Annotated in this window: 96 protein-coding genes, 1 pseudogene and 2 riboswitches; of the genes and pseudogenes, 20 read left to right on the top strand and 77 right to left on the bottom strand. The window is 38.6% G+C overall.

Translation table 11 applies throughout. The features are described from left to right. Positions 1–138: 138 nt before the first annotated feature. From ACI6MV_RS07810 to ACI6MV_RS07800, 3 genes are all read left to right on the top strand, one after another. The gene (locus ACI6MV_RS07810) at positions 139–378 is read left to right on the top strand and encodes a helix-turn-helix domain-containing protein (protein ID WP_407269721.1); all 240 of its coding nucleotides are present in this window, start codon (positions 139–141) and stop codon (positions 376–378) included. 150 nt (positions 379–528) lie between these two features. After that, complete coding sequence (locus tag ACI6MV_RS07805; RefSeq protein WP_407269720.1) at positions 529–1,005, top strand: competence protein ComK; 477 nt, start codon at positions 529–531, stop codon at positions 1,003–1,005. 53 nt (positions 1,006–1,058) lie between these two features. Next, positions 1,059–1,895, top strand: a complete 837-nt coding sequence (locus ACI6MV_RS07800; protein ID WP_407269719.1) for a DnaD domain-containing protein — start codon at positions 1,059–1,061, stop codon at positions 1,893–1,895. 350 nt (positions 1,896–2,245) lie between these two features. Here ACI6MV_RS07800 and ltrA read toward each other — a convergent pair whose 3' ends face one another. The 21 genes and pseudogenes from ltrA to ACI6MV_RS07695 all read right to left on the bottom strand — a co-directional run bounded on the left by ltrA (position 2,246) and on the right by ACI6MV_RS07695 (position 25,168). Further along, positions 2,246–3,574, bottom strand: a complete 1,329-nt coding sequence (ltrA, locus tag ACI6MV_RS07795; protein WP_407269718.1) for a group II intron reverse transcriptase/maturase — start codon at positions 3,572–3,574, stop codon at positions 2,246–2,248. Positions 3,575–4,506: 932 nt separating this feature from the next. Then, positions 4,507–4,662, bottom strand: a pseudogene (locus ACI6MV_RS07790) (DapH/DapD/GlmU-related protein); the annotation flags it as partial. Between the two features lie 546 nt (positions 4,663–5,208). After that, entirely contained in the window at positions 5,209–6,450 is a 1,242-nt protein-coding gene (locus ACI6MV_RS07785; protein WP_407269717.1) for an oligosaccharide flippase family protein, read from the bottom strand. 183 nt (positions 6,451–6,633) lie between these two features. Then, positions 6,634–7,881: an O-antigen ligase family protein gene (locus tag ACI6MV_RS07780; RefSeq protein ID WP_407269716.1), complete on the bottom strand. Its 1,248-nt coding sequence runs from the start codon at positions 7,879–7,881 to the stop codon at positions 6,634–6,636. Positions 7,882–7,912: 31 nt separating this feature from the next. Beyond that, entirely contained in the window at positions 7,913–9,076 is a 1,164-nt protein-coding gene (locus tag ACI6MV_RS07775) for a glycosyltransferase family 4 protein (protein WP_407269715.1), read from the bottom strand. Between the two features lie 61 nt (positions 9,077–9,137). Continuing rightward, positions 9,138–10,457 carry a nucleotide sugar dehydrogenase gene (locus ACI6MV_RS07770; protein ID WP_407269714.1) on the bottom strand — a complete coding sequence of 440 codons (1,320 nt, stop codon included), beginning with the start codon at positions 10,455–10,457 and terminating at the stop codon, positions 9,138–9,140. Between the two features lie 17 nt (positions 10,458–10,474). Then, positions 10,475–11,626, bottom strand: a complete 1,152-nt coding sequence (locus tag ACI6MV_RS07765; protein WP_407269713.1) for a glycosyltransferase — start codon at positions 11,624–11,626, stop codon at positions 10,475–10,477. Positions 11,627–11,650: 24 nt separating this feature from the next. Further along, positions 11,651–12,856: a glycosyltransferase gene (locus ACI6MV_RS07760; RefSeq protein ID WP_407269712.1), complete on the bottom strand. Its 1,206-nt coding sequence runs from the start codon at positions 12,854–12,856 to the stop codon at positions 11,651–11,653. 52 nt (positions 12,857–12,908) lie between these two features. Further along, a complete protein-coding gene (locus ACI6MV_RS07755; RefSeq protein ID WP_407269711.1) occupies positions 12,909–14,297 on the bottom strand; it encodes a sugar phosphate nucleotidyltransferase in 1,389 nt (462 codons plus the stop codon). Positions 14,298–14,329: 32 nt separating this feature from the next. After that, positions 14,330–15,382 carry a GDP-mannose 4,6-dehydratase gene (gene gmd, locus ACI6MV_RS07750; protein WP_407269710.1) on the bottom strand — a complete coding sequence of 351 codons (1,053 nt, stop codon included), beginning with the start codon at positions 15,380–15,382 and terminating at the stop codon, positions 14,330–14,332. Between the two features lie 28 nt (positions 15,383–15,410). Next, a complete protein-coding gene (gene fcl / locus ACI6MV_RS07745; protein WP_407269709.1) occupies positions 15,411–16,352 on the bottom strand; it encodes a GDP-L-fucose synthase in 942 nt (313 codons plus the stop codon). A gap of 64 nt (positions 16,353–16,416) precedes the next feature. Then, positions 16,417–17,181 carry a glycosyltransferase family 2 protein gene (locus ACI6MV_RS07740; RefSeq protein ID WP_407269708.1) on the bottom strand — a complete coding sequence of 255 codons (765 nt, stop codon included), beginning with the start codon at positions 17,179–17,181 and terminating at the stop codon, positions 16,417–16,419. 36 nt (positions 17,182–17,217) lie between these two features. After that, positions 17,218–18,075, bottom strand: coding sequence for an NAD-dependent epimerase/dehydratase family protein (locus ACI6MV_RS07735; RefSeq protein ID WP_407269707.1), 858 nt, complete (start codon positions 18,073–18,075; stop codon positions 17,218–17,220). Next, a complete protein-coding gene (locus tag ACI6MV_RS07730; RefSeq protein ID WP_407269706.1) occupies positions 18,072–18,701 on the bottom strand; it encodes a sugar transferase in 630 nt (209 codons plus the stop codon). The genes ACI6MV_RS07735 and ACI6MV_RS07730 overlap by 4 nt, the downstream gene beginning before the upstream one ends. Before the next feature lie 379 nt (positions 18,702–19,080). After that, entirely contained in the window at positions 19,081–19,245 is a 165-nt protein-coding gene (locus ACI6MV_RS07725) for a hypothetical protein (RefSeq protein ID WP_407269705.1), read from the bottom strand. Continuing rightward, positions 19,226–19,438 carry a hypothetical protein gene (locus ACI6MV_RS07720; RefSeq protein ID WP_407269704.1) on the bottom strand — a complete coding sequence of 71 codons (213 nt, stop codon included), beginning with the start codon at positions 19,436–19,438 and terminating at the stop codon, positions 19,226–19,228. The genes ACI6MV_RS07725 and ACI6MV_RS07720 overlap by 20 nt, the downstream gene beginning before the upstream one ends. Before the next feature lie 426 nt (positions 19,439–19,864). Then, the gene (locus tag ACI6MV_RS07715; protein ID WP_407269703.1) at positions 19,865–21,691 is read right to left on the bottom strand and encodes a polysaccharide biosynthesis protein; all 1,827 of its coding nucleotides are present in this window, start codon (positions 21,689–21,691) and stop codon (positions 19,865–19,867) included. Between the two features lie 65 nt (positions 21,692–21,756). Continuing rightward, positions 21,757–22,638, bottom strand: coding sequence for a UTP--glucose-1-phosphate uridylyltransferase GalU (galU, locus tag ACI6MV_RS07710; RefSeq protein ID WP_407269702.1), 882 nt, complete (start codon positions 22,636–22,638; stop codon positions 21,757–21,759). Positions 22,639–22,681: 43 nt separating this feature from the next. After that, positions 22,682–23,449: a tyrosine-protein phosphatase gene (locus ACI6MV_RS07705; protein WP_407269701.1), complete on the bottom strand. Its 768-nt coding sequence runs from the start codon at positions 23,447–23,449 to the stop codon at positions 22,682–22,684. A gap of 293 nt (positions 23,450–23,742) precedes the next feature. Then, positions 23,743–24,438 carry a CpsD/CapB family tyrosine-protein kinase gene (locus ACI6MV_RS07700; RefSeq protein WP_407269700.1) on the bottom strand — a complete coding sequence of 232 codons (696 nt, stop codon included), beginning with the start codon at positions 24,436–24,438 and terminating at the stop codon, positions 23,743–23,745. After that, a complete protein-coding gene (locus ACI6MV_RS07695; RefSeq protein WP_407269699.1) occupies positions 24,413–25,168 on the bottom strand; it encodes a YveK family protein in 756 nt (251 codons plus the stop codon). Before ACI6MV_RS07695 ends, ACI6MV_RS07700 begins: the two co-directional genes overlap by 26 nt. Positions 25,169–25,727: 559 nt before the next feature. Between ACI6MV_RS07695 and ACI6MV_RS07690 the strand changes: the two genes are divergently transcribed. Further along, the gene (locus ACI6MV_RS07690; RefSeq protein WP_407269698.1) at positions 25,728–26,069 is read left to right on the top strand and encodes a hypothetical protein; all 342 of its coding nucleotides are present in this window, start codon (positions 25,728–25,730) and stop codon (positions 26,067–26,069) included. A 92-nt stretch (positions 26,070–26,161) separates the two neighbouring features. On the opposite strand, the gene ACI6MV_RS07685 is transcribed toward ACI6MV_RS07690, so the two are convergent. Beyond that, a complete protein-coding gene (locus tag ACI6MV_RS07685) occupies positions 26,162–27,016 on the bottom strand; it encodes a hypothetical protein (RefSeq protein WP_407269697.1) in 855 nt (284 codons plus the stop codon). 356 nt (positions 27,017–27,372) lie between these two features. Here ACI6MV_RS07685 and ACI6MV_RS07680 point away from each other — a divergent pair, with 356 nt between their 5' ends. Both ACI6MV_RS07680 and ACI6MV_RS07675 read left to right on the top strand, forming a co-directional pair. Continuing rightward, entirely contained in the window at positions 27,373–27,519 is a 147-nt protein-coding gene (locus ACI6MV_RS07680) for a hypothetical protein (protein ID WP_407269696.1), read from the top strand. 195 nt (positions 27,520–27,714) lie between these two features. Continuing rightward, positions 27,715–28,005 carry a hypothetical protein gene (locus ACI6MV_RS07675; RefSeq protein WP_407269694.1) on the top strand — a complete coding sequence of 97 codons (291 nt, stop codon included), beginning with the start codon at positions 27,715–27,717 and terminating at the stop codon, positions 28,003–28,005. Between the two features lie 214 nt (positions 28,006–28,219). Here ACI6MV_RS07675 and ACI6MV_RS07670 read toward each other — a convergent pair whose 3' ends face one another. The 5 genes from ACI6MV_RS07670 to ACI6MV_RS07650 form a co-directional block, all read right to left on the bottom strand. After that, a complete protein-coding gene (locus tag ACI6MV_RS07670; protein ID WP_407269692.1) occupies positions 28,220–29,659 on the bottom strand; it encodes a glycoside hydrolase family 1 protein in 1,440 nt (479 codons plus the stop codon). 336 nt (positions 29,660–29,995) lie between these two features. Further along, complete coding sequence (locus tag ACI6MV_RS07665; protein WP_407269690.1) at positions 29,996–31,906, bottom strand: beta-glucoside-specific PTS transporter subunit IIABC; 1,911 nt, start codon at positions 31,904–31,906, stop codon at positions 29,996–29,998. 130 nt (positions 31,907–32,036) lie between these two features. After that, on the bottom strand, positions 32,037–33,458 hold the full coding sequence (locus tag ACI6MV_RS07660) for a 6-phospho-beta-glucosidase (RefSeq protein ID WP_407269689.1): 1,422 nt from the start codon (positions 33,456–33,458) through the stop codon (positions 32,037–32,039). A 33-nt stretch (positions 33,459–33,491) separates the two neighbouring features. Further along, positions 33,492–35,270: a sulfatase gene (locus ACI6MV_RS07655; RefSeq protein ID WP_407269687.1), complete on the bottom strand. Its 1,779-nt coding sequence runs from the start codon at positions 35,268–35,270 to the stop codon at positions 33,492–33,494. Positions 35,271–36,213: 943 nt separating this feature from the next. Then, entirely contained in the window at positions 36,214–36,993 is a 780-nt protein-coding gene (locus tag ACI6MV_RS07650) for a MurR/RpiR family transcriptional regulator (protein ID WP_407269685.1), read from the bottom strand. A gap of 365 nt (positions 36,994–37,358) precedes the next feature. On the opposite strand from ACI6MV_RS07650, the gene ACI6MV_RS07645 reads away from it, so the two are divergent. Next, a complete protein-coding gene (locus tag ACI6MV_RS07645) occupies positions 37,359–38,243 on the top strand; it encodes a LysR family transcriptional regulator (protein ID WP_407269684.1) in 885 nt (294 codons plus the stop codon). 68 nt (positions 38,244–38,311) lie between these two features. Here ACI6MV_RS07645 and ACI6MV_RS07640 read toward each other — a convergent pair whose 3' ends face one another. Next, a complete protein-coding gene (locus tag ACI6MV_RS07640) occupies positions 38,312–39,271 on the bottom strand; it encodes a formylglycine-generating enzyme family protein (protein WP_407269683.1) in 960 nt (319 codons plus the stop codon). 177 nt (positions 39,272–39,448) lie between these two features. On the opposite strand from ACI6MV_RS07640, the gene ACI6MV_RS07635 reads away from it, so the two are divergent. The 3 genes from ACI6MV_RS07635 (at position 39,449) to ACI6MV_RS07625 (ending at position 41,627) form a co-directional block, all read left to right on the top strand. Further along, entirely contained in the window at positions 39,449–40,267 is an 819-nt protein-coding gene (locus ACI6MV_RS07635) for a sulfite exporter TauE/SafE family protein (protein WP_407269681.1), read from the top strand. A gap of 408 nt (positions 40,268–40,675) precedes the next feature. Beyond that, positions 40,676–41,302, top strand: coding sequence for a hypothetical protein (locus tag ACI6MV_RS07630; RefSeq protein ID WP_407269680.1), 627 nt, complete (start codon positions 40,676–40,678; stop codon positions 41,300–41,302). A 106-nt stretch (positions 41,303–41,408) separates the two neighbouring features. Continuing rightward, complete coding sequence (locus ACI6MV_RS07625) at positions 41,409–41,627, top strand: hypothetical protein (RefSeq protein WP_407269679.1); 219 nt, start codon at positions 41,409–41,411, stop codon at positions 41,625–41,627. Positions 41,628–42,316: 689 nt separating this feature from the next. On the opposite strand, the gene ACI6MV_RS07620 is transcribed toward ACI6MV_RS07625, so the two are convergent. Then, positions 42,317–42,742: a PH domain-containing protein gene (locus ACI6MV_RS07620; protein WP_407269678.1), complete on the bottom strand. Its 426-nt coding sequence runs from the start codon at positions 42,740–42,742 to the stop codon at positions 42,317–42,319. Positions 42,743–42,962: 220 nt separating this feature from the next. On the opposite strand from ACI6MV_RS07620, the gene ACI6MV_RS07615 reads away from it, so the two are divergent. After that, positions 42,963–43,319, top strand: a complete 357-nt coding sequence (locus tag ACI6MV_RS07615; protein ID WP_407269676.1) for a VOC family protein — start codon at positions 42,963–42,965, stop codon at positions 43,317–43,319. Between the two features lie 474 nt (positions 43,320–43,793). On the opposite strand, the gene ACI6MV_RS07610 is transcribed toward ACI6MV_RS07615, so the two are convergent. The 10 genes from ACI6MV_RS07610 to ACI6MV_RS07565 all read right to left on the bottom strand — a co-directional run bounded on the left by ACI6MV_RS07610 (position 43,794) and on the right by ACI6MV_RS07565 (position 57,302). Further along, positions 43,794–44,306, bottom strand: coding sequence for a DUF3231 family protein (locus ACI6MV_RS07610; RefSeq protein WP_407269675.1), 513 nt, complete (start codon positions 44,304–44,306; stop codon positions 43,794–43,796). A gap of 355 nt (positions 44,307–44,661) precedes the next feature. Then, complete coding sequence (locus ACI6MV_RS07605; protein WP_407269673.1) at positions 44,662–45,795, bottom strand: glycosyl hydrolase family 18 protein; 1,134 nt, start codon at positions 45,793–45,795, stop codon at positions 44,662–44,664. Between the two features lie 22 nt (positions 45,796–45,817). After that, positions 45,818–47,515: a polysaccharide deacetylase family protein gene (locus ACI6MV_RS07600; protein WP_407269671.1), complete on the bottom strand. Its 1,698-nt coding sequence runs from the start codon at positions 47,513–47,515 to the stop codon at positions 45,818–45,820. Positions 47,516–47,800: 285 nt separating this feature from the next. Next, on the bottom strand, positions 47,801–49,669 hold the full coding sequence (locus ACI6MV_RS07595) for a glycosyltransferase (protein WP_407269670.1): 1,869 nt from the start codon (positions 49,667–49,669) through the stop codon (positions 47,801–47,803). A 231-nt stretch (positions 49,670–49,900) separates the two neighbouring features. Continuing rightward, positions 49,901–51,214, bottom strand: a complete 1,314-nt coding sequence (locus tag ACI6MV_RS07590) for a nucleotide sugar dehydrogenase (protein WP_407269668.1) — start codon at positions 51,212–51,214, stop codon at positions 49,901–49,903. A gap of 24 nt (positions 51,215–51,238) precedes the next feature. Beyond that, positions 51,239–52,684, bottom strand: coding sequence for a polysaccharide deacetylase family protein (locus ACI6MV_RS07585; protein WP_407269666.1), 1,446 nt, complete (start codon positions 52,682–52,684; stop codon positions 51,239–51,241). A 362-nt stretch (positions 52,685–53,046) separates the two neighbouring features. Then, complete coding sequence (locus ACI6MV_RS07580; protein WP_407269665.1) at positions 53,047–54,510, bottom strand: polysaccharide deacetylase family protein; 1,464 nt, start codon at positions 54,508–54,510, stop codon at positions 53,047–53,049. A gap of 339 nt (positions 54,511–54,849) precedes the next feature. Beyond that, positions 54,850–55,332 carry a hypothetical protein gene (locus ACI6MV_RS07575; protein ID WP_407269664.1) on the bottom strand — a complete coding sequence of 161 codons (483 nt, stop codon included), beginning with the start codon at positions 55,330–55,332 and terminating at the stop codon, positions 54,850–54,852. A gap of 115 nt (positions 55,333–55,447) precedes the next feature. Further along, positions 55,448–56,272, bottom strand: coding sequence for a transposase (locus ACI6MV_RS07570; RefSeq protein WP_407269663.1), 825 nt, complete (start codon positions 56,270–56,272; stop codon positions 55,448–55,450). A 265-nt stretch (positions 56,273–56,537) separates the two neighbouring features. Then, on the bottom strand, positions 56,538–57,302 hold the full coding sequence (locus tag ACI6MV_RS07565) for a DUF2087 domain-containing protein (protein WP_407269662.1): 765 nt from the start codon (positions 57,300–57,302) through the stop codon (positions 56,538–56,540). Positions 57,303–57,809: 507 nt separating this feature from the next. Between ACI6MV_RS07565 and ACI6MV_RS07560 the strand changes: the two genes are divergently transcribed. Further along, positions 57,810–58,592 (top strand): ion channel, encoded by a 783-nt coding sequence (locus ACI6MV_RS07560; RefSeq protein ID WP_407269661.1) that lies wholly within the window; start codon positions 57,810–57,812, stop codon positions 58,590–58,592. A gap of 265 nt (positions 58,593–58,857) precedes the next feature. Here ACI6MV_RS07560 and ACI6MV_RS07555 read toward each other — a convergent pair whose 3' ends face one another. The 13 genes from ACI6MV_RS07555 to ACI6MV_RS07495 form a co-directional block, all read right to left on the bottom strand. After that, a complete protein-coding gene (locus ACI6MV_RS07555) occupies positions 58,858–59,151 on the bottom strand; it encodes a hypothetical protein (RefSeq protein WP_407269660.1) in 294 nt (97 codons plus the stop codon). Between the two features lie 22 nt (positions 59,152–59,173). Continuing rightward, positions 59,174–59,803 carry a DUF3990 domain-containing protein gene (locus ACI6MV_RS07550; protein WP_407269659.1) on the bottom strand — a complete coding sequence of 210 codons (630 nt, stop codon included), beginning with the start codon at positions 59,801–59,803 and terminating at the stop codon, positions 59,174–59,176. A 178-nt stretch (positions 59,804–59,981) separates the two neighbouring features. Further along, positions 59,982–60,332 carry a hypothetical protein gene (locus ACI6MV_RS07545; protein ID WP_407269658.1) on the bottom strand — a complete coding sequence of 117 codons (351 nt, stop codon included), beginning with the start codon at positions 60,330–60,332 and terminating at the stop codon, positions 59,982–59,984. 219 nt (positions 60,333–60,551) lie between these two features. Further along, positions 60,552–61,397, bottom strand: a complete 846-nt coding sequence (locus ACI6MV_RS07540) for a DUF6398 domain-containing protein (protein WP_407269657.1) — start codon at positions 61,395–61,397, stop codon at positions 60,552–60,554. 46 nt (positions 61,398–61,443) lie between these two features. After that, positions 61,444–62,082, bottom strand: a complete 639-nt coding sequence (locus ACI6MV_RS07535; RefSeq protein ID WP_407269656.1) for a DUF7986 domain-containing protein — start codon at positions 62,080–62,082, stop codon at positions 61,444–61,446. Positions 62,083–62,279: 197 nt separating this feature from the next. Beyond that, complete coding sequence (locus tag ACI6MV_RS07530) at positions 62,280–63,254, bottom strand: aldo/keto reductase (RefSeq protein WP_407269655.1); 975 nt, start codon at positions 63,252–63,254, stop codon at positions 62,280–62,282. Positions 63,255–63,374: 120 nt separating this feature from the next. Beyond that, positions 63,375–64,772 carry an LLM class flavin-dependent oxidoreductase gene (locus ACI6MV_RS07525; protein WP_407269654.1) on the bottom strand — a complete coding sequence of 466 codons (1,398 nt, stop codon included), beginning with the start codon at positions 64,770–64,772 and terminating at the stop codon, positions 63,375–63,377. A 12-nt stretch (positions 64,773–64,784) separates the two neighbouring features. After that, positions 64,785–65,663, bottom strand: a complete 879-nt coding sequence (locus ACI6MV_RS07520) for a MetQ/NlpA family ABC transporter substrate-binding protein (RefSeq protein WP_407269653.1) — start codon at positions 65,661–65,663, stop codon at positions 64,785–64,787. A 333-nt stretch (positions 65,664–65,996) separates the two neighbouring features. Then, positions 65,997–66,659, bottom strand: a complete 663-nt coding sequence (locus ACI6MV_RS07515) for a methionine ABC transporter permease (RefSeq protein WP_407269652.1) — start codon at positions 66,657–66,659, stop codon at positions 65,997–65,999. Beyond that, positions 66,649–67,674 (bottom strand): methionine ABC transporter ATP-binding protein, encoded by a 1,026-nt coding sequence (locus ACI6MV_RS07510; RefSeq protein WP_407269651.1) that lies wholly within the window; start codon positions 67,672–67,674, stop codon positions 66,649–66,651. Before ACI6MV_RS07510 ends, ACI6MV_RS07515 begins: the two co-directional genes overlap by 11 nt. A gap of 190 nt (positions 67,675–67,864) precedes the next feature. Continuing rightward, positions 67,865–69,289 (bottom strand): LLM class flavin-dependent oxidoreductase, encoded by a 1,425-nt coding sequence (locus tag ACI6MV_RS07505; RefSeq protein ID WP_407269650.1) that lies wholly within the window; start codon positions 69,287–69,289, stop codon positions 67,865–67,867. A 30-nt stretch (positions 69,290–69,319) separates the two neighbouring features. Next, positions 69,320–69,865, bottom strand: a complete 546-nt coding sequence (gene ssuE / locus ACI6MV_RS07500) for an NADPH-dependent FMN reductase (protein ID WP_407269649.1) — start codon at positions 69,863–69,865, stop codon at positions 69,320–69,322. Between the two features lie 131 nt (positions 69,866–69,996). Further along, a complete protein-coding gene (locus ACI6MV_RS07495; RefSeq protein ID WP_407269648.1) occupies positions 69,997–70,173 on the bottom strand; it encodes a YezD family protein in 177 nt (58 codons plus the stop codon). 135 nt (positions 70,174–70,308) lie between these two features. Continuing rightward, a riboswitch (SAM riboswitch) is annotated at positions 70,309–70,412 on the bottom strand. A gap of 896 nt (positions 70,413–71,308) precedes the next feature. On the opposite strand from ACI6MV_RS07495, the gene ACI6MV_RS07490 reads away from it, so the two are divergent. Beyond that, on the top strand, positions 71,309–72,139 hold the full coding sequence (locus ACI6MV_RS07490) for an STAS domain-containing protein (protein ID WP_407269647.1): 831 nt from the start codon (positions 71,309–71,311) through the stop codon (positions 72,137–72,139). Between the two features lie 330 nt (positions 72,140–72,469). On the opposite strand, the gene ACI6MV_RS07485 is transcribed toward ACI6MV_RS07490, so the two are convergent. The 9 genes from ACI6MV_RS07485 to wecB form a co-directional block, all read right to left on the bottom strand. Then, positions 72,470–72,895, bottom strand: coding sequence for a hypothetical protein (locus ACI6MV_RS07485; protein WP_407269646.1), 426 nt, complete (start codon positions 72,893–72,895; stop codon positions 72,470–72,472). A gap of 292 nt (positions 72,896–73,187) precedes the next feature. Then, complete coding sequence (locus tag ACI6MV_RS07480; protein WP_407269645.1) at positions 73,188–75,344, bottom strand: EAL domain-containing protein; 2,157 nt, start codon at positions 75,342–75,344, stop codon at positions 73,188–73,190. Positions 75,345–75,591: 247 nt separating this feature from the next. Then, positions 75,592–75,675: riboswitch (cyclic di-GMP riboswitch) on the bottom strand. Between the two features lie 104 nt (positions 75,676–75,779). Continuing rightward, complete coding sequence (locus tag ACI6MV_RS07475; RefSeq protein WP_407269644.1) at positions 75,780–75,965, bottom strand: hypothetical protein; 186 nt, start codon at positions 75,963–75,965, stop codon at positions 75,780–75,782. Between the two features lie 618 nt (positions 75,966–76,583). After that, positions 76,584–79,178, bottom strand: coding sequence for a cellulose biosynthesis cyclic di-GMP-binding regulatory protein BcsB (locus tag ACI6MV_RS07470; RefSeq protein WP_407269643.1), 2,595 nt, complete (start codon positions 79,176–79,178; stop codon positions 76,584–76,586). 22 nt (positions 79,179–79,200) lie between these two features. Continuing rightward, positions 79,201–80,475, bottom strand: coding sequence for a glycosyltransferase family 2 protein (locus ACI6MV_RS07465; RefSeq protein WP_407269642.1), 1,275 nt, complete (start codon positions 80,473–80,475; stop codon positions 79,201–79,203). Next, a complete protein-coding gene (locus ACI6MV_RS07460; protein ID WP_407269641.1) occupies positions 80,468–82,048 on the bottom strand; it encodes a DUF2334 domain-containing protein in 1,581 nt (526 codons plus the stop codon). The genes ACI6MV_RS07465 and ACI6MV_RS07460 overlap by 8 nt, the downstream gene beginning before the upstream one ends. Then, the gene (locus tag ACI6MV_RS07455; RefSeq protein ID WP_407269640.1) at positions 82,014–82,868 is read right to left on the bottom strand and encodes a GGDEF domain-containing protein; all 855 of its coding nucleotides are present in this window, start codon (positions 82,866–82,868) and stop codon (positions 82,014–82,016) included. Before ACI6MV_RS07455 ends, ACI6MV_RS07460 begins: the two co-directional genes overlap by 35 nt. Next, positions 82,846–83,946, bottom strand: a complete 1,101-nt coding sequence (locus tag ACI6MV_RS07450) for a glycosyl hydrolase family 8 (protein ID WP_407269639.1) — start codon at positions 83,944–83,946, stop codon at positions 82,846–82,848. Before ACI6MV_RS07450 ends, ACI6MV_RS07455 begins: the two co-directional genes overlap by 23 nt. Then, positions 83,933–85,090, bottom strand: a complete 1,158-nt coding sequence (gene wecB, locus ACI6MV_RS07445; RefSeq protein ID WP_407269638.1) for a non-hydrolyzing UDP-N-acetylglucosamine 2-epimerase — start codon at positions 85,088–85,090, stop codon at positions 83,933–83,935. Before wecB ends, ACI6MV_RS07450 begins: the two co-directional genes overlap by 14 nt. A gap of 644 nt (positions 85,091–85,734) precedes the next feature. Between wecB and ACI6MV_RS07440 the strand changes: the two genes are divergently transcribed. After that, positions 85,735–86,091, top strand: a complete 357-nt coding sequence (locus tag ACI6MV_RS07440) for a PilZ domain-containing protein (RefSeq protein WP_407269637.1) — start codon at positions 85,735–85,737, stop codon at positions 86,089–86,091. 379 nt (positions 86,092–86,470) lie between these two features. On the opposite strand, the gene ACI6MV_RS07435 is transcribed toward ACI6MV_RS07440, so the two are convergent. From ACI6MV_RS07435 to ACI6MV_RS07415, 5 genes are all read right to left on the bottom strand, one after another. Beyond that, entirely contained in the window at positions 86,471–87,082 is a 612-nt protein-coding gene (locus ACI6MV_RS07435; RefSeq protein ID WP_407269636.1) for a nitroreductase family protein, read from the bottom strand. Between the two features lie 243 nt (positions 87,083–87,325). Continuing rightward, positions 87,326–90,187, bottom strand: coding sequence for an immunoglobulin-like domain-containing protein (locus ACI6MV_RS07430; RefSeq protein ID WP_407269635.1), 2,862 nt, complete (start codon positions 90,185–90,187; stop codon positions 87,326–87,328). A gap of 849 nt (positions 90,188–91,036) precedes the next feature. Then, positions 91,037–91,561: a hypothetical protein gene (locus ACI6MV_RS07425; protein WP_407269634.1), complete on the bottom strand. Its 525-nt coding sequence runs from the start codon at positions 91,559–91,561 to the stop codon at positions 91,037–91,039. Positions 91,562–92,030: 469 nt separating this feature from the next. After that, positions 92,031–96,608, bottom strand: coding sequence for an AAA family ATPase (locus ACI6MV_RS07420; RefSeq protein WP_407269633.1), 4,578 nt, complete (start codon positions 96,606–96,608; stop codon positions 92,031–92,033). Between the two features lie 193 nt (positions 96,609–96,801). Then, complete coding sequence (locus tag ACI6MV_RS07415) at positions 96,802–97,314, bottom strand: hypothetical protein (protein ID WP_407269632.1); 513 nt, start codon at positions 97,312–97,314, stop codon at positions 96,802–96,804. Between the two features lie 285 nt (positions 97,315–97,599). On the opposite strand from ACI6MV_RS07415, the gene ACI6MV_RS07410 reads away from it, so the two are divergent. From ACI6MV_RS07410 to ACI6MV_RS07385, 6 genes are all read left to right on the top strand, one after another. After that, entirely contained in the window at positions 97,600–97,848 is a 249-nt protein-coding gene (locus tag ACI6MV_RS07410) for a hypothetical protein (RefSeq protein ID WP_407269631.1), read from the top strand. A gap of 220 nt (positions 97,849–98,068) precedes the next feature. Then, complete coding sequence (locus ACI6MV_RS07405; protein ID WP_407269630.1) at positions 98,069–98,329, top strand: hypothetical protein; 261 nt, start codon at positions 98,069–98,071, stop codon at positions 98,327–98,329. A 232-nt stretch (positions 98,330–98,561) separates the two neighbouring features. Further along, positions 98,562–98,849, top strand: coding sequence for a hypothetical protein (locus tag ACI6MV_RS07400; protein ID WP_407269629.1), 288 nt, complete (start codon positions 98,562–98,564; stop codon positions 98,847–98,849). 370 nt (positions 98,850–99,219) lie between these two features. Then, positions 99,220–99,375, top strand: a complete 156-nt coding sequence (locus ACI6MV_RS07395; RefSeq protein ID WP_407269628.1) for a DUF1540 domain-containing protein — start codon at positions 99,220–99,222, stop codon at positions 99,373–99,375. Positions 99,376–99,555: 180 nt separating this feature from the next. Next, positions 99,556–99,873: a hypothetical protein gene (locus ACI6MV_RS07390; protein WP_407269627.1), complete on the top strand. Its 318-nt coding sequence runs from the start codon at positions 99,556–99,558 to the stop codon at positions 99,871–99,873. 358 nt (positions 99,874–100,231) lie between these two features. Next, a complete protein-coding gene (locus tag ACI6MV_RS07385; RefSeq protein WP_407269626.1) occupies positions 100,232–101,152 on the top strand; it encodes a C40 family peptidase in 921 nt (306 codons plus the stop codon). An 874-nt stretch (positions 101,153–102,026) separates the two neighbouring features. Here the strand turns inward: ACI6MV_RS07385 and ACI6MV_RS07380 are convergent. From ACI6MV_RS07380 to ACI6MV_RS07330, 11 genes are all read right to left on the bottom strand, one after another. Then, positions 102,027–102,857, bottom strand: coding sequence for a glycosyltransferase family 2 protein (locus tag ACI6MV_RS07380; RefSeq protein ID WP_407269625.1), 831 nt, complete (start codon positions 102,855–102,857; stop codon positions 102,027–102,029). A gap of 49 nt (positions 102,858–102,906) precedes the next feature. Further along, positions 102,907–104,289 carry a sugar phosphate nucleotidyltransferase gene (locus ACI6MV_RS07375; RefSeq protein WP_407269624.1) on the bottom strand — a complete coding sequence of 461 codons (1,383 nt, stop codon included), beginning with the start codon at positions 104,287–104,289 and terminating at the stop codon, positions 102,907–102,909. Between the two features lie 43 nt (positions 104,290–104,332). Next, on the bottom strand, positions 104,333–105,418 hold the full coding sequence (locus ACI6MV_RS07370) for a glycosyltransferase family 4 protein (RefSeq protein WP_407269623.1): 1,086 nt from the start codon (positions 105,416–105,418) through the stop codon (positions 104,333–104,335). After that, complete coding sequence (locus ACI6MV_RS07365) at positions 105,415–106,293, bottom strand: O-antigen ligase family protein (RefSeq protein WP_407269622.1); 879 nt, start codon at positions 106,291–106,293, stop codon at positions 105,415–105,417. The genes ACI6MV_RS07370 and ACI6MV_RS07365 overlap by 4 nt, the downstream gene beginning before the upstream one ends. A 631-nt stretch (positions 106,294–106,924) precedes the next feature. Further along, the gene (locus ACI6MV_RS07360; protein ID WP_407269621.1) at positions 106,925–108,187 is read right to left on the bottom strand and encodes a glycosyltransferase family 4 protein; all 1,263 of its coding nucleotides are present in this window, start codon (positions 108,185–108,187) and stop codon (positions 106,925–106,927) included. 49 nt (positions 108,188–108,236) lie between these two features. Further along, a complete protein-coding gene (locus tag ACI6MV_RS07355; RefSeq protein ID WP_407269620.1) occupies positions 108,237–109,187 on the bottom strand; it encodes a polysaccharide pyruvyl transferase family protein in 951 nt (316 codons plus the stop codon). Positions 109,188–109,211: 24 nt separating this feature from the next. Next, the gene (locus ACI6MV_RS07350; RefSeq protein ID WP_407269619.1) at positions 109,212–109,949 is read right to left on the bottom strand and encodes a glycosyltransferase family 2 protein; all 738 of its coding nucleotides are present in this window, start codon (positions 109,947–109,949) and stop codon (positions 109,212–109,214) included. Then, positions 109,946–111,415, bottom strand: coding sequence for an oligosaccharide flippase family protein (locus ACI6MV_RS07345; RefSeq protein ID WP_407269618.1), 1,470 nt, complete (start codon positions 111,413–111,415; stop codon positions 109,946–109,948). The genes ACI6MV_RS07350 and ACI6MV_RS07345 overlap by 4 nt, the downstream gene beginning before the upstream one ends. A 35-nt stretch (positions 111,416–111,450) precedes the next feature. Beyond that, positions 111,451–112,518, bottom strand: coding sequence for a GDP-mannose 4,6-dehydratase (gene gmd / locus ACI6MV_RS07340; RefSeq protein WP_407269617.1), 1,068 nt, complete (start codon positions 112,516–112,518; stop codon positions 111,451–111,453). A gap of 38 nt (positions 112,519–112,556) precedes the next feature. Then, positions 112,557–113,483, bottom strand: a complete 927-nt coding sequence (fcl, locus tag ACI6MV_RS07335) for a GDP-L-fucose synthase (RefSeq protein WP_407269616.1) — start codon at positions 113,481–113,483, stop codon at positions 112,557–112,559. A 503-nt stretch (positions 113,484–113,986) separates the two neighbouring features. Next, a complete protein-coding gene (locus ACI6MV_RS07330) occupies positions 113,987–115,117 on the bottom strand; it encodes a M20 family metallopeptidase (RefSeq protein ID WP_407269615.1) in 1,131 nt (376 codons plus the stop codon). Positions 115,118–115,343: the final 226 nt, after the last annotated feature.

Below are 115,343 nucleotides of genomic sequence, written 5' to 3'. Positions count from 1 at the left end.
CCTGTGGCAAAAACCAACCCTACCACCCATACTTTTAATAGAAATTACCTAAATGTGTCAGATGTGACATGGTGCATCTATCTCGCTAGTTAGATAATTGTTGGTGAGAGGGAGATTGCTTTGGATAATCACGTGTTTGTGCGTAGAGTTGGTAAATACATCCGGAAAGCTCGGAAGCAGTGTGGCATGACGATGGAAGAAGCTGCATTCCAAGCTGGTATTAGTTATGAAACCCTTTCTAGAATTGAGCGTTCTGAAACGGATACGTATCATGCTACTATTAATAGATTGATCTTGGCATTAAAAATTGACGTACAAGATTTCCATGCATCGATCAATGATGGGCACAATAATTTCGATGAGCAACTAGATAGATAAGAAAACGCCAGACAAATCTGCATAGATCTCCATAACACACCTGCCTGCTCCCCCTTGTCATTTGCCCCACGAGATTCTCATACCTATTCTCTATTAACCACACCGAATACTTCTCACCACCATCCCCAAACAAAGGAGTTGTCCCACCACATGCCCGAAATTCGCCCCAACTACATGATCAATCCATCCACCATGGCCATACTGCCAGCCCGTGACATCAACTATGACACGATCATTTACGAAAGAGAAAGAACCCTGTACATCAGAAAAACACCTCTGCAGCTGATCAAACAAGCGTGCTTACAGTATGGTGCTAGCTATGATGGACGGCGAGCTGCGGTTATGCATTTGCTTGGTTCGAAAAAGAAAGTTCCGATTCCGATTAGTGTTTCTTCTGGCATTTATGCGTTTCCGACACAGTCGCCAAATCAGTTTGACTGCACTTGGATCTTCTACTCCCACGTTAGCCGCATCCGCGTGATTCGCCCGCTGTCCAACTCCAACTATCAAGCTTCGATTGTTTTCCAATCTGATCAATTTCTTGATATGAAAGAATCCTATTATCTACTGGAAAAACAAATGCACCGCACTGCGACGTGTATTTATCATTTCTCTTCAGCTGTTTAGAACGGTTAGTGATCCTACGAAAAAATCCCCGATATTAGAAAGGAAGTTCCCAAATGAACTATATTAAAGAAATCAACGCATTTTACCACCAAATTGAAATCAATCCACTTTCGCTACCTGCTAGCAATTTATGGCACTCGCTCATGCATATGAACAATAAAACGTGCTGGCAAGAAACATTCACCGTCGCGCAATCCGTGCTTTGCTATAAAGCGAATCTGACAGAAAGCACATTCAAGCGTGCACGAACGGAGCTAGTAGAAAAAGGATACATCACTTTTGAATCTCAACGAGGCAGACAAGCACCAATTTATCAGATGATCAGCCTGTATGCGATGATGGACCACAGCGGGGTTGACAATCCGGAATCCAATACGGACGACAATCTGGACCACAAAGTAGACGGCAACTTTGACCACAAACCGGACCCATTAATTAAAGAAAAAGAGATAGAAAAAGAAAAAAAGATAACAACAACAGACGCCCACGCGTTTTATCGTGACAATTATGGCGAAATCCGTGCTTACATGCAAAACGAGTTATCGAATTGGATCGCGAAGCTTGGTGATGAACTGGTCATTGAAGCGATGAAAAGGGCATTGGATCAAGGAAAGGAACACTGGGGATATGTGAAGTACATCTTGGAAATGTGGCTGAAACAAGGAATTACGACTGTGGAGGCAGCTAGACAGGAGCGAATTGCTTTTCGTACGCAACACAAATCGCAAAAGAAACAGAAAAAGGCAGCTTGGACTGGTAAAAAAGACGTTGTTCCAAGCTGGTTTGAAAAACGGGCTCAATCCGTAACCAGTAGTACCCCAGCAATATCAGCAACGTTGCCGGATATTAGCGAGGTGATGTTGAAATATCAGTCACGTATGGTGCAATGATTTGTTATAAGTCACAGTGACCACGTAAAATCATTAAATATAGTTCCGCCTTTCACGAGTATACCTTAATTGTGAATAACAAGAAGAATAACGTATCCATCTGGGCAGACAAATCCCTCATCGTGTCACTCGATGGAGTTAATATCACTGACCCCAATCCACAACAAATGTACTACACAGACAACAAACCAGTACCTAACACCAATATCCCAGGCCCATTCGACACATTATGACAAACTTCGGGAAGGTCGAGTAGGAGGGAACCTCTCTGCCCTAGGCAGATTGTGTTCCGCCCCCCCTCTCAGAACCGTGCGTGCAGTTTTCCTGCACACGGCTCTACCTATTACCCTTCACAGAATATACGTAATATGGTCTCTCAACTCATAGATACTTACTTTCACACTTGGTCTTGGAAGTGGAAATTTCTTTAGAAAAAGTACGAATTTCGTCCAATTAAAGGACTTCTTTTGGCTTCTTCGGTTTAACCACTTATAGAGTAGCCTTCTAATGCAATCACGAAATAAATCCACCGTTGGTGAATTATCAGTAATACAATAATAGTTGTAGTAGCCTATAAGTGATCTTCGAATTCTATCCATAATAAAGTCGGCACCTTTAGTTCTGTTTTCTTTTAACCACAATTTTGTTTTGCGTAGCTTCGCTCTCATTTTCTTTCTATCGGTTTTTCTTTTTACACGGAATTTCCCATTTTGGCTCTTACTACAATAATGAGTAAAACCCAGAAAATTAAAAGTAGGTGGTTTCTTCATTCCCTTTCTTTTACAATTTTCTTCTGCATATTTACCAAATGGAATGATACTAGTCTTGTTTTCCGCTATCTCAAGATTAAATTTCCTTAACCTTTGTTTAAGGTCACCGTAGAACTTATACGCATCTTGTTGGTTTTGAAAACAACATACAAAGTCATCTGCATAGCGTACGATGTACGCTTGCCCTTTACATTCTTTTCGCACTTTATGCTCAAACCATAAATCCAAAACATAATGAAGATAGACATTCGCAAGAATCGGAGAAGCTACACCACCCTGGGGAGTGCCGAATTCTCCTTTATAACGCTTTGCTTCCTCCATGTAGCCAGCTTTTAAGAATCTAGCTATAATTCTCAAAATACTAGGATCTTTAATTCGATGCTCTAAGAATTTCATCATCCAGTTATGATCTACATTGTCAAAGAAACCTTTAATATCTACATCTACGATGTAATTTGTGTATCTTTGTTCAATGTAAACATTAAGAATCTTTAAAGCATCATGACAATTTCTTTTAGGTCTAAAGCCAAACGAACAGTCTAGAAAATCATTCTCATAGATTGTATTAAGAATCTTAGCTAATCCCTTTTGAACAATCTTATCTTCGTGTTCCGGGATTCCCAATGGACGTTTCTTCTTTGAACCTGGTTTATCGATATAGGTTCGTCGAACCGGTTCAGGTCGATAGCTTAAAGTTTTCATCCTTTGTACTAGATTCTTAATGTTTTCATCTAGATTTTCACTATATGACTCTTTAGTAACACCTAATACACCTGTAGCTTTATTTCCAGGAAGTTCATGATGACATTGCTTTAGTGATTCCTCATTTAACAAGTGAGCCAACGATGTGAATTTCAATTTTGGTTGAGATTTTGCTAATTCTGCTATTCTTAGTAGTTTTGTTTCCATTATTATTCCCTACCTCTGTGTGTAGATAATGTTTCCCTAGTAAGATGATAATAGGGGGAGTACCTTCCCTCCACCAGAGTTACCTGGTATCTTTGGTACTATGTCTCCCTCCGACTTCCTATCAGGCATTTGGCTTCCTCACTTTGTATCGCTTGTACACCATACTCCTTACTTCTCGTAAGAAGACCGATAGGATCTCCCGAGTTGCCGTAACATATCAATGTCTAGCGTGCCATGGTCACCGACCCCGGAGAGGCTTTAACATACTCGCCATATCGCTTGTTAAAGTATTGCATTCTGGACTGTCAACAACATCTGCCCTCTCATTTGGTATTTCGAGGCTCAATCCCTTCAACCGTAGTTTACGGCCCACTATCTAACTGTTTACGCTTAAAGATAGGAGTTACCTCCCATCCTCCAAAACTCGCTACGAGTGGGTGGCTAGCCCTTACTCGGCGGGAACTCCACCCGCTATATGTTACGACCTAGGCTCGGTCGCTCTGACAGGCACCCATCTTCGCTAGTGACCTTTTGGTGGCTTGTATTCGTACTTAATATTAACAATATTAACACCAATTTTATCAAGTAAATTTTTCCATTCAGAATGTGAAGGTTCTGAATTTGAAAAAAGTATTAAAACAGAATTGGGATTTGTTCTATACGCAGAAGCGTAAAACGCAATTAAATTTTTCCAATACACTTCCTGAAATTTAACACTTGAAGAGTCCCCTTTTGTTCAGCATAAAAAATACCACATTATAAGTTATATTGTTCATGCAAATTCCTCCATTTTCATTTAAATAGAATCAATCTTATTCTTATTTAAATCGGCATTGCAAACATTATAGGGCGTATACGTGATGCCCGAACGTTAGCTTGACGCCTTATACAACCTATATTAAAGACAAGCTGTCCTAATCTTTTTTTATCTTTTTTATTAATTTTGCTGGATTTCCTCCAACGATTGAATGAGCTGAAACGTCTTTTGTTACAACAGAGCCAGAAGCTATTATTGCCCCATCACCTACATTTAATCCATCCATTAATATTGCTTTAGCTCCTATCCAAACCCCTTCCCCAATACTTGTTGGTTTAGGAATCGGCTTGGACCTGGGATTGTATCCATGACTGTGAGTAAAAACCATTACTCCTTCAGAGATTAATGTATTACAACCAATTCTCAATCCACCACTATAATCCAAATGTACATTACTATTCACTTGTACATTGTTTCCTATTAATAACGTACCTTCATTTATTTCCGAAAAAAGTATAGTATTATTACCGATTATACACTCGCTTCCTATAACGATATTATTAGAATTCGAAAATTTAACACCTTGTTTGATTATGGTGTTATAACCAATTTGCATATAGTTTTTCAATATTTTATTATAGATGGTTTCTCGCCCTTGGTATGCTTTAATTTTCACTTGTCTAATCATTTTTATTATTATAAATACAGTTTTCAAAATTAACACCTCTAAATGATTTTTTTCTCCATAATAAAAAAAAATTAATTATTTAGCTGCTTTTTTCATGAAAATATTTAGAAATAATATAATTGCTCCTATAATGAGCATTTTTCTAGCCGCCAAAAAGCAACAACTTATTTTAATATATATATTGTCTATTCAACTATTGTTATCCCTTTTAATAAAATAAAAAATAAATAAAGTATAAATAAAATAAAAAAGAGCTGAAGATACCATTAAGGCCGTTAGTATTGAATAAATTGATTGACTAAATAAAACCATAGAACCCCACCTTACACACAAGGAAACAATAACTAGAATTAACCCTATCTCTTGTCTTTTAATTATGGAGAAGGTGATACTAACCGGGGCATTAATTAGTCTAAAATAGTAACCGACCATTAATATCTGCATAAACACCCCTGCTTCTATCCATTCATCCCCTAACACAAGTTTCACTGCTACTTGTGCTGTTAGAAGAACGGTTAACAAAGGAAAAACACCAATTATAGCTAGCTTCTTCACAGTGTTTTTATAAGTAATTAACAGCTCATCCTTATTTTTCTGATAAGCATCTGAAGCTTCTTTATAGTAAACTTTTTGAAATGATTGCCCAATTATATTTAATGGAGTATTTAAAAGTCGCTCCGCTACCATATATATACCAACAGTTCCTGCTCCAAAATAAAAGGTTATCAATAAAACAGGCAATTGGAGAGAATATGTGTTTATAAATTCTAATGGCGAGTTAATAAATGCAAACTTTTTATACTTATTTAACACATTCTTTAAATTGTTTTTAGGTAGTTTGATTAAGTTAAGCCTTGACTTTCTAAAATTAAAAATAGTGATAATAATCTGACCCAGAATTTGGCTTATATATAATCCAAAAAAAGTGGGTTTTATTAAACCTACAGTAATCCCGCCTATATTTGAAATAATAGGTCTTATTATGCCATTACTAGATAATTGGCCAAACTTTTTTTGTCTAATTATAAGGTTGGCTGAGATTTGGTAAAGACCAGTAATAAAAATACCAATTATTATTAGTGGGGTGAAATCGTTTGCGTTTCCTACATTCAATAAGTTAAATAATTGTTGTCCAAATAACATAAATATAACTGAAAGAATTACTGTAGTGAATATTAATATTAACAAGGAAACAGATATTATTTTATTAGCATCCTCTTCTTGTTTAGGTAAAACAATAGCCATTTCATATTTAAATGAACTAATCGAAGCGAATAATGCTATAACTGAAACTATTATCTGGAAGTTACCAAATTCCTCGTGATTATATATTCGTGTTAATATTGGCAAAGTAGTAAAGGTAATTACTGCACCTAAAAGACTACCGGTAAACATTTTCGATATATTTTTATTATACTCAGACTTAAACATTTTCCCTCCGAATGCAAACAATTTCTTTACGATTAGTAATCTCGAATTTCTATATATTGATTTCCATTAAGGTTTGCATTTACTTTTATATATTACTTTTAATATGTTCTTGTTATTAATAACTCACTATTCTGTTTAACGAATTGAACTAAATAATTACAAATTCTTATCATTAATTCTACTTTATACTTTTTCAACTGTAAACTTTGTAGATAAATGTTGCTCGTTGGAATTTAATAGATAACCTATAATAAAAAAAAGTAAAAACGATACTTTCATAATAAAGTAAACATCCATAACAGTACATGAAATAGCGTAAATAATTAAATATGAATATACTATAAACTTATACCTTTTAACTACAATTCTTTTTGCTAAGAAAAATAGTATTATTATTAATGCAATAAAGGATGATAAGCCAATAATACCTGAAGAAAACATTATATTCATATATGAATTGTCTACTGATCCTGTAATTTTAACATAACTGATTCCTCTACCTACAATCATTATATATAAGTTTATCAGGTCATTGAATGAATAAACTTTTTCCCAAGCATGATCCCAAAGGATATACCGAGTGTTTAGTTGGTCGAAGGACAATTCTCTGCCTAAATTGTTTGCAGCGTAATATAACAACAGTATTGTACTCAAGATGCCAAGAAGTGTTCTAAATATTTTTTTTCCTAAAGAAATTCTTTCTGTATATATTATTCTTGCAAATATTAATACACAAAATAATATCACAGATGTTCTACTTTGCGAACACAGTACAATATAGCTTGTTAATATTAAAGAAATAATAACAAGTGGTTTTTTTATGCTACTAAAAAATAGTAAGAACGCTGACAATAATAAAGAAAAAACACCCAATTCATTTGGATTCCCAATAGTTCCAATTGCTTGATAACGATTACCGTAACTTATATATTGTAAATATTCTATACCCTTATCTCCTGCAAATACAGTATAAGTTTTTAATCCAAAGCTTGTACCAGCCATCTGCATAAAGACCACAATAAATTGAATAATTAGTAATACAAATAAAACTTTCTCTATTGATTCGCCCCTGACTTTTTTTGAATAGTATTGCCCTAGTATATATGCTAATAACGGAAATATGATTCCGATAGAAGTCTTTATACCATACATAAGACTTAAGTTGTTTAATGGTAATTGTAAAATATTTATAAAAATAACCCATACAATAAAAACAACATAAATCATCGGTATGCTAATATTTACTTTATTCAACAAAATGAAGCCAACAGAAATTCCTAATAAATAATAGGGAATATATGAATTTATTCCTACACTAGGATATATGGACATAAAAATCATTAGTGCATAAATGAATTTACTTCCTCTAAATCCTTCATGGTACTTTTTAGGTGTATTATTATAATCGTAAGGTATATAGATTTTGTTCATTATCAAAAATCCTTCCAAAAATATTAACACATTATACTTTTAATAAACTCGTATAAATATAATAATATTTCTCTGCAATACTTTCCCAAGTAAAATCTTTTATTATACTTTTGTAGCCGTTAATCTTTAAGGATCGAATTTTATTCTGATCATTTAATAATATTGTTAATAACTCTTGAAGAGATTCTGTGGAATTCTTTTTCATATAAAGAATTTCTTTGTCATGTTCAAATAATCCATAAACACCTGTGTCTTCAACTGCTATTACTGCATTGCTACTCGCTAAAGCTTCAATATAAACTCTTCCGAATGATTCAGACTCACTTGGCAAAACAAAAATATCACTCGCCTTTAAATGTTCTATTACTTCATTATGTTTTAAATTCCCTAAAAAGTTACACTTGACCCCGTGAGCAATAGATTTTAAATAATCATATTCAGGTCCATCTCCAATAATATTTAGAATATAATCTTTGTCTTTAATATTTTTCAAGGCATTTATAAGTATATCTATTTTTTTCCCCGGATTAAGTTTGCATACTGTAGTAATGCGGATTTTCTTATTAACATCAGGATAAAAATGAAGATTGTTTTGTTCAATACCATGAGTTATAATTTTGATATCTTTATTCGTAAACTTTTCTAACTTATTTTTATTTACAACATTTGTTGTTAATAATACACTAGCGTTATTAAGAATTCTTTGTCCAATTGTGCGTAAAATAAGTTTATTGAAAATATTTGTTTCGTCTCTAACCGTTAAAACATAGGGTATATTGTACTTTTTGTAGAGATAGTAAGAAATATAACCATCTAAAAGCAAAAAATGTGCATGAGTACACGTGTAGTTTTTATTTCCCAATGCACGGAATTTACTTTTCTTTAATAAAATGCTGAGAACAAAACTTAAAGTTGATAATTTACTTTTCGGAAACATAATTTGTCTGATAACGCAAATTCTATTACCTTCTATATAATATTCATTAGGCATATTATAATAATATGCCCATTTCTCATTAAACTTTGACAGTAATTTATTCGAAGAGTTTGTCACCTTTACAAACTCTGTATCTAAACCCAACTTCTCTAGATATTTATTCAAAACAATTAAAAAATCATTTTCTATTAACTTATAACCATTTTTCCCTTCAGGAAAAGGCAGTATTGTTGCAATATTCAAAACCTTTATTTTCATCATTAATTCACCTATATCTTTATTTATGACGTCTGAAATGTATTTTTTACAAGCCTATTCTTTATAAGCTCCAATAATTATATCCACTAAAAGTAATTTCTTCTTTATTGAGTATATTCTTAACATCAACAATAACTTTCAAATTATTATCAAAGTCCCCAAACAACTCGTTTATCTCTTCCAAATTCAAATCCCTAAACTGATCATGTGCGACTGCAAACACGAGACAATCAGCATCCTTAACTCTATTTAAATCCACCAATTCTATACCATATTCATTTTTAACATCATCGGTATTTGCTTCTGGATCAACTACTATCGGATCTATACCATATTCATTTAATCCCTTGATAATATCAATTACTTTAGAGTTTCTTATATCAGGGCAATTTTCCTTAAAAGTAACACCAAGAATAACTACCTTTGCCTGCTTTACAACCTTATTCGATAATATTAATTTTTTAATGATTGAGTCTACAACAAACTCGCCCATCCCATCATTGATTTTCCTACCAGAGAGAATTATCTGACTGTGATAACCTAATCTTTCAGCTTCATACAAAAAATAATAAGGATCGACACCTATACAGTGCCCCCCAACAAGACCTGGATAGAAATTTAAGGCATTCCACTTTGTATTCATTGCTTCTACAACTTCATTTGTATCAATATCCATACGATCAAAGACCATGGCAAGTTCATTCATAAATGCAATATTGATATCCCGTTGACTATTTTCAACTACTTTTGCTGCTTCAGCAACTTTAATAGAACTAGCTTTATACACACCTGCTTTAATTACTAATTTATATACATTAGCTATCTCATTTAAAGTATCATTATCTATACCAGATACAATCTTAGTAATACGTTCAAGTGTATTTACCTTATCACCAGGGTTAATACGCTCTGGGGAGTATCCTACTTTGAAATCCAATCCACATTTCAGACCTGATTCTTTTTCTAGAATAGGGATACACACATCTTCTGTTACACCTGGATAAACAGTAGACTCATATACAACTATCGAGCCTTTTGTTAGATTCTTTCCTATAATAGAACTAGCACCTTCTACTGGAGATAGGTCTGGAGTTTTATCCTTATTTATAGGTGTAGGAACAGCAATTATATGGAATTTTGCATGTTTAATCTTTGTCTCGTCAGAAGTGAAGTCTATTGTGGTTTTCTTAATTACTTCATCACCTACTTCATTTAGAGGATCAATGCCAGATTTATATATTTCTATCTTTTTTTCATTTAAATCAAACCCTATTACATTAACTTTTTTAGCAAATGCAACCGCCAAAGGCATTCCAACGTATCCTAATCCTACAACGGAAATCTTTTCATCTTTATTCAGTAACTTTTTGTATAAACTCATAATTAAATACCTCCATACTATGATAAACTTTTCAAAGCGATTTTCTTATATGAAAATTCTTCCATCCCTTTTGTTTCAGATACATACTTCATATTATTATATAATTTAGAATTATTTTTAATATCAATAATTAATTCTTTCATTTCTGAAACAGAGTCTTGGTATAAAAACTTACAATTCCCGCCTAAATCTATATGTGTAAACCCCTTCATCCACTTAAAGACGGTTGGTATTCCTAATCCTACGACTTGCTCCCAAAAGACTGAATGTAGACCAGGAAATACAACCAAATCTGCTGCATTAAAGAGTTTGTAGGTGTCTTTTGGATTAATCCAACCAATATATATCACATTTTCAGAAAGTAAACTATTAAATTCATCTTCATATTTAGGACTAACTGAGCCAAAAATTATTAATTTTAAATTGCAATTATTAATCTCATTTATTGCTCTCATTAAAAGCATAATTTGTGTTTTATTATCGTCTACCTTTCCACCAGTTATTATTAAAAAATCATTTTCTGTAATCCCGTTATTCTTACGAATAGCATGTTTAGAATTTGATTTTTTTGCTTCTTCAACTTTTTCATCATCTGCTCCCATCACTAGAAGTTCAACTTTACTTTTCGGTAGTTTATACATGTCAACAAGAAAATCGACTCGTGCTGGAAGTACTCCGTAATATTTTTTAACATATGGTTCAATCATTTGTGCATATTTTTTCCAAATGACCTTATGCAATAAATTTTTGGAGAGCCAATTTCTTCCGCTATTAAAAACATCTGCATGATTGTCCACATAAACTTTTACGTGTGGATTACTTTTAACATATTTTACAATGTATTTTATATCAATAAATTGGCATCCATGAATAAAAACTATATCTGGACTTTGACAATAAATTGCTTTTTTAATTCCTTTAAACCTTTTAAATTTGTTATTGAAATTATTTTTTCCTTTCATTTGTAATCGAATTATTCTAACATCATCATTATTGATATAGTCATTTTTATTAGTGAGTGCTAGATTTCCAGAATTATTAAAAATCCAATTAGAAGTAATAATTGTTACTTCGTTACCTAATTTTTTGTGATACTTTGTTATTAAATTATCTTGATAATTCCAGTTATCCGTCACTGGACCACACAAACACACATGTAATATTTTCATTTAATAGCTCACCTTGTAGTTGAATTAAATATTTTTTTCATATACAACTAAATAATCACCAAATCTAACTTTATTGTAATAAAATTGTTTAGAACGCTTAATACAAAAATACGCAAAATTTTGCTTACCTATTTTTTTAGTCCTAACTATTATATTTTTTAATTCGTCCAAATCCCCTTTTTGAATTACAAAACCACAACTTCCATCAACAACTTCAGAACTACCACCTGTATCAAATGTAATAACAGGTGTCCCACAGGCCAAAGCTTCCAAATTAGTAGTTGGAAAATTATCTTCTAATGTAGGATTTAAAAATACATTAGAAGCTGTATATATTTCTGCTAGTTCTTTAGCACTGTTTGTTCTAGTTATACCTATAATATTGGATGGTAAGCTTCTTTTTTGCTTCTCATTTAGACCGACTAATACTATTACTTCATCCTCGCTTAGTCTTTCAGATAACAGTTTAAAGTACTCAAATCCTTTTCTCTTTTCCCAAATACTCGCTACTCCGAGTATTATAAATTTACCCTCGAGACTGTTATTTTTTCTAAAATCACTAGGTGTTGGCTTGAACACGTCTAAATCAATTCCATTGTTTATTACTTTAACTTGATACTCTTTCAAAAAGGATTGCTGTACTAAACCTGCTAGCCATTTAGATGGTGTAACAATGGTTAGATCCTTAACTCCAGTAAAAGCTTTCCTTTTCCTCTCATAATTCTGCTTTGATTTACTAATAAATAGACTTGCAGGATAACTCCTTTTTTGAATACATATATGGTTTCCCTCTACCTTCCAGCATTCACAACCAGAGTAATCAAAATAAGCGCAATGTCCTGTAAATGGCCAGCAATCATGCAATGTCCAAACCACAGGCTTATTAGCTTCTTTTAAATATTCAAACAGCATCTCAACATTGATATAATACCCGTGAATATTATGCAAATGGATCACATCAGGGTTAAGTTTCTTTATCTTAGCAATAAAATGTTTTGTGGCCTTTTTTGATCCAAATCCATGTTGATCAAAAAACCTCGTTTTAGCAACATGGGTGTAATTATCAAATTTAGTACCTATTTTAATTGCTGTATCAGAGTTATTCGGCAAACCTCTGCCATAGGCTATATAACTTTCGTGTCCATCTTCCTTTAAAATAGCCTCTATGTCGGTCGCTATCCTTCCAGTACTGCCTGTTCCGCATACTGTATTTATTTGTAATACTCTCATTATAGTTCACCTAGATCCAATACGTATTTATAAAAAACACCTATCAATCGCATTAAAGAATAATTTTCGCTTTTGTCATTTGAAAGTGTTCTAACACCTCATCCCATTCAAAATACAACCTAGTAAAATCTTCATCACTTATCCCAATACCAGTCTGGACTTCAATAAATTCCAGATTTGATATAGCACGAATACAGTGCTTCTTCCCTCTTGGAAGATGAATAATATCTCCAGCTTTTACTCTAGTTAAATGATCATCCAAAGCAAGTTCCCCTTCACCTTTTACAATCGTCCAAACTTCATCTCTTATATTATGATAATGATAACTAGAATTCTTGCCTTCATTAATACAAATACGTTTAGTCACCATTTCTTGACCATCATCATACGTTGCATAATCCAATACTCTGGACCATCCCCAAACCCGCTCCTCGTACATTGGTGGATGGTTGAAGTCTTTGATCAGTTCTTTTACCTTTGGACTTGACACTTTGTCTGTAACTAAGATCCCATCAGGGCTAACTGCTACCACAGAGTCTTTAATTCCCAGAATTGTAACAGGTATTTCTAACTCATTTACCAGGTGAGTATTATTAGAGTCCTCAGATATAATACCTTTCCCTATTTGTTTAGTAGCCATTTCTTCCGTTAATGTATTCCAAGTTCCAAGGTCTTTCCAATCACCATTGTAGGGTAAGGCTACAATCTTTTTTGCCTTTTCAACAACTTCATAATCAAAACTAATTTTAGGTAGTGTCGAGAATTGATTAAGCAATTCATCATATTGAATAGGTAAACCTTTTTCTATTAAAATATCAATAATGTATCTTAATTTGAATGCAAACACTCCACAGTTCCAAAGCCCACTCATCTCAATTAATACCTGGGCTCTTTCTTCACTTGGTTTTTCGGTAAAATGACTAACAGTTAGATAGGACTGGTACCCCTCTTCGGCTTCAGGAATAATATATCCATATTTCGAAGAGGGATAGGTTGGGGTTACCCCAATTAGAGCTAAATCTGATTCACTACCCACAAGCACACTTTCGAGTTCTTTTACTTTTTCAAAGAAACTATTTTCCACAAACGGATCAACTGGAAGAACTGAGATAACTTCTTCTTCCGATACACCTTGAATTGAATAAAGATAGGATGCTGCTAAAGCGATAGCAGGAAATGTGTCTCGTCGTTCAGGTTCAATAATCAAAGGTACATTTAGTCCTATCTGACTCTGAATCATATCTATTTGCATTTTAGAGGTAGCTATTACAGCATGATTTGAAAGGTTAACAGCTTCTAACTGTCCCCAGACTCTTTGGACCATCGATTGTTTCTCTCCGTTGACTCCTTCCAATACTTTAAGAAATTGTTTGGATCGGGTATCATTTGATAACGGCCAAAGCCTTTTACCAGAACCACCTGATAGTAAAACTAATTTCATTTAAACTTCCCCCCTCTTCATGTTCTTAGTTATTAATCAAACGATTTTTTTATACGATCTTCTTTTTTAACCTTTTTCATATCCGCTTGAACCATAATTCGAATGAGATCTTCAAATGGTGTATTAGTAGGATTCCAGCCTAGTAACGTCTTAGCCTTTATTGGATCACCAAGTAATTGATCAACCTCTGCTGGTCGGAAGAATTTAGGATCAACTTCAACAATCACGTCTCCTGTTTTCTTGTTAATCCCTTTTTCTTCAATTCCCTCACCAGACCACTCTATTTCAATACCAACATATTTGAATGCTAAGTCAACAAACTCACGTACTGTATGCATCTCTCCAGTTGCAATAACGAAATCTTCAGGTTTGTCATGTTGAAGCATTAACCACATACACTCAACATAATCTTTTGCATATCCCCAATCACGTAAAGAATTTAAATTACCCAAAGTTAATTTCTCTTGTTTATTTTGTGCGATTCTTGCTGCTGCAAGAGTAATTTTACGAGTAACAAATGTTTCACCACGACGCTCTGACTCATGATTAAATAGAATCCCATTTACTGCAAACATGTTATATGATTCACGATAATTCTTTGTAATCCAAAAACCATACATTTTTGCAACTCCATAAGGGGAACGAGGGTAGAAAGGTGTAGTTTCCTTTTGTGGAACCTCTTGAACTTTTCCATATAATTCTGAAGTTGATGCTTGGTAAACACGTGTTTTATCGGTCAATCCTAATATACGAACTGCTTCAAGGATATTAAGCGTACCAGCAGCATCAACACTTTGAGTATATTCGGGCATATCAAAAGATACACGCACATGTGATTGTGCAGCTAAGTTATAAATCTCATCTGGCTGGGTTTCACTAATAACACGGACAACATTTGATGTATCTGTTACATCTCCGTAGTGTAAGATGAACTTATCATTATTTATTAGGTTTTCTAAACGCTCCTGGTTGTACGAAGAGCTGCGACGGATAACACCATGCACCTCATAACCTTTCTCTAATAAAAGTTCAGCTAAATAGGAACCATCTTGTCCCGTAACACCTGTGATCAATGCTCTTTTCATAATTTCCTCCTGAATACTTAATCGATTTCTACATTTTTACTGCTTCTATATTATCTTTGAACCACTTATATGTTTCTTCCAGGCCTTCATCTAAACTAGTTTTAGCGTGCCATCCTAATTCATTAATTTTAGTAACATCAACTAACTTTCTAGGTGTACCATCAGGTTTCGAGGTATCATAAACAATTTCACCATCAAAACTAACTATTTGTCTAATCTTCGCTGCCAAATCTTTTATAGCGATATCTTCCCCAATACCTATATTGACAATTTCATTGTCCGAATAGTTCTCCATAAGAAATATACACGCATCTGATAAATCGTCAGTATGCAAAAACTCTCTTTTAGGTGATCCCGTTCCCCAAAGCTCTACCTGATCTTTTCCAGATACTTTAGCTTCATGAAACTTCCTTATAAGAGCTGGTAGTACATGTGACGTTTCTAAATCAAAGTTGTCATTTGGTCCATACAAATTCGTCGGCATAGCAGAAATAAAATTCGTTCCATATTGTCTGTTGTATGACTCGCACATTTTGATCCCAGCAATTTTCGCAATCGCGTAGGCTTCATTTGTAGGCTCTAGTTCTCCAGTAAGTAAATACTCTTCCTTTAGTGGTTGTTTCGCTAATTTAGGGTATATACACGTACTTCCTAAAAAGAGGAGCTTTTTAACATTATTTTTATAAGCAGCATCAATGACATTTGTCTGTATTAGGATGTTATCTCTAATAAAATCTGCTGGATAATCATTGTTTGCAACAATTCCACCAACTTTAGCAGCTGCCAAGAATACATATTCGATGTTTTCATTCTCAAAAAAATCATAGACTTGATTTGAATTCTTTAAATCTAATTCAGCACTAGTTTTATATACTAGATTGGTATAACCCTTTTCATGTAATTTATTTAAGATTGCTGAACCCACTAAACCTCTATGTCCAGCAACATATATTCTGGAGTTTTTATTCATTTCATCTCTCCTCTTAGTAGAAATATATTTCACATTTTTTATATAAAGATTAGGAGAACTAGATTTATACCTTGATAAATTCCTTTAATTTTAATCCTTTATACCCAAGGTATTTTAACAAATTAAATTTTCCACCATTATCTTTAAAAGCTTGTCTCATTTCTTTAGTTATTATATACGTACTCTTGAGACCGCTACTACTTACTCCACCTTGTCTCATGATAACCATAGACCTATTAATAAACTTTGATTTTATTCTATTCTTTTCTAAGAATCTATACATTAGTTCTACATCTGCCGCAATTTTAAAATCTGTTCTGTACAACCCGTACTTTATATAACTATCTTTTCTACAATAAAAGGTTGGATGAGCAGGTGTCCAACTTTTCTCAAATAACCCAGATTCAAAATCTCTTGATGTCCATCTTCTTGTTACCTTCTTACTCAAAGGATCTATATACTTTAAATTACCGTAAATGCAATCAATATCGTCCTCTTTAAATGCTGTTGCAATATCTTTAACTACATCATTGTCATTATAATAATCATCAGAATTCAAGATTCCAATAACGTCTCCAGTAGAAAGTTGTATGCCTTTATTTATTGCATCATAGATGCCATTATCTTTTTCTGAAATCCATTTATATTCAATTCCATTTTTCACAAAATTAGTTTCACTGCTCTTAATAATTTGTAAAGTTTCATCACTAGATTTTCCATCGACTATTATATATTCAATCTTATCGTAAGTCTGTCTATACACAGATTCCATTGTATCTTTTATTGTTCTAGAGCTATTATATGAAACGGTAATTATAGATATTTTCAATGAAATTCCCCCCAATGCAAGTGGACTTTATCAATCTTATTTTTCTGTCGCGACAATCGTATCCCTTAAATTCCTGCTTCGATAATCTTCTTTATACTTACTCATGTTTTTCTCATAAACCAAATTACCAAACACTTTATTAATTAACCCCACTTTTCTAGCCATAACTCTTAGGACTGGATTAAAAATTTTGGTAAGTATTATCCTTTTCCCATGAGTTTCAGCGATTAGCTGCACCATTTCACTTGTCTTAACATACTCACTATTTTGCGGAAAGAACAAACCACTCTCTTCATTATCAATCATTAGTCTTATAAACTCACAAAGATTATCTATATGAAGCATACTTCGTTGATTATTAATGTTTGGAAAGATTGGAAGCTTCTGGGCAGCCTTGGCAAGCTTAGGATAATTCCCTTTGGAACCTTTCCCGTAAATCATTGGTGGTCTAACAATAACCACCTTAAATTTATCGCTGTTCAAAGGGCTTATCCCTTCTTCTGCAAGAAGCTTACTATTACCGTAAAAGTTACTCGGATTTGGTACTGTATTTTTATCAATTATTCTTTTACTACTGCTACTATCACCATAAACAATAATACTACTCATAAAAATGAATTGCTTCACACCCGCACTCTTGGCTTTCTCAGCAACCTCAATTGTAAGATCGCGATTCACTTTATAATACATATCTTCCATCTTTGGGTCTGAAGATACATGCGCTATCCCTGCCACATGAAAGACAACATCATATTGCGTAAAACCCTTTATCTTCCAAGAGTCTTCTCTCATAGTAATTGTATCGATAGAGTAGTCCTCAGAATAATTTACCAACCAGCTCTTTAGACTCTTTCCTATAAAACTATTTTCACCAGTTATCAATATCTTTTTCATTTTGACATGTACTCCTTACTACTAGCAACTTCCTTCTTCGATCCAGTCCCACCTTCAACAACCCCATCACTTTTAACAACACTTAAAATTGTCCCCAAAAAGCATTTAACATCCATCCAAAGGCTTATTTTCTCAATATACTCCCCATCCAACTTCGACTTCACTTCAATGGGAAGCTCATCTCTACCATTTATCTGTGCCCATCCTGTCAATCCTGGTGGTACGTCATTTGCACTATATTTATCTCTTTCTTCGATTAAGTCATACTGATTCCACAGTGCAGGTCTTGGACCAATAATACTCATCTCTCCAACAAAGATATTCCAGATCTGCGGGAGTTCGTCTAATGAAGTTTTTCTCATAAACTTTCCAACCTTAGTAATGTATTGTCCAGGATTATCCAAGAGATGTGTTGGTGTGTCCTTTGGAGTATCTATTCTCATCGTACGAAATTTCAACATATTGAAATGGGTCTTATGGATACCAACACGTTTCTGTTTGAACAATACCGGTCCTCTAGAATCTAACTTAATAATTATAATAAGGATTAAATAAATAGGAGACAAAGTTAATAACCCTATTAATGAAAGAACAATATCTATTAGTCTTTTTATTTTTAAATACATATTCGCTACTCTCCCCAAAAATTTTTTAGTAGTTTAGTACTTAATTAGAATTCACACTCTTTCCAACCAACTACTAAACTACTAACTACTACATTGCTTCTAAATGGCATACCCACCTCGTAATATCTATTCAATCTAGCAACCCAAATACGAAATAGATATTCAGTCCATAATCACTTCAAACCGAGTTTCATCTATTATATATACCATTCAATCAATCTATAAATCTCACTAAAAACACTTCACCCCCTTATCCCGCAAGGTTTCAAACGTTCAATCTAACCACGATAGTCAGTTCCAAAACACCATTCAATCAAAAATTAATAATTCTAAAATCAAACAACGGGAACCAGCTACTAAACCAGCCTCCAAAAACCTTCTAGTCACCTAATTCATTCCCTACAAATAAGAAAACTCCATCACTATTTTCTTCACCATCATCAGGTTGTTCCTTAACAAAGTGCACACTACACTTAACCTTACCTGCAGCATACGTAATAACCCCATGTTCAGGACAAATTTCCTCATCCCAAAAATCTTGCATATACCGTAGTAAACATCGCTTCTGTCGGAACTAACTCTTCATTCGAAAGATATGTTTGATACAATCTTTCAACCTCAATCACAATCGCATCACAAACATCTTCTCGAGAGTCTGCAATAATAGTTCCCATAGCCGGAATAGATATTGCATCTATAATACCCAAAATGGTAATTACATCATGCAATTCCGCCAAAGTAAATCCATTCTAATTCATTAACCTATCTCTTACTAATTCTGCTGAACTCCTGATGAAATGAACAAAACGATTATTATTCATAATCATCTTCCTTCACCAATCATCATCTAACCTATGAATAACCAACACCCATAAACAGCAAAGGGCTCGCAAGAGCCCCTCACACCATCCCCTTGACAACAAACGCGTCTAAGGTAAACCTACTAGCCCACCCACAAAATAGCCGAGTGCCTTCGTTGATAAAGGTAAGAAGACATCACCTAAAACAAATATAGACTTCGAAGAACTACCAAAACCTCAAACAACCCAAGAAATCGCAAGATTTCCCAATAAACAACCACACAAAAAAACATCTAACTAACTCAACCCTAAAACCACTAACCTTCCAAAACCTTTAAAACTTCATCCAACCTCACACCTAATTCACGACCCCTGCACCAACAATTCCCGCTCCGCATAAACAATCCCCATCAAACAATCCTTCAATTCAACAGCATCATACCCATTAAACCGATCAATCAACTCGACTAACCTGCGTGAGTCAACCTCAACCGTTCGACCAACATAAATCTTCTCATACACCTCACCAGGCAGAACCTCATCCTCACCTAGCAATTCCTCATACATCTTCTCCCCAGGACGAATCCCAGAAAAACGAATCGGAATCTCATCTTCCGTATAACCAGATAACTTAATAAGATTCCTAGCCAAATCAACAATCCTCACCGGCTCACCCATATCTAATACGAATATTTCTCCACCTTTAGCCAACGTCCCAGCCTGAATTACAAGCCTTGATGCTTCCGGTATAGTCATAAAATACCTAGTCATTTCCGGATCCGTTACCGTAACCGGACCCCCACCCGCAATCTGCTTCTTAAACAACGGAATAACACTACCACGACTACCAAGCACATTACCAAATCGGACCGCAACGAATTTTGTCTTACTATGCTGCGCTAAATCTTGAATAACCATCTCAGCCACACGCTTCGTCGCACCCATCACATTCGTTGGGTTAACAGCCTTGTCCGTAGACACAAGTACGAACGTGCTAATGCCAGCAGCATCTGCAGCTTCAGCGACATTTTTCGTCCCAATTATATTGTTCTTCACTGCTTCATGTGGGTTGTATTCCATCAATGGAACATGCTTATGTGCCGCTGCATGATAAATAATCGCTGGTTGGTGCGCTTTTACGACATCAAACATCCGCTTCCGATCCTGCACGTCCCCAATTACCGGAACAATTTCAATATCAGCATGTCCATATTGCTCGCGAAGTTCCATATCAATCGTATAAATACTAAACTCCCCGTGCCCAACAAGCACAATCTTCCGAGGACCAAAGTGCATCAACTGCCGACAAATTTCCGAACCAATCGATCCACCAGCACCAGTAACCATTACCGTATTATTAGTCACATAATCTGAAATCGCGTTAATATCCAACTCAACCGGCTCGCGCCCAAGTACATCTTCGACCTCGACATTTTTTAACGTACTTACAGACACTTTTCCTGACATAATGTCTTCGATTTTCGGAATCATTTGTACCTTCGCTCTCGTTTCATTACACTTGGTTACAATCTTTGTTAGTTCACCATTACGAAGTGACGGAATAGCAATCACAATATGCTCAATATCTAAATTTTCGACAACGAGTGGAATGTCTTCCACTCCACCGGCAACCGGCAAATTATATACTTGCATTTTTTGTTTCGACACATCATCATCAACAAAAGCAACTGGGTATAATTCCGCATTTTTTTGTTCGTTTCGCATTTGCCTAGCAACCATCGCTCCAGCTGCACCAGCACCAACAATTAACGTTCGCTTCTGCTTACCACCTTTGACTATGTAGTGATCGCGAAAAATCCGCCACATAAAACGTGAGCCACCAACCAAAATAATATGTAGCATCCACGTAACCAGAAGCGCTCTTCTATAAATCGAAAAATCATTAAATAAATACATTACAACCCCTGCCGCGATCACCGATAACGTAACCGCTTGGACGATAGCTACCAGCTCACCGACACTAGCATAAGACCACACTTTGTTATACAGCTTGTAAACAAAAGCAAATAAATGATGAAATAATAAAAGTGCTACCGCACTGACGATGATCGCATCCAAGCGACCAACATTCGTGTGCGGATATACAATCCATGATGCAATAAAAATAGCTGTACTAACAATTAACGAATCAAGCAAGATTAACGACGTAAGTCTTCTTCGAAATGTCATTATCTTACTACACCCCTCTCCTTCACAATCCTAGGTAATTTTAGTATCACTTCTGTGATATAGGTTTAGTGTTTTGCTTCTTGGGGTAATAACTCTCTAAGCATCTTTTCAACTTCCGAACCAATCTCTTCATTTTTCAAAGCAAATTCGATCGTAGTTCTAACAAACCCTAGTTTTTCGCCAACATCATATCGTTTTCCTTCAAAGTCATATGCATATACAGGTTGCATTTGATTCAATTCTTGAATCGCATCCGTCAACTGGATCTCACCACCAGCACCAACTTCTTGTTTCGATAAGAATTGGAATATCTCTGGTGTAAATACATAACGTCCCATAATCGCTAAGTTAGAAGGTGCTGTTCCTGGCGCAGGTTTCTCCACGAAGCTATTCACCTGATAACGACGACCTTCAATCGTGTTTGGATCAACGATTCCATAACGATGCGTTTGATCATCCGCTACTTGTTGTACACCAATTACTGAAGAACCTGTTTCTTCATACTGATCAATTAATTGCTTTAAACAAGGAACTTCACTTTCAACAATGTCATCACCAAGAAGCACTGCAAACGGTTCATCCCCGATAAAATTACGTGCGCACCATACCGCATGACCTAAGCCTTTTGGTTCTTTTTGTCTAATATAATGAATATCTGCTAGATTAGAAGAGTGTTGTACTCTTGCTAATAATTCTAGTTTTCCCTTTTCAGCAAGATTTCTTTCTAGTTCGGGGGCTGCATCAAAATGATCCTCAATTGCACGCTTCCCTTTACCAGTAACGATTATAATATCTTCAATCCCTGCTGCAACTGCTTCTTCAACGATATATTGAATCGTTGGCTTGTCTACAATCGGCAAGATTTCTTTCGGCATTGCTTTTGTTGCCGGCAAGAATCGTGTCCCTAACCCCGCTGCAGGAATAATTGCCTTTCTTACTTTCTTCATATAAACCCTCCGTAATAGACACATAGTATATATTTATAATTTCTTAGAATAACCCAAGTATCTTCTTTCGCTTAATGTGCTTCGGTATATCACCAATCACCGTTTCTCCGCTTATGAGTAATTCACAGTTTTCCATAAAAAAGTAACTCAACGCACTTCCATATTTACTTTCAATTTCATCATAAGCTTCTCTTAAGTAAAATGGGCGACTCGTCGTGTTGTGTGCATCAGACGAAATAAAGTGAACCAAATTTGCTTCGATTAGTTGTTCCGATAGCGTCTGGATTTTCTTTCCTAACTTCCCACAAACAGCACTGGCTGTAAGCTGCGTTAACGCACCATTTTTCACAAATCGATATAGCGCTTCTGGTCGTTCCATAATTTCTGCATTTCGTTCTGGATGAACAAGTATTGGCGTAAAGCCTTTAATTTGAAGATCAAATAGTAATTCATAGGTGTATCTCGGAATATGGTCGAATGGTAGTTCAACAAACAAATAACCACTTGTTTCATTAAGAGGTAATAAGATGTCTTCTTCCAAATCATCGGACATTTCTCCATTAATCCTTGGTTCTTGTCCCGGAAGAATTGTTACATCTATGTCTGCGGATTGTAATTGCTCATTTAATTTTTTTACTTTTCGCAAAATTTCTTGCTTACTATTCTCGTAAGTACCATTGTTATGATGTGGTGTAGCAATAATGGTATGTATGCCTTGTTCGGATGCCAGTTTTGCCATCGCTAAGCTATCCTCTATTGTTTTTGCTCCATCATCCACACCCGGTAATATATGACAGTGTATATCGATCATCAAAATCACATCCCAATAAAATTCCCTATTAAAACACAAGATAAACCTTACTTTTGTTGAACAAACAACAATAATGTAGTAAACCAATTCTTATAGAATATTCAATTTGATAAAATCTTCCGATAATTATCTTCCCTTAATTACCTTGTCACATCTTCATCACGATTCATTTATAACAGAAATAAGTGACAAATCATATATATCGAAAGGTATAGTAAACGCTTTCTGTTGCGTGTTTTCATTATATTGAACAATAAATCCCTTGAACATCCACCCAAGGGATTTATTGTTCATTATTTATTGCCGTAATAATAGTAGTAATTAGATTTCTTTTGATCACGATCATTCAGAATCGTACCTATTAATTTAGCTTTAGCTGGTAATAATAAATCCTTCGCCTTCTGCGCCGTATCATATTCGGTTTGTTTACTGCGTATCACCATGATTGAAGCATCACAGATATTAGCTAATACTTGTGGATCAGCTACCGCTAAAACTGGCGGCGTATCAAAGATGACCAGGTCATACTGTTCATTTGCTTGTTGTAATAAGCTCTCCATCATTTTTGAGCCAAGTAATTCAGATGGATTAGGAGGAATCGGTCCACATGTAAGTACGTCTAAATTATCTATTCCAGTTTGTCGAGCTGTATCCTCTAATTGACTATCACCTACTAATATATTGCTTAATCCAGACCGGTTGTCTAAACGGAATAAATATTGCAACGTCGGTTTACGCATATCCGCATCAACCAGTAATACTTTCTTACCTTGCTGTGCAAATACAATTGCAAGGTTTGCTGTAACCGTTGATTTCCCTTCATTCGGCCCAGCCGAGGTAACCATAAGTGACATTAGATCCTTGTCAACAAAGGAGAATTGAATATTCGTTCTCACCGTACGGTATTGCTCTGATATAACTGATTTTGGGCTTAACTTTGTAACCAATGCACTTAAGCTAGGCTTAGACAGACTTTTTCTTCTCGCCATCAAGGACACCTCTCCCTCTCATCGATCGCGCCGATTTAAATTGATCCTCAGTAATTATCCCTTTATCATCGACATGGGAGATTACTCCAAGCACTGGTAAACCTAAGCGCTTGTCTATATCCGATTCAGCTTTAATCGTGTTATCCAAGTATTCTAATAGGAAGGCTAAACCTATACCAACCATTGCACCTAACACGATTGCAATTGCAATGTTCATCATTGGATTTGGATTGACAGGGTTAGGATTAGGTTCTGCCTCTGTAAGGATATTGACGTTATCTACGCCGTTCATCAAATCAGGAACTTCTTCCTTAAATATGGTAAATATCGTATTTGCTATGTTTGCAGCAGCCTCTGGATCAGTATCCCTAACTGACACCGTTACAACCGTTGCACCTTCAGGACTTCCAACACTGATATTTCCAGCGCTAATTGGCATCTCTAACTCTTCCGAAACCAACTCTAATATATACTGACTTTTAATGATAGAATTATAAGTAGTAATTAACTCGACACTTGTACGAATTTGGTTAATATCAATTGCCTGATTTTGGCCAGATGGCGTCTCTTGATTCACAATAAACTGTGAACTAGATTGATAGGTTGGTGTTATGAGAAAGTAACTTACCACTGCTCCCGCAGCCCCCGCTATAACTACCAATGAAACTATTAATAAAAACCGCTTTTTTAATACTTCAAATATCTCTTTTAAGGAAATCGTCTCTTCCATCCCTGTACCTCCGTATACAATACTTTCTATAAAAAAACTAATTATTCGTGAATTTTTTGAACGCAAAATAAATTATAACATATAATGTGATGAAAAATGATGGAAATTGTTAACTAATTGGAAATTTTGTCATTGTGACTTTATTAAGTATTAATATGACTTTTGTTATATGGAAGAATTTAAATGAAGAATGAATTTTATCTTGTTCATTATAACTTGTAAAAAAAGCCTAAGCAATAGCATTTACGGTATTTTAACATGCAAGATAGTAAGATATCCTTACACACAAAGAAATGTAAGTGCTATCATAATCCGTTCGTCAAATATCGACAATCCAGGAACTAGGGGGGAACGAGGGGTCAGGTTTCTCGTTCCATCATAACTAGATTAAGGAAATGACACTTTGGAAACTCCTCAATCAGCGCCGAAGGCGCTTTGTGGGAACGAGGGATCAGGTTTCTCTTGTCCCATTTGAATAGCGGATACTCCTTTTTTGGGAACGCGGGGTCAGGTTTCTCGTTCCACTGGCACAACAGAACTGACCCCTCGTTTCACTCTTATGAATAATTCAGTCGTTCCTGCAGAATATACTATACTTCACTTTTTTATTGATACAAGACTTAAGTTTCGTATCCTTAACCAATTTGATCATAACGGAACGTCAGATATTAGTGTAGGCGAGAGCATCGTTAAAGCAGAGATATACAGCAAATATCTTGCTATACCCGACCAAAGACCTATTTTGTATGGTGTGAGTTTTAATATTACTAATGGTCCAGTTGGATTTTATTATCCAAAAGAACCCGGTACATATTACATCCATACAAAATTAGCAACTGCAAATATGGAGCCCAGCTATTTTACGTTTTTTATCAACTACGATGGAAAAAAATTAAAATAATGAAATTGAATACTTGAGGTTACTTTTAATAGAACAAAGGGTCAGGTTTCTCGTTCCACTGGCACAACAGACTTGACCCCTTGTTTCATCATTTATTGAATGTGTGGAAATACTTCTTTTTGCTTTTCACTTCCAATTTTATGAGAAAGCAAGTCACCGTCATATCCCTCAGTCATAATCCCTATGATAGATAATTTCAGGCTACTATCACTCACTTCATAATCTAAACCTAACTGAATACCTTTTAATTGCAGAATTTCTTTTGCGATTTCCGGCCTGAAGCATAAATTCACTGAAGGTTTATTTGCTATGGAAGGATAACACCATGCATCCTGCACTACTCTTGGTGGTAAGTCAAAAAAATGTTTAGCAATAAATTCTGAAGTTCTATATAAATATTCAGTGCCTTTGCCTACATCTCTAGTAAATTCATCTTTTATAAAATCATTTATAATCCTAAGCTTCACCAATTGATTAGAACTTAACTCATGTTGTTGTTCTTGAACATTGAAGATTCCCATACAATTTGCTTTAATATCTTCAGTAGCTTCATATTGTATGAGAGCAAACGGTTGATTGTATTTAATCTTAGTTTCTTCAATTGCTGTTATTGCATTAGGAGAAACATAGAGTAGTGACTCGTTAGGACGGTGTAGTCTACCGTACGTCGTCACTAGATTAGCAGGACAGTTCCATGCATCTTGTACAAAATTCATTTGTTCTAGCATCTCTTTCTGTTCTTTGAATGGCCTGATTCGGTTGAAAATGGTTCCTTTAGGATAGATAACGTTGTATGTGTAAAGCATTGACTTGCCTTCAAATGTTATTACATCGTAAAATGCGTCAATCAACTGCCTATCGGTTAATTTTCTGATGTTTAGACTTCTAAACTTTGAAATTTTACTTAAAAGTTCCTCTATATTAATAGAATCTAAATAGCTTTTCAATCAAACACATCCCTTCTAAGGTATATTTTACCTTTTGATAGTGATTATTACCAGTTAGTGTAATATTTACTTTGTAAAAATCCTGCAATCATATTACCTATTACTTCATATCCTTTTGGAAAAGGTGTAGACCATTAGCCAGGTAGAACAAGAGTCAGATTTCTCTTTTCACTGGCACAACAGACCTGACCCTTCGTTTCTTCTTTCCTACTTATTCTTCACCTATACTCCCCGTTACTTCAGCAACCTCTATGACTAATTAAGTTCAGACAACAAAGCCACACACTACCTAAGCAGGAATTTCACAAGCAATACTACATGTTTGCTATCAAGCGTAACAAGTCTTCATGTCTCATATGATTAACGACACTCCGTATGATGGCCCACCAAACTACAATCCCGATAAAGGACCTGTAGAGAAGCAAAACGACCTCATCGAAACACACGCTACATTCAACCATCCGCTCACGATGACTGCTTCCAACATTTTATCAGAAAATTAACACAATATCTGGAAACCTATGCTAAACTAAAAAACGTATTATTCTTATTGTTTAGCTAAGCTGCATGCACAAGTAGAAATGCGTTGTGCTTAGCATAACAATCCAATTAAAAGGATAGGAATGATCACACGAGCTAAAGCTCCCCCAGGTGAAATTGGATATTCTCCATACGGACTCTGGAGCGTCTATTCCACGATGTCCAAGCACTTTAAAGTGAACACATCTACATATGAAGCCGGCGTGAAAATCGCAAAGTTTGTCCCAATCTATTATTTTCTCTTAATTGCTAAGAATATTTTTGACCGTTACCTTGGAAGGCTACCCGTAGAAGAATCCTTTAGTTCAATATGGTTTATCTCCTTCGTAGCAGACGGCATATTAATCCTTATTTATATTCTTCTCCTCAAAACCGTATCTGCTGGATTATTGGCGTTGTCAGAGCTCCATGCTACTGATGATGAAGAGAAAAGCACTGAAGTGTTTTAGTAGTGGAACGAGGGGTCAGTTTTGTCGTTTCACTGGCACGACAGAACTGACCCCTTGTTTCTCCCCCTTTAAGCGCCCCTTCATAGTATTATTCCTTCAGAAAATATACCGCCCCCCCCTACCATTACACAAAATTCAAGCAAAAAGAGAGACCAGAATACCCCAGTCTCTCTCAGCCCAATCTATATAAGAAGTTATATTACTCCTTCAACCCCTAAAGATCTTCCCCATTCGTATCAATAACATTTTTATACCAATAAAAAGATTTCTTTCTGCTACGATCAAATGAACCACTACCATCATCATGCTTATCGACATAGATAAAACCATAACGCTTAGACATTTCACCGGAAGATGCACTTACTAAGTCAATACATCCCCAAGCAGTATAGCCCATTAATTCCACGCCATCGTCAATAGCTTCGCCCATCGCTTTAATGTGCTCTCTCAAGAAGTCAATGCGATAATCATCGTTAATGCTACCGTCTTCTTCTACTTTATCGTATGCACCTAAGCCGTTCTCTACTACGAATAACGGCACTTGATAACGGCCATATAATTCATTTAATGCAATACGAAGACCAACCGGGTCAATTTCCCATCCCCAATCACTCGCTTTTAAGAATGGATTTTTCACGCCACCAATTAAATTCCCTTGACCAATCTCTTCTGGTGTTTTGTTCTTCTTATCGGTACGCGACATATAGTAACTGAAGGAAATGAAATCAACCGTACCTTGTTTAATTAACTCAAGATCTCCGTCTTCCATTTTGATGTTAATATCATTCTCTCTGAAGTAACGATCGATGAAGCTTGGATATTCACCACGCACTTGTACATCACCACAGAAATTATTGAAAATCAGTGACTCTTTTTGCGCATATAATACATTTTCAGGATTGCTATCAAAGGAATAAACAGGAGCATAGATCAGCATGCAACCAATTTGTGAACCCGGAATAATCTTGTGTCCTAGTTGTACAGCTCTCGCACTTGCAACAAATTGGTGATGAAGCCCTTGGAAGCTGTCTTGCAAACGTGTTTCTTCACATTCAGGTGAGAATCCCAGACCGAAAATCGGCATGTGTGTAGCACCGTTAATTTCATTAAACGTTAACCAATATTTAACTTTATCTTTATAGCGATTGAAAAGAACCGTTACATAGCGCTCAAATAATTCAACCAACCCTCGATTTCTCCATCCACCATATTCCTTGATAAGATGCAGCGGTGTTTCATAGTGCGCGATCGTTACTAACGGTTCGATATCGTATTTAGCTAATTCATCAAACACACGATCATAAAATGCCAACCCTTCTTCATTCGGCTCTAATTCATCACCATTCGGAAAAATACGCGACCATGCAATACTCAAACGAAATGTCTTGAATCCCATCTCTGCAAACAATGCGATATCTTCTTTATAACGATGATAGAAATCAATACCCTCATGATTCGGATACGTATATTTTGACTCATCGATTTCAAAATCAAATCCAGTAGATGACAATAGTTTAATTCTATTATCCTTACCACCAGGCAGCACATCAGCCAAATTAAGCCCCTTACCACCCTCTTGATACGCACCTTCTAGTTGGTTAGCGGCAGTAGCCCCACCCCATAGAAAACCCTTTGGAAATTTATATTCACGCATTAGATTACCTCCTGATATTGATACACTATCTTTATTACAAACATTAAAACAAGACTTTTATATACGCAAGAAAGAAAGTATACAGGATACTTTCCTTCTTGGTATTTATTTACTTAATTGATCACTGTTATTACTACATTCTTAGAATGCGACTTAATGCTTGTGAATGTAGTTAGACTATCCAGCGGAAGAAATCCACTTTGACTCCTGCGGGACTAGCGGCATAAGTGAGACCCCGCAGAACGACAGTTCGAGGAGGCTCACTAGCCCCCCGCGGAAAGCAAAGTGGATTTCTGGAGCGTGTACAAGCACCCCCTAGGTTACGTCACAACATCATTAAACAATCACCGCTTCTATAAAATGATCTCCAACTTCTACTGTCTTAGATTGAGTCACAACAATCTCACTGTAATCAGCACTATTCGTAACAAGCACAGGAGTCACAACCGAATAACCAGCTTTTTTGATTTGCTCAATATCAAAGTCCACAAGCTGTTGGCCTTTTTCAACCCGATCTCCTTGCTTAACATAAGAAGTAAAATGCTTTCCATCTAATTGAATCGTATCCAATCCAATGTGCATCAATATTTGAGCACCAGAATCAGTCGTTATTCCTACTGCATGATTCGTTGGAAATAGTGCAGTCACTGTACCTGCAACTGGTGAAATTAATTTCCCTTCCGTAGGGTCGATCGCCAGCCCTTTTCCAAGTGCGCCAGTTGAAAATGCCTCGTCTTTAACTTCAGATAATAGCATTACATTTCCTTTAAGCGGACTAACAATTTCTTCGTCTTTACGCTCCGTAGAACTAGTAGTAGCTTGTTGATTATTAGTTTCTTCACTTCTTTGCTTTTTACTTAAACCAAAGAAATAAGCAAGGATAAAACCTAATACCAAGTTTACTGCCATTGCGGTCATACCGCCCCAGAATCCGACGTCTAGACCTTCAGGGCCAATTTTAGACGGGATACCAAATACACCAAGTCCACCCATCATATATACTTTAGTACCCGCAGCTGCCATAATAACGCCACCAACTGCAGAGGTGATCAGTGTGATAAAGAATGGTCTTTTTAACGGTAGTGTAATCCCGTAAAGCGCCGGCTCTGATACACCAAAGACTGCCGAAATAGCTGCCGGAATACTGAGTGTTTTTATTTTTTGATTTTTAGTTCTAAGCATTACACCTAGCACTACACCAGTTGTTGCTAAAGATGTTGCTGAAATCATTGCTAGTATATAGTCATAACCCATTACAGACAGGTTGTTGATTGCGATTGGGATGAAACCCCAGTGAAGCCCAAACATAACAAACACTTGCCATAAACCACCAAGGATCAGACCAGCCAATAGTGGACTTACTTCATATGCCCAGTTCGTACCTTGACCTAAAAACGCACCAACCCACGTAGCAATTGGCCCAATCACTAGGAAAGTAAGTGGCACAACTACTAATAACGTACTAAATGGAACAAGAAATGTTTTTACAACATCAGGAATCACTTTTGTAAACCATCTTTCCAACTTCGCACCAATGAAAGCTGCCAGTACAATCGGAATAACAGAAGATGCATAACTCATTAAAATTACAGGTATTCCAAGGAATGTAATATAAACAGGTGACTCAAATAATGTTCCTTGAAATAAGGTGTAAAGCGGATCGCCACTCGTTAGACCTGACAAAGTTGGATAAACGAGCGCCGCACCTATGGCCATACCAACAAAATGGTTTCCACCAAATTTTTTCATTGCTGTAAAGCCTAAGAAAATAGGAAAGAAATAGAACAAAGAATCGCCAATAGCATGTAAAATATAATAAGTTCCAGATGTATTCGGGTACCATTCGAGTGCAACAAACAAAGCATTAAAACCTTTAATCATTCCCGTAGCAGCTAATACACCGAGTACTGGTGCAAATATTCCAGATATCATATCAACAAATTGGTTAAACAAACTTTGTTTTTCGCCATTCTCTTCATCATCTGATGATGATTCGGTGTCAAAACCTCCAGCAGCTAGTACTGCCTTATAAACATCAGGTACATGGTTCCCAATGACCACTTGATATTGGCCACCACTTTTCATAACCGTAACAATACCATCCATATTTTTTAACACATCCGTGTTCGCCTTATCTTCGTCTTTTAATTTAAAACGCAGCCGCGTGACACAATGGACAACACTGTTAACGTTTTCTTTTCCGCCGACATTTTTAATAATGTCTTTTGCCAACTGTTCGTATTTCATGCTAACCCCTTCTTTCTCCTATCAATTTTTAAAGCAAGAGATAATGCGTGTCTTGTAGCGGATTATCTCTTGCTGAACCCCCTTTTAAATCGTGCAATAATGCTACCACCATATAGTTTTCTAGGCGAATTTATAAATCCGTCCCATTTGTTTCAATCACTTTCTTATACCAATCAAATGATTTTTTCTTATAGCGTTTACCTGTACCATTTCCTTCATTATCTCGATCGACATAAATGAAACCGTAGCGTTTTTTCATTTCACCAGATCCTGCACTAACAATGTCGATACAGCCCCAAGATGTATAGCCTAATAATTCAACGCCATCATCGACTGCTTCGATCATTTGTTTCAGATGGTCGCGCATATAGTCAATACGATAATCATCCGCAACCGTGCCATTCTCCAATTTGTCCACTGCTCCTAAGCCATTTTCTACAATGAACAACGGTTTCTGATAACGATCGTACAAGTTATTCATCGTTACGCGTAAACCAACCGGATCAATTTGCCAGCCCCACTCTGATGCTTCAAGATGTGGATTATCTAATGAACCAAATGCGTTACCAGATTTTTCACCTGCATTTATTTCCGGATCGGCACTAGTTAATCGTGATGAATAGTAGGAAAACGAAATGAAATCAACTGGATATTCCTTTAGTAAGGATTCATCGCCCTCTTTCATCTTCAGTTCAACATTCAATTCACGAAACATTCGTGTGGTGTAAGATGGATAAGCCCCACGAGATTGGACATCGATAAAGAAATATTGCTTTTGGTTTTCTTTTACCGATTTCAATAGATCTTCCGGATGGCAAGAATAAGGATAGATTTCACCAGCCGCTAACATACAGCCGATCATAAATTTGTCCCCATTAATTTCTCTTGCCGCTTTTGTTGCCAAACTAGAGGCAACAAGCTGATGGTGTGCTGCTTGAAACTTTACTTGGTCTGCATTCTCATCTTCATCGATGATTAGACCGCCACCAAAGAACGGAATGTGAAGTAGCATATTAATTTCATTGAAGGTTAACCAATATTTCACCTTATCCTTGTAACGTTCGAACACAACCTTCGCATAGCGCTCGTAAAACTCCACTAACTTACGATTTCGCCAGCCACCATATTCTGTTACTAAATAGAGCGGTGTATCGAAATGATTTAAGGTAACCAATGGCTCAATCCCATACTTCTGACATTCTGCGAACAAATCGTCATAAAATTGAAGACCCGCTTCATTTGGCTCTAGTTCATCTCCGTTTGGAAAAATACGTGGCCATGAAATCGATGTACGAAACACCTTAAAACCCATTTCGGCGAATAACTTAATATCTTCTTTATAGCTATGATAGAAATCAATTGCCTCGTGGCTTGGATAATGGTGATACGTTGTCTCTAACACCTTGTTAGGATGAAATAAAGCATCCCAACGTTCTTTTCCTGATGGCAAAATATCCACCAACGCCATTCCTTTTCCGCCTTTTTTATAGGCACCTTCTGCTTGGTTCGCTGCGACGGCACCGCCCCATAAGAAATCTTTCTGTAAAGGCATCTATGATCTCTCCCTTCCTATTTGATAAAAAACCTAGTCCACTCGAAGCGCCATATCCAATTGATAGTAGACAAAAGCACGCTCTTCTCCATCGATGTGTTCCTTGATCCAGCTCTTCAGATGCGCAGCTGAAATCAGAGCAGATTGGTTAACTTTTTTAAAATCTGATTGCAACAATGCGACTTTCGCTTTGTCTTTGATCGAAAAGACGACTGCAAGATACCCTTCTTTCACACTGTGATTGGAGAATTTAATATCTTCACAAACAATTGCTTGCTTGCGATCAAGGACCTTATGTTCTGCTACTAAGTCCTCGATACTATTTATTTGATCCAGCCCATAATAGCTATACAGGGAATCTGGAGCTTCATTTTCTTTCATGATTCGCTTTAGTTTTGTTATCATTTCAAACTCTTTGACAGGATCATCTAATGGATTTTCTTGGTTCGGATCTTGTTTATAATGAAATAATTTATTGCCAAACCGCTGATAACTTTTAGCCATCCAATCGGTCGTCTTCATCTTTAATGTGCTAATCCCTTTCGTAAATGCGAAGGAATTATCGAGTTCAGCACCCGCTAGTTCATCTGCTGTAAAGCGCCGATTCATTCGCATTGGCATTAAGGTGTACTCATGAAGATACTCCTCATTCCCAGGCATTGGCCCTCGCATGTAGACATGGTCTTCATCAACGACATTAATATTGCTACCAAACGTACCAAATAAAGCAGCGTCATGTATGACCTCTTCCGATTCAATAACCGAACGAAGTGGCTTGCCTTGCATGAATTCCGGGATATCCAAACCAAAGTATTCTAACAAGGTAGCTGGTACATCAATATTTTGCGCTAACTGATTTCTCGTTTCATTTTGGACGCCTACTTGTGGATTCCATATAAAGAACGGTAAATGCGCAATTTCGTTGTATACCGGCATGATGTTTTTGCCCCACCACTCATGTTCACCTAGCAGTAGACCGTGATCGGTATTAACGATCAACATCGTATCGTCCCACATGTTGTTTTCGTCCATAAAGTCGAGTACTTTTCCTAAATATGCATCACACATCGTAACTAGCGCTTTATAATATCCTTTAACCGTCTCTGTTTTTTCTGGAGTAAAATCATCGTGTGAATATAATAACCAGCCATTAAATTCATCTTGAGTGATGCCATACATGTTCAAATATTGTTCTGGTACAAAGAATGGCTCGTGCGGATCAAAGCATTCTATTTGTAAAAACCATTGATCTTCGTTTTTGTTATCTCTAAGGAATTCCAAACCTGCCTCAACAGTTCTATATAACGAATGATCTTCCTCATTTTGCATGTATTCGCGGTTAACTAGATCTTGTGAAATACTTCCCGCTTTTCGTTTTTTCGCAAAATCAGGAAGGTTTTCTAACCCTTCTACTTCCATATTCTTATTAACTCTTGCCTTCCAATTGTCGCCTTCCTGGCCACGAATCAATTCGTAGGAAGAATAGCGTGTATGATAAGTAGCGCCACCATCTCGCCAGTAATGTTTATGATCCGTAACAAGGTGTGTGTATACGCCACTTTGTTTCAAAATTTCAGGCATCGAGTCATCAAAAGGCTCAATCGGCCCCCATCCACGATGCAGGAAATTGTAACGTCCCGTTTGCAAATCTCTTCTCGCCGGCATACAAGGTAAACTTCCAGCAAAGAAGTTATCGAATTGAACCGATTTTCTCTTTAACCGGTCAAAGTTAGGTGTACTTACATCAGAAGTATCATATGGACTTAAATAATTTCGTTTTAACGTATCAAACATAACTTGAATCGCTTTCATTCATGCATCTCCTTCCGCAAGCATTTCTCTGTTGTACAATAAATTATAGGTGATGATAAGTTGGAAAAGAAGGGTTTGGAGGGACTTTGGGAAACGGTTTCATGGATTGGGAAGGAATGCGGGGGGTGGGATGATCAGGGCCTGGCATCGGTGAGGGGTGAGGGGTGGGTCGGGCGGCTTGGTCATCCACGGTGGGGTGATTTTGCATTGGATTCGTTGAGCACACGGCGGGAGACGCTGGGGCTTTTTTGTTATCTTTTGTCTTTTTAAAAGTTTAATGTGGTAATTAATGAAAAAAGCAAAACTTCCATTTTGCATGGGAGTTTTGCTTTGGTAGTATTGCTTTATTCAATTGAGATCGCGTTTTTACATGGGTAATTGGAAACAATGTTGACGAATGAGCTTACGCCGTGTGATTTATGCGGGAGGCGGAGTGGTTGGCGAAGTGTGGTAGGCCGCTTTCGACAGTTCTGACTGGACATCACCGTGAGATCTACCGAATGTGGGCTGCTTTCGACAGTTCTGAATGGACATTCCCGTGAGTTCTACCGATTGCGGGCCGCTTTCGACAGTTCTGACTGGGCATCATCGATGAGATCTACCGATATCGTGCTTCTCCCGGAAGTTATCAAAGAAACACTATGAAAGCGGTAAGGATTTGGCGGCCACACAAGCGCTTATTTTGCCTGTAATACCAGTTTTGCTAATTTGACGGCCACCACAGCACTTATTTACTAATAACAGCATACTGAAACATCCGATTCACCCAAATAAGTGCGCTGGTGGCCGCACAATTCTATTAATGCCGCTTTTGTCACAGATAAGCGCCGTGGTGGCCGTCAACGGCTCACCACCACCCCCGGCAACAACCATTTAGAAAAACATCCTTGAAACAAGTGCAATCACAATAGCATGTAATAACCCTAAAACCCTTGTCCAACCGTCACTTATTCTTCAATGCTTTATTCTTATATTCAAAATAATTATAAGCTAGGATTTCAATAACAATGTGAAAACCACTCGACGAAGAAAACCAATTGCTAATTACTGTCGATTGACTATTTACATTTACTGAAATTCCAAAATCAGCATTATTCATCAACCAATTGTGATGTGATCCTGTTATTGCAAGAATCTTTACGTTCTTTAGCAAAGGAATACTAAGCGCCTCCTTAAGCGCTGCATTGTTCCCTGAACCTGAAAATATAATAAGTAGGTCTTCTTCTGCAAGCCTTTCCGTTACCAATTGATATATATTTGTACTTATGTCCATAGGAAAAATTTGCATGTTTTTACCGATCCCCAAAAACATCCTTTGCATTTCTTGCGCCAAACTTTGCTGCATGAGACCAGTCCCGGTAATATAGACATTTGCACTTTTTTCAATCACTTCACAAATTTTACCAAGATCCATATTGTTCATCTGATTGACCGTTTGCTCTACATTGTTAATCAGTATTTTCCCGAAATCTTCTTGCGTAATAGGATTTTCGGCTAATTGATTTTCCCACTTCATAAAGTTTCGCATTTCCGTATACCCAGAAAACCCCAACTTTTGCGCAAATCGTAATACAGAAGATTTAGAACTCAAGCTTTTTTTAGCAAGTTCATTAATCCCCAACTCATAGATTGCCTCTTTATTTTCCAAAATAAACTTCGCTAACACCTTCTCCCCTTCACTAAAGGTAGTATGATTATCATTAATAAGTTCTTCTATTTTCACTATCATCACCTACTTTTATAATTTTCGGGGAACGAGGGGTCAGTTTCCTCGTTCCACTGGCACTGCATTCGGGAAATGACACTTTTGGATGTTCCTGTATTTCTAGTTAAATGGCCCAGTGACACGCCTTCTACTTTTTATTCTAAAATAATCTCATTTCTTTGCTCTTTTGTTGTTGAAACGCACTGTTATTTAATCCCCCCATCTGTGTAAGATAGGTTCGAATCTCATCGTCGAAAAGAAATAATTAGCAGTGTTAATTGAATAAAGCTAAAGCGGAACAACAGAACTGACCCCTTGTCTCTCTATCACCATCCATATATAATGAACAAAAAGATGGGGCACTAGATAAAGGGGCCAAACAGATGAATATCCTAGTATTAAAAACATTCTGTCTCGTAGTGGAGACGGGTAGCATTAATCAGGCTGCTAAAACTTTATATTTATCCCAACCAGCAATTACAAAGCAAATACATCAAATCGAAACGGAATACGGCGCACTTCTATTCAATCGTAAAGATGGTCGATTAACACTTACCGACAGCGGCAATGTGCTATATCCGTTCGCCAAGTCGATTGTTCAAGATTTCTATCAATCAAAAGATGCTGTTGCTGCCAATATGGAAGGGTATGAAGAAACTTTAAAAATAGGTGCCAGTCTAACGATTGGAGAATACCTACTTCCCGATTTACTCGGCAAATTTAAAAAGAATAATCCCGACTTTCATGTATCCTTATATATAGACAATACCCCAAAGGTGCTAGAGCTTCTGGCTGACGATATGATCGACCTTGCCTTAGTGGAAGGCCTTGTAGATGATCCCAAATTATCAATCGATAAAGTAAAAGAAGATGAGCTCGTTCTCATCCACGCACCTGATCACCCTTGGAGCAAAAGAAGTGAGATTGAAATCGAGGAAATAGTTCAAGAGCGAATGATTTGGAGAGAGCCTACATCAGGTACAAGGGCTATCATCGAAAACTTTTTACATGATTGGGGTATATTAGATAAGGTCGAAAGCTATATGGAACTCGGCAGCACCCAATCGATCAAAAGTGCGGTAGAAGCAGGGTTAGGCGTAAGCATCGTCTCCAGGCTAACAGTTGCTCGTGAAATAGAGCTAGGTTTTTTACGCGAAATAAAAATTCGCGACGCAACATTAAAGCGCAATCTATGGATGGTATGGACGTCTAAAAAATTCACAAAAAAAAGCGTTAAATCCTTCATGGAATTTATCCGGAAAGAATAGTGGAACGCGGGGTCAGTTCTCTCGTTCCACTGGAACAACAGAACTGACCCCTCGTTCCCCCTTTCATTTTAGCCATCCACGACACAACGAAAGCCTAAATTACCTGTGGCACTGTCGATCGTATTAGAACTTCGCGCCGCTACTCGGTACCGGTTACAATACGATTTATGGCAAAGATACGAACCACCACGCATCACTTTCGATTGACCCGTGATTGGCCCGACAGGATTAACTAGTTGTGATAAATCCTGTGTTTGATTAAACCAGTCCGCACACCATTCCCAGACATTACCCGCAACATTGTATAACCCATAGCCGTTAGCCGGAAATGATTTTGCAGGCGCTGTACTCAAATAGCCATCTTCTTCCGTATTCTCTCTCGGAAAATCACCTTGCCAAATATTACAATAGTGCTCACCGTTCGGCGTGAGTTCATCCCCCCAAGCATATAGCTTCTGCTCAAGACCACCTCGTGCAGCATACTCCCACTCCGCCTCTGTTGGCAGACGTTTTCCAGCCCATTTACAAAAAGCTATCGCATCATTCCAACTTACCTGTATGACCGGATGGTCCATCCGATCTTCAATCATTGAGCCCGGTCCCTCTGGCTGATACCAGTAAGCTTCATCCACCGCAAACCACCATGGCGTTTGTGGTAATTGCTTTGTTTTTTCTAACAAGTGCTCTGGGATTAATTTATAAAATACAAATGACCAACCAAAATCCTCCGATTCTGTTACATAGCCTGTCTCTTTTACAAACTCACTAAATTCCTGATTAGTAACAGCATACGCATCTATAGAAAATGGGCCCACTGTAACTTTTCTAATTGGTCCTTCTCCATCTGCCGGAAAGCCTTGATTGTCTTCTGTACCCATTAAAAATTCTCCACCAGGAAGGTATACCATCTTTTCTTTATATTTAATCTGGCTGCTTTGTGCTATATGCTCTGTTTGTTTCTCTGCATTTGTTGTGTTGTCTAAATCATTTCTACTTCCAGCGCAGCAAGAGCTTTGTTTATTGTCCACTTACATCCACATCCTTTAGTAAATACCTATCGTTACTTACTAGTTTACAATACTTTTGTCTACACAAGCCAGACAACCTGTTGATTTTTTTAGTTATACCCTATAACAAATCGTGAATATGCACAGACGGAAAATTCTGAGATGATTAATAGGCAAAACAAATAGGGGGCAACTAGTATGGATGTAACAACAGGATTATTATTACTCCTCATCGGTATCATCGCCGGAGGCTACGGAACCATCGTCGGTGCTGGCGGCGGGTTTATCTTTGTGCCAGCTTTATTACTTATTCTACACATGGATCCTGCCATCGCTGCTGGTTCAGGGTTAGTAATCGTACTGATCAACTCGCTATCAGGCGTTGTTGGATATGCAAAGCAGAAAAATATTCGATACAAAACCGGGCTCACAATTGGGATCAGTGCATTGCCAGGTTCAATTCTCGGGGTTTGGCTACTTCAAGTTTACTCCTCCCAATACTTTTACGTTGTTTTCGCAACAATATTAGTAGCGCTAGGTATCTTTTTATTCAGCAAAAACTTACCATCAAGTAAAAAACAGAAGCTGGCACGTGTGGCACGCGAAAAAGCTGAAGATTTAACTGATTCAACAACAGAACCAGCTGAAAAAATTACGGAGGCAACTCAGTCCAAATGGCTAATCCCACTAGGTTTCTTCATGGGGATTTTGTCTAGCTATCTAGGCATTGGTGGCGGCTGGTTACTCGTCCCAATCTTAATTTACTTATTTAAAGTTCCTACCCATAACGCAACAGCAACCAGCATTTTTTCCTTATGCCTTTACTCATCAGTAGGCGTCATCTCACAACTCTTCTACAGCAGCATCGACTGGATGACAGTAGTATGGGGCGGAATCGGAGTAATAGCAGGCTCCCAACTAGGCGTCCTACTATCACGAAAAATACCAGGCAAAGTGATTATGCAGATGTTGTCGGTTGTATTAGTAGTGATTGGATTTCGCATGTATTTTGGATAAGGGGAACGCGGGGTCAGGTTTCTCGTTCCACTGGCACAACAGAGCTGACCCCTCGTTTCGAAGCACGGGGGGGACGCGGGGTCAGGTTCCTCGTTTCATCAGCGCCGAAGGAACCTGACCCAATCACTCTAGTTATTGTTAACACAGCAAATGAATTGAAAGATTCTCCAGTCTTATTTCTAAAGCAAAAATTATTTGTCTTGCTTTTTCTATTATTAAAGAAAGCTCACAAATTAACGAAATATAACAATCTTGTTGGGCGGGCCTAGTCACTTACTAATAATTAGAATAAAGTTATCTTTCACCTCTGTCAGACCAAGGAATTTATTGTCAAAATTGGTCGGTAACAGTGTTGATTTTTATGATATACTTAACTCTAATTGATCGGTATAAAGGACGTGTAACGACTTGTCGAAAACCTTCTTTGTTGTTTTTGAAGATGGGGAAACCCTAGAAATTGATGATGTAATTGAGTTTGGTGATGAACAAACTTTGGAGATCCAGCAAATTGCAGCTAAATATACAAAACCTAATTTACGAGGTGCGGAAAAGGGAGAAGACCTATCTTATTTAAATGATGGACAAAAAGAAGAAATCATTTTAATAAAGAATGACCTAGTTGGTGATAAGAGCTTCAGGGAGTTGTTAGATAAAAAGATTGTTGTAATTACTGATCACTCTAAGGACCAATTACTTCTACGCGAAGGTTCTAATGATACAAGTCACCTCATAAGTATGGTTAACAGAATAGTACAAACAGACACCGTTCTAAAAGCGCAATACAAGGGTTACACCGAACTAACCTACACAACAGCTAAAGTAGCAGATCCCAGTCATTACAAATTGGCAATCAGTTTCAAGAAAGGAAATCGCGGGAATAGATATATCAAATCCATTACCGTTGCATTCCGAAATGCACCTACTAAACAGATGACATCAAAGATTACGCTTAGTAAAAAACAAGAAAATGGAATCCAAGATCTTTATAAAAAATTGTTAGAAGAACAAAAAAAGCAAGAAGGACAAAACAATTAAATGTTGAATATATAACTATAAGGTATAAAACTTAATCAAATTAGTTAGAATTAAACATACAAGGGGATGAGAAAAAATGTCTACGAAAACCAGGGAGGTTAACGTATTGAGTAGCCAACCAGTTTTAACGCAAGATGTACATTGGAATATTAATGGCACAAATTATGTCATTCGCAATGTCCCCTACTTCACGTATGATAATGACGATGAAAAATTATTAGATCTAGACGTTTCAATTACTATGACCGCACTAAAAGATCTAATGGTTCAAGGTAAAATGCCCAAGGATATTAATTTTGAGAACTTTGCACACATAAAATTCTAAAATACACAATTCAGATATATTATATGAACGATAAACTCTAATTATTCCTCTTCTTTTAGAGGATTTTTGTTGGCGGAACAAGGGGTCAGGTTTGTCGTTCTATGTCCACTTTTTCTTTTTGTACTTATCATTTTTGATTCAAGAAAATACATTTAGGAATACAGCTAAAGTAACACGAATCGTCAGGTCTCTCGTTCCATTGGTCAATATATAGAGTTGTTGTGCTATAGACCTTCGTTTACCAGTTTTTTGCATTTATATTTATAAATACTTACAAATTAGCATTAATAGTTATTCAGGACCATAGAAAAAAGGACTCATTGAGTCCCTTTTTCAATGTACTTAAGTAATTCGTTTTGAATATTAGATATCTTATCAAAGTTCCTCAATACCATATTGATAATAACTGCACTAAATATACTCGACAGTACAGCACTTGCTACTCCCATCCAAACGAGCAAAGACACCTTATTTTGTCTCAAAATTTACAATCACCTCTATGCATAGATTAAAGGTATTGTTTGTAAATATTGCCTACATTATTCGGATCGATTGCTTCGGGGAACTAGGGGGGGGGAACTAGGGGTCAGTTCTCTCGTTCCAGGTTGTGGGGTGCGCTGTCACTTACCGATTTTCGTCAATATCTGTGAAATGTTTACGATGAATGGTGGAAACCACTCCGTCACCCATCAACCTTCCACGTCCAAATGTGGGCAACGCTGCTTTAACTCTTTAATAAATAGGTCCCGGTCTTTCGGGGAAATCAAGGCAAAATCATACCTGCCATAGGTGATTTCTATTCTTTTTAATGACGGTGCTGGGCTCGATAATGGATTGGTTGTTTTTTTCACAGACCGCATCTTTTCATATGGGATTGTTTTTTTGAATGGAAAGAATTTGATTTTCAGCTGGTCCTCTTCCAGAATATAATGCGTACCATGCACCATCCATATAACGAAGATGGGTAGTACGAATGCTAGGATGACAATGACGATCGTTTTACCAACACCCGGATTTCCTGAAACAATGCCATAGATCCCCGAGACAACACCAGATAGCATCGCACCCCACGCGATTAATGCTAGCCACAAGTCTTTTCTTGATTCGAATTTCATCCTGTTCACCTCTGATATTTTTACGGGTAACGTGGGTGTGGGGTTTCACTTCGGATAGAATGTGTGGTGAAATGGCATAAATTTTCCTAATAAAAACCTGTTTTCTGTAAATTAGTATATAATTAAAAACAACAAACTTATATGTCTTTTCAAAGGAGAAATTCTTGTTTGGCGGCCTTTTCCTATACTAGAGATACAATATTGTAAGGAGTGTGACAATTTGAGTATTATTTCAAGCAAAGCTGGAGCGATATTCATCCCTGTAAGTAACATTATAAATGCACGAAAATGGTACTGTTATATTCTTGATTTAGATCCTAAGTATGAAATAATCGCAGGTCATCTGTGTTGTATTCCGCTCGATAATAACGGATTAAACCTTGTTCTTGACAGTAAAATATATCATGAAGAATCCATATATAAAAACCCTGCTTTTCATTTCAATACGGATGACATTCATAAAGCTTATCAATTCCTGAAAGAGCGTAATGTTGAACTTGTTACCGAAATAGAGAATGGCCATTGGTTTAACTTTAAGGATCCTGATGGGAATTTGTTAATGGTTTGTCAGTGTTAGAATCGCAATTGTTTTTGTATTGACCTCGGGATTAGTAATGTTTAACGGAGGCAAGAAGTGAAGATCTCGCTCGAGAATTTAGTTATCGGGCAGGAATATGGAAAAGGCAGCCTACAAACATTAGGCTGCCTTTTCTGTATCTAATGGAACGAGGGGTCAAATGGAACGAGGGGTCAGGTTCCTCGTTCCACACACAATCAAGCTAGGAATTTTCGCGGACACAGGTGCACTTATTTTTGCCTAAAATGCCGGTTTTGACTATTTGGCGGCCACCAGTGCCCTTATTTGCTAAAAACAGCATATAACAGCAAGCATTTTATTCAAATAAGTGCGCTGGTGACCGCACAATTCCACATATGACGCTTTTGTCACAGATAAGCGCCGTAGTGTCCGGCAACGCCAAACAACTCACGTTTTGGGCTCATTGTTTCATAAAATGACCGTCTCAAAATGGTCATTCCACTCCAAAAATAATTAGCAGTCTTCCGCTTTACTATGATGTAACGGTGGTGGTATCAACCAACCTTTTTCCTTGTTAAGACGAAGAACTTTCGCTCCCAATGCTGCTTTTTGTACATGAAATTGCCCGAACATCATGGCGATGTCTTCTCTAATCGATTGCCCCATGATTGTGCTACATGCGACTAATCCCGCAGCAACATCCATCGATAACACAGCGGCAATTTCTTGGTCTTGGAACCGAGCGCCAACGGGAATATCATCCAAACAAGCCTTTGGTCGTTCTGGTGGAGCCGCAGGTAAACCAACGCCATTTTCTTTTAACACTGTTTCAACTTGCTTCACTTCTTGCTGTCCACCTTGAATGGCTTCCTCAAGCAGTTTTTTCAGATCTCCATCACCTGCATGGTTTAGTTGGGTCTGGTAACACGCAATTGCACCCTTCGCAGTTAACACATAGGACCAAGCAGCAAAAACTTCGCCATAATGCAACGGTTCATTTGCAGGGTTTCCACTCAAAATTCCCATAACAACACTCCTCATTGATTTTTTGATATTCATATAAATTCTCCTAACCAACTACAATACGTATAGAGTATTTGTAGAGAATCAGAAGTTATTCAGGGTATATTCTTATATGTGTCAAAGGGAGTATTAGAAAAGAGCCAGCATCGGTGCTGACTCTTTTTTTGATCGATTATCTGCTTGCTCTGCATGCTTCACAAATTTGTTATGATGATTCCTATCAGGATAAGTACGCGGGGAACGCGGGGTCAGGTTTCTCGTTCCATATTTTAAAAATTTCCCTTTTCGGGGAACGAGAGATCTGACCCCTTGTTTCCTGCTTAGCTTGACGGCTATGGGAACTGACCCCGCGTTCCCCTTAATCCATCCCATTAAACACATCTAACGTAGATCCTTCAATCTCACCAAGGCGCCATAGAGCAATCCGGTTAATTCCTTGCTCGCGGGCGGTTTTGATCCATTTACTAAATGTCTCGTCATCCGCATACCACACGATTTGCTCACGTCCAGCGTCATCTACATACGTAAAATGAACAGCGCCACTTGCCTTATCGCGCTGCACTGGTTCTGAGCTCATTGCCGCTGATGCAGCAGCTTCGACCTCGGTTAGTGCACGAACGCTACCATCCTCACTCCACGCAAATCCGCCTGCAGATAACGCCAAATAATGGTTTCCTTCCAACGTCTGCAGTTTCTCGGCAACCTGCGTAATCAAAGCAACATCCGCTTTCGGACCAGGGCCGCTATGGGTGCCGTATAAATTGTACGCCATCATCACATACGTTGGTCCCTCTGGTAGCGACAAGCTTTCCACCGGCACACTTGGCTCGAGCACAATTCGTAGTTCTTTCCCAGCTACGGTCAGCGCCTCATACAGCTCCCGGTAAAAAGCGACAACAAACTCCCAGTCTTCTTCCCGAATCTTTTCATAATCAATTTCAACACCAGCGAAATCATAGTCCGAGACGAGACCCACGATTTCTGCAATATGGTTCGCTCGACTTTCTTCATTTCTCATTAGCGCAGAAATCAATTCAGGATCTTTCTGTACCGACCCACCAGCAGCGAAAACTGTATCATTAACGACCGTCAAATAGACTTCTTCAGCACCGAGGATTTCAACCGCCTCTTCAAACTTTGGCAGCATCTCGGAAAAATCATCGGTTAATAACAATTTCTTATTTTCATCAAAATAGGCAGCGAATAATTGTACGCTCGCCATTTCCTCTGATACTATATTAAAATCTTCAATTCCTGCCGCCCACTCCCAATCAGCGAGCCATGCAGAAAATTCCATCGGCTCTGGTTCTCCTACCAACGTCTCAGCTCCACGACCGCCAGAATCACGCGTACTGCTGTCAACAAATACGTCAGGCATGTCCAATTGCCAAATCAAATTAACACAAATCGTCACTACAATCACGAACAACGCCGGAATAATGATCAGCTTGTTCAACTTCCGCACTTTTTTCCGCCGCCTTGCTCTTACCATTTCCACAAACCCCCATATGCACCTAGAACGTGGCAATCGTCCAATCAATCACCCGGTCTACCAACGTTTTCACTTGATGTACCTGCTTTTCAAAGCCGTTATAGGAATTTGCGAACAATCGCTCTGGATCTTTCCCGCTATTTTCCCCACTTGCTTCAATTTCAATATCATAATAAACACTATCATAAATCGTCTGGCCTTTATAATAAATATCGTCAAGCACCTGATCTTCTTCAATCGTCACCTTAGGCGCGGCTGACAAAGCGACCCCTCCTGATGCTAGCGCAGCATCGACTGCAATATTTTCTAAAATAACTTGCCTGTCATTCGATACGGTAACAAGGTTATCATCAATTTTAATCTCCAGCTGCTTCTGTTTTGTTGGTGCCGTTTCTGCGGTCGACAGTACCTGCTCCTCTTCACCAGCGAGCTTTTGCACGACCGACACCTGATGACTTTCTACGACAATCCGCACGTACGTGTCCGCTTGTTTATCATAGCGCAAATACACAGACTGCTTTCCTTCTGGGACACTATCCGTTGTCACCCGAAATGTCAGATCGCGGTCAAACGTGTCACTATTTTTTAAATATAATATACCCACTGCATTCCAGGGTGACGTTAAAATAATCTTATTACCGGTAAACTCTGCGACGCCATTAACAAGCTCCCATTCCGCTGCGAGGTCCGCATCACCTTGGAAAAAGTTCATCTTTTGCTTCGTATCTTCCTGCAACTTCATAAGCAGATGATTGACCGACCAGTGCGGTGCCGGTTGCACACGCGTCAAATCATACACATCTCGTGCTTTATGGTTGAAGGCAAAACCCTCACGGTTAAAATGCAGTTGAAAATTTTCACGGATATTCGCATCATTTGCATCATCAACAAGCTGATTCATACCATTATACAGTGCATTCGCGTGCATGATGGTATATACCCGTGGCACAAAACCTAACGCTTCCATATATATATCATGCATGAGCCGGTAATCTTCATCAATGCGCGCTTCCATCTCTGAGCGATTCTCGATTGGAATAGCATTTTCATCGCGAATAAAATCCATTAAATAGTGGGTGTACGATTTAGCCTGCACATCCTGAAAATCTTCTTCATCTAACACACCCAAATACTGATCAAAACGGTCGAGGATATTAATGTATGTCAGCCGGTAGCCATTACTGCCAAGCTCCCAAAAACCAGATTCTCGCATTTCTAACAAATCTTTCGGCTGTAAAAACTTGAATTCTCTTTTATTAAACTTGTTCGCATAGGTCATAACCGTCGCTTTATAATTATACTTTTCTAACAGCGGTTGCGTAAAAATACTAGAATCGTTACGACCATCTTCAAACGCAAGATAGATCGCTTTGTCTGGAAGTGTCCCTTTGTTATAGTAAAAATTAAGAATGTCCTCCTGTGAAATCGTCTCGTATCCTTGTTCCTTCAGCGCATCGAAATGCTTGTCCAGCTGCTGACGCGAAATTAACGTTGGCGTACCAGACCGGCTAACACCGAAATAAGACAGCGCAACAAATCCGTCACGATTCGTCCACGTTGACTTATCCGGCTCTATGTAGCGTTCATTATGAATCGCAACATCAATCAGTAAGCCAAAGATGGCGAGTAAGAACAGCAATTGCAGCACGGTTCTTACGCGCTTTCTTCGATTCTTTTTTTGATAGTCTAACGTTTGGTTTGAATTCTTTTTACCGACCATCAAGCCACATTCCTTACTATCTAGAATTTTCGTTCATGTATGCTTTTAAAGGTTGTTCAAAAAGTCCCAATTAATCACAATGATTACGCACCCCGTACATTGGATGCAGTCGAAAAATCCGCTCCTCACGTAAGTTCTGTCTACGCTCCGGTCCTTTTCTAGCTTCATCCAATCATCTCGGTGTTAATAACGGAACTTTTTGAACACGCACTTTTATCGAGGAGCAAATCGCTTTTCCTTATCTGTTCTAGGAAAAAAGCATCGTGAAGCTTAGGCACCTTACACTTATTTCATATGCGCACGACTTCGTTTAGAAAACAGCCCAAATCTCTTGGCACTTTTCTTCTGCTTCGCTTCCACGTCCTGCGGTGTATCGCGCGTTCCCCACGTTGATTTCCAAAACGTCACCCACGCAACTGGCATTTGCCATAACAGCACGAGTTCATAAAACAAGCAAAACACAAGTCCAAATACCCAGAGCTTACTGCGGCGGAACAATAAGTGCGCAAAGCTCATCAGTAAGGCCATTAACAAAAGCCCCATCAAAAACGTCGACGGGAAAATACCGTACACGATTGGTACCCAAAATAAGTTATGCACCACGATAATCGGTGCTGCAATTGGCACGAGTAAACCAATATAAAAAAACAACGACATAAACGGTTCCTTGCGCCAAATAAACGAACCCGCCCGTAGTGATTCACGTAACCACGACCGCTTCCAACGCATTTGTTGTTTCAAAAAAACATTCATTTTTGACGGTACAATCGTCGAGCAAATCGCGCTATCTTGATATGCGGTACGGTGTGTTTCCAATATATAATTCGTCATACTGCGGTCGTCCCCAAACGTCGCTGGTTGTCCGAGGAACTTTTGATCCAACCACTTCCTAGAATTACGCTGGACAAGGTCTTTGCGATAACACGAAAGCGGTCCTGATAAACATGTCACACTATCAAAAATCGATTCCGCCGCTTTCATCACCCGGAAAGCAACATAATATCGAACCGTTTGCAGCTTTGTTAAAAAGTTCGTATATTTGTTTTCCACATCGGTCCGTCCGGCAACACCACCCATTCGCGGATCTTGAAACGGTTGGACAAGATGTCGGATCGCTGAATTTTCCAAAAAGCTGTCCGAATCAACGAACACGACCAAGTCATGCTTAGCGATATCAATGCCTTTTACGAGCGCTTCCCGTTTACCACCGTTTTCTGGCATCGCCACTAATTGCACCCGGTCGGTGGTTTGAAAGCTGTTTGCTTCCTTTTGCAATCGCGCAATCGTTTCGCGAATTTTTTTCACCGAGCCATCCGAAGACTGGTCATCGACAACGATTACTTCTAACTTATCGACAGGATATTCCTGGTTAATACAGCTAAGAATCGTGCGATCAATCCAGTCTTCCTCATTAAAGCACGGAATAATAATCGACACGCCTGGCGTAAAATCCCGGTTGATCGGGACTGGTTTGTACATCGCGCCAAACAAATAACGACTTAATAAAAATGTGGCAGCAATAATACTGTACAAGTACAACGTGTAATTATATTTTAAATAAATCATCGACTCGACACGCATCAACACGATCACGACAGAAGCCATCAGCAAGAGTAAGCTCGCCGCTGAAATAGATAAGCCCCAACGCTTTCGCTTCACATATTTATAAAGTGGCACGCTGAATTCAAAGGCGATCATTCTCCTTTCAATACCAGAACGCTCTTCTGTGAACGTACGGACAACAGTGGCCGACATCTTCACGTTCGTTTCAAACCCTTCCGGCATCGTGCCTGGCGGAATTTTAAACCGAAGATGAACCTTGTCACCTAAATTGAGATTCGAACGATCGGCAGGTAGTTCAACGAGCATGCCGCTAACGGAAATATCGGTCACTCGTGCATCCAGCTTGCGTTTGCCTATCGTAGCGATATTGACACGAAAATTAGCGTTATAGCGCACACCAAAATCGTGTTTGTCTTTCGCATCACGCGCCACACTGTTCAGTTCATTATATCGCTGACGACTAATCGTACGCCGATCAGCAGACAAACGCATTTGCTCTGGATCCGGTACTTTGGATAGAATTCTGCGGTCTGACTTTATTTCTGTTAGCACCTCTCGATTACGATTACGCTTATTCTTTTTACGAGTCATCGACACCCTCTCCTATCTTGATTTGAGTGGATAAACAGCATTCACAACAATCATTTTATAGAGGTGATTCAAACAGTCCCAATTAATCACAATGATTACGCAAGCAGCCTATCAACATCGAATAGTGGATCCAGCCGAAATCGGATCCTCACGTAGGTTCTGTCTCCGGTCCTCTTTTTCTAACTTCATCCAATCTTCTCGGTGTAAAAAAGGAACCTTTTGAACACGCACTTATAAACTCCAATAATAGTAGCCTTCATTTTCGAAATCAGTTTTATTGTAGAAGCCTTTGATGTCGATGAAAATTCGTTTCTGATCCGTCGTGAAATGTGGCTTAAAATCGGACGATTGCATGCTGGCAAATTGCGCATGTGGCACAGCAAGCACAATCACATTTGCATCTTTCAATTCCGAGATGTCGACCATGTCGAGATTGTATTCGTGCGTGACGTGCTGCGCATTAACAACCGGATCAGCGACAACCGTCGTAATCCCATATTCCGTTAATTCATTAATAATGTCGATCACTTTTGAATTGCGAATATCGGGACAATTTTCCTTATATGCAACACCGAGCACACCAATTTTCAAATGTTTCATATCTTCTTTTTGCCTAACTAATATTTTAATAATTTCACTAGCGACATATTTACCCATCGCATCATTGACGTGACGTCCGGCAAGAATAATTTTAGAATGATAGCCAGTGCCTTCCGCCTTATACGTTAAATAATACGGATCAATGCCGATGCAATGGCCACCAACGAGACCAGGCTTGAAGTCAAGAAAGTTCCACTTCGTTCCCGCCGCCCTTAGTACCGCTTGTGTATCCACACCCATTTTGTTAAACAACATTGACAGCTCATTCATAAACGCAATATTAATATCACGCTGGGCATTTTCGATTACTTTCGCAGACTCAGCAATTTTGATGCTTTCGGCACGATACACACCTGCTTCGATAATCAGTTCGTAAATGCTCGCTACCGTATCCAACGTTTCCTCATCCATACCGGAAACGATTTTGATAATATTATCAAGGCGGTGAATTTTATCACCAGGATTAATCCGCTCAGGCGAATAGCCAACTTTAAAATCAGCGCCGTAGCTAAGACCTGATTCTGCTTCTAAAATCGGCACACAAATTTCCTCGGTAACACCGGGATAAACGGTAGATTCATAGACAACAATCGCACCTTCACTCATGTTTCGACCGATGGTTCTAGTTGCTGCTTCCACATAGTGTAAATCTGGTACTTTATCGATATTTATCGGTGTTGGTACAGTCACAATGTAAAGACTCGCTTCGGTTAGACGGCTTTCATCTGCCGTAAATTCCATCGGTGACTCTCGAATCGCCTCCGTTCCTGTGTCACCAGTCGGATCAATCCCATTTTTATAGTCTTTGATTTTTTGCTCGTCAACGTCAAAGCCAATCACTTCTGCTTTTTTAGCAAATGCAACCGCCAGTGGTAGGCCAACATACCCTAAACCTATGATCGCTATCTTCGCACTTCTTTGATTAATTTTATCGAACAATTCCATTATACTCATCCTTATAAGAGCAGGTTAGTTTAAGCCTAGTACATCTGACAATAAAACAAATTCATAACCTTTGCTTTTTAATTTCGTTATGATCGTCGGCAATGCATCAGCGGTATACAGTTCATCCTGCAAGTGCAACAAGATAATACTACCGTTCTTCGTTTGCTCGAGTGATCCATTAATAATATGGTCGGCATGGTGATTCACATCCCAATCCAACGTCGTTACATCATACAGAACAATTTTTTTATAGCCGGTTGCCGCAATCGCTTGTGCTGACGGCTCGTCAATCTCCCCAGTAGGTGGTCGGAATATCATTAACGGCTGTTTTTGTAACGCATAAGTTAACACTTGGTGCGCCTTGACAATTTCCTGCTGAATTTTGTCCTGAGCCATTCCCGTTAAAACAGGATGGCTGTACGTATGGTTAGCAATATCATGCCCTTCAGCCTCGATTGCTGCTGCTAAGTTCGGGTTTGCTTCCACACCATCGGCACGTAAGAAAAAGGTTGCTTTTACATTTTGTTCTGCTAATATATCGAGAATTCTCGTGATCCGCTTATCTCTTCCCCAGTCATCAAATGTCAGTGCAATTTGCTTTTTGTTTTGATCTAGCAACTCTATCACTTCTGGCTCAGCCGCATCATAATTGGGATTGATTTGGGCCGCATCATAGCCTTCTATTTCTTCCAGCGGTTTACGTTCGCTACCTTCTTCTACTAGTTGGCTTAACGTCACCAGCTCATAGCCAGTATCTTTTACTTGGTCATATATAAGCGGGAGCGCATCAACAACAGCCGGATTGATGTCTGCGTTTAACGTAATAATGCCACCACGGGTAATATATTTAGAGACATAATCAGCAATCGCCTCGGCACTTTTCATATCCCAATCCTGTGGGTTGGCACTGTAATATATAACCGCATCAAGTCCCGCTTCGGTAGCGGCAAGTCGAACATCATCATTATATTCGCCTGATTTCGTGCGAATGTATTTCGGGGTGACGCCTGTTTTTTCTTGTATTACTTCGTTTGCTAAGTTAATTTCTTGGTAGATTTCATCATAGGAGAGCTTGGTGAGGTCGTTGCGGTTTAACGTGTTGTTTTGGACATCATGACCACGGGCTACAATTTCTTTAGCAATATTCGGCTCTTCTGCAACACGCATACCCGGTAGAAAGAAGGTCGCTTTTATGCCTAGTTCACCGAGTTGATCCAATATGCGATACATCATGTCAGCGTCACCCATACCATTGAAAGTAATCGTCAGCTGTCTTTTCGTTGTGTATACAAATGGAATTTCTCTACTCATTTCTCCTGGTTCATGCGCTATGTTATCTGTATTCTCCGGCTGAACGTCGGTATATTCTCCAGTTGTGCTACTAGAGCACGCGCTTAGAAAGAGTGCAATCACAATAAAGATTAATATATAAGATAAATGCGTATAATGAGTCGGGCGCAACTGGATCATATTAATTCTCCTTTAAAAACTATCTCGTTTGCTTGTTGTTTTTATATAAGTGCGTGTTCAAAAAGTTCCGTTTTTAGCACCGACAAGACTGAATGAAACTAGAAAAAGAATACCGAGCGTAGACAGAACCTACGTGATGACCGGATTTTTAGGCCGAATCTAATATTCGATGTTGATAGGCTACCTCGGTAATCACCTTGACAGAAATGGGACTTTTTGAACAATCTCTAGTATTATTTTCCTTCATTAATTACAACAAAAGATTGCCGTTTATTTACTAGTTTTCTACTCATTTCGACAGCAAACCACAGTTATTATCTTTATTATTCGCTATTCGGATTTGACGCTGTGCGCGTTCCCGATCACAAATCAATTACCTCAGATAGCTTAACGAAAGAAAATCCTCTTTGCTGTAACGTTTCGATGATCGTCGGCAGTGCATCAGAGGTTTCCATATCATCTAACAAATGTAACAAAATGATGCTGCCACTTTTCGCTTCATTGAGCACTTTTGTCTCGATTTGTTCTGCCGTTGTATTTTCGACCCAATCTTCACTGTCCACATCGTACAATGCAATGTGTTTGTAACCAGTCGCCGCAACAGCTCTAGCTGATTGTTCATCTACAGTTCCATAAGGTGGACGGAACACCATCAGCGGCTGCGCTTGAATCGCTTTGGTAAGAATTTGGTGGGAACGGACCACTTCTTCTTGAAGCGCTTCTGGCGATAGCTTGGTAATATCCGGATGACTGTACGTATGATTTGCAACATCGTGACCGGCTTCGAATATCGCTCTTGCTAGATTCGGATTGGCTTCGATATTATTTGTGCGCAAGAAAAAGGTCGCTTTGATCCCATAGTTGTCCAAGATATTAAGGATTTGCGATACCTTATAGTCAGATCCCCAATCATCAAACGTGAGCGCCACTTGCTTTTCCTTCGTTTCAAATCTATCAAACAGATTATATTCAACATTTTCATAATTGGCATTGGTAGTCACCGCATCATAACCTGTTATTTCCTCTAATGGTTTCGGTTCTATCCCGTGCTCCATCAATTGATTCAGCGTGACAATCTGATATCCAAGTTCGTTTACCTTTGTAGCGATAAGCGGAATTGCGTCAATCACTGCCGGGTTTTTATCCGCATTTAACATGATAATACTCCCACGCTGCGCATGTGTAGCTACATGATCAGCAATCGTTTCTGCATCCTTCATATCCCAATCTTGTGGGTTAATGCTGAAATGGACAACAGCATCAAGACCTGCATGAGCGGTAGCTAAGCGAACGTCATCATTATTAATATTCGATTTGGTACGAACATATTTCGGCGTAACACCGGTTTCCTCTGCGATAATTTTATTCGATAAATCAATTTCCCGATAAGTCTCAATATACGATAACTCAAGCATATCCCTACGATTTAGCGTGTTATTCTCTATTTCATGGCCACGAGCAACAATTTCTCGGGCAAGCTCCGGATCCTCCGCAACCCGAACACCTTGAACAAAAAAAGTCGCCTTCATATTGTTCGCATCCAGTTGGTCCAAAAGCTGTATTATCATTTGTTTATCACCAAGACCACTAAATGTAAGTGCCACTTCTTTTTTACCCGTATAAACAGAGTGCACTTCCTTACTCATCTCCCCCTCATACGGGGCAATCGATTTATAAGGGTCTTCCGGCACTGGCAACGATTGATCAACCGTTGCCTGGTTCGCAGAGCAAGCCGACATGAATAAGACTAAGATAGAGGCAACAAATATGTACACCATCCTTAATCCCTGAAATACTCCACTAGTCAAAGGTCGTTTCTTTTCCATAATTCTCCCCTTCTATTATGGCAGTATAACTAAAGTAGTATCTATCACCTCTAAAAAACTATCACTTTTAGTATACAAATAAACAACACTCCTCCGCAACATAATTCGGAACGCGGGGTCAGGTTCCTCGTTCCATATTCGGTCGCGGGGGAACGCGGGGTCAGGTTTCTCGTTCCATATTTTAAAAACTTCCCTTTTCAATTCAATAAAGCTAAAGTGGAACGAGAGATCTGACCCCTTGTTTCACTCAATTCAATAAAGCTAAAGTGGAACGAGAGATCTGACCCCTTGTTTCACTAAAAGAGCCAGCAAATATGCCGGCTCTTCCTTTACTATCGATTATTCCTCTGCATCCCATTCAATCTCGACGCCCCATTTACTCGCCAAGCTGTTAAGTTCATCCTCAAACTGCACAATTAATGCTTCTGATTGAGCGAATAATGCATCCGACGTTTCATAGTCGCCTTCTAACCATGCGTACTCTGCTTCAATGTATTTTTCGATTGATTGTACATCTATATCGTGCACTGTCTTTAATTCTTCTTCTTCAATTTTGTCCCCATATGCTTTTGTGTCAGCTAGAACTTCCTCTAGTCCAGGGATTAATGTATCCTCTGTATATACTGTGAGCTCTTCTTCACTACCGTTTTCCACAAGTACCATTTCTTCATCCACCAGCGCATTATAGCTATCTGTTAATGGATTCGTTTCCTCCAAATACGTCATCATTACATCAGAATTACCGAAAAACGCTTGGAACAAGAAATACCCCCCGATTGCCACCGGAATAATACCAATTAAAGAAAATAATAGCTTCTTCATCTTCTTCCTCATTTCAATTTATTATACGAACAGACTTAATTATAATTGATTCCGCCAGATTCGAATATATGTTTTTTGGGGAACGAGGGGTCAGATCTTTCGTTCCACTCCACCATCACCGAATTCGGAAAATGACACTTTTCGATATCCCTGTAATCCTAGCCAGTTGGCCCAGTGATACGCCTTCTACTTTTTTTAATTCTAAGAGAATCTCATTTCTTTGCTGTTTTCTCATTTGTTGCAGCGCACTGTTATTTAGAACCCCCATCTGCTTCAGATAGGCTCGGACTTCATCATCAGAAACTTTCCTTTTCACATGATCGTCTAAACAATCGTCATCATTTGATCTTTGCATATAATCGGAAAATAGTTGGAGGGCCTTTTTTCTATCTGAGGAGAATAATTGAAGAGCGAAATCAATGTCAACGAAACTAGGGGAACGCGGGGTCAGGTTTGTCGTTCCATTGGCACAATAGATCTGACCCCTCGTTCCACCCGTTCCCGCTAGGTATTCATTTATACTTGTCCATTTGCAATCAAAAGCACTATCTACTAATCCTGCTTTTACGGGGTTTTGGTGAATATAACGAAGTACCGTTAGGAAATAGCGAACATTCTCTACGTTCTCGCGCTTATAGCGCCCCTGGAATAAATGTCCCGATCGTTCATATTTGTTATTGTACCAGTACACATAACTAGCACCTATCCTTTGCACAGCCTTTGACACCGGGATTTCTGTTTCTTTTAGTAACAAATGAATGTGATTGTCCATCAGGCAATAACTGTAAACCTTTATCTTGCAAACGTCTTTATATCGACGGATCGTGTCGATAAACCTTCGCCTGTCCTGATCATCTTCAAAAATAGTCTGCCTATTAATCCCACGAATCATGATATGATATATACCATTTGTACTTATCCTTCTGGGAGGTCTTGGCATGAGCGTCACCTCGTTTTTTAATTATTTTATAGAGAGTAGTTAGTTGAAACTATGGAGCTTCGCAAGCCTTTTAAAGAAAGTAGAAAGTGAAAAGAAATGGTGAACGGTGGGATATAAACTGGGTGGTGAATGGAGATTGTGATATGATACTAATTCAACATTTGTTTAAAAATTCCTCTTTTTAATTGAATAAAGCTAAAGCGGCACGAGAGAACTGACCCCTCGTTCCCCCCCTCGTTCCCCCCGGGAGTACTGACCCCTTGTTTCATTCTATCCAATACGCTGTGCAATCTTTACTTCGCTTCATGAATCCATATTCAATTAGGTATCTTCTAATTGTTGCAAAGTCACTGTATATTGATTTTAATATTTCATTTACTTCTTTTTCTGAGTAAGTGATGCCTGTTTCGAAACGATTGATAATATTTTGTAGTACGATTACTTTACGTTTTTCCTTACTTGGAAATGTAGCTAATTGGCCGTCGATCCCTTGTTTAAAATAGGTTGACAAGACTTTTTCCTTTTCTTCTTCTGTGATTGCATAACGATCATCCACCATCTTTGCCCCCTTGTGAAAATTAATAAATTTATCATCTTTCTTTTGGTCCGTACTTTTCTGCAGTAAATCCATAATAGTAAGAAACACCTTTGCTTGCTTTTCCTTTTCTTTCAGCTTAAATCTGTGATTTCTAATCGTTGATGGACTGCCTCCGTCCTGTTCCTTGACGATTTCTTTATCACTTAACCCTTGCTTGAAATAGTGGAGTAATTCTTTTTGGTGCTCAGACAACCCTGTATATTTTTTATCCAAACGCATCAAATAATCAAAAACAGATGTATGAGCATCCGTTATGTGACGGACAATGGCTTTTTTTGCTTCATACAATGTGCCATCGATTGGATAAATAATCCCATCTTCAAAAGCTTCGTTGCAAAGCAGGCAAACATATTGATCATTGGCGTCATTGTAAACATAGCCATTCGATAGTTCCTCGATGGTTGCATTCCAAAAACGTTTTTCAGTCCCCATTAGTAAACATCACCATCATTCGTTTGTTTTATAATAAACATTTTACCTTATTGTTTATTTTATCGCAATACCTATAGCAATGCATTTAAAACTTAATTTTAAGAAAAAGCACTAATGTTTACTTTTTATATAGAGGGGTAAACAACACTGATTTATTTTTTAGAAGTGGCCTTATATCTAAATAACTGCCTTCAATTAGAGGCTAGCGTAGAAAAAAATAGTGCTGATTACCAATACGGCATATAGCGTGCGCTGCTTCTGTTTTAAAAGGGAGGGATAAATTAATTGAATACAGTTTACCTTATTATAGGCGCTATAATTCTCATAGTGACCTTCATTGACATATTTTGGACAACCTTATGGGTCGATGGCGCATCAGGTCCACTTTCCACACGCTTTACGGCATTTTGCTGGAGGGGACTTCGCAAAATATGTAGGGATAACACAAAGCTTTTAAGTCTTTCGGGACCTATCATTTTAATATTGACGCTTCTTATGTGGGTTGTATTGATTTGGGCCGGGTGGACACTATTCTTTGCAGGGGATGAAACATCTCTTATAGATACACAGAATAGGGGACCTATATCTTGGTCAGATAAAATCTACTTTACCGCTTTCACACTGTTTACATTGGGAATAGGAGATTTTATTCCAAAAGACGGGTTTTGGCAAATCGCTACTTCGGTTGCATCTGGGAGCGGGATGCTGTTTATTACATTTGGAGTCTCGTATGTACTTTCTGTTGTGGAAGCAGTAACACTTAAACGTGCTTTTGCAGAAAATATAAGCGGACAAGCTACAAACGGGGAGACTATTGTGAAAAACGGGTGGAATGGTACTGATTTTTGTAACATTGATTTATTTTTAAAGGATCATGCAACACAGCTAACTAAACTGACTCAACAACATAAAGCATATCCAATACTGCATTACTTTCATAGCGAAAAAACAGCGCAAGCTTCCACTGTGGCAGTGGCCATTTTTGATGAAGCCTTAACGATATTCACATTCGGTGTTCCTGAGAATTACCAGCCCAACAAGGTGTGGATTAAAGAAGCACGCTCAAGTGTGCATAGTTACCTAGAAACGCTTAACGCGGCATGTATCAACTCAACTAACAACACGCCCCCAGCACCGGATTTAAATACGCTTCGAGCTACAAAATTACCTACAGTCTCTAATGAAGCATTTGAAAGTAGCTTAACTCAACTTAAGGATCGCAGAAAAAAGTTATTAGGTATGGTTGAAGCAGATGCTAGGAGTTGGCCGGCGGAGAAAAAGGTAAATTGATACAACAAGGATAAGAAAAGCGCAAAGTACCGCCCGAGAAACGTAGCGACTGAGATAAAGGAATCATGCCCCGCATAGGGGTATGTCGGCGTTGGACCACGAGTCCGCTTTTAGTCGACCTTCCATAAAACCTGAATCGATAATGACTTATCGTAAGGCGATTCGCGAAGTCGCCTAGTTTCTGGCGCTCGGAGCTGGACACTTGTAAAAATTTATATATCAATTAAAAAATGACATCTATACTTAGTCTTGTATAGATGCCTTATTACTTAAATTCCGTCGACTGATAATTGAATAGTGAAGCTCGATTACTTTCATTTGACGATAAATTCGAGACGTGCTTATATAGAATACCTTCAGCAATTTCTTCAGGTGGAAGGTTACTACCATAAGGCATTTCCATGATGGAATTAAAATGTTCCTTGTAGTCATTAAAGAGCATCTCCGCGTATTCCTTCGAATCATCTTCTCCACAAATACCATTATCTTGAATTAATTCAGCCAAACTTTCTTTTACTAATTCAACCGTCTTTATTCGAGCTTCTTTATTATTCATCATCAAACTCACCACCTTAGGTCAATTATATACCAGAATAAGGTTTATTAAAACATGGCCTTAAATATTTAAGAACTCTCCCACTAAACACAATTTGCTTATACTGCGGAAACCATGGAGCTTTTTTAATTTCTTTATAAAAATATATTAATTCAGAATGAGATTTAACTCCATGAGCTAGAGCTGTTATATATTTCCTATCTGCTACAGGACCAATCATAATATCAGGGTGTTTTTCACAAGGTTCTTTGAAACAATACCTCTTGTCTTTGTTTACACGATGATGCACTATAAACTTTGCCCAGTCTAAACCATCATTCTTCCCATCAAAATATACACACCTCAAACTGGTATCACTATTTATTAGTTGATCCACTTCAATATTAAGAATAACCGGTTTAGCTGAATAGTTTTTCGCTCTTGTTTCGGAAAGTTTATTCACTTGTTGTACACATGTTGCTATATTATTATAAGTACAGTAAAATCCTTCGCCAAAATCCAAAGAAGAGGGCTTTTTTTGATATCCTAAAGGATTAAAACCTCTTTCAAGTATTCCATGATTTTTAATAAGTTTTGCTCCAATATTAGTTGTTCCATGAATAACCACATTGGGTATCTTTAAATTAACATCACTAGTAGGATATGTATAATTCAAAAAATTCATCTCCTCTTACCATGCACTATTAGAATATTATAACAATTAATAATATTTATATCTATTGCCTATAGAGCGATATAATCAAGAGTAGCAAAGATGCTGACTCGAATTTACATATCTAATCTTCTACCCAATAAATAAAAAAGAGCCATCATAATTGATAGCTCTCCTCTAATTAATAATACGGATAATAAGGATACGGCGATGGATAATACGGGTATGGCTGCGCAAGGTAAGGCAATAATGCCAGTGTTGTTAAGCCTGCAAGCGGGAACTGACGGCGTCTGAAGCGTCGATACCTTCTTCTAGGCCCTCCGAAACCATAACCACCATATCGCATATCTTCATTATTTTCCATCACATCTTCTCCAACAAGCACCGTAACATTGTCCCTCTCTACATTTTCGATAATCCCATCTAAAGTATTACCGTCATGCATCGTTATGGTTACATGATAATACATCATTTTTTTGCATTGATCATGTAAATTCCTAGTATCATCAAATTGATTGTGATCCTCATACATAGTGAAACCTCCCCTTTCAGAATCATGATATTCACCTAAAAGGAGAGGTGTTACTGAAACAGGGTGAAACAGGGTGGGTGAAACAGGGGGTCAGTTCCCTCGTTTCACTTTTGGGTGGAACGAGGGGTCAGGTTCCTCGTTCCATATTTAAGAAATCATCTCTTTTCAATTGGAGAAAGCTAAAGTGGAACGAGAGAACTGACCCCTCGTTTCCCAACTCTACCGATATTTCCAAAACCAAGCTTGATACAATTGTATGAGCGCATAGTTTGGATTTTCTTCATCGACCTCAATTTCTGCTAAGGTAACAGTCACTTTTTTTCTCTCTTGCCTGCACTCAATGTATATGCCATAAAATTCATCAAACTCCATGATTTGATCCAACCGAAGACAATTAACATCATATTCTGCTACCGATAACGGACCTACGTCTTGTTGATAGGTTGCCGAAAAAGGAAACGACAAATGATTTTGCAAATAGCCGTAAAATATTTCTAACTTTTCATTAGTCACCGCTAGCAGATCGAAAAGATCACTTTCGTTATACGTTTTCCCTTTCACTAGATTCGGGATATCTAGTAGATGCGCTACACTTACTTCCCAATCTTCCAATTCAACTGGCTTGGGAGTCATAACCATATCTTGCGGTACAGATAAGCCATTTATCATGGTTATATTATCAAAAGGATTTTGCTCTTTCATCGTTTTGATCGCAAATTGATCATCAAAGTACGTCATGTTAAACATATCTCTTATCTTTTTTGATTTTTGCGTTGTCGTACTTTGTTTGGTGCCGAAAAATTCACAAATGTCTGTAACAGACGCATATGGCTCATTAGCTTTATCGAACAAAAAATTCACAGTACCTAATGCATGAATCACAGCTGCAGCCCAAATTTCTATTTTTCCACTTTGGAAAGGGACATCCCGCTTCCTTGCCATTTTTTGAACCAGTTGCTCTATCACCACATTATATTCTTCATTTAAATATTGCTGACTAAAACCTGTTGTTAACTCTATCAATTTCACTTTCTTTTCTTTAAGCTTTTCCTTAGCGTCCACCACTATGAATCATCCGTTCTCGTACAATCGATCCGTCCCCTTGTACAGGTTAATTTACCTCTTCGAATATTGCTGGAAGTCCATCTTTTCTATTCAAGGTGAAAAAAGCGATGAATCTGTCTATTGATTCTTCACCACTATTTATTTTCTTCATTAATTTGCGACTTCTTTTTATTAAATATCTCTCATGATCCTTTGAGAAGCAGAAAAACAATCCGGAAGTCATGCTAAAATCATCAAAGTGGACCAACCTGGTAAACAATAACGTGTTCGCATGTAAACTTCCACTCATCCCATTGTCCACTAACGTTATCGTATTATCGGGAGAAATACTGTTTCTTAGCAACAAGATTCCTTTCTGTTTATCTATTTCCACAACCTCATAGAGTTGTGTATCTGCTGTTTTCATCGCTTTTAAAATAATTCGTTCATCATCCGTTAAATCAGGACGTGAATTTATGTATGCAAACAGATTGCTGTCTCCTTGATTGAATCTCTCATATACATTGAAATCCATCAACGCATCTTTTTCAATCGGCGACTCTAGTACAATGTTGTTATTTTCCACCATACCAAATAACTGTGCCGCCCTCTTAATATCATCTTCCCTAACATAATCATTTAAAATGTTCCCGTGTAATTGAACCATTATCTTTCTATATTCCTTATACCTTTTTAACAAATCCACACAATCACCCTTTCTGGAACTAGACACCTGTCTCCTTGTACCATTATAAGAATTTCCGGTTAAAAACGCCACTGTGGGTAACCACGCTTGGTGGAACGAGGGGAACGAGGGGTCAGGTTCCTCGTTCCATATTTAAGAAACAACTCTTTTCAATTGGGGAGAAAGCTAAAGTGGAACGGGAGAACTGACCCCTTGTTTCACCTATTCTCTTCCTTCCCATGATCCGTCGCCAGCGGTGGTGCAACTGATAGTGCTGCGATTTCCTCCCATTGGTCTTGATCTAACGTGATATCTATAGATCGCAAAGCAGGTTCAAGCTGCTCTACATTTCTCGCACCGATAATTGGCGCCGTGATTGCTGGATTGCTCCGAACCCAAGCCACAGCTAGTGATACGGGATCGTAGTTATGTGTTTTTGCATAATCGATGAACCGATCAGCAGTGCTGTAATAGTTTGCTTGTTCGTAGCGCAATTGATAGTTTTCCTGATCGACGAGCCTTCCTGTGCTCGGCTTCTTATTTTCACCGTACTTCCCTGTTAGCAAGCCACCGCCTAGTGGACTGTAGCTGACAACACCCACATTTTCGGCTTGTGCCAGAGGTAGAATTTCCACTTCCGCCTGCCTTTTTACTAGATTGTACATCGGCTGAATCAGCTTAAATTTCGCTAGTGCTTTTTGTTCCGATATACCGAGTGCTTTGGCAATTTGCCATGCGGCCCAGTTGCTGACAGCAGGATATAGTATTTTTCCTTGTCGTTGCAGGTCATCCAGTGCAACGAGGGTTTCCTCAATATCGGTATAAGGATCAAACCGATGGACAAAGTAAAACTCGATCCGATCTGTATTTAGTCGCTTTAGCGTTTTTTCAATACTTAGAAACGCATGTCTTCTTGACGCACCACGGGAATTGAGATCGTCTCCGGTTGGAATGCCAAATTTAGATGACAACACTAACTCATCTCGACAATCTGCAATGCATCTTCCTAAAATCTCTTCTGACCTACCAGCGCTGTACACATCAGCCGTATCAAAAAAGTTGATACCTGCTTCCCGACATCGATCGAACATTTTCTTCGACTCCGCTTCGTCGGCATTTCCACCAAATGACATCGTACCAAAGCATAGCTCAGATACGTGAATGCCTGTGTCGGCGATTGTTTTATAGTTCATAATTAACCTCCTATAGTTAGGTGACACTGAGGGTTAGTTTCCTTGTCCCAGTAATAATTCATGCGAATAAGGCTAAAATGGAACAGGAGAACTGACCCTTCGTTCCCCACGTCCCCCAGGCTAAAGCGGAACGGAAGAACTGACCCCGCGTTCCCCTTTACGATACTTACTTCCTGGGTGGTCCTCAGGCAAAAGTTTGCTGCCGTGTTCAAACAGTTTTTCACGGAGTGTACCTTGTTCGTAATCTGTTTTGTAAATGCCACGTCTTTGCAACTCTGGGACAACGAGTTCAATAAAATCGCGCAAACTATCTGGTGTGACAAGGTGGGCTAGGTTGAAACCATCAATGCCGCTTTCTTCAAATTGAAACTGGATAGCGTCGGCTACTTCGGTTGGGTTGCCGACGAGTACATTTTTGCGATTCGGTGTATCGAAGCCGCTTAAAACCTCGCGAATCGTTAACTTTTTCGGAGCGTCTTTGGTCAGTGATGCTGCGCGCGATTGGCCGTGCTCGGTATGCTTATATTCAAACGGACTGTCTAGATCGGTATACTGCGCTAGATCATAGCCACTCGAACCGCCGTATTGTGCTTTTGCCGCTTCCCCACTCCAGTATTGCGCTAGCTCCTCATATTTCTCCTCCGCTTGCTCGGTTGTTTCTGCAACAACGACATTCAAGAACGTGAACGCCTTAATGTGCTCGGAGTTGCGCCCGTATTTTTCAGCACGAGCGCGAATGTCTTTAATCGCTGCACGAATTTTTTCCGGTGAACCTCCAACGAAAACACACTCCGCATGCTTTGCCGCAAAATCTCTGCCGCGCTCGGATGTACCTGCTTGATAGATCACTGGTGTCCGCTGCAACGATGGTTCACTAAGATGCGGTCCTTCGACTGAAAAGTATTTTCCACGGTGATTGATCTCATGAACTTTTTCCGGATCAATTAATCTATCATTGGCAACGTCAACTTGGATGGCATCATCCTCCCAACTACCTTCCCACAACTTGTAGGAAACATCGAGAAATTCATCCGCCAATTCGTAGCGCTCGTCATGCTTAATCATTTCTGATAGGCCAAAATTACGGGCAGCATTCGGTAGATAAGAGGTGACAATATTCCATGCCACTCTGCCTTTCGTTAGATGATCGAGCGTCGAGAACCGTCTAGCATGACCGAACGGATGCTCATACGTTGTGCTGACGGTAACGGCAAAGCCGAGGTGCTTGGTGACACTAGCCATCGCCGGTACAATCAAAGCCGGGTCATTGACCGGCACCTGCACCCCCTCACGAATCGACGGGGCTTTACTTTGCCGGTACACATCATAGATACCCAGCACATCAGCAAAAAAAACAGCATCAAATTTTCCTTTTTCCAAAAGCTTCGCATATTCAATCCAATAATCTAAATCCTTATAACCCTCGTATCTCTTGTTGTCCGGATGCTTCCACAGCCCGTGGGAATTATGCATCGCACTTGTCATGTCGAATGCATTTAGGCGGATTTGTTTTGTCATGGTCGGGACCTCCTATTCTGCGTTTGCCGCTTTTACGTCTGCAATTAGCTTATCTAATGTTTCCTGTAATTGTTCCACTGGTATATCAACTACGGTACTGGCACCGCTCGTATCAAGTTTGACTGCCTCCTGCACATCTGCATCCTGGTAAAGCTTCGCAATTGCCTGATACGTTTCGTTGTCCTTATCCTCAGTACGGACGGCAAACACGTTAATATACGGTCGTGCTTCCTCGCTGTATGGATCGTCATAAATAATCGCGTCATCCACTTTCAAGCCAGCTTGACCAGCAATCCCACTGTTGATCAAAGATGCTGCCACATCCGGAAGTACACGTGCGGTTTGCTGGGAAACCATTGTGCTAAATTCTAGTCCCTTAGGGTTTTCCACGATATCTTCTGGTGTACCATAAATGCCTGCACTTTCATCTATTTTGATCAATCCTGCCGCTTCAAGTAGCTTCAAGCCACGGCCTAGATTAGCCGGATCATCGGAAACACCAATCAGCGAGCCGTCCGGAATTTCCTCAATATCCGTGTATTTATCCGAATACAGTCCTGTCGGGTTAATCGTCGTTGAGCCAATTGCCACAATGTTATCTAAATCATATTCCGCCATGAATGGTCCTAAAAATGCAAGGTGCTGAAACGAATTCATATCAATTTCTTCATTAACAAGCGCATTGTTTGGCTGAATGTAATCCGAGAACTCGACTAGTTCAATTTCAATGCCTTCTTCTTCGGCTTTCTTTTTGACTAGCTCCCAAACTGGACCATCTGCTGCTGTAACGCCAATTTTCACCGTTTCTGTTTCTTTACCTGAACTACTAGCACATGCCGTTAAAAGCGCCAATACAATAATCGTAACAATCGTAAATAGTGTTTTTTTCATTTTTCATATCTCCCTTATTAATCAAGTTGGTTTTTGTAAACTTTCTACTTTCTGATGCAAAGTTCTAATACCGTGCTGTGGAAAAACACCTTTTCCATCATGTGTAGCCATGACGAACGGAATTTAGCGGACACACAGGCCCTTATTCGGTCTTATATTCTAGATTTAGTGATTTGCCGGACCCCAGTGCGCTTATTTGCTAAATAAGCTTACTTTTGCAACGATTTTACGCAAATAAGCGCGCTGGTGGCCGCACAATTTCTACTATTCTTTTTTTGTCACAGATAAGGGCCAAGGTGGCCGCAGACTCACGTAAGGTAAATCAGCATGTTTTTACCTTCTCAAAAACACTCTCGACAAATAATTCCCTGTAAACTGTGCAATTTGCACAAGTAAAATCAATATAAGTACGGTAACGATCATCACCGATGTATCGAAGCGTTGGTAACCATAAGCCATTGCCAAGTCACCGAGACCACCGCCGCCAACCGTTCCAGCCATTGCTGAGAAATCGATCAGTCCGACTGTCATAAACGTTAGTCCAAGAATCAATGGACCGAGCGCCTCTGGAATTAATACGCCAAAAATAATTTGGAACGGACTCGCTCCCATTGCCTGCGCCGCTTCAATAATCCCTGGATCAATCGACACAAGGTTATTTTCAACAATCCGCGCAACCGCAAATGATGCGGCAATTGTCATTGGAAACACGGCCGCCGCGGTACCAATCGTTGTTCCGACCACTTCTCTCGTCACCGGACTGATTGCCACGAGCAAAATAATAAATGGGATCGGCCGGACAATGTTAACGGCTAAGTTTAAGAAAAAGAATATATATTTGTTTTCCAAAATGTTGCCTTTGCGCGTCACGAAGAACAACAATCCCATTCCGACGCCAAGGATACTGGCAAAGATTAGCGTGAGTATCACCATCAAAATCGTTTCCCCGGTCGCCTCTAAGATTCGTTGCCAAAATGTACTCCAATCAACTTTCACGATTAGTCACCTCCCTTACCTCGACAACTTTGTTCAAGTCTTCAATCACTTTTTCCACCAAGTCATCCGGTCCTTGAAAGGTGACGATTAAGTTACCAAACAACTGATCCTGCAGTTCGTTAATGCTTCCATAAATAATGTTAAAATCAATGCCGTGCTTTTTGGTTAGCTGTGATAACAGTGGGTCACTGGCGGCTGGACCAGTGAAAATAACCCGGTAAAGCTTGCCATCATGACTGTGCTGCACCCGCTCCAACAGTGAGCTGGACAGCCGATCATTTAGTACAGAACTAATAAAATTCCTCGTCGTTTTCGATTGCGGATTAGAAAAGATGCCGTACACATTTCCCTCCTCAATGACCGCGCCATTTTCCATCACTGCCATGCGGTGACAAATACTACGAATTACATGCATCTCATGCGTAATCAATAGAATCGTAATGTTGTATTGTTCATTAACCTTTTTCAGCAGCTGCAGAATTTCTCCGGTCGTCTCCGGATCGAGCGCCGATGTCGCCTCATCACAAATCAAGATGTCCGGTGACGTTGCCAGCGCACGAGCTATGCCAACCCGCTGTTTCTGCCCCCCAGACAAATGCTCAGGATAGTTGTCTGCCTTATCCTGGAGACCAACAAACTGCAACAACTCCCTCACGCGTCTATCAATCTCCTGCTTCGGAACCCGCGCTAGTTTTAGCGGATACGCGATATTGCCGTATACCGTACGCGATGTAAATAGATTAAAAGATTGAAAGATCATTCCGATTTTCCTACGCAACTTTCTTAGTTGTGCCTGGGAAAGGCTCGATATTTCCTGATCATTGACGATGATCTGTCCCTCTGAAGGGCGTTCAAGTAAGTTTACCAGCCGCAGCAGCGTACTTTTCCCTGCACCACTAAACCCAACGATGCCAAAGATTTCACCCTTATCGATCTTCATCGATACATTATCGACTGCATGCACTTCATTTCCATTTGTCCCAAATACTTTGCTTACATTTTCGAATGTGATCACTGCTGTTTTTTCCCCCTTTATCAAATACGCGAGGCGCTTCGTCCATCCAGGACACCTCCCCCGTATGGCGTTTATTTGCCACCATGTGGATTCACTTTTCGATGTAAAAAAGACACCCCTCCCCGAATGATTGATTCGAGAAAAGATGCCTTTAGTTGTCTAATCGGCAATTTTCGAGTGAAACAGAGGGTCAGGTCCTTTGTTCCACTTTTGAAGCTAAAGTGGAACGGGAGAACTGACCCCGCGTTTCATTTTTTGTATACTTTTTTCCTGGATGATGGGCTTGCAATTGGCTTCCTTTACCAAACAAATTGTCTCTTAGCGTTTCCCCACCATATTCGCGGCGCACTAAGCCTCTTTCTTGAAGGATTGGCACAACAAGCTCCGTGAAATCTTTAAAAGTTCCTGGCGTAATCGCGTAGGCAATATTAAAACCATCGACTCCCGCTTCGTCTACCCAGCGTTCCAATTCATCAGCAACTTGCTCTGGGCTACCGACGATTTTCGTACCTAATCCACCGATACCTACGTGCTCTTTAATTTTATCGACCGTCCAGTTAATATCAGGATCGATTTTCGTGAAATTTTCTACCGCTGACTGGATCGCATCATTTTTTACATAGCGCAAATTCTCGTCTGGTGCATATTCCGATAAATCGATCCCCGTCCAGCCACCGAATAAGGCAAGCGCGCCTTCATAGCTAATATGTTTTTTATAATCATTGAACTTCTCCCATGCTTCCTCCTCGGTTCTGCCAACGACCGGTGTCACCATCGTCAGGATCTTGATTTCATCAGGTGCTCTTCCTGCTTGCTCTGCTTCTGCACGCAACTTAATCACAGATTGCTTCGCGGCATTAATCGTAGGTGCACCGATAAAAATACACTCCGCATTACGCCCGGCAAAAGCACGCCCCTTCATCGATGCACCGGCCTGGTAAATGACTGGCGTGCGCTGTGGAGATGGCTCACACAAATGGGCACCGGGCACTTTGTAATAGTGACCATCATGGTTGATATCATGCACTTTGCTCGGATCCGTGAAAATGCCACGCTCCTTATCACGCAACACCGCGTCATCTTCCCAGCTGCCTTCCCATAACTTGTAGCAAACTTCCAAATATTCCTGAGCAATGTCATAACGCTCATCGTGCTTGATTTGATCCTCGAGGCCCATATTAACAGCCGCACTTTTCAAATAAGACGTTACAATATTCCAACCAACACGACCATCTGTTAAGTGATCAAGCGTCGACATCCTCCGCGCAAACGTGTACGGATGCTCATGCGTAACAGAAGCAGTAACACCAAAACCTAGGTGCTTCGTCACCGCTGACATTAGTGGAACAATCAGCGACGGGTCATTCACCGGCGTTTGTGCGCCTTGACGAACAGCTGCATCACGCGATCCATCATACACATCATAATAACCGAGCACATCAGCGATAAACACGGCATCAAACTGCCCTTTTTCTAAAATCTGTGCCAGCTCAATCCAATAGCTGCTATCCTTATAGCGATGCGACTGGTCTTCCGGGTGTGTCCATAACCCAGGTGACTGGTGTCCCACACAATTCATATCAAATGCATTTAAATAAATTCGTTTATTTGCCATTACAAATCTCTCCTTTGTTTGAATTTGTTCTTATACAATCGGGCTTTTTTGCCTATTCAATAACTCAACAAAATAGGCCAGTTGCTTCGTTAATCGTTCATGTGTTTCTATGTTTATGATCGGTTGTTCGGTATTCGTTTTGTCTATGTGATTGTCGGTCACGAATACGCCTTTCAAATTTTGCCCCTTTAACGTCGCAAGCAATGGCTTCAGCGTATACTCAATCGCCAGCATGTGCGCTGGGCTCCCACCAGTCATCAGCGGAAATACCGGTGTATCCTCCAACACATCCTGCGGCAATAAATCGATCAGCGCCTTGAGCACCCCCGTGTATGCCGCCTTATAAACCGGCGACCCAACGATCACCCCTCTTGCCCCTTGAAGCTTTGCGGCGATCTGACTAACGACTGGACTGTCAAACTTCCCTTCGAACAACACATCCTGCGGCACATCTTTAATCGAAACATGTGTTACTTTAAACCCTTTGTTTTGCAACGATCTGCCCAGGAATCTTAATACTAAATCAGATCTCGAATTCACGGACGGACTGCCTGATAAAATTACAATTTCACTCATATTGCTCATCCTCTCCTTTTTGGTCGTGCTCGGCTTTCATTTCGCAAATAAAAAAGACACCTTTTCTACGGAATCAGAATCTTTGTTCCTTAGATAAGTTGCCTTTAGTGGTCTAATCGGCATATTAAGTTTTAACTTGTTTTTTTCGTTGTTGTCGATTGCTTTTTCGGCAGCGTGTAGCGAACCTTTTCCGTCGCATCCACCTGCGTAATTATCCCATCATGAACCGTAATCACAATCGATCCGTACTCCATGTCCTTTAGCGTATCTAGAATGTGCGACACCTTCTCCTGATCCAGATCACTCATCCTGACATCCCCCTTATCGATGTTCTTTAGCATGCACTTTTTCCGAGGGCTATTTGCGATTGGCAGAAAAAACCGCCAATACAACAAAAAGCCCTCTTCCATAAGAAGAGGGCAGACATATGTAGTCGCTAGCTCTTCTTATCTTTCAAGCGATTAAGCTTGCTGGAATTGGCACAGTACTATTACAGTCTGTTGCCGAGGTATCGTCGGGCCAGTCCCTCCACCTCTCTGGATAAGAAAATCGATTAATTAAATTGTACTTAATAAGTTACATGCATTTTGATTATCTGTCAATTGGTTATTTTAAGAAAATTATAATTTTTTTGTTTGGAGGTGGGTAGGGTGCCACGGAGAAGCGAACGTTTATCACGGTGTGGGCTATGCGGTCACCACGGCCGTTATCTGTGACAAATACCCACTTTCACGAATTTGACGGCCACCACCGACCTTATTCTATGAATTAACTGCCATTCTGTCTCATTTCATGCAAATAAGCGCTCTGGTGGCCGCTCAGCCCTTGACTGCACGGATTTTCTTTAAATTAAGCGCATCTGTGGCCGCACAATCCGCACCACTCTAATGCCAAAGTTCTGCGGACACCACGGCCGTTATCTGTGACAAATACCCACTTTCCTGAGTTTGACGGCCACCACAGACCTTATTCTGTGAATTAACCGCCATTCTGTCTCATTTCATACATATAAGCGCTCTGGTGGCCGCTCAGCCCTTGACTGCACGGATTTTCTTTAAATTAAGCGCATCTGTGGCCGCACAATCCGCACCACTCTAATGCCAAAGTTCCACGGACACCACGGCTGCTATCTGTGACAAATACCCATTTTCACGAGTTTGACGGCCACCACCGACCTTATTCTGTGAATTAACTGCCATTCTGTCTCATTTCATGCAAATAAGCGCACTGGTGGCCGCTCAGCACTAACAGCACGGATTTTCTTTAAATTAAGCGCATCTGTGGCCGCACAATCCACATCTCGTTCACGGTCCATTAGAATCCATGGCGGTGAGCGCTGTGTAAAATTAATTTCTTATTTAAAATTTTACTTTTACGTTTTACAATATATATTATAGGGTATATACAAATTTTCAGGGGTTAACAAAACAAGGGGGCTACGAGATGGATTATAGTTACCGAGACTCATTATACCTTAAGGACTTATTGCAGGATAATAGCCAAGAATTTGAACAAACACTCCTAGATGAGGCGGTGAATGTTAGAGACAAAATCGACGAGATTTTAAGAATTGGTAACATTGACCTTGTCAATAACGCACACAAACTAGTACTGGATATTATTGAGGGTAAAGAGCAAGCAATCGCAGATTTTGCTAAACAAGAAGGGATTGCTTGGGCAACACAATCTATTGATTTGTCTTTCAAATTAGAGTGGGTACAAGCTATTCGCAGAACCTTGTGGAAATTCATTCAGGAATGTAACAGTATTTCTCTAGAGAAGCAAATGGCAAACTTTTTCATACTAGAAAAAGACATTAATAGTAAACTAGACGGATTTTTAAATGCATTTTTTATTAGTTACTCTAAATATAAGGATGAATTAATTAAGTCACAAAGAGAATTGGTTGAAAATTTGTCGGTACCCATTATTCCAATAAATCCTTCTGTAGGAATCTTACCTTTAATCGGTTCGATTGACGTATCCCGGGCTGAGATTCTTGAGGAAAAAGTTTTGTCAGAGATTGGAAAATCACGAATACAAACATTAGTTGTCGATTTCTCTGGAGTAGCCGAAATAGATAGTGAAATTATCGGTCACTTGAAACGGATAATTGACAGCATTTCCTACATGGGATGCAACACAGTAATCACAGGCTTACGAATGGAAGTTGCAAAAAAAATAACCCAACTGGGAATATCGTTCGGCCAGAACACCAGGACACTTGGAACTTTACATCAAGCATTGAAAGAGAATATAGGATCATTTGAATGATTGGGATTGCGGTAATCGGTTTTAGTTTGGGTGTTTACGGATGGAAAAAACATTATTTAATTAAGTGCCGTTTTATTTGAAACCCATCAAATAATCGCAGTGCTCGCTCAACCTCAACAGCACGGATTTTCATTAATACATACCCATTCACACGACAATCTAGTAGATGTTGGCAAAGCGGACACCACAGGCCGTATTCTGTTTAATAGAAATAAGCACGCTGGTGGCCGCTCGGGTTTTCATACATGGATTTTCATTAGAATAAGCCTGGGGCCGCCAAATCCGCGTGCATGCTCAACACAGACAGCACGGCCCTTATATTAACAACTGCTATTCAACAAATTCCTTATACGCAATCACTTTAATCGCTAGCATTTCTTCCTCGGTTAACTTCCCTTCCAGCATTGTGATGATCTCCTGTTGTTCTGCTTCTGTTGCGCCATCGCTAACCTTTGATTGGATTTCCATAAGATTTCCTAATCCAACTTTTTGAATCACTGTTCTAGCCGCTTCTTCTTTTGTTGTGAATGGTAACGTGCTTTCGTCTATATCTTTTATATCGTTCTCAATCAGACTTGCTAGTTGTGAATCATTTTCGATAAAAGCTTTTATTTGATTAACATTTCCGTTCTTATCAAGTTCCGAATTCATATTGTCAATTGATTTATCTAAAGCAAGGTCGGCAGCAATTGGGTAACCAAAGTAAACGATAGCCCCGATGATACCAAGCGCAATCATCCATTTTAATAGTTTCATTTCCTGAGTCTCCTTTCGAATAATTTAATATTCGAAGTGTGTAGTTTAAGAGGTGACTTTCCTTTCAGCAGCTCTGAAATATCAGCTAGTTCAGCTTAACGAATCCTTCTTAATTTTTCACCGATTACTTCGCTATCCAACTACACCATCCTTTTCATTTCATTATATACTTAATCACATACTTGATATACATGATAATAATTTTGGAAATCATTAAGTGTAAAAAGTGCATTTAACCTAAGTGGCCTTACGAAAAAAAGCCCCTGGATCTCAATCATCCAAAGGCCCCTTATCACTTCTTCGCCACAACATTCTCCAAATACTGCATCTTGTCCATTTTCACTAACGGTGTATTCGGTATAAACGGACTAATCTTCGAGTGTTGCATAAGTTCATCCACCGTATGATCCAACTGGCTACCTTTCACGTTATCCATCACAAATGACACACCATACTGGAAAAGATCGAGCTCGATTTCTTTTTGCCAAACCACTTTTCCATAAACGGTAAGATTATCGCCTAGGATTCTCAGTTGGAATTTAAAAATGATGTCGTCACTGATTCCTAAGCTTAGATGTGCTAAGAAACGCAGTCCTCCAATTCCAATATCTTCAATTAATATTTCTGTTCCTTCGGTATGAATCGTCTTTCCCTGTACACTACTAATCATCATTTGCGCACTTGACGGAAAAAACAATGGCACGCGTGCATGCTGTCTCTTATCAACAAACGGTTTCAGCTTATTTTCATGATCAACAGGGAGTAAGAATCGCTTGGCAATTAGCTTCAACAGTTCATATGCAGGAATCGGTTTACTATAAATATATCCTTGGATTTGATCACATTCATACTCATGTAAAAACTGCAGCTGTCCTTCTGTTTCAACCCCTTCTGCAACCACTTCAATACCAAGCCCATGTGCCAAATGAATGATTGATTTTACAACTGCTGCCTTCGAGGGACTGTTGGTTACATCTTGCAAGATTGATCGGTCCATTTTCAGCACGTCCGGTTTAAATTTTGTTAAATAAGCAAGTGAGGAGTAGCCTGTACCAAAATCATCTAACGCAATCTTTATGCCAAGTTCCCTCAGCTGCTTGATCGTTATTTCTGTTTGCGTTTGTGAATCCAACATGAATGTCTCGGTTACTTCAATTTCTATCCATTTGCCGTCCACCTGCATGTCCGTTAATATCTCTCGAATACTTGCGACGAAATCTCTTGCCAAAAAGCAATGTGCCGATGCATTTATGGAAATCGGGATCAGTGAGATGCCTTCGTTTTCCCATTCTTTAAGCTGCTGACATACCGTCTGTGCTACCCACTTTGTAAGTGGATGGATAAAGCCTGTCTCTTCTGCGAGCGGAATAAAATCTGCTGGTGAAAGCCTGCCCCAATATGGGTGATTCCAGCGAATTAACGCTTCCGCACTCTGGATTCTACCACTGTCAACGATTACGCGCGGTTGATAGTGAAGTTCGAACTCATTATTTTGAATTGCTTTACGCATGTCCTTTTCCAATGAAAATTGGCGAAATGTATCAATATCCTTAATTAGATTAAACGTTTGATACGTATTGCCACCTTGTCTTTTGGCACGGTAAAGAGCGAGTCCTGAATTTTCGATTAGCGATTGCACGTAATTGGCATTCTCCGGATATAAGCACATGCCAAGGCTAATCGTGACGTAAAGGGTTTGATCTCCGATAAGAAAAGGGGTCCGTTCCGTATCCTTGACAATACTGCGTGCGATTGATTCTACCTCCCGCTCATCAAGCTCGCCTCGGTCGATTATGATGGAAAATTCATCACCACTTAACCGTGCAATAAATGCTTTATCTCCAATTTTATCCTGCAACCGAATCGCGAGTTGTTTAATCAATTCATCACCAGTATAATGTCCTAATGTATCGTTGATGTATCGGAGCCGATCGATATCGATTTGCAATAGAGCAAATGCGGCATTCCCATTCTCTTTTATTTCATCAATTAATGTATTTAATTTCACCTCGAAGTACCTACGATTAGGCAATCCAGTCAAATAGTCATGGTTCTCCATATGTTTCATATTATGCTCATTCTGCTTTTTTGTGGTAATATTTGTCATATATCCGATAATTCCATGTTCATAAGGGTAGACGCTGATTTCAGTCCATAATCCAGTTGGTGCATAATAATCTTCAAACGTGTGAGGAATACGCTCATTCATCGTCTTTTCGTAATAGTGTGCAACTCGCGTACCAATGACGCCAGGAAATGCTTCAAAAAAATTCCGCCCGATTAATGATTCCTTTGATTGTTGGAACCATTTTTCGATACAAGTATTAATATAGAGAATTTCCCACTGGTCGCTGATCATGAAAAAACCATTGGTAATCTGATCGAGAATTGCTTCACTAGAAGGTAATAAGTTATCTTTGATTTTTCGAATGTTATTAAAAATATGCACCGTTACTCACCGCCTTGTTGAGAGTTAGTTATGTATGATAAGTAAATCACAAGTTTCATTACCGAATTATGGTGACTTTTATATTACAAGTACCTTCCGCATATCATTTCATCAAAAATCAGAAGTAACTTCTTAGCTGGGTAGTGTGTCTATAAAATCTACTATATAGTAACCCCACTAAAATGAAAAGGCTTACATCGATATATACTACCGAGTAAGCCCCTTTTAAAAATTTGATATTTGGGATTTCGGTAACTGGCTGGCATAGGAAATTCCTTTAGCCCCTATAGCTTTGCGTCCTCACCTTTTGATGAGTATGCTTTTATCGATTTTTTATACTATAAGTATGATTATACTGCCTATTATATACATATTTCTACAGGAATCAACAGCTTTTTGTTAATTTTTGCATTTTTTTGAAAATTACTTCATTCGTCAACTAATCATGTGTCGAATCGCATCGACTATATATAAAACAAGGAAAACGCCTAGAAAAATTAACACCGTCTTCAAGCCAATAATAGGCACAACATATACTAGAAATACTACGAAGAAACCGAACAAAAGCAGGAATATAGTGAAAAAGCTGATTAATTTAAACATCTTTTTTATTGATTGCATGAGACCACCTCAGTATTGTTTATGCTGATAGAGGGGGATTGGTGCCTAGTTAGATTTGTTGAATAAGTGCCGGTTATTGGGTGGGCGATGTTGATAAGGGATCACTCTCGGTTTATATATTGGCTGACCCTAATTAGCCATAGATTTTGTGGATAGGCGACTAAACATGGCTGTTACCATTTTAATTGACTAGAGTTTAACGGTTACACCTTTAGATTTGGCCGATTAGTCTCTATTCGGACATAGCTTTCCTCGTTATCCCCCTACACTTGGCCGATTAACCAAATACAGCGGCACTTCATTAACTATATTTTAATGAAGTGCCGGTTGTCTTAGGGGCCGTGTTAAAGCAAACACGCTCGATTAGCTTTTTATAAGTGGCCGTTAATTAACTGCCGGTTGAAGGAAAGCTGCGCCGACACGGTTCGGGGGCCGCGCACTTCGGGTGCAAAATCGCTCGCTTCGATATCATAATCATGCACCTGCTATTTGATACCGCGCGCTCGAGATATGAAATCGCTCGCTTCGCTCCAATAATCGCACGCCCACCCCAAGGAATCCAGCAACCACCCAAAAAAACAACCCCACCGACATACCTGTCAGCAGAGTTGCTCTTGATTAACTTTCTCTTCGTCGTCTTCTCCATATCACAAAGAACGATAATATCGATAGAAGGAAGATCACGGCAAAGATGCTTACGTATAGCAGAATATTGCTTGATTCTTCCTCACCTGCTGCGATGCCGCCGGTTACTGGAGTGGCGCCGCTAGCTTGTTTTTCGCCGAATGTGTATGCTTGATTCGCTTTGTTTACGACGATGATCGTGCTGTCTTTGCTACGATCGAGCTCACCTAGTAAGCTGAAAAACTTATCGTGTACATAAGGGTAATCTTTTTCTTCATCAAGTGACTGGAAGTAGACCATCGCTTTATCACCGTTATAATAGGACGGCTGCATCCATGATACATAATTAGCGGTTTCTTCAATAAAACCGAATTCAGCCAAGTTGAGTCCGCTGTTTTGATCCCATGGAATGAGTAGATCGTCGCTCGCTTGTTCAAAACCGTCATCTGGTCCTTTTAAGAAAATAAAATGATATTCTCGGAGCGTATTCCCTTCCAGTTCACTCGTATCACCACGCACAACCTTATAGTTGGTAAAATCCCGATAGCTTGCTAGATTGTTAACGAGTAACGATAACTGATTAAGCCCTTTGCTTTCAACGTTTTCCGGCAATACAAAGGCCACATTTTCATAATTTCCACTCGATTCATTCATTAACGCTGCTGGCCAGTTCGTAAACGTGAAGCCGCCAGCAATTTCGTGCGGTATTGCTAGTGCACTGTCTTGTTCAATCGTCACCCAGTTGCCGCTCTTATAATTTCTCCGACAGCCTTCCTGTGTGTGTGGATAGTTAAATTCAAAACTTACCGGCACGAGTGATTGACCTGCAATCAACTCTCTGGGAATCTGGAAACTGTAGCTGAAAATATCATCCTCTTGCATGTCATCTTCAAGTAGGCTCGCCAGTGGCACCGTGTATGGCGTACCATTCACATAGGCGGTTAACCCGAGCTGATCTTGTAAGTCTTCATCCTGCCATTCATTTAATAATGGCGATGCACGGAATTTTAACTCTAATGTTCCTTTATCCTGGATTGTCCAATACGATGGAATATCCAAGTAAAACGTTTGGCTCGTGAGTCGCGTGTCATCGAGCACGAGTGCTTGATCGACAAGCTGTAAATTCATTTCCGGATCAGCAGAAGTAGATGTCATCGTTGGCATGCTGCCGATTTTAATTGAATTTCCAGTTAGCTGCTGTCTCATTTCTGGATTCGTCAGGAATGTGCCTTTTTCCACTAACGTTTGCTCATTATTTGCTGTCACGAACAGGATTTGTCGTTCTTTCGCTTCTGTCTGTTCGATGGTGTTGTGCAAGTATAGCTCATTATCCTGCAGATTTTGATCCTTGAACGTGATTTTGTTGCCAATTGCGCCAGTCCAGGCATCGATTTCTCCGACAGCGATCACGTGCTGCTGCTCGGACGATTCGCTCCATTCACTTTCAAACAGTACAGGAACAACTGCTTTTCCGGTGGTTTGCTGTGATAAATACTGACTAATATTAACCGCCGTCTTGATCACATCGCCACTGCTATCGTTCGGAATAACGATGCTCGTATTAATTTCGTCCTGCGCGCCAGATGTTATAAATGGATAAGGGAAATTTTTCAATAAATCGTCGGTAATTACCGCTTCATTCGTATCAATAAATGCGTAAGATGATTTATGAACAACTACCCAGTTCGCTGCATCGGTTTGATCAAAACACATATTATCATTAATATACGTTTGTGCTGCAATCGAAATTTTATTAACGCCTTCTTTTAAAAATGATTTGTCGAGCGGAATCTTTAGCGTCTTATATTCAAACACCTCGTCGAACGAGATGCTTTCGAGTGGCTTATCGTTCACTAGCACGGTAAATGTTGATAGCTCAGGTAATAACAGCTCGGACGAACTTAACGTTAGTTCAACATAACTCTCCGATCCGATACTGCTTAGCGGCAATGTAAAATAGAAATCACGGTTGCCATAGACACCTTTTAATGTCGTGTCTTCTTCACCGAACAAAATGATTTCGCCATTGTTATTCGGTTGCGAATCCTCATCACCTGGGGTGCTAACCACTTCTAATTCATAATTCGGGTTATTCGGCTCCTCGGTTGAAGCGTCCCCTGCATCAGGTGTGTTTTCCTCATCAGTCGGTTCTGGGTCTGTTGCTCCGTCTGGATCTAAAGTACCCTCACCTTCATCAGAAGTACCGTCTCCCTCTGTCGGCTCCGATTCAGGAGTTTCTTCCCCTTCCTCTGCAGCAACAGGGTCAGCAGGCCGTGGGGAATCCTCTGGATATGGCAAATCTTCGGTGTTCGTTACTGGCTGTGGCAGAACATAGCCATCATCGTCATCACCAAAAAACGGCAGCGACTCATAATTGGCAAAGCCGTCCTTAACATAGTTCAGAACTGGGCTGCCAAATAAAAAGATGAGATAGATAAAGCCTGCAAACACGAGTAATAATAGATACTTACCTAAGCGTCTGCGCTTTTTTGTTTCTTCCTTCTTTTCCTTTTCATGGGCATTTTGCCTCGACAAACTGATAAAATCGTCTTCTGGACGGTAGTTATTATTTTTAATTTCATTACTCAATTTACTCGCCACCTTAACCTATTCACAAGCTTTTTGAATTTTTGTTATCGTATCGCTCCGTTTTATACCATGTGACATCTTCATTGAATAGCTTTCGTTTTGCTTCTAAGAACATCGCATTCATGACTAGGAACAGCCAGATTTGTGAATACGTGAAATACATAAACAAAACGATAAGAAAATTTCTGCTGTTCATTTGTTCTTTTTCAATACTTAAGGCAATCATAACTTCTGTAATATAAAGTAAATAGGCGAGCACCCAGAGAATCATGGCGATCAAGCCTAATTCTAGATTTAAATCAACGAACAGATTGGTTACAAATATAGCGCCAGATAGGATGACACCTAGGAAAAACAGAAAATACGTAAAGAAAAAATAAATAAGATCAAATACAATTCTTTTCCTATCCAGCTTCATGAACCGTAGCAAAAATTTAAGTACTACATATTGGTTGCCCCGTGCCCATCTGGTGCGCTGCTTCCACCATACCTTCCAGCTTTCGGGCTCCTGTTCCCACGTAATTGCCGCCGGAAAAAAGCGGACATGATAGCCTTGATTATACACCCGAATCGATAATTCTGTATCCTCGGCCAACGCCTGTTCGTCCCAACCGCCAAGCGCATCTAAAATCGAGCGACGAATCGCAAAATTAGTGCCAGGAATTGTCGCAATTTTAAACCAAAACCAACGCCCCGCCTGTGCCATCCACTGAAAACAAATCGTTTCGATGTTAATAAAGCGTGTAAGCAGATTTTTCTGGGAATTATTCACGCGAAACTTTCCAACAACGGCACCGGCTTTTTTATCATTCATCATTGCCAGCACAAGATAATAAATCGCCATACTTTCTGGTGTATTATCAGCATCATATACGGCAATGATTTCACCGGTTGCAACTTTAAAACCGTTATTTAAAGCGCCCGACTTCCCTTTCCCACCATCCTCCGGGGCAACATGTACCGGGATAATGTGAGGATAATTAGCATGGTAGGCATCAATAATTTCACCAGTTCCGTCCGATGAATTATCATTAATGACGATCACCTCGAGCTTATCTTTCGGGTAATTAAGCTTGAGCATTGCCTTGAGCGTTCGTTCAATCACAACCGCTTCGTTATGCGCTGGAATCAAAATACTAACGCTCGGCAACGGGGTGTCACTGATATTTTTTTCCCAACGCTTGATTGGTTTAGCAAATCGTAAATAGTGTAAATAGCCGCCCTGCATCAGAAACATATGATAAAGCAGCATTAACCAGATGATGGATAAGGAAAAAATAAACAATTGGTTAGCCATGTCTGCTCCTTTCTGAAAACAGTGCTTTTCGCAGCCGTAGCTTTAATTGAAACGAATACGCTAAAAATGCAACAATGAAGATAACAACGACCGCGGCCATCAACCATAGGGCGATTTCTAAATAGCTTAGCTGGTATTGATACATGAACGCGCGCAGTCGCGGGATCTCACTCTCAACCGTGACTAGTCCTTGTGTATCAACGCCGATGGTCACATCTGGAACGTCAACGGAAAGGTCCTGCTCATGTAAATTTAACCAAGTTGTGTTCGGTACATCCTCGAACATTTGCATTACTTCTTCTACTCTATCTACTTGCATATAGGCAGGAACGGTCAATCCTAACGTCGCACCTGCCACAGAATCCAATTGGTTGATGCGCCCTTTTGTTTCCAGCAACCCACTCGTGCTGTCAGTACTCACATAGCCAAGCGTCTCTGGAATCCAAACCATCCCATTTAAATAAGAAGGCTTTGTTACATACGGTGCTGCATATTTAAACAGCGTCGTATTCACCGGTTTTGCTTCAGAAATCACGGTTGAAAAGTAACTGCTAACAATGTTGAGATCCTCTTCGCTCACACCATCCATTTGACTAGGAAAGGTTACCGCAACCGGATGAATTCCAAAGCTCGCGAGCTCTTGAATCTCAGACTCTACCGTCTTTCGCTTCTGCTCCGCGCTTGTTTGCGCAGGTAACATCGGGTAAGAATAAATAATCGTACTGCCCATTTGTTGTAATGCTTTAATATTTGTTACTAATTCGGTTGTTTCTGAAAAATGCCTTACTTCTCCGGTTTCAGGATCGGTATAGGCAGGAGAAATCGCCAATATGATCGGTATGTCATCTGCTATGAGGTAAGCTGTAAGTTGTGTGAGTGCTTCTATATTCGTTGCAGGATGTATGTCTTTGATGGTGAGAAATACCGATTTTTGTGTTGACCGGTTAAATGCAAACATTTCCGGTAAAACATCTGTTACCTCATACATGGTAATGTCGCCTAACTGACTAGTAGCAAGATAATAATCATTTCCATTCGTTACGAGCATTGGGTAGGCCACATTACCACGCCAACCTTCGACGATTGTCTCAACATCTTCGGTGAGCTTGATTGCTTGAATTTCTTTTGTTGTGGCAAAGGTATTCCGTTCCGCTTCGCCAGGAAATCCAATCTCGATAATATCAACCGTGTTACCTGTTGTGGTTACCTTGATTCTGTCTTGAAACTGATTGATGTTTTTTCCAAATAACATCATCGGCCCATCGAATTCACTCACATCACTTATAAACGAAGCTGGCAGCTGCTCCTCTGCTATACCAACGTAAAAAATAGCATCATAGGCGGATAAGCCCGTCGCTTCAGCTGCCGTTTTGATTTCCGTGGCGCTGTAATGGCTAACGAGCTGATCCAACAGATAGACATGCTCGTCCGGTCCGGTGTCAGTATTGCTGTAGACAATTAACGAACGCAGTCCCGTATCATTGTTGGCGCTGGCGTGTTGCACAGGTACGATTGTAAGGATGCACAGGGCGAGACAGCTAAGCAACGTGTTGGTTAAGTTCATCGAGTGCATGGTTAAACATCCTCATATAATCATCTAATTGTTTGCTGTATAACGTGTACCCGAACCCGAACGTTAAGCTAATATAGCGGTCTTTATTTTTGAGCGCATATGCTTCATTTTCCGTGCTAATTTTTTTCATAACCGTCTCTGTACCTTCAGCATCGGTTTCCGGTAAAATCAAAGCGAACGTGTCATCAAACACACGGAAACGACTATCACTGGCCCGTGTTGCCTGACTGATGTTGGCAGCAAACGCCCTTAATATATGCGTCGACTCATCAGGTCCGTAAAGTTTTTCAAATTCATTCCAGTTTTTAATTTTAATTAATAGTAAAGTAAATTGCTGCTCGTACCGTGTTGCTCGCTTGAATTCCTCATTCAACTCAAAATAAAAACGTTTTTCGTTATCAAAGCCGGTATTGGGATCAATCGTTACGAGTTCGTTGTACCGTTTCGCCCAAAATTGATATTGCTTGATAATCGTACCTTTCTGTGTGTGAAATATTCCGGAAGTATAGGACGCTACGATCAAGGCAACTTGCCAGATAATCATGTGTGTGATCGATATTTCTGGCTGGGAAGTATCTGTAAACAATTCGATGCCCAGCATGTAGCTACCGAGCGCAAAAATCATCAGCAAAGAAATTCCTAGGCTAAGCAAAACACCTTTCCAGACGCCAATAACCATCAATGCAATCACAGCAAAATATAACATCGTGTCAAGGCGTGTTTGACTCGTAAACTCGTAAAAATAATGCGAGGCACCGAAGCAAACAAGTATGAGCATGACTGAACTTATCATTAATTTATTCTGGTTGGATAATTTCACTATTTTGTAAGCTCCTCTCCGCTAATAAAGGGAAAAGATTATCAAACACATGGGTATCTTGACTACTTTCATCAAAATAAGCACCTTGATACGGTCCTTCTGTGCGCTGAAATACTTTTAACCTATCATATAAATCGAGTGCAAACGCCTCATCATCCAGCTCGAGCGTGTATAAAATCGCAATTCCATACAATGCCGGAGATTCATAGGTCACCGCCGGCGTTACGGTCGCCGTCTCATACTGCCCGAATAGCTTATTCTCTGCGATGAAAACATCTTTTAAAAAGGTGTGGAAGTTCTCCGTTGCAATGCCCGCACGCGTCAGATGATAGGCAGCGTAAACCTGCTCAACCATGTTGACCGTGTCACCGTATAGAAACTTTTCATTCTCAATGTTATAATTTTTCGGAAATAACGGCCCCGGTTCGCCAGCTGCCTTTACCGCAATTTGCTCCATATTATCTCGGATTTGCTCACTCACCCAGCCAAGCTCCTCTACCCTTCGAATCGTTTCTAGATCCAAATACGTAATCGAAAAATCATGGCTTTTTTCATTATGATGCCAATCGTAAAAATCAACGAATGTCGCTTCATACGTCCCTTGCTCGGTAAGCGTATTGGTGATTTTTTCTGCCGTGACTAGGTATTTTTTACTATCCCAAAGCTCGCCAGCATCAAGTAGCGCCCCAACGATACGAATGTCATCTAAAAATGCATTCACATGCTCGGTTGCTTTGCCGTTTGCTAGCACACGCCAGTGCACATTATTGTCATTTGTGAGAAAATAATCTTCAAGCTGCGCGTAGCTATGGTCGAATAGTGCCTGATTGTTGCTTAACACTGCATATTCCATGGCCAGCCCCAGTGATTCTGACAGCGAATATGCCGGTGACGTCGCTTGAAACGTGGTTTTTAACGTATGGTTGTCGTTAACCATTTCTGACCATATAAACTGCTCGAGCGATGTAGTCAATTTTAGATCAGGATCCTTCGACCTCGGATTGAAAAAATAAACAACGAGTCCGATACAGACGACGCCTAGTGTGATGCCGATCAGTGTGCGGTTAGTATTTTTCATGCAGATAATTCTCCTCGGTCACTTCGGCAAAATCTAGTGGACGATCCTCCCGCTTATCATAATAATATAAAATTGCTTCGACAATTCGCTTTGACGCCTGTCCATCTCCATAAGGATTAGAGGCGCGTGCCATTTGTTCATAAGCCTGGCTATTAGAAAGTAACGTCTGTACATGTGCATAAATATTTGCTTGGTTCGTACCTATTAATTTCGACGTTCCCGCTTCAATTCCTTCTGGTCGTTCGGTGGTATCTCTTACCACGAGCACAGGCTTTCCGAGCGAAGGCGCCTCTTCCTGGACCCCACCTGAGTCTGTAAGTATTATATGTGCACAAGCGGCAAAATTATGAAAATCAATTACACCGAGCGGTTCAATTAAATGAATTCGCGGGTGACCACCAAGTACCTCTTTTGCTATCTCTTGAACAGCAGGATTTAAATGTACCGGGTAAACAACTTGCACGTCTTCATGTTCATTTGTAATTTTCTTGATGGCGTGAAAAATATTTCGCAACGGCTCACCAATGTTTTCCCGTCGATGTGCAGTGAGCAAGACCATTTTACTTGTCCCAATTTTCCCGAGGATCTCATTGGAATAATTGCTAATCACCGTATGCTGCAATGCATCAATGCCGGTATTGCCGGTAACAAAAATAGATTCCGAAGCTTTGTTTTCGCTGAGCAAATTAGCGGCGGCACTTGCTGTAGGAGCGAAGTGCAAATCGGCAATCACCCCAGTTAGCTGTCGGTTCAGCTCCTCCGGATACGGTGAATACTTATTTTGCGTACGCAGTCCAGCCTCGACATGACCGACTGCGATTTGATTATAGTAGGCTGCTAAACTAGCAACAAATGTCGTAGTCGTATCGCCATGAACGAGCACAAGATCCGGATTTTCACGCTTCATAATATCATCTAGCTGTTGCAGCGCATTCGTCGTGATCGAAGTTAACGTTTGACGATCCTTCATAATTTTTAAATCATAATCCGGCGTAATGCCGAACACATCCAATACTTGATCAAGCATTTCGCGATGCTGCCCCGTCACCGTAACAATCGACTCGATCTCGTCAGCATGCTTCCCTAGCTCAAGAATGAGCGGACACATTTTAATTGCTTCTGGCCGTGTACCAAATATCGTCATTATTTTTATCCGACTTATCGTGATCACGCCTCTCTTTTTATAGAATGTACAATCACGTTAACTAGGTCTTTATTCCCACAACAAGAATCCAGCTAAACAGACGCTTGTTTTCAGGTCAAAAAAATAGGACGATGATGCTAGGATAGCGCTCTTGATGTTTTATTTTGTCTATTGAATTTTCTGAAATTATTATAATTATATCAAAAAAAGTAGTTTTGTGTCTAATATAGTCGACATTATCTGCTAGTAGCTTTTACCAGAATTAATATGATTTGGACAGTTTCTTCTATATAAGAGGATATTGCACTGCAAGCTAAGTGCTATCTGCATTCACACATAGTCGGATGCAGATAGCCGAATAAGGTACTGCAATCAATGTTAAAAATACTACAAAATGAAAAATTAAGGATGTGTCCGATTCAATAATTCGCCCGGACAAGTGGGTTGATTTTGAAGACCTTGTGCTTGAGAAAAACAAATAACTCTGCTCCCTCAGCATTAAATGGCTGGTTTTTTTATGTTGGAACATATCTTACATTTTGTTGTAAGATATTGACTATTACATTTATTAATGATTAAATATACATAACATGTTTGAAAATTCACATTATTTTTGATTTTATTAATGAACGGTGGTGAAAACAGTGTATACAAGGAAACACGAACGACTACATTTTGATAAACCTACTACTGTTCCTGCAACAATTGGCACAGTATATAATAACGTAATTAATCAGCAGAAAGCGAGTGTTTCCTTACGTAATATCAGTCTTAGTGGCATGTGTTTCACTAGTGATATCGATGTTTCTGTAGGGGATTTATTATTGCTTGAACTCAATTTATTTACGAATGTAAACCTTATCTATGCAGAAGTACGGTGGAAGAAAAGTACCAAAGACTCTTTCACATATGGCATTAAAATTGTTACGTCTGATTTAAATTATTTTAAGTATATGGATTCCTTCGAGCAATACAAAAACACTAAAGTCGCGGTCGTTTAATTTCACTAGAATACTTCAAATCACCTCATGATTACTACACTTTCGAAAAGGCTTGGGATTAGTTACCGTTAGATCAACAGTCTATTAATCTAGTATTCCCTTCAGACCTTACATCTTTCACAAGCTCACAATTTGTTACAAAAAAAACACACATGGGCAAGTCCTTCAATCAACCGACATTAACTTGGGAGGTCAAATATTGGTTGGGACGCCCATATGTTTGGCTAGTGCAGATCCGCTACTGCGAATCTGTTTTGGTTATACTCTATTTATATCAGATTACTGTCAATGTGTCATAGGTCTTAAGATGGATGAGCTATCAGTATTTTGTCGGATAATGTATGTAAAGGCAGTCCTACCAAGCGGTCTGCCTTTTTTGTTAAATTTTATTAATATTTGCGGTGGGATTATTGTAAGCCCCTTCATACAGTGTCTCTGTTAATGGACGACGTGGCGATGGCTTCTCCCGCTTTTGCACATCTTCCGGAAGTGCTTCTTTTTCCGCTTGATAACCGATCGCAATCAGTGCATCAACCGTAAAATTATCCGGAATTTGCAGAACCTCTCGTGCTTTGTCGCGATCAATCCCACCCATCGGATGCGTGATCAACCCTTTTCTAACCGCCTCAAGTGCAAGATAACCCCAAGCGGCACCTGCATCAAACTTGTGCGAGCCATTTTTTCCTTTCTCGTGCTCCCGCTCCGAAATAAGCAGTGCAAACACTGGCGCTTTCTTAGCCCACGTTAAATTCATTTCATTGATAAAAGAATGAAATCGCGCCCGATCCTCTTCCGTGCGCGCAATAATAAACCGCCACGGCTGTAAATTCATCGACGAAGGCGCCCAACGTGCAGCCTCAAATAAACTAAGCAATATATCATCCGGGATTTGTTTATCCTGAAACGACCGCGGTGACCAACGATTAATATAAATCGGATCAATCTCATAGTCCGCAGTACGATGCTGCTTCGCCACTTCTGATGCTGTCATAAAATCCCTCCTGTTATTCTTATTAGTGTTTTATTATAGAGGAAGTGTTGGTGAAGTCCAAGAGAAGTGCTTTGGGAATGGGGCGGAGTTCTGGCCGAGTGCGCGATTCTCTCGACGGGACGCGCGATTTCTTCGGCGGAGCGCGCGGATCCTCCTGCTGGGCGCGCGATTACATTCCGCGATCAGCAAAAAGAAGTCCCGCAAAATTTCGCGGGACCCACTTCTAACCGGAACTTAATTCAATTAAGCGCTTTTTCGTCTTTGAAAGATTACGATTCCTGCACCTGCCACTACAAGAAGTCCACCGAATAAAATCCAATTAAACATGTTTGTTGCAGTATCTGGAAGCTCATCTTGCTTATCTTCCACTACTGTTTCGTCAACTACTTCTTGTACTTCAACAAACACACCATAAGAAGAAAAATGTGGTACTTCTAGCGTAATTGTGCGGTCGGCTTCGTTTACTTCGCCGCCTTTATATTCCCATTTGCCCGTTTCTTCATTGTAATAGTAGATTGCTACTGCTTCCGGATTTGCCCCTTCTTCATAGCTCAATACTAGCGTGTAAGAACCTGCCGGAGGTGTTGAACCTTCTGGGAATTCAAATGTAAATGTTAAAACATCACCAGCTGCATCCAGACCTTCGTGATCGGTTGCATCTGTGTCCATTTCATTTACTTTTACCTTTGTACCCGCTGGTAAGTCTGCTGGCATTTTCACTTTTACTTTTGTGCCAAATACCACGTACTCTTTACCAGGTAGGATTTCAAGGTAATCGACATTTTTATTGACAATGCCGTTGTCGACGCGTAACGTAAATGCTTTATTCAATCCACCATAGCTAGCTGTAATCGTTACAACACCGCCATCATGGAAAGTTACTAAACCTTCCGCATCCACTGTCGCAATGCCTTCGTCACCAGAACTAAATGTAGCTGTGTGTGTAAACGTTGGAACAGCCGATCCGTCAGCATACACTGGTGTTACGGTTACTTGATGTGTAGCATCGATATCAATTAAATTCGGATTGTTATTTAATTCAAGATCAGTAATATCTACAACCGTAACGGTACGTGTTTCTTCCGCAACGTTTCCAGCTTTATCAGTTGCTGTATACGTAACCGTGTACGTACCAGGAGTAGTAGTATCCACTGCTCCAGTCGTAGTAACTGTTAAGTTTTCTGCTGAATTATCGGTTACAGATGCACCTTGTTCTGTATAAGCAAGGCCTTCTTCCATTATGATTGAAGCATCACCGTTCAACGTAATCGTTGGTTTGGTTTTGTCAATGAATGCTGTTTTATTAGCTTCATCACTCACGTTACCAGCTCTGTCAGTAGCACGTGCTTTCACAACTGTCTCGCCTTCTGTTGTAACCGTGATCGGTTCTGGACCGCTTAGATTAATAGATACATAAAGCATGCCATAATCTTTCCATTCACCGTCACCAATTTTGTATTCTACCTTTTCTAAATGACTGAAATCATCATGATCTGGCAATAAAGTAACCGTTACATCTTCATTCGTCCAGTCATCTTTACTCAACTCGATTTCAGGAGCATTCGGTTTTTCAACATCAATACTTAATCCATCGATGACTTCCTTCGTTTGATGCCCTGCTTCGTTCTTTGTACGAAGGTAGACAACGTAATTTCCTGTTGCTTCTAGCGCAGGAATTGACCCTTCAAACGTTTTCCAATCCTTGTGATTCGGATGGCTTCCGTCTGTCATAATCGCATAGTCACGTTCTGACTCAACGTCATCAGTGAATTGTAGATTGCCAACCGTAATTGGCTGATTCGTCCATTCACCTTGATTGTAATCTACTTCACCAGATTTAAGCTGATAACTAATTGTAGCTTTGTTGTATACAGATAGGTTGAATGATTGCACTTCAGACGTGCCTGTTGATGAAGGTGCTTCAGCCCATAACTTCACTGTATAACTGCCAACCGGGAAATTTTGTCCAATTGCAAGCTGACTAGAAAGTGATCCATCATTATAATCAATAACATCGCTTAACAATACACGCTCGTAACCTGCTACAGCTTGATTATTACTATCTACTACTTGCATAAACAGATAATCACTTGAAATTAAACCAGTTGCACTACCTGCAATTTCAATATTTTTATCCACTTTGTAAGTAACTTTTGCGTCACCAGAAGTCAACGTTAAAGTTGGATCAACTGATTGCGCACTTCTTAGTAGCGGATACGTATAGCCATCAACGATATACCATGGATTTTCAAAATTCCAGTTTGTAAATGTTGAGGTTTTTTTCATATCAGCCGTTGATTTTGGTTCACCTTTGCCTGTATCGTTGTGAGCCGTAGTTTCAGTGTCGTAGTAAGAGTTTTCAATATTTCCGTCATCTACACCTACTAAGCCACCACTGATTTCTGATTTCCAGCCATGTTCAGCTGTAGCGACTCCTGTTGCATAAGAGTTGATAATGTCTCCATTGTTTTTACCAACTAGGCCTCCAGCTAAGGAATCCTTCACATCACGAATAGTGCTAAAAAGTACTTTTCTTGGTGTCACTGTAGCATTTACTGAAACTGATGCATAGGAGTTTTCGATCGTTCCAAGGTTATTACCAACCAGACCTCCAACAAATATGTCATAAGCTAAGTTGGCTTTAATTTTAGCAGTAACTGATCCTCCTACAACTGCTACATTTTGAACGTGTCCTTCATTTCTACCAACTAAAGCGCCAGTGTAATCTCCACCTACAACATTAACATTTTCCAACTTCAGGTTTTTAATTGTCCCTTGGTTGTTTGAGATTAGTCCACTGTCTTGATATTGCCTGTTTAAAGTTAGATTGCTAATCGTATAGCCATTTCCATCTAACGTTCCTTTAAATTCAGAGATAAAGTTACCAATTGGGTTCCAATTAATACCTGATAAGTCGATATCATCTGTTAGAACATAAGAACCTCGAAGTGATTGCCAGCTTGCACCAATACTTGCTAATTCTGCTGCAGAATCTATCTCTTTGGCACCTTTAGCTTCCACCTTGTTAGTTGGAAAAGTAAAACTAGTAAAGACAAGCAAAGTAATACAGATTATTGCAAATAACCTATTTCTATGTTTCTCCAAATCTTTCCCTCCGCTCTTTCTATATATGTAGTAGATAGATTTATTAAACGGAAAGTGTACACTGATATCGTTTACAATCGATTGAACTCATCTTCTTTAAAGACCTTTGCTTGTCTTTTATTGAATTGATAAGACATTCATTTATATGTCCGTTTTAAGCGACATTAGTTTCATAGAGAAACGATACGACTCATCAGATCACTACCATTTAGCCACATCTACTACTTTAGTTATACCAGATTTTTCAGAATATAGTATAACTATTTAATATTTTTGTCACATTTTATACAACTTAGTGGAATTTCCCTATATTTTTGGATTAAAACTGTATTTAAATTTCAAGATAATGTAGTATTTCCCAGGAAATTATCGGGTTTGGGATTAATTTGTCGAAACTGCCTTTGTTGTTTGCTTTCGTGATTATTAGTGAATTGGTGGTTTTTGAGTGGAAAGATGGGGACGAATAGTTAACGATATCGGATATCTAGTTCTCTTTTATGCAATTTCGTGTTGCTCACCCACCCTTATGAACGCTCTTTGCTGTTGAATTAGGGCACTTGCGACAGTTCTGTTACTACATCTGTCGCATATCACATCTTTTCGCCAGTTTACGAAGTGCAACGAGTCCATTTCTAGGAGCTTTTGGTGAAGAAGTGAGCTGAGTTGGATTGCCGCGGCACAAGAGCTAACGTCGAAATTTACGCGGACACCAAAGCCGCTATCTGTGACAAATATGACCTTTCCTGAATCTAGCGGACACAACAGACCGTATTTTGTTAATTAAGACCCATTTTATTTGATTTCATACAACTAAGCACCTGGTGGCCGCTCATTTTTAAAACACGGAATTCAATTACAATAAGTGCTGCTGTGTCCATTAAAAACCAGGTTCTCTCTATGTCCTCCTGTGCACGCTAATGTTACGCCCCTTACTAGCTGCCCTCTTCTTTCACTACACAATTCTCTCACTGCTACATTTTCGCGTCGCTTCTCCTCCTTTGCGACACATAATTCTCTCACTACAACATTTTCGTGTCGCTTCCCCTCCTTTGCGACACGTAATTCTCTCACTACAACATTTTCGTATCGCTTCTCCTCCTTTGCGACACGTAATTCTCTCACTACAACATTTTCGCGTCGCTTCCCCTCCTTTGCGACACGTAATTCTCTCACTACAACATTTTCGCGTCGCTTCTCCTCCTTTGCGACACGTAATTCTCTCACTACAACATTTTCGCGTCGCTTCCCCTCCTTTGCGACACGTAATTCTCTCGCTGCTACATTTTCGCGTCGCTTCCCTTCCTTTGCGACACGTAATTCTCTCGCTGCTGCATTTTCGTGTCGCTTCCCTTCCTTTGCGACAATCTTCAGCACCTCGGCCACCACGCCACAGAACAAAAGCGCAGAGCGCCGGTTAGCGACGTACGGACTGGGACTCGAAACAATAAAACCACTTGTTTCTGCGGTGTATATTCATTGTAGCTTTCCTTAGTGCGATTACTCGCCCCACCGAAAACATTTGGACTGAACCGCAGGACCAGAGTAGGCTTCGAAGCTTTACCTCGCACGAAGAAAATTGTTCTATATTTTCGATGGAGTAAGGAAACATGCACCTGCATAAGGGGTATGTCGACGTTGGACGACAAGTCCGCTTTTAGTCGACCTTCCTTAAAACCTGAATCGATGTTGACATATCGTGTCATGAGGTGAGGGAAGTCTCGCTAGTCGCTGGCGCTCGGAGCTGGACGTGGCTAAATAACTAAGCAAGATATCCACAACTGTTTATTTTTATAATTTCCTGGTAGACTACCAAAAAACAAGACCCACAACCGGGTCTTGCTCTCTACTGATCTATCAGATTCATTTCTTTCGCTTTCACGACCGCTTTCGTCCGGCGATTTACTTCTAGCTTCGAGTAGATGTTGTGGTTATGCACCTTGATCGTGCCCAGTTTTAATCCAAGTTTTTGCGCGATTTCGTTGTTAGTTAAACCAGCTGCCATTAAGTTAAGAATTTCAACTTCGCGCTCCGTGAGTGCCGCGCTTAGCTCCTCAACGTTGTCTGCTTCAGCCACATCATCTTCATGCTCCGTCGCCAATGCAGCACCCTCATCTGACGTCGGTTCATTAAATGCTTCCGTTACTTTCATGAAAAACAGTGCCTGTGAAGCCAAATACTTTAGCACTTCTTGGTCCACATTAGCAAATACATTAGCAATCCAGCGATTTTCAATGTATAAAATGCCACTTAAATTGCCTTGCAATTGTATCGGGATACACCTTACCGATTTTGGTTTGTACTCGAAGATATAAGGATCGAATCGGTATTCTTCATATTCATTGTCCTGATCAACCGTAATTTGTTTTCCAGAACGAGATACATAGCGCACCATCGCATGTGGTAGCAGCAATTCATCAAGCATGGCAATCCGCTTATACTCATAGCCACTTACTTCATCTAGCTGGGCGCCAATATAGAGCTGTTGTTCGTCCTTGATTAGGAGCAGGCACTTTTGCGCGCTCGCGTGTTTAGCAATCGAATTCAACAATTCGTTTACAATTGTCGATGCATCCATGTCCTCCCACAATTTCTGTGATGAATGGATAATCGCAGATAAATCGACTGGTGCATAATTTTCTGCTGACACAGTAGCCTGCTCAGAAACCTCTACTGGTTCAGCAATTACCTGATCCTTGAAGTATGCTGGATAACGATACTGTAGTTCTTTTGTTTTCGGTATCGCACCCCATTGCTTAAAGGCTTCCCATGCATCTACCATGTAAACACTAGCAACCTTTTCGTAGCCTAATTTATGATAATAGATACCGGTCATTTCCATTCCAATTGCTGCATTACGGTGGTATCCCATCTCTGTTGCTTCGTTGATTGCTTTATGATAAAGCTGTTGGGCTAGTTGATGCTCGTTTTTCACCTGTGCATATTCTGCTTCTATCAGCCACAACATATGTTGAAAATTTTCCTTACTATTTTTATTCCAAACTTTCAATTTTTTAATTGCCTTTTGCAGCCGTTTCTTTAAATCTGGTAGCTTAGTTGCATCCCAGTCGTCCCAGCCACGGAGGATCGCCAATGCTTCATAAAAATAGTACTCACTCAAGTGCGGTAAATGGTTGGTATATTTTAAATGACCTTTTGCTTTCGCCGCCATTTCGATTGCTTCCGCATAGTTGTTGTACAAAACATGCAGTTGTGTTTTATACGTATAGTATTGAAAGAAAGTGACGTGTTGGCTATCATCCTCAATAACACTTTCTAAAAACGCCGTTTCATCAAATTCATCGTCACTAAATTGGATTTTATTATTCGTTTGTCCTTGTAAACAACGAGAAACCTGGACAAACAGTCTGACATTTTTCGCGACAAAATCATCCTTTGTTTGATCAAGAACATCAAGCTGGTTACGGTTTTCATTTATAATTGTAGCCAAGCTTTCCAAAGGATAAATCGCGTTAATATACGTGCCAATCGCCATGTTCGTATACACATAATCACCTGATCTGAGCCCTAGTTTAATAGCTTCCTTTAAATATGGAAGGCCATCCCTGCGGTGATTGTTCCATTGACACATAACTCCACCGAACATCACATACGTTTTGCAACGGACGGACGCTAAGCCCCTTTCATCCGCCAGCTCGACCGCAGCTTTTCCTAATTGGTAGCTTTGCTGATACGCACCTAATTCCGTACATAACATGGTAGCATAGGCAGCATACACGGCCGGTGAAGCAGTGGATTGTCCGTATTTCAATGTGAGTCGAAGTAATTTACAATTAAGAATCGCAAATACCTCTTTGTTAGCAAAAAAAGATGGTACGAGCAAATGGAACATTACATCCATCATTGTTTTTATGTGCGCGTCCTCCACCATAGGTAGCTGTTTTAGTTGATCAAAATCTTTTGGCAAGCGCATTTTTGTCCAGTAAACTTCTTTACCTACTGTAAGTACACTCGGTCGGTTTGGCACTCGCACCCCCACCTCGGCCAGATGAGCTAATCCCATTTCGATCGCTGTATTATATTTCCCTTGGTTTACGAGCTGATTAAGCTGCTTACCATAAACCCTTGCTTTCTGGCCCCAATTCTTAGCACGCTTCATTAGTAACTCGTGTAACCGGTCGGCTTCCTCGTAATAGCCACATAAATATTCACTCTCTGCAAGCTCGATAGATAAATCAAAACAGAAGGAATAATCCTGTTGCCAATCCGCTTCCACTAGAATAGAGCTAGCTTCCCGAAAATAGTGTCTAGCTGTATCATAAGCAGATGAATTTTTCGACATTTTTCCAGCAGTTTGATTCGCCTTCATTAAATCGACGAGCTCCGATCGATCCGTGATCAAATCTTTTCCTTTATTTAAATGGTTCACCTTCTCGTAGCTAAAAGTACCTGATGATACCAGATCCCGTCCGATCATCACATGGATCTGTTTCTTCTTCGATGCATCCATGAGGGAATAAGCCATCGCCTGAATCCGGTCATGGAAAAACTGATAATTAACACTCTCGTCTTTGTCGGTTTGAATTAACAATCCTGCTTCCACTAATACGTCTAATTGCGGATCTAGCTCTGCTGGAGATAAATTTAAATAATGACGAAGTGCTGCGTTTGAGAAGCTATGACCAAGACATGAGGCTTGAACGAGTACTTGCTTCGTTTGCTCTGGTAGCAGTTCGATTTTTTCAATCATCATCTCAACAATCTGCTCGCGGTGTTCAATATTACGAATCGACTCGTAATCCCACCCCCATTGCTGTTGTTTGTGATCAAAATAGAGCCAGCCGCTTTTATGAATAATTGTTAACAGCTGATGTAGATAAAACGGGTTTCCGATTGTTTTTCGGTACAATAATTCAGCCAATTCCTCACATAGTTCTTTCTCACAGCCTAATGCATCAGCAACCATCCGATTAATTTGCTGTACCGATAAGTTCTTCAACCCAATCGAGGTGACATTGACGCCATACGCTTCTAATTGCTCCGGCGCAAGCAGATCGTTCTTTATTTTATCAAGCTTGGATTCCCGGTAAGTAGCAATCACTAGTAATCCACTACTATTTGGATCCGTCAAAAAGGTGTTCATCAATCTAATCGATGCCTTATCCGCACGGTGAATATCGTCCAAAAACATCACTAAAGGATGCTCCACCGTTGCAAATAAATCTACAAAACTACGAAATACAAACTCAAATCGCCGATCCATTTCAAGCGTGGATAGCTCTTCCACTTCCGGTTGCTCGCCAATAATTAATGAAAGCTCCGGAATCACACTTGTCAGAATACGCCCATTTTCCCCGACAGCTGTTAGAATTTCTTGCTTCCAGCCCGCAACTGACTCATCCGTTTGACTCAAAATTTGTTGTACAAGTTCGCTAAACATTTGTATAAAAGACTCGTAGGGAATGTTTTTTTCCATCTGATCAAATCGTCCAGAGATAAAATAGCCCTTATTGCCAATCAGTTTTTTAAATTGTTGCGTAATTAGGGATGATTTCCCAATTCCATCTGAACCGTATAAATAAACAAGCTCTGTTGAGCCGAATGCTGTTCGCTGATACGTTTCATATAAAAGGCGAGCTTCTTTTTCTCTTCCATATAGATAAGTTGGCAGGGAGAACTTAGGCTCGTGCGGATGAGTTAAAAGTTTAAAATAAGGAATTGGGAATCCAGCTTGTATTATCTCGAAGCATTTTTTTAGATCCTTTTTTAATCCTGCAGCACTTTGATACCTGCGATCTGGGTCCTTCTCTAGCAAAGTCAAAATCATCTGATCAAGCACCTGCGGAATCCCCATCCCAGCATCTTTCAATGATTTTGGCATAACAGCTAGGTGCTGATGAGCCCAGGCCGATCGATTTTTAGCAGCAAACGGCGCTTGTCTCGCTAATATTTCATACAACAACACACCCAAGCTATACAAATCAGAACGTTCGTCAACCTTTTTCCCGTTAACGAACGATTCTGGCGATTGATATACAGGCAGTGCTTCAATATAAGCAGCAGGAAATGGCACAATTTGAAATCGCGCTTGGGTTACTTTAATAATTTGGTTTACGGAAACACGCTTACTGGTGATCCCCTTTGAGTGAAAATACATTAGTATATCAGTCAACTGCATAGCAATTTGAAGAAAATCTGCGATAGTGATGTTGTCTAAATCTCGAAGCTGCTTTCCGTACTCAGCTTTCATGATCAACCCATCAGGGCTGACCATTAATAATGGAACAGTGTGTGGAATCGTGTGGTCAAGGTGGAATTGAAATTCATTATGTAGGTCGTCGGTGGTGTAGGGCCCAGCAGTATCGCGCAACAGCACGTCCACTTGCGTAGGCTCATGAATTGCCTTATAGAAACAGAAATCATTCGTCTTAAATAACAGCTCAACGATTCTGAATTCACTCATAAGCAATTAGTCTCCTTTCTAAACCGTAAAAAACTGTCAAAAGGATATAATGTCAGCATCGAAACTTTTGAATTTTTAGTTATTTATTGATTATAACAAATTTAATGAACGAACAGTTTTTAGGCAAATCAATTATACAAGTTTTTTTTACTTTCCCTGTCCAATGTAATAATATTTTTGTAAACCAAAAGGCTTAAAATGCAATTATTATGTCAATTAGGAACAGATAAAAATAATTCATGCCCTTTCTAAATTCCATCATACCGATTGCAGTTTCGATTGATGCAAATCCAAATGCAAATAATGCGCTAGCGATTAATATTAGTAAATAATAATTCTTATTATGATTGGTTGCGTATTGATAAACGAGCAAAAAGCCCACCGGGAGTGCCGATGCAGTCATATTTAGTGCAAACGGAAATAGAGGCGTGAGAAAATACGTGTGAACAAAGTAGCCATATCGTTCAAGGACAATATCCATATATGTCCAAAGTAGGTGTACAGTATACCCAAAGAAAAAAAGCTCAAAAATCCGTCTCCGATCAACGGTAAAATATAATAAGATAAGAGGCAAAACCATCAAACTAACAACCACCCAAAATTGCCACGTACCTAGATTCGAGTAATCATTCCAATAAGCAGAAATTAGTGCATTCAACTCTTCATTTTTTTCATAAATCGTTTTCCAATATTCTTTGTAATCCATAAAAAATACCTCCTCGCTTTGACCTTAATGTTCCCGTTAGGAGGTGATTGATACAAAGTTTTTCGCAGGTTATGAGAACGCTTGTTTACTGTGAATCTAGTTCAAATAACAGACCACGAGTAGAGATTGTACACATGTTTAAACTTCTTTCTGAATAGTTATTATTAATATCAAGGCGCTTTTCCTGACAAACTTAAAAACTTCCAGGATCAAAAATTCACCTAATATAAGCAGGGAAATTTACTCACTTGTTGAATAATATTAAATGAAAGGTGGGGTTGAAAATTGTTTTACTTTGATTTTCTTCTAGAATTCAATGGTGAAGATACATTTAACCAAGTCTATATGCAAACCTATAAAGGCAATACACCTAGAAAAGCAGCGATTAATTATGCGAAGAAAAACAAATTGAGATTAGTAAAAATTGAAAGCGTTATCGGATCCGAAAAAGATAACTATCGTGCTTATTATTTGGAGAGAAGATTCCTTAGAAAAGAACGTGAACTTATTTATCTAATTAAGAAATTCCAATAACACACCTTAGTAATATTTTCTCAAATTAACCATTAGCCTTGTTAAACCTGAATAAATTACATTTAATAATTGGAAGTAAGACTATATTTTAGATAATTCACAAAATATTATTAATATTTTTGTCAAATATTGTTGAATGTCCATCACAAGTAAGAGATAATATATACAAATTAAGTGACATTAACCGTACATAGGCATTTAAACAAGGGGAGATCTTTACATGCATGATTTTGAATTTTACCTGGAATTCGAAGGTGGAAAGACTTATAACCAGAACTATGTTGAGATGGTAAAGGACTATTCAGCCAAAGAAGCAGCAACAAAGTTTGCCAATAAACAAGGACTGAAATTTATTAAAATTGAAAGTGTTATTAGTGACGAAGAAAATTATCGAGCTTACTTTCTCGAGAGAAAATTCTTTAAAAAAGATAGAGAACATATTTATCTTGTGAAAAAGCGTGTGATTAGTATTAGTATATAAGTTAATTACATTTACATGGAAACGAGCGCAAAAACCTTGCCTAAGGTTGATGTGCTGTTTTGCTTTTCTTAAGTTTGCCGCGTTGCACACCTCTACTAGACCAGCTCATCAAACGAACTTGTCCAATAAATTTTAAAAAGTTGGTATAGATCGATAAATAGATCATATATTTAAACAAAGGATTTCGGCCGATAGGATGCTAGAATCTAACTTTTTATGGAGAGGTGACATGATGGATCACTATGAATTATTTTTAGAAAGCGATGGAAAGTGTACGTATATATCGAATTATGTGAAGACCGTTAAAGGAGACTCCTTTGAACAAGTTGCGATGAACTTTGCCAAAAAGCACCGCTTGATTTTCATTGAAATCAAACAATTGCTAGTTATCCCTAGTGAGAAAAACCGCGTAACCTTTATTAAAAGAAGACTTTTCCGCAAAGATAAGAAAATTACTTTTGTGATTAGAAAACGTGCGATCAACTACCCCTGGGAAATTCCTTATAAAATACCAGCATAGAATTAACTCCATCTTACAACCATGCTTTGTTAAAATTGCATAAACCATAAGCAGGCAATCGAACTGTATAGAAATACAATCGTCATAGGCACAATTTTGAGTACTGTTCACCCGGACCAGTATCTATAAGGTGATGCTTGTTAAGCATAGATTTAATTTTTAAAGCGATAAGCTAATAACTAACTAGCGGTAAACAGTCAAGGTAGCTTTGTGCATAATCCCCGCTTAAAGCGTTGGCGCGCTTCCATTTATAATGCCATGCTTTATTGTTTCACCTCATTCTTTTTTCATTCACTTCATATATCCTCAAACTACCATACATTTTTCTTTCCCTTTACGGAATAACTAACAACATAGGAGGTGTGCTAGGATGGCTCAAGACGTATTGTGCGAAGTGAAAAATTGCAAATACTGGGCAGAAGGCAACAAGTGTTCAGCAGATGCTATTTACGTGGTAAGTCACCATGGTAAAAAAGCATCGAACCAAGAAGAAACCGATTGTCAAACATTCGAGCCGCAACATTAGCATCATCCCTTCTTTAATGATCTGGCCCCTATGCGTTCGGGGTCAGATTCGTTACATAACTCCTTCTAAATTGTCCATATATTGATTTATACATGAATTACTAATATAATTAATACATGTAATTCTATTTTTCAGAAAAATTTAGGTTTTAAAAAATCAATTTTAAGGGGGGGTGAAACTGTGACGCTTAAAAAAGAACATAACATTAAGTTTAGAAGCGTTAATGAATTAGTTGAACAGGTTACAGAAATATCCATACATGGACGTAAAGCGAAGGTTTTTACAGGTACTATCTCCGTTACCCTTATTGAAAATGATGAAGGAGAAAACGGTAATACTATCGAATACGATTTACAGTCTGAAGATATTATACAAGAGAATATTGACATTATTGAAAGAATTAGAACCAGGGGCAAAAAAATAAATAAAGATGCTCTCTCAGAACTTTATAAGATTGGTGAACGAGTTAATGAAGACTGGGGGCATGACAAGACTTGAATAAAATTATATACGATACTAATTTTTATAGTGACCTCTCCATCGAATACTCTGAAGTTTTAGATACATTTATCAAAAACTATGTCGTAGCTACTCCTCAACTGCTAGTCCACTAATGTGAAACCCCCTATTAATACCGGATTTCACCCTTACCTATACACTAAAATCACCACTTTCATCCTTGAGAGTGGTATTTTAGTGTGATGACATGCCCAATTTTTAATTAATTTTATTTGACAAGAAACCACCTCCCCCCATAATCTCGCAAGAATTCTACGATATTGTCAAAATCTGATTATATTTTTCTCGATAAATAGAGATACTAGTAGATAGCATTTTTACGGAAGGAGGGCTTGTTATGCGAACCGCATCGTTGTTGGCTATCGCTACTATTATCTTCATCATATTGCTCGCGCAGGCTTCAAATGATATAAGTGAGCCTGAAACACAACACGCCATTTTAATAGACAATGATTCTATAAATCAAGCAAAGCTACAAATTTATGTTCCGGAACAATATTTGTTGGACGCGGAAGATAATCAGGATACATTGGAGATTGTCCAAAAGAAAAATCAATTCTCACCTACACATGAGTTAGCTTTTATTACAGATGTTAACTTGCCAGAGATAGTTGTACCCGAGGAAGCAGTGTCAAGTGAGGACATTCAGGATTACGATTACCAGTTTTTAGATTGGATACGTGATAGAGAGGCAGCTACCGAAGTCGACGTGACGATCGAAAGTGAAGAGACAGTCGATAGCAATGAGGAAGCAGAAAGTAATGAAAATGAAGGAAGTAATACAGAAGAAATTGCTGTAGCAGAAGTTGAATCTCTTACGGAGAATACCGCGAATAAAAATATGACAGTTGCTATACAAAATAACAGCCCTGCTGATACCGCATCATCATCCTTAAATGTTGACGCGTTAATCCAAGAAGCGAAGCAACACGAAGGAACACCGTTTGTATTCGGCGGCTCTGCACCAGGCGGCTTTGACTGCAGTGGATTCATTTATTATGTATTAAATCAAATCGGATACAAGATCGACCGACTTGCAAGCGACGGTTATTATGAAGCAACAGAATTGGTTGAGGATCCACAAGCAGGCGACCTGATTTTCTTCGCAGGCACGTACCGAAGTGGCATCTCACACCTTGGTATTGTAATTAATGACAATCAGTTTATACATGCAGGCTCCCGTGGCGTCGAAATCTCCAGTTTGGATGTTGATTACTGGCAGGAGCACTTCGCTGGATATCGGCGTTTGGTGCAATAACGTTGCGGTGTGGGGCAATTGTTAAGTATTGCGGACAGATTGAGCCAGTAGTGCGGAGTCTTAAGCCACTGAATGCGGGTGTTTGAGCAAGTAACTGTGGCAATGGTGATCCACGCACGCCCCCTGTTATGCCATAATTAGTGAAAATACTATTGTCCGCCACCATTGACTTCACTTTTATCCGTGTTGAAGAACAATCGCAGGACTGTCATAAATAAGCCAAATAGGCACACCTGCTTAAGTACGATAATACGGACAATCCGATTCTAACCATCCGCGCAATAATCACAATTCCATCCGCGTTTGTGCCAATAACTTCAGATACGAAATTGCTAACCCCATTTAAGTAGACTATTAATAATTACCTACGTAAAGGGGGATGAAAAACTCATTCTAGATAATAAACTCGAATGTATCAAAAACTATAAATAAATTTTAGTATATTGTTCAATATTCGGGAACTTTTCAGCTATAACCTTAACGATTTCTCATCATTAGTGTGGATATATAAGACAAATTCAATCTGATTAGGGATTTCCAGATTCTATAATATAATTAATTACTGTTTTTATCACTGTATTTCAATGTATTCCTTTACTACTTGTATTGCTTGCTCACTGTACAGTTACCGTTTTCATGTTTCTTATTTTTTCAATAAGAACCTATCTTATAGTAATTAAAGTTCTATAATTACTTATTTCGTCATAGGATTATAACATATTTATTTGTACTTTTTGACTTAGCCTCTTCTTCAACACAAAAAAATTCGTCATTAATAGACGAATTCCTCTTTTGGGTAATCTGATCGTTATTATTCGATAAGCACAATAAGCATTATTTATTGTAACTCCGGTTCGAATAAATTCATTCCAATTTATCGAGCCAACACGTTCTTTAATGTTTTCTGTATCTTCTTAGGAATTAATTTAATTAAGTTAGCTCTGAATAGCAGCACGTTGTATTTTAAATTTGCTTTACGCTTATTTACCCCGTAAACAATTGATAAATCTCTTTTTTCTTGGAATAGTTTCTTTTTATTTGCACTTTCTCCACCAAGTCTAAAATTGGCTATAGGCTTATTTATTTTTACGCCTTTATAACCTGAATAAAGCATGCGTAAGATAAGATCATAGTCTGCAACAATTTTATATTTGGTATCATAATTGCCAATTTCATCATATACTTCTTTCTTAATAAATAAGGAGGGATGATGTATTGGACATTTATGCATGGCTGTAGGAAGTAACTGGTCTTCGTCCTCTGGTATAAACTTATCGACTCTTTCATTTTCAAAATCAAGCCAATTTACTATGCCATATGAAAAGCTAATTTTTTGATTTTTAATTGCTTCAACACTTAATGCAACTGCTTCATATTCAAACCAGTCGTCAGAATTGATAATGCCAATAATCTCACCTGAACACATCGCTATACCTTTATTCATTGCATCATAGATCCCTTTATCCGATTCACTTACCCACTTTGCTACGTACTTTTCATTCTTTTTAATAATATCGAGGGTATTGTCGGTTGATCCTCCATCAACAATAATGTATTCAATATTGGGATATGTCTGTTCTTTAATACTTTTTATTGTATCTTCGATTGTATTTGCACTATTAAAGCAAACGGTAACTATACTTACAAGAGGAAGGTCCTTTTCTCGGTAACTATTGATTTGTACAGGTTCTTGCTTCTTTTCCATGTGTTTATACTCCTTCACACTAAGTATTGCTTAGAGGGTCAACATACATTTATGAAATAATACTTGATTTTGATTTCTTGAATTGTTCAATTACTTCATTCCAATTATAAAATAGTCTTGTGAAATCCTCATCGCTAATACCTGAACCAGTTTGGACTTCAATGAACTCTAAATCTTCAATTGCTTTAACACCATGTTTCTTTCCAGCCGGAAGATGTATAACGTCACCCGCTTTAACACGTGTGATATGGTTATCTAATGCTAATTCACCTTCACCTTTTACGATTGTCCACACTTCATCTCTTAAATTATGATAATGATAACTGGAATTCTTACCTTCTTGGATACAAATACGCTTTGTAACCATTTCTTCTCCATTATCATATTTTGCATAGTCAAGAACTCTCGACCAACCCCACATTCTTTCTTCATACATTGGTCTCTGATTAAAGCCTTTAATTAGCTCCTTTATCTTAGGACTTGATGCTTTATCACTAACTAGAATTCCATCCGGGCTAGCAGCAACAACCAAGTCTTTTACACCTACTATCGTTACTGGGATATCAAGTTCATTAATTAAATGTGTGTTACTTGAATCCTCGCTTATAACGCCTTTTCCAATTTGTTCTGAAGCCATTTCTTCTGTTAGCGTATTCCATGTACCTAAATCTTTCCAATATCCACCATACGGCAATGCTACTATTTTCTCCGCCTTCTCTACAACTTCGTAATCAAAGCTTATTTCAGGTAGTTCCTTATAGTTTTCTTGCAAGGAATCATAGTTAACAGGTAACCCTTTTTCTTTTAACATCTTTATTACGTATCCTAATTTAAATGCAAATACACCGCAGTTCCATAGCGCGTTTTCTTTTATTAATGACTCCGCATTTTCTTCCGAGGGCTTTTCCACGAAATGATCTACAACTAAATAGTCATCTATGTTTTCATTTGGGACAATATAACCATATTTGGATGACGGGTATGTTGGAGTTACACCTATCAACGCAAGATCTGCATCAGATATTTGAATTAGTTTTTCTAATTCTTTTACACGATCAAAAAATTTATCCTCTACATATGGGTCTACTGGCAAGACTACAACTACCTCATCTTCTGAAACAGCTGTATTTGATAAAAGAAAAGATGCTGCCAATGCTATAGCAGGAAATGTATCTCTCCGTTCAGGCTCTATAACAAGAGGTATATCTGTACCTAGTTGATTATAGATCATTTCCTTTTGTATCTTTGACGTTGCAATTGTGGATGATTCGGATAATCCAGCTGTATTTAGTTGACCCCACACACGTTGAACCATCGATTCTTTTTCACCATTCGTTCCTTCAAGCATCTTCAAAAACTGCTTTGATCTTGTATCATTAGATAATGGCCATAACCTTTTTCCTGAACCACCTGATAACAATATGAGTTGCATACTTTATAACTCCTCCTATCTAACCCATCCTTTATAGATTTTCTCAACTAATGTTAAAAATATCTTTAAACTGATTTTTGACATAATTCCTTGAGAACTTATCTATTGTTCTTAATGCATTTTCTTCTATTTCTGATATTTCATTTTCAGACAAATTATAATAATATACTAATTTTTGTTTTAATTCTACCGCATTACCTGGCTCAAATAAAAAACCGTTTACCCCATCCTCAATATAACTTTTTAAGCCACCAATTCTACTGCCGATTGTCGGTGTGCCACAAGCCATTGCTTCTAATCCAACCAAACCTAGACTTTCACCTTGTCTTGTTGTCGGAAAAATAAGTACATCAATTACATTATACAATTTTTGAAGTTTATCTTGTGACAGTAAATCAATTAATATTATATCATTTAGTAAGTTTTTACTTTCAATATCGCTCTGCAATTGTTGATATTGACTGCCGTTCCCTACGATAATATACTTTATATCTTCTCTCTGAACCTCTTGCTTAACGAGTGAGATTGCTTCTAAAAAGATATCCCAACCTTTACCATAATCAATCCTTCCAACATAACCCACATACTTATACTGCTCACTAAGATCAAATGTACTATAATCTGGCGATTCCACAAAAAACACAGTAGGATCAATACCGCCGGATGGACTAATATGAATGTCATTTTTTAACGCATATTTAGATTGTACCAACTCTTTGAAATAATCGGAAGGTACAATAACTTTATCGGAAACATGCAAAAGACGTTTTACAAAAGGCTGAAATAAGTGTGCAATACCTTTTTCAGGTACAACATCACCACCATGCACATTCGTTATAATCTTTATTTTCTGTTTAAAAGTTTGTGCAATTAACACTGGAATTGCATTCAAAGATGCAAAATGAACATATACAATATCATAATCTGCCCTTATTACTTCCTTTATTACAGAAAAATAGTGCATAATGTAGCTTAGCACTTTTTTTATCTTACCCCTTTTTTTATACATAACTACCAATTTCACTTCATTTCCATTTTCAACTAAAATATCCACGGAACGTTTTACAAAGATGCCGAAAGCAGGGTTAGTTTTATCTGGATACATGTTTGAAATCAACAGGATTTTCAAACAATCACCCTCCTCACACTATTTTTTTCTTTATATTTAGTTACTTTGTATTGTTGATGTAATGCAACTAACCCACATGTAATTAGAGCATAATATGAACCAGCAGTAGCTGAAACCATCACATGACCTGCCCAAAAGCTATAACAAGTGAAAATAAAGAAACTGAATAAAAATCTAAAGTTATCTTTAAAAATATCTTTTATCTTTATAACTCTGTAAAAATTAACTAAAAAGTAAGTATATATTAATAATGATCCGATTACTCCATAACTGAAAAAAAATATATCAAATAAATCCATCTCTATAATAATTGGTGCTGTTCCTCCAAATGCGAGACCTGAATCAAGACTATGCTGATGTTTTCCAACACCAAATAATAATCTGACACCTATATTTTCTGATTCTAAAAAGGCATTTGTAGATGCTACTAAAAAACCATCTCTATTTGTTAATATAAACGACCAAAAACTCCCATCTTCTAAAAAATCTCTTTGAAAAAGATAGCTGTGTCTTTCAAATGCTCTAGTCGCTTCTTCTAAGAACAGAATAGTAAAAAGAAAAGCACCAATAATTAATAATCCAAGAGACCCAAGCATTATTCTGATTTTGTCTACTTTATTCGCTTTTAAAATCGTCTTAACGAAATAAGTCAATATGATAAAACTACCGATTATTGCACTAGCCTTTGAACCAATCAATATCAAACCAACAATAATTAGTATAGTTGTAACCATATAAAAGAAAGCACTTTTGTTCCGTTGTTTTAAATGATTGATCATAAAATCTAACGAAAATACAAGCATAATAAGTATCACAATATTAACGTCATTAGCAGCTGTGAAAAATCCAACAAAGCCAACACCTGATGAGTACATCGAATATCCTATTCCTAGTATTTTCGGAATAATAAGACAAAGTGGAAACAAAACTAGGCTAATTTTAAAAATAATATCGATGACCTCTATATCAATTAATTATGTGTATTTATTCTTCGGAAAGCCTCAATAGTTAATATCATTAAGATTATCCTCGAGGTTTCAATAAGATCAAACTTTAATGCAGTAAATGAATGGTGGAAGAACAACAACGTGAAAGAGAATAATGCTAAATAGGATATCAAAAATATACTAAATGAGGTATTTGCTCTTCGTTGAAATTTTAATATAATTATTGCCATAGTGATCATGATGATGAGTCGGTAAATCTGACCAGAAGTTATTGGTAAGTTCGTTGTAGTATTTAGGTAGCCATTTACACTATCAATAATCGCAGTAAATGCAAACATGATAAGAAAAATATGATAATATACATTTCCATTATATATTTGTTTTATATCTGAAATATTAATAGTATATCCTCCCTGAACAGACACTAATCTGCCTAGTCTAAAGTTGTTTTTCATCATCTATCTTTCTAGGAATATTCAATTTATCTCAATCTAAATTCTTTATTCCGTAACAAACTACTATACCTAAGAAAGCGTAGTTTGTTACGAATTAAATCTAATTAATACTCTTTGTTCTTCGAAATAATATCCTCATATAATTCCACATGCTTTTTAGCTACACTTTTAAGTTCAAAGTTTTCCTCTGCCTTTTTTCTTGAAGCTTTAGAAAGCTGTTCTATTCGCTTTTCACTTTCAAGTGTCCACGCAATTCCTCTTGCCAAATCACTGCTATCAAAAGGTTTTGCTAAATAACCATTGACTTCATGTTCTATTAAATCACTCATACCACCTATGTCAAAAGCAACAGAAGGGGTTCCACATGCAATTGCCTCTAAAACCGTGTTGGGTAGGTTATCCTCCATAGACGGTGCAAGAAACACATCGGCTGCACTATAAATTAAATTAAGACTAATATCATCATTTATTCTTCCTAAATAATTATCCTCAAACCCAAATTCTGGCGAATGATCTGATTTAGCCGAACCAAAGACAACAATTTCTATGTCTTCTTGATTAACTAATTTATCTAATTGATCTAAGGCTGGCTTTAGATGATGAAAACCTTTCCTTTGATCACTTGTTGCATTAACTGCACCAAATAGAATAAGTTTCTTATTTAATGGCAGGCCTAAAACATCTCTTGCGGCAGCTTTATCAATTGGTTTATAACGGTCCAAATCGATACCATTTGGGATTACTTCTATTCTAAATTCCTTCATTAAGCTACTTTCTCTAACGCAATCAGCCAGCCAATTACTCGGTGTTACAACCGTTAAGTTAAGATTCTGATAGCCCTTTTGTTTTCTTTCAAACGTTTTATAACTTAAATCTTTGAGCATATTCGAATTTAATTGAGGACAATCCCCGCAGTGAGTACGAAAGTTTATACATTCCCCCGAATAATGGCACCCACCAGTAATTGGCCACATGTCATGAAAAGTCCATACCATTGGTTTCTCAATAGAAGATAGCGCACTTATTGGCAACGTACCATTATTGATCCAGTGTAGATGAACAATATCATAATCGCTCTTGTTAATCCGGCTTAACAAATCTCGATTAGGTAACCACGCTACACTAAAAGGAACGTTCTCTCGGTCGTCGTATTTTTTTGTTGGGTATTTATCAATTAACGGCCGTAGTTTATTTATCATCTTGCTGGTCATTTTGACTGATGTTTTTACTGCTTTATCATCTGTTGCTTTGTTTAGAACAAGCATTTCGGAATCTACTCCAACAGTTTGAAAGCCTTTGTGTAATCGATTGGCTGCTCTTGCAGCGCCTCCCATTATATCTTCTTGATTAATTATTGCTGTTTTCATCCGAGAATCCCCACTTTTTTACCGATTGATTGTGCAGATGAATCTGGCTTTAGTTAAATTGTTTTTTCCATTTGTTAATATTTTCTAGTGGAATATTGATTGTTGTAGTGAACTCACTATTTATTTTACCCTCAAGGTCCGCAATATCTTTTCTGTCTACGACTGTTAAGTTGAAGTCCTTTGATTTTTCTAAGGCGCGATTATCTATTCCAATGATGATCGTTCTTCGCTTATGCTGTAATGCTCTTATGCCTGCATGCAATCTTGTACCAACATAATCTATTTCTTCATTTTTAGACAAGATACTATCTAGAGCATCTAGTGTTGGCGAAACAAATTCTATACTTAACTCATCTGTAATACTTCTAACATATTCATAGTCTTCCCAGGCTTGAATCCAAAAGTATACTTTATCGTAGTTCTTCTTTAGAATTTCAAGCATCTCGCCATCTTTTTCAGGTACTTTATTATAGTCAGTTAGTGTTACTAACACACTTTTTCCCTTTGTTTTTGGTACTTGTGCACAATGCTCAGGGTCTAAACGCCACATTGTTGGGCAGGCAGTAGTGATCACATTTTCTATCCCTATTGAATTTAACATTTCTTTTGTATAGTTATCTCGAACTGAATGGAGGTTTTTGTCACTTAGTACTTTTCTTAACAGGCGGGCGGTGTATCCATTCGGTTTTTCTTGATATTGCCACCAACCGACACCAAACAAGGTAACATTGTTAACATATTTCGCATCCTTTACCCCAATTTTCCATTGATTGTATTTGTTCATATTTGATGAAAGTAAATTTGTTCCACAAGCAATAACAGCATCTGATGTATTCATATGTTCATAACTTGGCTTTCCAATGATATCGTGTGTAGGAACTCTAACATAAAAAGAATCTTGAAAGATTTCCTTCACTTCCTTATTAACTGAGTCCATAATAATCTTATCACCGATATTTTCTGTACAAATTGACGTGTCTAAAAGTGTGATTTTTTTCATCTTTACCTCCATAATTTGCTGGATTTATCGCTTGCGTAACTTACTAATTATTTTCTTCTGTTGAAGATTAAATAATCCCACATATAAGCTTTTCTTTGAAATATGATTGTATTTATATTTAATATGCAAGGATTCAATTGGTCCAAGATTACCAGTAGACGCTCCACCTAACCTAAAATTAGAGATAACACGTTCTACTCTGCAAAATTTCACTCCCTGTTGCTTGTATCTGTTTACCAATTCATAATCAGCAGATATCTTGTAATTAGTATCATATAACCCATAGGTATCATATAATCTTTTTGGAATAAAACAAGTAGGGTGTTGAATCATGTTTTCACCTAAAAATTCATGTGATAAACACTTCAAATAGTAAACTTGTTCATTTTTCACCATTTTTAAGATACCATATAGGATACAATCACTGTTCCGCCTATAGTTATCGACCATTATTTCAACTGAGTTTACTTCATACCAATCATCACTGTTGATTATACCTACTAGCTCTCCTGAAGCAAGTTTAATCCCCTTATTCATCGCGTCATAAATACCTTGATCTGGTTCACTAACAACTTTCAACCTACCATTAAATTGTTGTTCAAATTCTTTAGCAATGGCAACCGTATTATCTTTTGAATTTCCATCAATAATGATATATTCGATATTTTCATACGTCTGGTTTAATACAGACTGCATTGTGTCCCTAATTGTATTTTCACTATTATAGGAAACTGTTATGATGGTTACTTTCGGATTTATCATTTTCTACCCTTCTTACGTCGTAATTTTTTGAACATTGATTTGAAATAATTTACTCCTAAAAACTTTATTGCAATGAAAACAAGCATTCCAAGATAAACTACCTTTGCCAAAAACGTTATAAAGCTAATTTCTGCACTTATACTAAGATATAGTAACAATGGATTAAAACATATTAAAAGTAAAACGGGCTGTAGTTTAAAGTTAATTTTATACTTATCTCGGTGTTTAAAGTGAACAGTTAAAATCATTGCCAAAGACATAAACACATTAGATATTACTGTACTGTATGCTGCTACAACTATGCCATACATTTTCACAAACATAAGATTTATAACAATATTTATCACCATACCGAAAAACATATAAAACGGTACTGATTTATACGTATTGTTGTAGACGTGAAAGTTTGCAAAAAATAAATAGTAATAATTCAACAAAATACCAAATAATAATATTGGTAGTACAGAAATCATACCATGATAACTATCAGGCAATACAAGAGTAATTAACTCCTTTTGAAATAATTGTCCTACTAAACAAATCGAGGCAATGATAAAGGTAGAAGTTATGAAAACCTGGTTTATTTCTCTATTTTTTTCAGCTAAATTCGAGTTTTCTTCTATTCGGAAATATAAGGGCCTCCAGGCATTCATAAAGGAATTAATAATTGTGTTCAAGACAAAACTTCCAGTATAAGCGATGGAATAAATACCAACTTCACTCAAAGTTAAAAACTTATTTATTATTATTCTGTCACTATAATTATTAATATACCCAACAATGAGGTTAAACATAGCAGGTATACCTATAGCTAAGCCTTCTTTAAAATATTTAAAGTGAAAATGAAAAACACTTTTCCTTATATAATGAACATAGAAGAAAAACATTAAGAATACATTTCCAAGCAAATTACCAATTAATTTACCTGTTGCACCTAGATCAAAGAAGTAAATTAAAACTAAAGACGATATCATGTTAATTAAGAAGCTTATAATAGCCCCTACAGCTTTTTTAGTGAAATTTTGATAGGTTTGATAATAGTTATCCGCTAACAAAGTAAATACTCCGATAAAACCTGTTACAACCGCTAGAAAAATGTGTGGGTAAAACTCTAGGTTAGGTGATTCCAGCATTCCTAAAAGTATATTCTGACTAAACGGAGTAAGGAATAATAAAAAGACTAGAATTATATTAACCCATAAAACAACATTAATTGTAAAAATATAGCTGCCATTTTTATCTTTGTCATTTAGTACGACCAATTCTTTACCTTGTGATAAGTATAAGCCATAACTAAAGAAAAGCGGTAAAAAACCACTAATCGGGGTTAATAACCCTACAATACCGTATTCTTCAGGTGTCAATAAAAATGTAAAAAGAGGAAGCATTAAAACACTTCCTGCTTTTATCAACAACTCTGATATCGTATATATTGCTGTTCCTTTTATAAGACTTTTATTTGACATAAAATGCCCTCTTTTACTACATTATTTCTGTAGAGTTATTCAACTATTGATTTGATTTGTATCTCTCTTTTAACTTTTAACATGTCAGATTTAACCATAATTTCGACTAATTTCTCAAATGAGGTTTTTGTAGGATTCCAGCCCAGCAGTTCTTTTGCTTTCGTTGGGTCACCAAGTAATTGTTCTACTTCTGCAGGTCGGAAGAATTCAGGATCAACAACTACAACTTCTTTACCTGTATTCTTGTCAATACCTTTTTCACCCACACCCTCACCTTGCCATTCGATGTCAATACCTACATGTTTAAAAGCTAATCCTACAAATTCACGGACAGTATGCATTTCACCTGTAGCAATAACAAAATCCTCCGGTGTATCATGTTGAAGAATGAGCCACATACATTCTACGTAATCTTTTGCATAACCCCAGTCTCGAAGTGCATCTAAGTTACCTAAAGAAAGCTTTTGTTGTACTCCTTGAGCAATTCTTGCAGCAGCAAGTGTTATCTTACGTGTAACAAATGTTTCACCACGACGTTCAGACTCATGGTTAAAGAGAATACCATTAACTGCATAGATATTGTAAGACTCACGATAGTTTTTCGTAATCCAGAAACCATATTGCTTCGCTACACCGTATGGAGAGCGAGGATAAAATGGTGTCGTTTCCTTTTGTGGAACTTCCTGAACTTTGCCATATAATTCTGAAGTAGATGCCTGGTAAATTCTGGTTTTTTTCGATAGACCTAAAATTCTTACTGCTTCCAGAACACGCAAAGTTCCAACAGCATCAACGTCAGCTGTATATTCTGGCATATCAAAAGAAACTTGTACATGTGACTGCGCAGCTAAGTTATAAATCTCATCTGGTTGTATTTGGCTAATCAATCTAGTTAAATTAGATGTGTCCGTTAAATCACCATAATGTAAGTGAAAGTTATTTGTTTCTTTTAACTCTTCCACGTAAATTTCTTCTAATCGTTGTGTATTAAAAGAAGAACTTCTTCGATTAATACCATGTACCTCGTAACCCTTCTCTAATAAAAACTCAGCTAAATATGATCCATCTTGACCAGTTACTCCTGTAATTAATGCTTTTTTCATGATTTCCTCCTGATTTCCTAATGAAGTTGTTATTACTTTCATTGTTTTTCTAAAAACGAATTATATGCAAGCTTTAATCCTTCACTTAAGGGTGTAGAAGCTTCCCAACCTAAATCATTCAATTTAGTCACATCAACCAATTTTCTTGGTGTACCATCAGGTTTTGAAGTATTAAAAACTATTTCCCCTTCAAATCCTACAATTTGTTTAACCTTTTCAGCTAACTCTTTAATAGAGATATCTTTGCCAACACCAATATTTACAATCTCATTACCTTCATAGTTTTTCATTAAAAACAGCGTAGCATCCGCTAAATCATCTGAATATAAAAACTCTCTTCGCGGTGTTCCCGTGCCCCATACTTCTACAGATGGGGCACTGTTGTGCTTGGCTTCATGAAACTTACGGATTAATGCAGGTAACACGTGTGATGTTTGCAAATCAAAATTATCATTTGGCCCATACAAATTAGTAGGCATCGCCGAAATATATTTCGTGCCATATTGACGATTGTACGACTCACACATCTTAATTCCAGCAATTTTAGCAATTGCATAAGGCTCATTAGTCGGCTCCAACTCACCTGTTAATAAGTATTCTTCCTTCATAGGTTGTTGTGATAGCTTCGGATAAATACAGGTGCTTCCTAAGAAAAGTAATTTTTTTACGTTCGTACGATAAGAAGCATCAATGACATTTGTTTGAATCATTAAGTTATCTCTAATAAAATCTGCAGGATACTCATTATTGGCAACAATTCCACCAACCTTTGCTGCTGCAAGAAATACATAATCGATATTCTCAGTTTCAAAGAACGCATCTACTTTTTCCAGATTTGTTAAATCTAATTGTGAGCTAGTTCTATATATTAGATTTGTGTACCCTTCAATCTGTAGTTTTCTTAGTATTGCTGAACCCACTAATCCTCTGTGACCTGCAACATAAATTTTAGAGTCCTTTTCCATGTATTTTCACCCTTTCAAATTCATTACATTTTATCTTTGCTTGTATATTTAAAAGAAATCGTTAAATTCAATCCATGGTTGTTTAAGTGAATTATTTGAATAGTATTAGACTCTTATACCTCCAAATATCTATTTTCTCTTATTTGGAAGTATTATTCAACATTTTTTTCACTAGTTTATATTTCCATTACAACAATCTAGAAAACGCTAGTCAGTTATATTTACACCTCACATTTAACACGATTCTAATTGCTTGTTTATTTTCTTTAACATAACCAATTGTATTATAAATGACTATTAGAATTTGCAGATTATAGATATTAGTCACTTAATCTCACTAAATCATCTAGGAATACTTATATTAGAACGGTTACTCTAAGATATTAGAAAACAAATGTTAGCTATAGGTGGGTTGATAATGGGGTTATCGAAGTATAAATATTTTCATAATACGAAGGGGCTTTGTACACATGAAAGAAGTTCAAAACCCTTCACGTTCATTATCAATCCATATTCCGCTTAATCAATTCCGCAATCAACGCAGCACGATACGCTAAATTCTCCAGCTCAACATGCTCATGTTCGGCATGGGCACCGTCACCAACTGGGCCTAGCCCATCAATTGTCGGGATGCCAACTCCTGCGGTAAAGTTGCCATCACTGCCACCTCCAGAAGCGCCTTCCTCGAGTTCGTAGCCATGACTCGCAGCAATTTCCTTCAATTGAAGATAAAGATCAAAAACCGATTCACTTCGTTCCAAAGGATAGCGATTGATGCCGCCTAACATTTCTACCGTTGTTCTTTCATTAAATGTCGGGCGATTCAGCAGTGCTTCTTCCAGCATTTCCGCTTGCTCTTTTGTTTCAAAACGAACATCGATATCCGCTTCTGCATAAGCAGCGACCACATTCTTGCGTGTGCCACCAGATATGGTACCGATATTAATTGAAATACCTTTCTCGCGATCATCGAGCTTCTTAAAATCAGCGATTTGTAGGGCAAGTTCATCAATAGCACTGGCGCCGTCCCACGGATTTATCCCTGCATGCACAGGAACGCCGCGCACCTGTAATTGAAACAGACCAATCCCTTTGCGCTGCGTTTTCACAGCGCCTTTTGGTGAAATGCTGGACTCTGGAACGATTACCATCGCACTTTTCTTAGCTTCTTGTTTAATTAATTCATGGGAATGGTGACTGCCAATTTCTTCATCTGATGTGACTAAAAAGACTACTTTGCGATTTCCAACAATACCCGCTTCCTTTAATGTTTTCATCGCCCATAGTGTAACCGTAAGGCCACCCTTCATATCAAACACTCCAGGGCCATACAATTTACCATCCTGCTTGCGGATCGGTAGTGCTCCTTGATCCCAAACCGTGTCATAGTGTCCGAGAATTAGAATTTGCTCCGAACCTGTTCCATATGTAAATCTGTACTGGTTACCAACTTCATCCTTTTCAATAACATCAACCTGCCCACTGATTAACTGTTCAAATTGTTTTTGCAATACGACTCCGCATTGATCTACTAGCTTTTTATCATTCGATGGGGATTCCGCTTCGACTAATCGCAGCAGCGTATCTTCCATCTGTTGTTGATGTTCTTTTAAGTAGTTCAGTAAATTTACCATAAACTCCGCTCCTAAAGCTTTTAAATATGATTTTGGTTTCATAATTTTGAAATTTATATATAATTTTATCACAAAACGGCACAGGATGTTTTTCTTCTAAACATTGGGATTGAGTCAAGTATTTGTGGGAGTTTTTTATAAAGCCTATTAACTCCCTCTTTTGAATAGCCATACGATCTTTATTGGCAGCGCTTTCGCTCGTTGTTACTTATCTCTTTTCTTCGTA

Source organism: Radiobacillus sp. PE A8.2 (assembly GCF_045635475.1).
Classification (GTDB): domain Bacteria; phylum Bacillota; class Bacilli; order Bacillales; family Amphibacillaceae; genus JBJGXI01.
This window is presented reverse-complemented; position numbering and strand designations above follow the sequence as displayed.

Bases quoted from the DNA above. Each gene is read 5' to 3' on its own strand.
- ACI6MV_RS07805 (WP_407269720.1), top strand. From the start codon at position 529: ATGCCCGAAATTCGCCCCAACTACATGATCAATCCATCCACCATGGCC.
- ACI6MV_RS07800 (WP_407269719.1), top strand. From the start codon at position 1,059: ATGAACTATATTAAAGAAATCAACGCATTTTACCACCAAATTGAAATC.
- ltrA (WP_407269718.1), bottom strand. From the start codon at position 3,574: ATGGAAACAAAACTACTAAGAATAGCAGAATTAGCAAAATCTCAACCA.
- ACI6MV_RS07785 (WP_407269717.1), bottom strand. From the start codon at position 6,450: ATGTTTAAGTCTGAGTATAATAAAAATATATCGAAAATGTTTACCGGT.
- ACI6MV_RS07780 (WP_407269716.1), bottom strand. From the start codon at position 7,881: ATGAACAAAATCTATATACCTTACGATTATAATAATACACCTAAAAAG.
- ACI6MV_RS07775 (WP_407269715.1), bottom strand. From the start codon at position 9,076: ATGAAAATAAAGGTTTTGAATATTGCAACAATACTGCCTTTTCCTGAA.
- ACI6MV_RS07770 (WP_407269714.1), bottom strand. From the start codon at position 10,457: ATGAGTTTATACAAAAAGTTACTGAATAAAGATGAAAAGATTTCCGTT.
- ACI6MV_RS07765 (WP_407269713.1), bottom strand. From the start codon at position 11,626: ATGAAAATATTACATGTGTGTTTGTGTGGTCCAGTGACGGATAACTGG.
- ACI6MV_RS07760 (WP_407269712.1), bottom strand. From the start codon at position 12,856: ATGAGAGTATTACAAATAAATACAGTATGCGGAACAGGCAGTACTGGA.
- ACI6MV_RS07755 (WP_407269711.1), bottom strand. From the start codon at position 14,297: ATGAAATTAGTTTTACTATCAGGTGGTTCTGGTAAAAGGCTTTGGCCG.
- gmd (WP_407269710.1), bottom strand. From the start codon at position 15,382: ATGAAAAGAGCATTGATCACAGGTGTTACGGGACAAGATGGTTCCTAT.
- fcl (WP_407269709.1), bottom strand. From the start codon at position 16,352: ATGAATAAAAACTCCAGAATATATGTTGCTGGACATAGAGGTTTAGTG.
- ACI6MV_RS07735 (WP_407269707.1), bottom strand. From the start codon at position 18,075: ATGAAAAAGATATTGATAACTGGTGAAAATAGTTTTATAGGAAAGAGT.
- ACI6MV_RS07730 (WP_407269706.1), bottom strand. From the start codon at position 18,701: ATGTATTTAAAAATAAAAAGACTAATAGATATTGTTCTTTCATTAATA.
- ACI6MV_RS07725 (WP_407269705.1), bottom strand. From the start codon at position 19,245: ATGCAAGATTTTTGGGATGAGGAAATTTGTCCTGAACATGGGGTTATT.
- ACI6MV_RS07715 (WP_407269703.1), bottom strand. From the start codon at position 21,691: ATGACATTTCGAAGAAGACTTACGTCGTTAATCTTGCTTGATTCGTTA.
- galU (WP_407269702.1), bottom strand. From the start codon at position 22,638: ATGAAGAAAGTAAGAAAGGCAATTATTCCTGCAGCGGGGTTAGGGACA.
- ACI6MV_RS07705 (WP_407269701.1), bottom strand. From the start codon at position 23,449: ATGATCGATATACACTGTCATATATTACCGGGTGTGGATGATGGAGCA.
- ACI6MV_RS07700 (WP_407269700.1), bottom strand. From the start codon at position 24,438: ATGGCGAGAAGAAAAAGTCTGTCTAAGCCTAGCTTAAGTGCATTGGTT.
- ACI6MV_RS07695 (WP_407269699.1), bottom strand. From the start codon at position 25,168: ATGGAAGAGACGATTTCCTTAAAAGAGATATTTGAAGTATTAAAAAAG.
- ACI6MV_RS07690 (WP_407269698.1), top strand. From the start codon at position 25,728: ATGAATAATTCAGTCGTTCCTGCAGAATATACTATACTTCACTTTTTT.
- ACI6MV_RS07680 (WP_407269696.1), top strand. From the start codon at position 27,373: ATGATTAACGACACTCCGTATGATGGCCCACCAAACTACAATCCCGAT.
- ACI6MV_RS07675 (WP_407269694.1), top strand. From the start codon at position 27,715: ATGTCCAAGCACTTTAAAGTGAACACATCTACATATGAAGCCGGCGTG.
- ACI6MV_RS07670 (WP_407269692.1), bottom strand. From the start codon at position 29,659: ATGCGTGAATATAAATTTCCAAAGGGTTTTCTATGGGGTGGGGCTACT.
- ACI6MV_RS07665 (WP_407269690.1), bottom strand. From the start codon at position 31,906: ATGAAATACGAACAGTTGGCAAAAGACATTATTAAAAATGTCGGCGGA.
- ACI6MV_RS07660 (WP_407269689.1), bottom strand. From the start codon at position 33,458: ATGCCTTTACAGAAAGATTTCTTATGGGGCGGTGCCGTCGCAGCGAAC.
- ACI6MV_RS07655 (WP_407269687.1), bottom strand. From the start codon at position 35,270: ATGAAAGCGATTCAAGTTATGTTTGATACGTTAAAACGAAATTATTTA.
- ACI6MV_RS07645 (WP_407269684.1), top strand. From the start codon at position 37,359: ATGAATATCCTAGTATTAAAAACATTCTGTCTCGTAGTGGAGACGGGT.
- ACI6MV_RS07635 (WP_407269681.1), top strand. From the start codon at position 39,449: ATGGATGTAACAACAGGATTATTATTACTCCTCATCGGTATCATCGCC.
- ACI6MV_RS07620 (WP_407269678.1), bottom strand. From the start codon at position 42,742: ATGAAATTCGAATCAAGAAAAGACTTGTGGCTAGCATTAATCGCGTGG.
- ACI6MV_RS07610 (WP_407269675.1), bottom strand. From the start codon at position 44,306: ATGGGAATTTTGAGTGGAAACCCTGCAAATGAACCGTTGCATTATGGC.
- ACI6MV_RS07605 (WP_407269673.1), bottom strand. From the start codon at position 45,795: ATGGTAAGAGCAAGGCGGCGGAAAAAAGTGCGGAAGTTGAACAAGCTG.
- ACI6MV_RS07600 (WP_407269671.1), bottom strand. From the start codon at position 47,515: ATGGTCGGTAAAAAGAATTCAAACCAAACGTTAGACTATCAAAAAAAG.
- ACI6MV_RS07595 (WP_407269670.1), bottom strand. From the start codon at position 49,669: ATGACTCGTAAAAAGAATAAGCGTAATCGTAATCGAGAGGTGCTAACA.
- ACI6MV_RS07590 (WP_407269668.1), bottom strand. From the start codon at position 51,214: ATGGAATTGTTCGATAAAATTAATCAAAGAAGTGCGAAGATAGCGATC.
- ACI6MV_RS07585 (WP_407269666.1), bottom strand. From the start codon at position 52,684: ATGATCCAGTTGCGCCCGACTCATTATACGCATTTATCTTATATATTA.
- ACI6MV_RS07580 (WP_407269665.1), bottom strand. From the start codon at position 54,510: ATGGAAAAGAAACGACCTTTGACTAGTGGAGTATTTCAGGGATTAAGG.
- ACI6MV_RS07575 (WP_407269664.1), bottom strand. From the start codon at position 55,332: ATGAAGAAGCTATTATTTTCTTTAATTGGTATTATTCCGGTGGCAATC.
- ACI6MV_RS07570 (WP_407269663.1), bottom strand. From the start codon at position 56,272: ATGCCAAGACCTCCCAGAAGGATAAGTACAAATGGTATATATCATATC.
- ACI6MV_RS07565 (WP_407269662.1), bottom strand. From the start codon at position 57,302: ATGGGGACTGAAAAACGTTTTTGGAATGCAACCATCGAGGAACTATCG.
- ACI6MV_RS07555 (WP_407269660.1), bottom strand. From the start codon at position 59,151: ATGATGAATAATAAAGAAGCTCGAATAAAGACGGTTGAATTAGTAAAA.
- ACI6MV_RS07545 (WP_407269658.1), bottom strand. From the start codon at position 60,332: ATGTATGAGGATCACAATCAATTTGATGATACTAGGAATTTACATGAT.
- ACI6MV_RS07530 (WP_407269655.1), bottom strand. From the start codon at position 63,254: ATGAACTATAAAACAATCGCCGACACAGGCATTCACGTATCTGAGCTA.
- ACI6MV_RS07525 (WP_407269654.1), bottom strand. From the start codon at position 64,772: ATGACAAAACAAATCCGCCTAAATGCATTCGACATGACAAGTGCGATG.
- ACI6MV_RS07520 (WP_407269653.1), bottom strand. From the start codon at position 65,663: ATGAAAAAAACACTATTTACGATTGTTACGATTATTGTATTGGCGCTT.
- ACI6MV_RS07505 (WP_407269650.1), bottom strand. From the start codon at position 69,289: ATGGCAAATAAACGAATTTATTTAAATGCATTTGATATGAATTGTGTG.
- ssuE (WP_407269649.1), bottom strand. From the start codon at position 69,865: ATGAGTGAAATTGTAATTTTATCAGGCAGTCCGTCCGTGAATTCGAGA.
- ACI6MV_RS07495 (WP_407269648.1), bottom strand. From the start codon at position 70,173: ATGAGTGATCTGGATCAGGAGAAGGTGTCGCACATTCTAGATACGCTA.
- ACI6MV_RS07490 (WP_407269647.1), top strand. From the start codon at position 71,309: ATGGATTATAGTTACCGAGACTCATTATACCTTAAGGACTTATTGCAG.
- ACI6MV_RS07485 (WP_407269646.1), bottom strand. From the start codon at position 72,895: ATGAAACTATTAAAATGGATGATTGCGCTTGGTATCATCGGGGCTATC.
- ACI6MV_RS07475 (WP_407269644.1), bottom strand. From the start codon at position 75,965: ATGCAATCAATAAAAAAGATGTTTAAATTAATCAGCTTTTTCACTATA.
- ACI6MV_RS07465 (WP_407269642.1), bottom strand. From the start codon at position 80,475: ATGGCTAACCAATTGTTTATTTTTTCCTTATCCATCATCTGGTTAATG.
- ACI6MV_RS07460 (WP_407269641.1), bottom strand. From the start codon at position 82,048: ATGCACTCGATGAACTTAACCAACACGTTGCTTAGCTGTCTCGCCCTG.
- ACI6MV_RS07450 (WP_407269639.1), bottom strand. From the start codon at position 83,946: ATGAAAAATACTAACCGCACACTGATCGGCATCACACTAGGCGTCGTC.
- wecB (WP_407269638.1), bottom strand. From the start codon at position 85,090: ATGACGATATTTGGTACACGGCCAGAAGCAATTAAAATGTGTCCGCTC.
- ACI6MV_RS07435 (WP_407269636.1), bottom strand. From the start codon at position 87,082: ATGACAGCATCAGAAGTGGCGAAGCAGCATCGTACTGCGGACTATGAG.
- ACI6MV_RS07420 (WP_407269633.1), bottom strand. From the start codon at position 96,608: ATGAGTGAATTCAGAATCGTTGAGCTGTTATTTAAGACGAATGATTTC.
- ACI6MV_RS07415 (WP_407269632.1), bottom strand. From the start codon at position 97,314: ATGGATTACAAAGAATATTGGAAAACGATTTATGAAAAAAATGAAGAG.
- ACI6MV_RS07405 (WP_407269630.1), top strand. From the start codon at position 98,069: ATGCATGATTTTGAATTTTACCTGGAATTCGAAGGTGGAAAGACTTAT.
- ACI6MV_RS07400 (WP_407269629.1), top strand. From the start codon at position 98,562: ATGGATCACTATGAATTATTTTTAGAAAGCGATGGAAAGTGTACGTAT.
- ACI6MV_RS07395 (WP_407269628.1), top strand. From the start codon at position 99,220: ATGGCTCAAGACGTATTGTGCGAAGTGAAAAATTGCAAATACTGGGCA.
- ACI6MV_RS07385 (WP_407269626.1), top strand. From the start codon at position 100,232: ATGCGAACCGCATCGTTGTTGGCTATCGCTACTATTATCTTCATCATA.
- ACI6MV_RS07380 (WP_407269625.1), bottom strand. From the start codon at position 102,857: ATGGAAAAGAAGCAAGAACCTGTACAAATCAATAGTTACCGAGAAAAG.
- ACI6MV_RS07375 (WP_407269624.1), bottom strand. From the start codon at position 104,289: ATGCAACTCATATTGTTATCAGGTGGTTCAGGAAAAAGGTTATGGCCA.
- ACI6MV_RS07365 (WP_407269622.1), bottom strand. From the start codon at position 106,293: ATGTACTCATCAGGTGTTGGCTTTGTTGGATTTTTCACAGCTGCTAAT.
- ACI6MV_RS07360 (WP_407269621.1), bottom strand. From the start codon at position 108,187: ATGAAAACAGCAATAATTAATCAAGAAGATATAATGGGAGGCGCTGCA.
- ACI6MV_RS07355 (WP_407269620.1), bottom strand. From the start codon at position 109,187: ATGAAAAAAATCACACTTTTAGACACGTCAATTTGTACAGAAAATATC.
- ACI6MV_RS07350 (WP_407269619.1), bottom strand. From the start codon at position 109,949: ATGATAAATCCGAAAGTAACCATCATAACAGTTTCCTATAATAGTGAA.
- ACI6MV_RS07345 (WP_407269618.1), bottom strand. From the start codon at position 111,415: ATGTCAAATAAAAGTCTTATAAAAGGAACAGCAATATATACGATATCA.
- gmd (WP_407269617.1), bottom strand. From the start codon at position 112,518: ATGAAAAAAGCATTAATTACAGGAGTAACTGGTCAAGATGGATCATAT.
- fcl (WP_407269616.1), bottom strand. From the start codon at position 113,483: ATGGAAAAGGACTCTAAAATTTATGTTGCAGGTCACAGAGGATTAGTG.
- ACI6MV_RS07330 (WP_407269615.1), bottom strand. From the start codon at position 115,117: ATGGTAAATTTACTGAACTACTTAAAAGAACATCAACAACAGATGGAA.